The 97,723-nt window shown below is 66.8% G+C and carries 102 protein-coding genes, 2 tRNA genes, 3 pseudogenes and 1 riboswitch (1 of these 108 running past the window's edge); of the genes and pseudogenes, 52 read left to right on the forward strand and 55 right to left on the reverse strand.

Annotated features, from left to right (window positions below; all coding sequences use genetic code 11):
- Nucleotides 1-1,473, forward strand: partial view of an ABC-F family ATP-binding cassette domain-containing protein gene (locus OC159_RS06140; RefSeq protein ID WP_265500277.1) — the 3' portion only. Its footprint begins 339 nt before the window's first position; the window shows 1,473 of its 1,812 coding nt (coding positions 340-1,812); the start codon falls outside the window, past its left edge; its stop codon occupies nt 1,471-1,473.
- Here OC159_RS06140 and OC159_RS06145 read toward each other — a convergent pair whose 3' ends face one another.
- Complete coding sequence (locus OC159_RS06145) at nt 1,474-2,436, reverse strand: zinc-binding metallopeptidase family protein (RefSeq protein ID WP_265500278.1); 963 nt, start codon at nt 2,434-2,436, stop codon at nt 1,474-1,476.
- 258 nt (nt 2,437-2,694) lie between these two features.
- Between OC159_RS06145 and rplU the strand changes: the two genes are divergently transcribed.
- The 4 genes from rplU to OC159_RS06165 all read left to right on the forward strand — a co-directional run bounded on the left by rplU (nt 2,695) and on the right by OC159_RS06165 (nt 5,131).
- Nucleotides 2,695-3,075 (forward strand): 50S ribosomal protein L21, encoded by a 381-nt coding sequence (gene rplU, locus OC159_RS06150; RefSeq protein ID WP_265500279.1) that lies wholly within the window; start codon nt 2,695-2,697, stop codon nt 3,073-3,075.
- A gap of 12 nt (nt 3,076-3,087) precedes the next feature.
- Nucleotides 3,088-3,360 carry a 50S ribosomal protein L27 gene (gene rpmA / locus OC159_RS06155; protein WP_265500280.1) on the forward strand — a complete coding sequence of 91 codons (273 nt, stop codon included), beginning with the start codon at nt 3,088-3,090 and terminating at the stop codon, nt 3,358-3,360.
- Between the two features lie 118 nt (nt 3,361-3,478).
- The gene (locus OC159_RS06160; protein WP_407674058.1) at nt 3,479-4,051 is read left to right on the forward strand and encodes a GNAT family N-acetyltransferase; all 573 of its coding nucleotides are present in this window, start codon (nt 3,479-3,481) and stop codon (nt 4,049-4,051) included.
- Between the two features lie 69 nt (nt 4,052-4,120).
- Complete coding sequence (locus OC159_RS06165) at nt 4,121-5,131, forward strand: LLM class flavin-dependent oxidoreductase (protein ID WP_265500282.1); 1,011 nt, start codon at nt 4,121-4,123, stop codon at nt 5,129-5,131.
- Here OC159_RS06165 and OC159_RS06170 read toward each other — a convergent pair whose 3' ends face one another.
- Nucleotides 5,132-6,553 (reverse strand): hypothetical protein, encoded by a 1,422-nt coding sequence (locus OC159_RS06170; protein WP_265500283.1) that lies wholly within the window; start codon nt 6,551-6,553, stop codon nt 5,132-5,134.
- Between the two features lie 140 nt (nt 6,554-6,693).
- Between OC159_RS06170 and OC159_RS06175 the strand changes: the two genes are divergently transcribed.
- Nucleotides 6,694-8,289 carry a peptide chain release factor 3 gene (locus OC159_RS06175; RefSeq protein WP_265500284.1) on the forward strand — a complete coding sequence of 532 codons (1,596 nt, stop codon included), beginning with the start codon at nt 6,694-6,696 and terminating at the stop codon, nt 8,287-8,289.
- Nucleotides 8,290-8,366: 77 nt separating this feature from the next.
- Here OC159_RS06175 and OC159_RS06180 read toward each other — a convergent pair whose 3' ends face one another.
- Both OC159_RS06180 and OC159_RS06185 read right to left on the reverse strand, forming a co-directional pair.
- Nucleotides 8,367-8,789: an OsmC family protein gene (locus tag OC159_RS06180; protein ID WP_265500285.1), complete on the reverse strand. Its 423-nt coding sequence runs from the start codon at nt 8,787-8,789 to the stop codon at nt 8,367-8,369.
- A gap of 56 nt (nt 8,790-8,845) precedes the next feature.
- A complete protein-coding gene (locus tag OC159_RS06185) occupies nt 8,846-10,003 on the reverse strand; it encodes a deoxyguanosinetriphosphate triphosphohydrolase (RefSeq protein ID WP_265500286.1) in 1,158 nt (385 codons plus the stop codon).
- Nucleotides 10,004-10,078: 75 nt separating this feature from the next.
- Between OC159_RS06185 and OC159_RS06190 the strand changes: the two genes are divergently transcribed.
- Nucleotides 10,079-10,402 carry a HesB/IscA family protein gene (locus OC159_RS06190; RefSeq protein ID WP_265500287.1) on the forward strand — a complete coding sequence of 108 codons (324 nt, stop codon included), beginning with the start codon at nt 10,079-10,081 and terminating at the stop codon, nt 10,400-10,402.
- Here OC159_RS06190 and OC159_RS06195 read toward each other — a convergent pair.
- Nucleotides 10,399-10,938: a hypothetical protein gene (locus tag OC159_RS06195; RefSeq protein WP_265500288.1), complete on the reverse strand. Its 540-nt coding sequence runs from the start codon at nt 10,936-10,938 to the stop codon at nt 10,399-10,401. The two genes, OC159_RS06190 and OC159_RS06195, sit on opposite strands and share 4 nt — an antisense overlap.
- A gap of 60 nt (nt 10,939-10,998) precedes the next feature.
- Here OC159_RS06195 and xth point away from each other — a divergent pair, with 60 nt between their 5' ends.
- Complete coding sequence (gene xth / locus OC159_RS06200; protein WP_265500289.1) at nt 10,999-11,784, forward strand: exodeoxyribonuclease III; 786 nt, start codon at nt 10,999-11,001, stop codon at nt 11,782-11,784.
- Here xth and OC159_RS06205 read toward each other — a convergent pair.
- The 3 genes from OC159_RS06205 to OC159_RS06215 all read right to left on the reverse strand — a co-directional run bounded on the left by OC159_RS06205 (nt 11,781) and on the right by OC159_RS06215 (nt 15,133).
- The gene (locus OC159_RS06205; RefSeq protein ID WP_265500290.1) at nt 11,781-12,668 is read right to left on the reverse strand and encodes a cation diffusion facilitator family transporter; all 888 of its coding nucleotides are present in this window, start codon (nt 12,666-12,668) and stop codon (nt 11,781-11,783) included. The genes xth and OC159_RS06205 overlap by 4 nt on opposite strands.
- A 184-nt stretch (nt 12,669-12,852) precedes the next feature.
- A complete protein-coding gene (locus OC159_RS06210) occupies nt 12,853-13,185 on the reverse strand; it encodes a hypothetical protein (protein ID WP_265500291.1) in 333 nt (110 codons plus the stop codon).
- 130 nt (nt 13,186-13,315) lie between these two features.
- A complete protein-coding gene (locus OC159_RS06215; protein WP_265500292.1) occupies nt 13,316-15,133 on the reverse strand; it encodes an extracellular solute-binding protein in 1,818 nt (605 codons plus the stop codon).
- Between the two features lie 306 nt (nt 15,134-15,439).
- Between OC159_RS06215 and OC159_RS06220 the strand changes: the two genes are divergently transcribed.
- A complete protein-coding gene (locus tag OC159_RS06220; protein ID WP_265500293.1) occupies nt 15,440-16,222 on the forward strand; it encodes a 3-hydroxybutyrate dehydrogenase in 783 nt (260 codons plus the stop codon).
- Between the two features lie 127 nt (nt 16,223-16,349).
- On the opposite strand, the gene OC159_RS06225 is transcribed toward OC159_RS06220, so the two are convergent.
- Together OC159_RS06225 and OC159_RS06230 are read right to left on the reverse strand one after the other, a co-directional pair.
- Nucleotides 16,350-16,736, reverse strand: a complete 387-nt coding sequence (locus OC159_RS06225) for a baeRF12 domain-containing protein (RefSeq protein WP_265500294.1) — start codon at nt 16,734-16,736, stop codon at nt 16,350-16,352.
- A 50-nt stretch (nt 16,737-16,786) separates the two neighbouring features.
- Nucleotides 16,787-17,989 carry a pyridoxal phosphate-dependent aminotransferase gene (locus OC159_RS06230; RefSeq protein ID WP_265500295.1) on the reverse strand — a complete coding sequence of 401 codons (1,203 nt, stop codon included), beginning with the start codon at nt 17,987-17,989 and terminating at the stop codon, nt 16,787-16,789.
- A gap of 76 nt (nt 17,990-18,065) precedes the next feature.
- Here OC159_RS06230 and OC159_RS06235 point away from each other — a divergent pair, with 76 nt between their 5' ends.
- The 3 genes from OC159_RS06235 (at nt 18,066) to OC159_RS06245 (ending at nt 19,343) form a co-directional block, all read left to right on the forward strand.
- Nucleotides 18,066-18,410 carry a helix-turn-helix domain-containing protein gene (locus OC159_RS06235; RefSeq protein ID WP_265500296.1) on the forward strand — a complete coding sequence of 115 codons (345 nt, stop codon included), beginning with the start codon at nt 18,066-18,068 and terminating at the stop codon, nt 18,408-18,410.
- Nucleotides 18,403-18,711 (forward strand): FAD assembly factor SdhE, encoded by a 309-nt coding sequence (locus OC159_RS06240; protein ID WP_265500297.1) that lies wholly within the window; start codon nt 18,403-18,405, stop codon nt 18,709-18,711. Before OC159_RS06235 ends, OC159_RS06240 begins: the two co-directional genes overlap by 8 nt.
- 137 nt (nt 18,712-18,848) lie before the next feature.
- Nucleotides 18,849-19,343 carry a MarR family winged helix-turn-helix transcriptional regulator gene (locus OC159_RS06245; protein WP_265500298.1) on the forward strand — a complete coding sequence of 165 codons (495 nt, stop codon included), beginning with the start codon at nt 18,849-18,851 and terminating at the stop codon, nt 19,341-19,343.
- Nucleotides 19,344-19,379: 36 nt separating this feature from the next.
- Here OC159_RS06245 and OC159_RS06250 read toward each other — a convergent pair whose 3' ends face one another.
- Nucleotides 19,380-19,808, reverse strand: a complete 429-nt coding sequence (locus OC159_RS06250; RefSeq protein WP_265500299.1) for a VOC family protein — start codon at nt 19,806-19,808, stop codon at nt 19,380-19,382.
- Nucleotides 19,809-20,017: 209 nt separating this feature from the next.
- Between OC159_RS06250 and OC159_RS06255 the strand changes: the two genes are divergently transcribed.
- The 6 genes from OC159_RS06255 (at nt 20,018) to phoB (ending at nt 25,939) form a co-directional block, all read left to right on the forward strand.
- Nucleotides 20,018-21,046, forward strand: coding sequence for a substrate-binding domain-containing protein (locus OC159_RS06255; protein ID WP_265500300.1), 1,029 nt, complete (start codon nt 20,018-20,020; stop codon nt 21,044-21,046).
- A 78-nt stretch (nt 21,047-21,124) separates the two neighbouring features.
- Entirely contained in the window at nt 21,125-22,330 is a 1,206-nt protein-coding gene (gene pstC / locus OC159_RS06260) for a phosphate ABC transporter permease subunit PstC (RefSeq protein WP_265500301.1), read from the forward strand.
- Nucleotides 22,327-23,685 carry a phosphate ABC transporter permease PstA gene (pstA, locus tag OC159_RS06265; protein WP_265500302.1) on the forward strand — a complete coding sequence of 453 codons (1,359 nt, stop codon included), beginning with the start codon at nt 22,327-22,329 and terminating at the stop codon, nt 23,683-23,685. Before pstC ends, pstA begins: the two co-directional genes overlap by 4 nt.
- A 24-nt stretch (nt 23,686-23,709) precedes the next feature.
- Nucleotides 23,710-24,507, forward strand: coding sequence for a phosphate ABC transporter ATP-binding protein PstB (pstB, locus tag OC159_RS06270; RefSeq protein ID WP_265500303.1), 798 nt, complete (start codon nt 23,710-23,712; stop codon nt 24,505-24,507).
- 19 nt (nt 24,508-24,526) lie between these two features.
- Nucleotides 24,527-25,246 (forward strand): phosphate signaling complex protein PhoU, encoded by a 720-nt coding sequence (phoU, locus tag OC159_RS06275; protein ID WP_265500304.1) that lies wholly within the window; start codon nt 24,527-24,529, stop codon nt 25,244-25,246.
- 3 nt (nt 25,247-25,249) lie between these two features.
- Nucleotides 25,250-25,939: a phosphate regulon transcriptional regulator PhoB gene (phoB, locus tag OC159_RS06280; protein ID WP_265500305.1), complete on the forward strand. Its 690-nt coding sequence runs from the start codon at nt 25,250-25,252 to the stop codon at nt 25,937-25,939.
- Between the two features lie 30 nt (nt 25,940-25,969).
- Here the strand turns inward: phoB and OC159_RS06285 are convergent, their stop codons facing one another.
- The 6 genes from OC159_RS06285 to OC159_RS06310 all read right to left on the reverse strand — a co-directional run bounded on the left by OC159_RS06285 (nt 25,970) and on the right by OC159_RS06310 (nt 31,778).
- Complete coding sequence (locus OC159_RS06285; protein WP_265500306.1) at nt 25,970-26,662, reverse strand: fumarylacetoacetate hydrolase family protein; 693 nt, start codon at nt 26,660-26,662, stop codon at nt 25,970-25,972.
- Nucleotides 26,659-27,072: a VOC family protein gene (locus OC159_RS06290; protein WP_265500307.1), complete on the reverse strand. Its 414-nt coding sequence runs from the start codon at nt 27,070-27,072 to the stop codon at nt 26,659-26,661. The genes OC159_RS06285 and OC159_RS06290 overlap by 4 nt, the downstream gene beginning before the upstream one ends.
- Before the next feature lie 389 nt (nt 27,073-27,461).
- The gene (locus OC159_RS06295) at nt 27,462-28,511 is read right to left on the reverse strand and encodes a glycosyltransferase family 4 protein (protein WP_322626713.1); all 1,050 of its coding nucleotides are present in this window, start codon (nt 28,509-28,511) and stop codon (nt 27,462-27,464) included.
- Entirely contained in the window at nt 28,508-29,449 is a 942-nt protein-coding gene (locus tag OC159_RS06300; RefSeq protein ID WP_265500308.1) for a lysylphosphatidylglycerol synthase transmembrane domain-containing protein, read from the reverse strand. The genes OC159_RS06295 and OC159_RS06300 overlap by 4 nt, the downstream gene beginning before the upstream one ends.
- The gene (locus OC159_RS06305) at nt 29,446-31,038 is read right to left on the reverse strand and encodes a sulfatase-like hydrolase/transferase (RefSeq protein ID WP_265500309.1); all 1,593 of its coding nucleotides are present in this window, start codon (nt 31,036-31,038) and stop codon (nt 29,446-29,448) included. The genes OC159_RS06300 and OC159_RS06305 overlap by 4 nt, the downstream gene beginning before the upstream one ends.
- On the reverse strand, nt 31,035-31,778 hold the full coding sequence (locus OC159_RS06310; RefSeq protein WP_265500310.1) for a CDP-alcohol phosphatidyltransferase family protein: 744 nt from the start codon (nt 31,776-31,778) through the stop codon (nt 31,035-31,037). The genes OC159_RS06305 and OC159_RS06310 overlap by 4 nt, the downstream gene beginning before the upstream one ends.
- A gap of 103 nt (nt 31,779-31,881) precedes the next feature.
- On the opposite strand from OC159_RS06310, the gene OC159_RS06315 reads away from it, so the two are divergent.
- The 7 genes from OC159_RS06315 (at nt 31,882) to OC159_RS06345 (ending at nt 41,079) form a co-directional block, all read left to right on the forward strand.
- Nucleotides 31,882-32,439, forward strand: coding sequence for a cytochrome b (locus OC159_RS06315; protein ID WP_265500311.1), 558 nt, complete (start codon nt 31,882-31,884; stop codon nt 32,437-32,439).
- Nucleotides 32,440-32,611: 172 nt separating this feature from the next.
- The gene (locus OC159_RS06320; protein ID WP_265500312.1) at nt 32,612-35,686 is read left to right on the forward strand and encodes a response regulator; all 3,075 of its coding nucleotides are present in this window, start codon (nt 32,612-32,614) and stop codon (nt 35,684-35,686) included.
- The gene (locus OC159_RS06325; protein ID WP_265500313.1) at nt 35,683-36,546 is read left to right on the forward strand and encodes a CheR family methyltransferase; all 864 of its coding nucleotides are present in this window, start codon (nt 35,683-35,685) and stop codon (nt 36,544-36,546) included. The genes OC159_RS06320 and OC159_RS06325 overlap by 4 nt, the downstream gene beginning before the upstream one ends.
- On the forward strand, nt 36,536-38,365 hold the full coding sequence (locus OC159_RS06330; RefSeq protein WP_265500314.1) for a response regulator: 1,830 nt from the start codon (nt 36,536-36,538) through the stop codon (nt 38,363-38,365). The genes OC159_RS06325 and OC159_RS06330 overlap by 11 nt, the downstream gene beginning before the upstream one ends.
- 190 nt (nt 38,366-38,555) lie before the next feature.
- The gene (locus OC159_RS06335; protein WP_265500315.1) at nt 38,556-39,614 is read left to right on the forward strand and encodes a methionine ABC transporter ATP-binding protein; all 1,059 of its coding nucleotides are present in this window, start codon (nt 38,556-38,558) and stop codon (nt 39,612-39,614) included.
- The gene (locus OC159_RS06340) at nt 39,604-40,278 is read left to right on the forward strand and encodes a methionine ABC transporter permease (RefSeq protein ID WP_265500316.1); all 675 of its coding nucleotides are present in this window, start codon (nt 39,604-39,606) and stop codon (nt 40,276-40,278) included. The genes OC159_RS06335 and OC159_RS06340 overlap by 11 nt, the downstream gene beginning before the upstream one ends.
- Nucleotides 40,279-40,305: 27 nt before the next feature.
- Nucleotides 40,306-41,079 (forward strand): MetQ/NlpA family ABC transporter substrate-binding protein, encoded by a 774-nt coding sequence (locus tag OC159_RS06345; protein WP_265500317.1) that lies wholly within the window; start codon nt 40,306-40,308, stop codon nt 41,077-41,079.
- Between the two features lie 15 nt (nt 41,080-41,094).
- Here the strand turns inward: OC159_RS06345 and OC159_RS06350 are convergent, their stop codons facing one another.
- The 11 genes from OC159_RS06350 to chrA form a co-directional block, all read right to left on the reverse strand.
- Nucleotides 41,095-41,829: an ABC transporter permease gene (locus OC159_RS06350; RefSeq protein ID WP_265500318.1), complete on the reverse strand. Its 735-nt coding sequence runs from the start codon at nt 41,827-41,829 to the stop codon at nt 41,095-41,097.
- Nucleotides 41,830-42,103: 274 nt separating this feature from the next.
- Nucleotides 42,104-42,799 (reverse strand): ABC transporter ATP-binding protein, encoded by a 696-nt coding sequence (locus OC159_RS06355; RefSeq protein WP_265500319.1) that lies wholly within the window; start codon nt 42,797-42,799, stop codon nt 42,104-42,106.
- A gap of 17 nt (nt 42,800-42,816) precedes the next feature.
- Nucleotides 42,817-43,491 carry a TenA family protein gene (locus OC159_RS06360; RefSeq protein ID WP_265500320.1) on the reverse strand — a complete coding sequence of 225 codons (675 nt, stop codon included), beginning with the start codon at nt 43,489-43,491 and terminating at the stop codon, nt 42,817-42,819.
- The gene (locus tag OC159_RS06365) at nt 43,488-44,429 is read right to left on the reverse strand and encodes an ABC transporter substrate-binding protein (RefSeq protein ID WP_265500321.1); all 942 of its coding nucleotides are present in this window, start codon (nt 44,427-44,429) and stop codon (nt 43,488-43,490) included. Before OC159_RS06365 ends, OC159_RS06360 begins: the two co-directional genes overlap by 4 nt.
- On the reverse strand, nt 44,426-45,400 hold the full coding sequence (locus tag OC159_RS06370) for a HesA/MoeB/ThiF family protein (RefSeq protein WP_265500322.1): 975 nt from the start codon (nt 45,398-45,400) through the stop codon (nt 44,426-44,428). Before OC159_RS06370 ends, OC159_RS06365 begins: the two co-directional genes overlap by 4 nt.
- Entirely contained in the window at nt 45,397-45,993 is a 597-nt protein-coding gene (locus OC159_RS06375; protein ID WP_265500323.1) for a thiamine phosphate synthase, read from the reverse strand. Before OC159_RS06375 ends, OC159_RS06370 begins: the two co-directional genes overlap by 4 nt.
- Entirely contained in the window at nt 45,990-46,751 is a 762-nt protein-coding gene (locus OC159_RS06380) for a thiazole synthase (RefSeq protein ID WP_265500324.1), read from the reverse strand. Before OC159_RS06380 ends, OC159_RS06375 begins: the two co-directional genes overlap by 4 nt.
- A 3-nt stretch (nt 46,752-46,754) precedes the next feature.
- Nucleotides 46,755-46,952 carry a sulfur carrier protein ThiS gene (gene thiS, locus OC159_RS06385; protein WP_265500325.1) on the reverse strand — a complete coding sequence of 66 codons (198 nt, stop codon included), beginning with the start codon at nt 46,950-46,952 and terminating at the stop codon, nt 46,755-46,757.
- The gene (locus OC159_RS06390) at nt 46,942-47,901 is read right to left on the reverse strand and encodes an FAD-dependent oxidoreductase (protein ID WP_265500326.1); all 960 of its coding nucleotides are present in this window, start codon (nt 47,899-47,901) and stop codon (nt 46,942-46,944) included. The genes thiS and OC159_RS06390 overlap by 11 nt, the downstream gene beginning before the upstream one ends.
- Entirely contained in the window at nt 47,894-48,700 is an 807-nt protein-coding gene (thiD, locus tag OC159_RS06395) for a bifunctional hydroxymethylpyrimidine kinase/phosphomethylpyrimidine kinase (protein ID WP_265500327.1), read from the reverse strand. Before thiD ends, OC159_RS06390 begins: the two co-directional genes overlap by 8 nt.
- Nucleotides 48,701-48,766: 66 nt before the next feature.
- Nucleotides 48,767-48,868: riboswitch (TPP riboswitch) on the reverse strand.
- A gap of 44 nt (nt 48,869-48,912) precedes the next feature.
- Nucleotides 48,913-50,205: a chromate efflux transporter gene (gene chrA, locus OC159_RS06400; protein ID WP_265500329.1), complete on the reverse strand. Its 1,293-nt coding sequence runs from the start codon at nt 50,203-50,205 to the stop codon at nt 48,913-48,915.
- Nucleotides 50,206-50,449: 244 nt separating this feature from the next.
- Between chrA and OC159_RS06405 the strand changes: the two genes are divergently transcribed.
- The 7 genes from OC159_RS06405 (at nt 50,450) to OC159_RS06435 (ending at nt 58,845) form a co-directional block, all read left to right on the forward strand.
- Entirely contained in the window at nt 50,450-52,348 is a 1,899-nt protein-coding gene (locus tag OC159_RS06405) for a DEAD/DEAH box helicase (protein ID WP_265500330.1), read from the forward strand.
- A gap of 221 nt (nt 52,349-52,569) precedes the next feature.
- The gene (locus tag OC159_RS06410; RefSeq protein ID WP_265500331.1) at nt 52,570-53,673 is read left to right on the forward strand and encodes an ABC transporter ATP-binding protein; all 1,104 of its coding nucleotides are present in this window, start codon (nt 52,570-52,572) and stop codon (nt 53,671-53,673) included.
- Between the two features lie 79 nt (nt 53,674-53,752).
- On the forward strand, nt 53,753-54,823 hold the full coding sequence (locus tag OC159_RS06415; protein ID WP_265500332.1) for an ABC transporter substrate-binding protein: 1,071 nt from the start codon (nt 53,753-53,755) through the stop codon (nt 54,821-54,823).
- 77 nt (nt 54,824-54,900) lie between these two features.
- The gene (locus OC159_RS06420) at nt 54,901-55,977 is read left to right on the forward strand and encodes an ABC transporter substrate-binding protein (protein ID WP_265500333.1); all 1,077 of its coding nucleotides are present in this window, start codon (nt 54,901-54,903) and stop codon (nt 55,975-55,977) included.
- Between the two features lie 55 nt (nt 55,978-56,032).
- Nucleotides 56,033-57,334, forward strand: a complete 1,302-nt coding sequence (locus tag OC159_RS06425) for an ABC transporter permease (protein ID WP_265500334.1) — start codon at nt 56,033-56,035, stop codon at nt 57,332-57,334.
- 3 nt (nt 57,335-57,337) lie between these two features.
- Nucleotides 57,338-58,288 carry an ABC transporter permease gene (locus OC159_RS06430; RefSeq protein WP_265500335.1) on the forward strand — a complete coding sequence of 317 codons (951 nt, stop codon included), beginning with the start codon at nt 57,338-57,340 and terminating at the stop codon, nt 58,286-58,288.
- The gene (locus OC159_RS06435; protein ID WP_265500336.1) at nt 58,285-58,845 is read left to right on the forward strand and encodes a hemerythrin domain-containing protein; all 561 of its coding nucleotides are present in this window, start codon (nt 58,285-58,287) and stop codon (nt 58,843-58,845) included. Before OC159_RS06430 ends, OC159_RS06435 begins: the two co-directional genes overlap by 4 nt.
- Before the next feature lie 4 nt (nt 58,846-58,849).
- Here the strand turns inward: OC159_RS06435 and OC159_RS06440 are convergent, their stop codons facing one another.
- The 10 genes from OC159_RS06440 to OC159_RS06485 form a co-directional block, all read right to left on the reverse strand.
- Nucleotides 58,850-59,794, reverse strand: coding sequence for an AEC family transporter (locus OC159_RS06440; RefSeq protein ID WP_265500337.1), 945 nt, complete (start codon nt 59,792-59,794; stop codon nt 58,850-58,852).
- Complete coding sequence (locus OC159_RS06445; RefSeq protein ID WP_265500338.1) at nt 59,791-60,609, reverse strand: MBL fold metallo-hydrolase; 819 nt, start codon at nt 60,607-60,609, stop codon at nt 59,791-59,793. Before OC159_RS06445 ends, OC159_RS06440 begins: the two co-directional genes overlap by 4 nt.
- Nucleotides 60,606-61,403 carry a TatD family hydrolase gene (locus OC159_RS06450; RefSeq protein WP_265500339.1) on the reverse strand — a complete coding sequence of 266 codons (798 nt, stop codon included), beginning with the start codon at nt 61,401-61,403 and terminating at the stop codon, nt 60,606-60,608. The genes OC159_RS06445 and OC159_RS06450 overlap by 4 nt, the downstream gene beginning before the upstream one ends.
- Nucleotides 61,404-61,406: 3 nt before the next feature.
- The gene (locus tag OC159_RS06455; RefSeq protein WP_265500340.1) at nt 61,407-62,519 is read right to left on the reverse strand and encodes a DNA polymerase III subunit delta'; all 1,113 of its coding nucleotides are present in this window, start codon (nt 62,517-62,519) and stop codon (nt 61,407-61,409) included.
- A complete protein-coding gene (gene tmk / locus OC159_RS06460) occupies nt 62,516-63,112 on the reverse strand; it encodes a dTMP kinase (protein ID WP_265500341.1) in 597 nt (198 codons plus the stop codon). Before tmk ends, OC159_RS06455 begins: the two co-directional genes overlap by 4 nt.
- A complete protein-coding gene (locus tag OC159_RS06465) occupies nt 63,112-64,266 on the reverse strand; it encodes a D-alanyl-D-alanine carboxypeptidase family protein (RefSeq protein ID WP_265500342.1) in 1,155 nt (384 codons plus the stop codon). The genes tmk and OC159_RS06465 overlap by 1 nt, the downstream gene beginning before the upstream one ends.
- An 87-nt stretch (nt 64,267-64,353) precedes the next feature.
- A complete protein-coding gene (locus tag OC159_RS06470; protein WP_265500343.1) occupies nt 64,354-64,926 on the reverse strand; it encodes a thymidine kinase in 573 nt (190 codons plus the stop codon).
- A 95-nt stretch (nt 64,927-65,021) separates the two neighbouring features.
- Nucleotides 65,022-66,398: a DEAD/DEAH box helicase gene (locus OC159_RS06475; protein WP_407674060.1), complete on the reverse strand. Its 1,377-nt coding sequence runs from the start codon at nt 66,396-66,398 to the stop codon at nt 65,022-65,024.
- A gap of 222 nt (nt 66,399-66,620) precedes the next feature.
- Nucleotides 66,621-67,070 (reverse strand): D-aminoacyl-tRNA deacylase, encoded by a 450-nt coding sequence (gene dtd / locus OC159_RS06480; protein WP_265500344.1) that lies wholly within the window; start codon nt 67,068-67,070, stop codon nt 66,621-66,623.
- Nucleotides 67,067-67,294, reverse strand: a complete 228-nt coding sequence (locus tag OC159_RS06485; RefSeq protein ID WP_265500345.1) for a hypothetical protein — start codon at nt 67,292-67,294, stop codon at nt 67,067-67,069. The genes dtd and OC159_RS06485 overlap by 4 nt, the downstream gene beginning before the upstream one ends.
- Before the next feature lie 105 nt (nt 67,295-67,399).
- Between OC159_RS06485 and OC159_RS06490 the strand changes: the two genes are divergently transcribed.
- Nucleotides 67,400-67,651 (forward strand): DUF2312 domain-containing protein, encoded by a 252-nt coding sequence (locus OC159_RS06490; RefSeq protein ID WP_265500346.1) that lies wholly within the window; start codon nt 67,400-67,402, stop codon nt 67,649-67,651.
- A gap of 4 nt (nt 67,652-67,655) precedes the next feature.
- Here the strand turns inward: OC159_RS06490 and OC159_RS06495 are convergent, their stop codons facing one another.
- Nucleotides 67,656-68,531 carry a hypothetical protein gene (locus OC159_RS06495; RefSeq protein ID WP_265500347.1) on the reverse strand — a complete coding sequence of 292 codons (876 nt, stop codon included), beginning with the start codon at nt 68,529-68,531 and terminating at the stop codon, nt 67,656-67,658.
- Between the two features lie 90 nt (nt 68,532-68,621).
- Here OC159_RS06495 and OC159_RS06500 point away from each other — a divergent pair, with 90 nt between their 5' ends.
- From OC159_RS06500 to OC159_RS06525, 6 genes are all read left to right on the forward strand, one after another.
- On the forward strand, nt 68,622-70,346 hold the full coding sequence (locus OC159_RS06500; RefSeq protein ID WP_265500348.1) for an ABC transporter permease: 1,725 nt from the start codon (nt 68,622-68,624) through the stop codon (nt 70,344-70,346).
- Nucleotides 70,337-70,411: transfer RNA gene (locus OC159_RS06505), tRNA-Thr, on the forward strand. Before OC159_RS06500 ends, OC159_RS06505 begins: the two co-directional genes overlap by 10 nt.
- Before the next feature lie 155 nt (nt 70,412-70,566).
- Nucleotides 70,567-70,773: a cold-shock protein gene (locus OC159_RS06510; protein ID WP_119887522.1), complete on the forward strand. Its 207-nt coding sequence runs from the start codon at nt 70,567-70,569 to the stop codon at nt 70,771-70,773.
- A gap of 98 nt (nt 70,774-70,871) precedes the next feature.
- A complete protein-coding gene (locus tag OC159_RS06515) occupies nt 70,872-71,687 on the forward strand; it encodes a TIGR00282 family metallophosphoesterase (RefSeq protein WP_265500349.1) in 816 nt (271 codons plus the stop codon).
- Nucleotides 71,688-71,782: 95 nt separating this feature from the next.
- Nucleotides 71,783-73,567: an SLC13 family permease gene (locus tag OC159_RS06520; protein ID WP_265500350.1), complete on the forward strand. Its 1,785-nt coding sequence runs from the start codon at nt 71,783-71,785 to the stop codon at nt 73,565-73,567.
- 120 nt (nt 73,568-73,687) lie between these two features.
- On the forward strand, nt 73,688-73,915 hold the full coding sequence (locus OC159_RS06525) for a hypothetical protein (protein WP_265500351.1): 228 nt from the start codon (nt 73,688-73,690) through the stop codon (nt 73,913-73,915).
- A gap of 61 nt (nt 73,916-73,976) precedes the next feature.
- Here OC159_RS06525 and OC159_RS06530 read toward each other — a convergent pair whose 3' ends face one another.
- A complete protein-coding gene (locus OC159_RS06530) occupies nt 73,977-75,758 on the reverse strand; it encodes an SLC13 family permease (protein ID WP_265500374.1) in 1,782 nt (593 codons plus the stop codon).
- A 137-nt stretch (nt 75,759-75,895) separates the two neighbouring features.
- Between OC159_RS06530 and OC159_RS06535 the strand changes: the two genes are divergently transcribed.
- Complete coding sequence (locus OC159_RS06535; protein WP_265500352.1) at nt 75,896-76,639, forward strand: YebC/PmpR family DNA-binding transcriptional regulator; 744 nt, start codon at nt 75,896-75,898, stop codon at nt 76,637-76,639.
- Nucleotides 76,640-76,789: 150 nt separating this feature from the next.
- On the forward strand, nt 76,790-77,698 hold the full coding sequence (locus OC159_RS06540; protein ID WP_265500353.1) for a DMT family transporter: 909 nt from the start codon (nt 76,790-76,792) through the stop codon (nt 77,696-77,698).
- 4 nt (nt 77,699-77,702) lie between these two features.
- On the opposite strand, the gene OC159_RS06545 is transcribed toward OC159_RS06540, so the two are convergent.
- From OC159_RS06545 to puuE, 3 genes are read right to left on the reverse strand one after another with little or no spacing between them, the layout of a single operon-like run.
- Complete coding sequence (locus tag OC159_RS06545; protein WP_265500354.1) at nt 77,703-78,203, reverse strand: hypothetical protein; 501 nt, start codon at nt 78,201-78,203, stop codon at nt 77,703-77,705.
- A 60-nt stretch (nt 78,204-78,263) separates the two neighbouring features.
- On the reverse strand, nt 78,264-79,094 hold the full coding sequence (locus OC159_RS06550; RefSeq protein ID WP_265500375.1) for a bifunctional allantoicase/(S)-ureidoglycine aminohydrolase: 831 nt from the start codon (nt 79,092-79,094) through the stop codon (nt 78,264-78,266).
- Nucleotides 79,095-79,150: 56 nt separating this feature from the next.
- Nucleotides 79,151-80,557: an allantoinase PuuE gene (gene puuE / locus OC159_RS06555; protein ID WP_265500355.1), complete on the reverse strand. Its 1,407-nt coding sequence runs from the start codon at nt 80,555-80,557 to the stop codon at nt 79,151-79,153.
- Between the two features lie 213 nt (nt 80,558-80,770).
- On the opposite strand from puuE, the gene OC159_RS06560 reads away from it, so the two are divergent.
- On the forward strand, nt 80,771-82,072 hold the full coding sequence (locus OC159_RS06560; protein WP_265500356.1) for an NCS2 family permease: 1,302 nt from the start codon (nt 80,771-80,773) through the stop codon (nt 82,070-82,072).
- Here OC159_RS06560 and OC159_RS06565 read toward each other — a convergent pair.
- Together OC159_RS06565 and bhcR are read right to left on the reverse strand one after the other, a co-directional pair.
- Nucleotides 82,066-82,287: a DUF2798 domain-containing protein gene (locus OC159_RS06565; RefSeq protein ID WP_265500357.1), complete on the reverse strand. Its 222-nt coding sequence runs from the start codon at nt 82,285-82,287 to the stop codon at nt 82,066-82,068. The two genes, OC159_RS06560 and OC159_RS06565, sit on opposite strands and share 7 nt — an antisense overlap.
- A 184-nt stretch (nt 82,288-82,471) precedes the next feature.
- Entirely contained in the window at nt 82,472-83,284 is an 813-nt protein-coding gene (gene bhcR / locus OC159_RS06570) for an HTH-type transcriptional regulator BhcR (protein ID WP_265500358.1), read from the reverse strand.
- A 223-nt stretch (nt 83,285-83,507) separates the two neighbouring features.
- On the opposite strand from bhcR, the gene uraH reads away from it, so the two are divergent.
- Both uraH and OC159_RS06580 read left to right on the forward strand, forming a co-directional pair.
- Entirely contained in the window at nt 83,508-83,861 is a 354-nt protein-coding gene (gene uraH, locus OC159_RS06575; protein WP_265500359.1) for a hydroxyisourate hydrolase, read from the forward strand.
- A 1-nt stretch (nt 83,862) separates the two neighbouring features.
- Nucleotides 83,863-85,116, forward strand: coding sequence for a urate hydroxylase PuuD (locus OC159_RS06580; RefSeq protein WP_407674061.1), 1,254 nt, complete (start codon nt 83,863-83,865; stop codon nt 85,114-85,116).
- A gap of 6 nt (nt 85,117-85,122) precedes the next feature.
- On the opposite strand, the gene OC159_RS06585 is transcribed toward OC159_RS06580, so the two are convergent.
- A complete protein-coding gene (locus OC159_RS06585) occupies nt 85,123-86,016 on the reverse strand; it encodes a LysR family transcriptional regulator (RefSeq protein WP_265500360.1) in 894 nt (297 codons plus the stop codon).
- Nucleotides 86,017-86,121: 105 nt separating this feature from the next.
- Here OC159_RS06585 and xdhA point away from each other — a divergent pair, with 105 nt between their 5' ends.
- The 4 genes from xdhA to guaD are packed head-to-tail and all read left to right on the forward strand — an operon-like array spanning nt 86,122 to nt 91,885.
- Complete coding sequence (xdhA, locus tag OC159_RS06590) at nt 86,122-87,570, forward strand: xanthine dehydrogenase small subunit (protein ID WP_265500361.1); 1,449 nt, start codon at nt 86,122-86,124, stop codon at nt 87,568-87,570.
- 3 nt (nt 87,571-87,573) lie between these two features.
- The gene (gene xdhB, locus OC159_RS06595) at nt 87,574-89,895 is read left to right on the forward strand and encodes a xanthine dehydrogenase molybdopterin binding subunit (protein ID WP_265500362.1); all 2,322 of its coding nucleotides are present in this window, start codon (nt 87,574-87,576) and stop codon (nt 89,893-89,895) included.
- Entirely contained in the window at nt 89,892-90,623 is a 732-nt protein-coding gene (xdhC, locus tag OC159_RS06600; protein WP_265500363.1) for a xanthine dehydrogenase accessory protein XdhC, read from the forward strand. Before xdhB ends, xdhC begins: the two co-directional genes overlap by 4 nt.
- Nucleotides 90,611-91,885 carry a guanine deaminase gene (gene guaD / locus OC159_RS06605; protein ID WP_265500364.1) on the forward strand — a complete coding sequence of 425 codons (1,275 nt, stop codon included), beginning with the start codon at nt 90,611-90,613 and terminating at the stop codon, nt 91,883-91,885. The genes xdhC and guaD overlap by 13 nt, the downstream gene beginning before the upstream one ends.
- Before the next feature lie 68 nt (nt 91,886-91,953).
- On the opposite strand, the gene OC159_RS06610 is transcribed toward guaD, so the two are convergent.
- From OC159_RS06610 to OC159_RS20095, 3 genes and pseudogenes are all read right to left on the reverse strand, one after another.
- A complete protein-coding gene (locus tag OC159_RS06610; protein WP_265500365.1) occupies nt 91,954-92,376 on the reverse strand; it encodes a hypothetical protein in 423 nt (140 codons plus the stop codon).
- Complete coding sequence (locus OC159_RS06615; RefSeq protein ID WP_265500366.1) at nt 92,349-93,005, reverse strand: hypothetical protein; 657 nt, start codon at nt 93,003-93,005, stop codon at nt 92,349-92,351. The genes OC159_RS06610 and OC159_RS06615 overlap by 28 nt, the downstream gene beginning before the upstream one ends.
- A gap of 53 nt (nt 93,006-93,058) precedes the next feature.
- Nucleotides 93,059-93,298: pseudogene (locus OC159_RS20095) on the reverse strand (TniQ family protein); the annotation flags it as partial.
- 494 nt (nt 93,299-93,792) lie between these two features.
- On the opposite strand from OC159_RS20095, the gene OC159_RS20100 reads away from it, so the two are divergent.
- Nucleotides 93,793-94,251, forward strand: coding sequence for a transposase (locus OC159_RS20100; RefSeq protein WP_407674062.1), 459 nt, complete (start codon nt 93,793-93,795; stop codon nt 94,249-94,251).
- Nucleotides 94,248-94,535, forward strand: coding sequence for a hypothetical protein (locus tag OC159_RS20105; RefSeq protein WP_407674063.1), 288 nt, complete (start codon nt 94,248-94,250; stop codon nt 94,533-94,535). The genes OC159_RS20100 and OC159_RS20105 overlap by 4 nt, the downstream gene beginning before the upstream one ends.
- Before the next feature lie 187 nt (nt 94,536-94,722).
- Here OC159_RS20105 and OC159_RS19990 read toward each other — a convergent pair.
- From OC159_RS19990 to OC159_RS06645, 5 genes and pseudogenes are all read right to left on the reverse strand, one after another.
- A pseudogene (locus OC159_RS19990) lies at nt 94,723-94,839 on the reverse strand (UvrD-helicase domain-containing protein); the annotation flags it as partial.
- A complete protein-coding gene (locus tag OC159_RS06630; protein ID WP_265500367.1) occupies nt 94,803-94,958 on the reverse strand; it encodes a hypothetical protein in 156 nt (51 codons plus the stop codon). The pseudogene OC159_RS19990 and the gene OC159_RS06630, both read right to left, overlap by 37 nt.
- Before the next feature lie 314 nt (nt 94,959-95,272).
- Nucleotides 95,273-95,680 (reverse strand): hypothetical protein, encoded by a 408-nt coding sequence (locus tag OC159_RS06635; RefSeq protein WP_265500368.1) that lies wholly within the window; start codon nt 95,678-95,680, stop codon nt 95,273-95,275.
- A 75-nt stretch (nt 95,681-95,755) separates the two neighbouring features.
- Nucleotides 95,756-95,840 (reverse strand) — tRNA-Leu (locus tag OC159_RS06640).
- A gap of 504 nt (nt 95,841-96,344) precedes the next feature.
- On the reverse strand, nt 96,345-96,635 hold the full coding sequence (locus OC159_RS06645) for a hypothetical protein (RefSeq protein WP_265500369.1): 291 nt from the start codon (nt 96,633-96,635) through the stop codon (nt 96,345-96,347).
- A 600-nt stretch (nt 96,636-97,235) separates the two neighbouring features.
- Between OC159_RS06645 and OC159_RS06650 the strand changes: the two genes are divergently transcribed.
- Both OC159_RS06650 and OC159_RS06655 read left to right on the forward strand, forming a co-directional pair.
- On the forward strand, nt 97,236-97,376 hold the full coding sequence (locus OC159_RS06650) for a hypothetical protein (protein ID WP_265500370.1): 141 nt from the start codon (nt 97,236-97,238) through the stop codon (nt 97,374-97,376).
- Nucleotides 97,377-97,415: 39 nt separating this feature from the next.
- Nucleotides 97,416-97,601 (forward strand): annotated as a pseudogene (locus OC159_RS06655) (hypothetical protein); the annotation flags it as partial.
- Between the two features lie 29 nt (nt 97,602-97,630).
- On the opposite strand, the gene OC159_RS20110 reads toward OC159_RS06655, so the two are convergent.
- The coding region (locus OC159_RS20110; protein WP_407674065.1) for a transposase domain-containing protein at nt 97,631-97,723 on the reverse strand (93 nt) is incomplete at its 5' end.

The following is a 97,723-nucleotide window of genomic DNA, read 5'->3' on the forward strand; positions in this document are numbered from 1 at the left end:
AACCGTCCTGTCGCCACGGCGTCGGGCGGTGAAAGGCGGCGCGCGGCGCTGGCGCGGCTTCTGGCGCAGGCGCCGGAACTGATGCTGCTGGACGAGCCGACGAACCACCTGGACATCCAGGCCATCGGCTGGCTGGAGGAGCACCTGTCGCAGACCCGTGCGGCCTTCGTTCTGATCAGCCATGACCGCGCCTTCCTGCGCCGCCTGACCCGCGCCACGCTGTGGATCGACCGTGGAGAGGTCCGTCGGCAGGAGCGCGGCTTCGAGGGGTTCGAGGATTGGCGCGAGGCAAGCTGGGCTGCCGAAGACGACGCCCGCCACAAGCTGGACCGCAAGATCAAGGCGGAGGCCCGGTGGGCCGTCGAAGGCATCAGCGCACGCAGGAAGCGCAACCAGGGACGCGTTCGGGCGCTGGCGGCGCTGCGGGCGGAACGCGGTTCGCAGATCCGCCGGCAGGGCACCGCGGCGATGGCGCTGGATTCCGGTCCGCAGTCCGGCAAGAAAGTGATCGAGGCGCAGGGCATCGCCAAGACTTTCGGCGACCGGACAATCCTGCAGCCCTTCGACCTGCGCATCCAGCGCGGCGACCGGATCGCCTTCGTGGGCCCGAACGGTGCCGGCAAGACGACGCTGATCAAGATGCTGACCGGCGAGATCGCGCCCGACGAGGGACGCGTGATCCTGGGCACCAACCTCGAGGTGGCGGTCTTCGACCAGGCGCGGGCGGCGCTGAACCCGGACCAGACGCTGTGGGAATCGCTGACCGGCGACCCCGAGATGCGCGTGTCGGGCCGGGCCGACCAAGTGATGGTGCGCGGCACGCCCAAGCACGTCGTGGCCTATTTGAAGGACTTCCTCTTCGACGACGCGCAGGCCCGGGCACCCGTGCGCAGCCTGTCCGGCGGAGAGAAGGCGCGGCTGCTGCTGGCGCGGCTGATGGCCAAGCCGTCGAACCTGCTGGTCATGGACGAACCGACCAACGACCTGGATGTCGAGACGCTGGACCTGCTGCAGGACCTGCTGGGCGACTATGACGGCACGGTGCTGCTGGTCAGTCACGACCGCGATTTCATCGACCGGGTCGCGGACACCACGGTTGCCATGGAAGGCGATGGCCGGGCGGTGGTCTATGCCGGCGGCTGGACGGACTATCAGGCGCAGCGCGGCCAGGACGATGCCCCCGCGGTTGCCGCTGCCCCCAGTCCACGCCCTGCGGCCGCGCCGTCCGAAAAGCCGAAGGCGGCCGCGCAGGGGCTGAGCTTCACCGAAAAGCATCGCCTCGACTCTCTGCCCGGCGTCATCGAGCGGCTGGAGGCCGAAATTGCCAAGCTGACCGAGTTCCTGTCCGACCCCAACCTCTTTGCCACGGCACCGGCGAAGTTCCAGAAGGCCAGCACCGCCCTGAGCGAACGGCAGGCGGCCCTGGCGGATGCCGAGGAAGAGTGGATGACGCTGGAGGAGAAGGCCGGCTGATCAATGCCGCGGCGCCCGCAACCAGCGGTGCGCGAAGGCCAGCTTGTCCCTGATCGGCGCTGTCAGCACGAAGGGATAGAGGTCGCTGTTGTCCAGCGCCCGATTGATATCGTTGATCGCGATAGCGACCTCGGCGGCGATGGGCAGAAGGCGGAGGGTGTCCGCCTCTTCATAGGGCCGGAAGTCCGACGGGATGCCAGGCATCGACAGCCCCGCGCTGACGAAGCTGTCGGTAAAGTCCACCAGGTGCAGCAGGTGGGCCGCAGTTTCGGCCCAATCCTCGTGCGGATGGGCGGTGGCGTAGGCGGTGATGAAGTGCTCGCCGGGGTTGCGCGGCTCCGCATAGTGGCGCCGCAGGGCAGCGGCATAGTCCGCGCGTTCATCGCCGAAAATCTTGCGGAGGGCGGGGCGGAAGCGGTCATCCTCCGACAGGCGGTCGAACAGGAAATGCGACAGCTCGTGCCGGAAGTGGCCAACCATCGAGCGGTACTGCTCGCCCAGGTCGCGCTGGCGCTTCAGGCGGATCAGCTCGTCGGCTTCGGTCACGTTGATCGTGATGTCGCCCGCGGCATGCCCCATGGTGATCTGCTGGCTGCGGCCCCCGGCCTCCTCGGACAGCATCAGGAAGCGCGGGCGGCGGCCCGGATCGTCATCCGTGAACCAGCCCCACCGCGCCAGGTTCGCCAGGACCCAGCGCTTGGCACGCTCGGCCCGGGCCAGCAGCTGCAGGTTGTCACCGACATGCAGGACGGGCACGACCTGCGACATGGCGCAGGACGGGCAGAGCGTGCCATCCAGCGGCGCGGTCCAGTTGCAGCCGATGCCGGGGCGGTTGGCGCAGGCGGGGGCATCGGTCGCCATCCGGCTGGTTTGCGGATCGTAATAAAGCTGCGACCCGCAGGCGCAGGTGAGGTTGTGGAAATAGGCGCGCGTCCCGCAGAGGGGGCAATTGAAGCGTTGCATCGGGCGCGGGTCCTGTCTTGCGCGGGTCTGGGGCCGCGGTCTGACACAAGCGCGCGACAGGCGCCGGGGTTCCGCAATCGCTTGACTTGCCGCGGACAATGCGCCATATGCCCCGGACCGGCCGGGCCATCGCCCGTGGCCGGCATTTGTATTGAATGACATCCCGAACAAGGGGTGCGCAGTCCGAAGGCGGGGCAACCCGGCAACATCTGCCGAAGGGCAGGGGCCGCAGGACGCGGTTGATGAAGGAAAGAAGCGATGTTCGCGGTTCTGAAAACTGGCGGCAAGCAGTACAAGGTGCAGGCGGGCGACGTCCTCCGCGTCGAGAAGCTGCAAGCCGCAGCTGGTGAAAAAGTCCAGTTCAACGACATTCTGATGGTCGGTTCGACCCTTGGTGCGCCGCTCGTCTCGGGCGCCTGCGTCCAGGCCGAGGTGATCGACCAGATCAAGGCCGACAAGGTGATCACCTATGTCAAGCGCCGCCGCAAGCACAGCTCGCAGCGGACCCGTGGCCACCGCCAGCAGCTGACCCTGCTGCGCGTGACCGACGTGCTGGACAACGGTGCCGACAAGACCGGCGTGAAGGCCGCTGTCGGTGCACGTGCAAAGCAGCCGGCCGACAACGCCGCTGAAGCGTAAGGAGAACGACCCATGGCACACAAGAAAGCAGGCGGTTCCTCCCGCAACGGTCGCGATTCCGCCGGCCGCCGCCTTGGCGTGAAGCTGTTTGGCGGCCAGGCTGCCATCGCGGGCAACATCATCGCTCGTCAGCGCGGCACCACCTGGTGGCCGGGCACGAATGTCGGCATGGGCAAGGATCACACCCTGTTCGCGCTGACCGATGGTCATGTCACCTTCAAGAAGGGCCTCAAGGGGCGCACCTTCATTTCGGTGATTCCCGCCGGCCTCGAAGCCGCCGAGTAACCCAAGCGTAACATCTCGATGTTAGACGGGGGATCGGCGAAGGCCGGTCCCCCGTGCCGTTTATATCGCAGCACTTCGAACCAGTTTCCGGGGAGGGAACATGGTGATGTCCGCACCTATGAGGGAGGGAAGCCGCTTGGACGACCTCAAACCCGTTGTAGAAGGGGTGGTGACGCAGCCCGTCATCCAGACCGAACGCTTCATCCTGCGCCCTCTGCGCCCGTCCGATGCGGGCATGATCGCCCATTACACCGCCGACCGGCGCGTGGCCGAAGGCACCCGAGCCATTCCTCACCCGCTGCCGCGCGGCGCGTCGGAAAGCTTCGTGGCGCGCGCGCTTGCGGCCGACCGGACCGAGGATGTCTGGGCCATCGACGGGTCGAACAACAAGCTGGCCGAACTGCTGGGCGTCGTGTCGCTGACCCGGATGGAGGGCGACCAGTCCGAACTTGGCTTCTGGATCGGCGCGGGCTTCTGGAACACGGGCTTTGCGACCGAGGCCGTCGAGGCCCTGGCTGCCGCAAACCCGCATGGCGCACGGACCCTGTTCGCCGAGGCGTTCCAGGACAATCCCGGCTCAGCGCGTGTTCTGACGAATTGCGGCTTCGTCTATCTCGGCGATGCGGAAAGCTGGTCGGTGGCGCGTGGTGCGCGGGTTCCGACGTGGACTTATCTGCGCCGGATGGGTTGAAGCCTCGCTCCTGCACGAACTGCAAGGGGGGCGGCTTGCAAAGCGCTGCGGCCGCCCTATTTGCAGATCATGACACAGACACTCCCGTTCTCGATCCTCGACCTGTCGCCCGTCCCCGAAGGGCAGACTGCGCAGGATGCGATCCGCAACACCATCGACCTGGCCCAGCATGCCGAGCGATGGGGCTATAATCGCTTCTGGCTGGCCGAACATCACAACATGCCCGGCATCGCCAGCGCCGCCACCGCGGTGTTGATCGGTCTTGTGGCGCAGGCGACCAGCACGATCCGAGTCGGCGCGGGCGGCATCATGCTGCCGAACCACGCGCCGCTGACCGTGGCCGAGGCATTTGGAACGCTGGCGACGGCCTTCCCTGGACGGATCGACTTGGGGCTGGGCCGGGCTCCGGGGGGCGACGGCGCCGTTATCCGTGCCCTGCGCCGCGACCCGATGGCGGACAGCTTTCCGCAGGACGTCGTCGAACTTCTGGACTATCTGGGGCCCGAACGCCCCGGCGCCGCCGTCAGGGCCTTGCCGGGCGAGGGCACCAATGTGCCCGTCTGGATCCTGGGCAGCAGCCTTTTCGGCGCGCAGCTGGCGGCGCATCTGGGGCTGCCCTATGCCTTTGCCAGCCACTTCGCGCCCGACGATCTGGAGCAGGCGCTGCAGATCTATCGCGACCGGTTCAGGCCGTCCCCGTGGAACGACAAGCCGTACGTGATCGTGGCCGCGAACGTCTTCGCCGCCGACGATGCGGACGAGGCCGCATATCTGCGGACGACGATGCAGCTTGCCTTCGCGCGGCTGCGCACCGGGATGCCCGGAAAGTTGCCGCGCCCGATCCGCGACATCGATGCCGAGATCGGCGCGCCGATGCGGCAGGCCGTCGACCGCGCGCTGAGGGTCAGCGCCGTCGGTAACGAGGCTCAGGTCCGCGAGCAGCTTGCCAGCATCGTCGACACCTACCGCCCGGACGAGCTGATCCTGACCGGCCAGATCCACGATCACCAGGCGCGACTGCGCAGCTTCGAGCTTGCGTCCAAGGCCGCAAGCACGCTGCGACTGCGTCACGCGGCCTGATCAGGCGGCCGCGGCTGCTTGCTCGCTCTGGGGCGACAGCCGCGCAAGCATCAGAAGACGCTCCAAATGCGAGAGCGCCTCTGAAAGGCTGTCAGCGTGGCAGCCCAGCAGCGATTCCGCTGCGAGGCGCCGTGTCATGGCCATGATCGGCCGTGTCGGCGTGATGTGGTGAAGATAGCTGGCTTGGCGGGCCAGGTTCAGGAAGCTTGTGTCGTCGCCCGCCAGCGCCGCACGGTTCCACAGCGTCAGCAGGGCCTCGGGGGCGGGCATCAGGATTACGGACCGGCCGCACAGCCAACGGTCATCCAGTTGGGCCGTTGTCGTCGCACGGGGCAAGCTGCTTTGGGGAAGGGCTAGCCACTGCCGCAGGTGCCGTGCCGCGATCGCGTCACCGAAACAAAGCTGCGCGAGGCGGGGCAAATCGACCGACAGGGGGCGGGGCGGGGCCAGGCGCCGCAGCCAGTTTTCGCCCGTGGCGCAGGTCAGAAGCACCGCAGCCTCGGCCGACACTGCGCCGGTGGCGACCCGCGACACCGCCTCGGCCCCTTCGCGAAGCGCCAGCCGCATTGGCCGCGGCGACAGCCATACCGGACGTGCCCCGCGCCAGCGGCGATAGACCGCGATATGCAGCGCCGAAATCGCCGTCAACGTGGGCAGCGCAGCCTTGGCGAACGGTTGATCCGCCGTCGAAAAGCCGAACCCCTGCGGAAAGGAACCGTCCGGCCGCTGTACCTGGATCATGTCGGACAGCATGTCCGACACGTCGTGGCCGGGATCCAGAAGGCGCAGGCACAGCGCCAGCCGGGCCTGCGACTGGACGCAGTTTCCTTTTCGCGACCGCTCGGCCAAGGCAGACAGATGGTCGAAGATCGCTGAAAAGGCGCGCGCGCCAGAAAGCGGCGGCCGCCGTGCCCCGTGGTGATAAAGCTGCATCACCAGGTCCGTGACGGCAATGACATGCGCGCTGTCGCAGTTTCGCGGCGTCGGCGGGGCGGTCAGCAGCGCCTCGGCCTGATGCAGCAGATCAGGCGCGTCCGACAGGGCCAGTCGGCAGGCCAGAGGCAGGTCCTCGTCCTCGGCAAGCTCTTCGCAAGCCAGTTGCCACATCGGGTCGATCTGCGCCACCAGCGAGCCCGCCAGCACGAGGTCGACCATCGCCTCGCTGCGGTCGCCGGCCACCACCCGTGCCGCACCCGCGCGGACGAGCTGTGGTGACAGGCGCCGCTGGACGATCACCTCCAGCGGAGAGATGCGGCCGCGCAGGCCCGTCAGCACCGGCGCCGTACGCCCCGCCTTGGCCAGAAGGCCGACGTCAGGATGGTCGACCAGACACACCGTTGGCAATTCCATGATCCTTTGCCGCAGCCATTCGGTGCCGCGGTTCGCAAGCAGGCGCATCAACTGGTTCAGCGTTCCATCCATTCGCCACTCCGTCAGATCATCTGGCCGATGCAAACCGGCACCGCACGCGTCGATCAAGGAAAGCTTCCCGACAATTCGATGCGATCACCGGGCCAACGCGGCAATTGCGCCGACGCCGCAGGCACGGTAAAGCCCGGCGCATGAGCAACCGCCCCGACCTTCCGCCCGAAATCGCCCGCCGCCGGACCTTCGCGATCATCTCGCATCCGGACGCCGGCAAGACCACGCTGACCGAGAAATTCCTGCTCTATGGCGGCGCCATCCAGATGGCCGGCCAGGTGCGGGCAAAGGGAGAGGCGCGGCGCACGCGGTCGGACTTCATGAAGATGGAGCAGGACCGCGGCATTTCGGTCTCGGCATCCGCAATGTCGTTCGACTTTGATGGATTTCGCTTCAACCTGGTGGACACGCCGGGTCACAGCGACTTTTCGGAAGACACCTATCGGACCCTGACGGCGGTGGACGCCGCGATCATGGTGATCGACGGCGCAAAGGGCGTCGAATCGCAGACCCGCAAGCTGTTCGAGGTCTGCCGGTTGCGCGACCTGCCGATCCTGACCTTCTGCAACAAGATGGACCGCGAGTCCCGCGACACGTTCGAGATCATCGACGAGATCCAGGAGAACCTGGCCATCGACGTGGCCCCGGCTTCCTGGCCCATCGGAGTGGGGCGCGAGTTCATCGGCTGCTACGACATGCTGGGCGACCGGCTGGAGCTGATGGATCGGGCCGACCGCAACAAGGTCGCGCAGTCGATCTCGATGAAGGGGCTGGATGACCCGCGGCTGGCGGAACACGTGCCGGCCGACCTGCTGGCCAAGCTGCGCGAAGAGGTCGAGATGGCCCGCGAACTGCTGCCCACGTTCGATCAGCGGTCGTTCCTGGAAGGGCACATGACGCCCATCTGGTTCGGCAGCGCGATCAACAGCTTCGGCGTGCAGGAACTGATGCAGGGCATCAGCACCTATGGCCCGCCGCCGCAGCCCCAGAACAGCGCCGAACGCGAGATCGCGCCGGACGAAAACACCGTGACCGGCTTCGTCTTCAAGGTGCAGGCGAACATGGACCCCAAGCACCGCGACCGCGTGGCCTTTGTTCGGCTGGCATCGGGCCATTTCGAGCGCGGCATGAAGATGGTCCATGTCCGGTCGAAGAAGCCGATGGCTGTGTCGAACCCGGTCCTGTTCCTGGCCGCCGACCGCGAACTGGCCGAGGAGGCCTGGGCCGGCGACATCATCGGCATCCCGAACCACGGCCAATTGCGCATCGGCGATGCGCTGACCGAAGGCGAGGCGCTGCGGTTCACGGGCATCCCCAGCTTCGCACCGGAACTGCTGCAATCGGTGCGCGCGACGGACCCGATGAAGGCCAAGCACCTGGAAAAGGCGCTGATGCAGTTTGCCGAGGAAGGCGCGGCCAAGGTCTTCAAGCCGGTGATCGGCTCGGGCTTCATTGTCGGCGTCGTCGGCGCCTTGCAGTTCGAGGTCCTGGCCAGCCGGATCGAGCTGGAATACGGCATCCCGGTCCGCTTCGAAAATAGCCAGTTCACCAGCGCCCGCTGGGTTTCGGGGCCGAAGGACAAGGTGTCGGCCTTTGCCGAGGCGAACAAGGGCCACCTGGCCCATGACCATGACGGCGACCTGGTCTATCTGACCCGCCTACAATGGGACATCGACCGGATCGGCCGCGATCACCCGGACCTCAAGCTGACGGCCACCAAGGAGATGATGGTCTAGGCGTCCGCCGGCGACGGAAATGAGAGAGGGCGGCCGTGACGGCCGCCCTTGTCGTTCGCGCCGGGGATGACGGGCGGTCAGGCGACCTGGGCATCCATCGTGATCTCGGCGTTCAGCAGCTTGCTGATGGGACAGCCGGCCTTGGCCTTCTCGGCGACTTCCTTAACCTTGGCCTCGTCGGCATCGGCGGTGATCTTCGTGATAAGGTGCGCCTTCTTGACGGCAAAGCCTTCGCCCTCCTTGTCCAACGAGATCTCGGAGGTCGTCTCGATCGAGACGCCCGAGATGCCCTCCTGCTCCAGCATCATGGCCAGCGCCATCGAGAAGCACGAGGCGTGGGCGGCGCCGACAAGCTCTTCCGGGTTGGTGCCGGGCTGATCCTCGAACCGGGTCTGGAAGCCATAGGGCAGGGCGTCGAGCGCGCCCGACTTGGTTGAAACCTGGCCCTTGCCCTGCTTGAGGCCGCCGTCCCACTTCGCCGATCCACTGCGGGTGATCATGGTGCAGTCCTTTCCTGATTGCGTCGCCGCCACAACGCGAACCAAGCCCGCAGGTTTCAGACGGTCCCGATCAATCGCTGATGTTCCGCAATCGCATAACGATCCGTCATGCCGGCGACGTAATCCAGCACCAGCCGCGCCCGGCCGATTTCGTCGGGCAGCGTCATGGCCTGGTCGCGCCAGTGCGGCGGCAGGCGGGTCGGATCGTTGAGGAACAGCGGGAACAGGTCGTTCAACATCTGCGTGACCCGCGTCCGTTCCACAACGACGGATGGGGCGCGGTACATGCGCTGGAACAGGAAGGACTTGATCGCCTTGATGTTCTGGTAGAGCGGCTTGGAAAATCGGATGATCGGCCCGTCCATCATCCGGATGTCGTCGGCAGACTGCGGTTGCAGGCCGGCAAGGCGGTTCTGCGCGACAGCGATCACATCCTCGACCATGACGCCGAAGACGCGGCGCAGCGCCTCGTAGCGGCGGCGGGTGGGGTCGAGGCCGGGATAGAGGCGATCCACCTCGGCAAAGGCGGGGCCGATGACGGGCAGCTCGGACAGCTCTGCCTCGGTGAACAGTTCGGCCCGCAGTCCGTCATGCAGGTCGTGGTGGTTATAGGCGACGTCGTCGGCCACCGCCGCCACCTGCGCCTCGGCGCTGGCATTGGTGTGCAGTTCCAGGTCCCATGCGGCGTTCACCTCGGCCAGCGCATAGGGCAGGTCGCCAGAGATGGGACCGTTATGCTTGGCGATGCCTTCGAGGCTTTCCCAAGTCAGGTTCAACCCGTCGAAATCAGCATAGTGACGCTCCAGCCGGGTCACGATGCGCAGGGCCTGCGCGTTGTGGTCGAACCCGCCATAGGGGGCCATCAGCACGGCCAAGGCATCCTCGCCGGTATGGCCGAAGGGCGGGTGCCCGAGGTCATGTGCCAGGGCGACCGTCTCGGCCAGGTCGGTGTTCAGGCCAAGCGTGCCGGCGATGGTGCGGGCAACCTGCGCCACCTCGATCGTGTGGGTCAGGCGCGTGCGGAAATAGTCGCCGCGATAGGCGTCGCCGTCATGTTCGACGAAGACCTGCGTCTTGTGCTTCAGCCGCCGGAAGGCGCTGGAATGGATGATCCGGTCGCGGTCCCGCTGCCAGGGCGATCGAAAGGTCGACAGGCTTTCGTCATGAAGGCGCCCACGGCTGTCTTGGGGCTGGCAGGCATAGATGGCGGTCACGTGGCTGGGCCTTCCTTGCGGGACGTCGGCACCGAGCCTATATTTGAAGCCTACGGACGAAAACGGGAACGCCCCATGAACCTGCCGCCGAAAGTCACCGAACGCGCGTTTCAGCGCTTGGCCCAGATCAACGAAGGCAAGGACCCCGTGCCCTTGCGTGTGGCCGTGGCGGGCGGCGGCTGTTCGGGGTTCCAGTACGACATCCGCCTCGACACGCCCGAAGGCGACGATCTGGTGATCGAGGGCGAAGGGCAGGCGGTGGTCGTCGATCCAGTCTCGCTGCCCTATCTGGCCGGGGCGGTGATCGACTTCACCAACGAGCTGATCGGCGCCCGCTTCGTGATCGAGAACCCGAACGCGACCAGCAGCTGCGGCTGCGGGACGTCCTTCTCGATCTAATCGCAGGGCCTGCTGCGGGTGTCCAGCTGCGGGTCCAGCCAGCGCAGCGGCGTTCCGCCGGGGGCGATCTCGGTCCGGCGCTCCACGCTCCAGTCGGCGATCTGGCAGATCGTGCGACTCTCGCGGTCCGTGATCCGCAGGCCGCCATTGCGTTCGGTCAGCACGATGGATTCACCGATGCGCCGGTTGCCGTCGATTCGGAAAAACAGCGGCAGGTCCAGCGTTTGCGTGCCGTCGCCGAACAGCCGGTCCGGGCCCTGCCAGTCGTCGGATCGCCCCGAAGCGATCAGAAGACGATGCCGCCCCGGCGGGACCAGCAGCCGCAGAACCTCTCCGCCACGCAGATAGCCGCTGATCACCGGCGCGCCATCGCTGTCCCGCAGGATCACGGCATGATCGCGGTCGCCGGGCGCGCGGACCTGCAGCGGGATCGTCGCGGGCAGGGTGCTGCCCTTTTCCAGCAGGCCGGTCACGGGGCGGGGTGCGGCCAAGGCCAGCGTCGGCAGCAGCAGGGCAAGGATCAGCGCGCGCAGCATGGTCGGCCTTTCGAACGGTTGCGGTTGCCAAACGCCCGACCTCGGCTAAAGATGCGCCGCATGAAAATCGCAAGCTTCAACATCAACGGCGTCAAGGCGCGGATCCAGGCGCTGACCGACTGGCTGTCGGCGACGGATGCGGACGTGGTCGTCCTTCAGGAAATCAAGTCGGTGGACGAGGGGTTCCCCCGCGAGCACTTCCAGGACCTGGGCTGGTCGGTCGAGACGCATGGTCAGAAGGGCTTCAACGGCGTTGCCATCCTGTCGAAGCTGCCGCTCGAGGATGTGACCCGCGGCCTGCCCGGCGACGACAGCGACGAACAGGCCCGCTATATCGAGGCGACCGTGGTCGGCACGCAGGCCGTACGCATCGCGGGGCTGTACCTGCCCAACGGCAATCCGGCACCGGGGCCGAAATACGACTACAAGCTGGCCTGGATGGAGCGTCTGCGCCAGCGCGGCGCCCAGCTGCTGGAGTCAGAGATGCCGGTCGTCATGCTGGGCGACTTCAACATCATCCCCGAACCGCGCGACGCCGCCCGGCCCGAGGCATGGGTGGACGATGCGCTGTTCCTGCTACAAAGCCGCGGGGCGTACCGCGCCATCGTGAACCAGGGCTGGACCGACGCGATCCGCATCCGCGACCCGTGGGCCACGCGCGGGCCGTTCACATTCTGGGATTATCAGGCCAACTCGTGGCAGCGCGACAACGGCATCCGGATCGACCACCTGCTGGTGTCCCCGCAGGCGGCGGACCTGATGGTCGAGGCCGGCATCGACCGCGACGCCCGCGCGGGCGAGAAACCCAGCGACCACGTTCCGGTCTGGGTGCGCTTGGCGGACTAGATTACCAGCACGCCGGCGTGCTTGGCCTTGTGCTCGGGTTCGACGTGGATGGTGATCTGGGCGTCGGGCAGGCGGGCCTTCAGGCTGCTCTCGACCCGGTCGCAGATGTCGTGGGCGTCGGCGACGGTGGTCTGGCCGTCCACCACCAGGTGGAAGTCGATGAAGGTCACGGCGCCCGCGTGGCGGGTGCGCAGGTCATGCGCCTCCAGTGCGCCGCTGGCCTTGTCCGAGATGATGTCGCGGATGACGGCAAGCGTGGTGTCTGGGACCGCCTCGTCCATCAGCCCCGACAGCGATGTGGTCATGACCTTCCAGCCGGACCACAGGATGTTGACCCCGACCAGCATGGCCAGCAGCGGATCGAGAATCGCCCATCCCGTCGAGGTGGCCAGACCGAGGCCCAAGAGGACGCCGCCCGACGACACCACGTCCGACAGCAGGTGCCGACCGTCGGCCAGCAGCGCGGGCGACCGCAATCGCTGCCCCTGCCGCAGCAGCACCCAGCACCAGCCGGCATTCAGGATGCCGGCACCGATGTTGATCGCCATGCCCAGGCCGACATCCGCGATGACCCGGGGCGACTGGAACGCGAACCAGGCTTCCCTCAGGATCAGCAGCGCGGCCGAGATGATCAGGACGCCTTCCAGCACGGCGCTGAAGAACTCGGCCTTGTGGTGACCATAGGGGTGGCCGGGATCGGCGGGCCGTTGCGCAACACGGATCGCGGCAAGGGCCGCAATGGCGGTTGCGACGTTCACGATGCTTTCCAGCGCGTCCGACATCAGCGCAACCGATCCAGTGACCCGCCACGCCAGCGTCTTCAGCGCCAGAACGACAAGACCGACGAGGATGCTGCCAATGGCGATCTTCGATGTGCTGGACATCCCGGTCCGCCCTTTCGATCCGTTGCACCGAGGCCTGGGGCGGTCATGTCGCAGATGCGGGACTTGATCTCAACCGTGAAATGAAGGACTCGGACCGGGCTGTGCGAGGTGCGCCCGCATCAAGGTTCGCGTCAAGGTCGTGCGGACGAATGCCGGGGGCACGGGCACCCGTCCAGCGGCCGGATCATTCGCCGGGTTCTTCCCGGTCGTCGCCGAAGCTGGCGTCATCGCTGTATTCGTCCTCGCCCTCGTTGACGTACTTGCCGCTCAGACGCAGCGAGTGGTCGTCATGCGTCGGGTCCATGACGATGTCCGACGGGATCTCTCCGGTCAGCCAATCGCGCAGCTCCTCGCGGATCTCCTCGGGTTCCTGTCCGGTCACCTCGGCCAGGTAGGTCACGAAGGCGCGTTGGTCGCCGTCGATCTCGTCCAGATCCCCTTCGTCAGCTTCGGGCCACTTGTCGGTGATCGCCTCGTAGAAGGCGGACCAGTTTTCCTGAACGTGGTGCCACTTCATCAATAACCTCCTGTGGGAAGCGCGCCCTGAAACCAACGCGCCGTCCCCGTAATGTCCTCGCCGACGCCGGCGACGGTGTTGCATCCGGCCAGTATGCCACAAGCCAGGAATGTAACCCAAAAGATCCGCATCAGTTCGCCTCCTGCCACCAGACTTCGGGAAGAAAACCCGGCCAGTCTCCGTAGATTGGTAATTCGTCAGGGTATTTCAGATCCGAGGCATGGGCCAGCCGCGATATGGGCGAGAAGCTGACCGGGATGACGTGCCGCCCGGCGGTCAGGACGCGGTCCAGCGCCTTGACGGCGGTGGTGAACTTTTCGGGCGTCGTTGCATCGACCATGGCGTCGATCATCGCCTCGGCTGCGGGGCTGTCCATGCCCATCCAGTTGCGGCTGCCTGGCGTGGTCACGCCGTCCGAGCCCCAATACAGCCGCTGCTCGGTCCCAGGCGACAGCGACAACCCCCGTTCGTACCAGGTCATGTCGAACTGATAGTTGTTGGTCCGCTGGACGTATTGCGCGCTATCCAGCGTCGTGACGCGCGGGGTGATGCCCAAGGGGCGCAGCGCCTCGACGTAGATGTTGACGATCTGCTGGACCTCGGACCCGCTGCGCATGGCGCTGCCGTTCTGGTTCAGCAGGATCTCGAACTGGAAGGGCTGGCCTTGGGCGTTCTTCAGGCGGCCGTCCTGGATCGTCCAGCCGGCCTCTTCCATCAGCGCAAGGGCACGGCGGATGGCGGCACGATCCATGGCGCGGTCGCTGCCGTCGGGCAGGGAATAGCCGTCAATCGTGCCGGGCGGCAGGTCGTCCGCGAAGGGCGCCAGCAGTTCGGCGACCCGGCCAGTGGCGGGGCCGTGATCCATGCCCAGGACCGAGTTCGAGAAATAGGACGTGATCCGCGGATCGGCCCCGCCGTTCAAGGTCTGGTTGATGAAGCGGAAGTTGAACATCTCGATCAGCGCCTGCCGCACGCGCCAATCGTCGAAGATCGGGTTTCGGCTGTTCATCACCAGGCCAACAATCCCCGACGGGCGTTCGTTCGGGATCTCGGCCTTGACGACGTCGCCGCGCGCGGCCAGCGGAAAGCCGTATTCCGTGGCCCACCGCTGCGCCGACAGCTCGCGCCAGACATTGACCTCTCCGGCCTTGAACGCTTCGAACATGGCGTTGGCGTCGCCGAAATAGTCATAGCGGATCGTGTCGAAGTTGTTCACCCCCGCCATCAGTGGCAGGTCCTTCCCCCAATAGCCCGGATTGCGCCGAAAGCTGATCGAGCGGCCGGGGTCCACCTCGTCGATCACATAGGCGCCGCTGCCGATGGGCGCTTCCAGGCTCGACTCGGAAAAATCCTTCCCCTTCCACTGCGCCTTCTTCAGGATCGGGCGCAGGCCCATCAGCAGCGGCAGTTCGCGATCGGATTCGGTAAAGGTGAAGCGGACGCTGCGGGGGCCGGTCTGTTCCATCGACGCGATCTTCGACCAGGCAGAGAGATAGCGCGGATGACCCTGCGTGCCGAGCGTCTCATAGGACCACATCACGTCTTCGACAGTGACGGGGCTTCCGTCCGAAAAGGCGGCTTGGGGGCGCAAGGTGAACTCGACCCAAGTGCGGTCGGGTGCGGTCTCGACCGACTCGGCCAGAAGGCCATAGAGCGTGAACGGCTCGTCGATGGACCGCATCATAAGGGACTCGGCCACGTGGACGCCGACGCCCCATGCAGCATTTCCCTTCAGCACCCACGGCTTGAGCGAGTCGAATCCTCCCGGTTCCGCCAGCCGAATCGTCCCGCCTTTCGGGGCATCGGGATTGGCATAGGGGAGGTGATCGAAACCCTGTGGCAGCGCAGGTTCTCCATAGATTGCAATGCCATGTGCGGGCTCTGCATGGGTTGCCAGAGGCATTGCTGCAACACCACCGCCAAGCGCCACCACCCCGGCGACCAGCATCGCTGTTGACGATTTGTTAAGGTTTTCGAAGATTCGCATCGCCCGCCGCCTGATCGTTTCTTGTTTGGCCGAGATATCAACAGGCTCGGCAAGGCTGCGTCAACCAAGCCCGGAAGATGGGTGTTGGACTCGGGCGGTTAGTCGCGTATAAATAACGCACTGCTCGATAGGTTTCTTGCCTGTATGAAACCTGCCTCATAACTTGCGCCCGCCTTGTGCGGGCGTTTTTTTTTGCCCATGCTGCGCCTGCACAATCGTCCCCCGCGCGATACGCGCCCGGGCCGCCGGCAACCGTAGGAGCAGCCGATGTTCGAGAAATTCCTGAAGGGCAAGACCGCGATCGTGACGGGGTCCAACTCCGGCATCGGTCTTGGCGTGGCCGAGCGTCTGGCCCGCGCAGGCGCCGACGTGGTGCTGAACAGCTTCACCGACCGCGACGAGGATCACGCCCTGGCCGAGAAGCTGGCGGCCGAGCACGGTGTCGCCGTCCGCTATATCAAGGCGGACATGTCCAAGGGCGCCGAATGCCGGGCGCTGGTGGAACAGGCCGGTACCTGCGACATCCTGGTCAACAACGCGGGAATCCAGCACGTCGCCGCCATCCCGGATTTCCCGACCGACAAGTGGGACGCGATCATCGCGATCAACCTGTCCTCGGCGTTCCACACCACGGCTGCCGCGCTGCCAATGATGCGGAATGCGGGCTGGGGCCGGGTCATCAACATAGCCTCGGCGCACGGGCTGACTGCCAGCCCCTACAAGTCGGCCTATGTCGCCGCAAAACACGGCATCGTCGGGCTGACGAAGGTGACGGGCCTGGAAACGGCGCGGGACCCGATCACCTGCAACGCCATCTGCCCCGGCTACGTGCTGACCCCGCTGGTCGAGGCGCAGATCCCCGACACGATGGCAAAATACGGCATGGGTCGCGATGAGGTGATCGAGAAGGTCCTGTTGGAGCGTCAGCCGTCCAAGGCGTTCGCGACGACAGATCAGTTGGGCGACACGTCGGTTTTCTTCTGCAGCGACGCCGCCGCGCAGATCACCGGCACGACGATCAGCGTCGACGGCGGCTGGACGGCGCTTTGATCCTGGCAAGGGGCAGGGGATGAAGGGTATCCTGCTGTGGTTCCTGGGCGTGCCCGCCGCTGTGGTGGCGGTGCTCTTCATCTTCAGCCTGGTCTGAGGCGCGGGCGCCGGCCGGCGCCCGCCCGGGTCACGCCAGGGCTTCCTGGATGGCCGGAATGTCGGAATTGGTCATCGACTTGGCCAGTTCCTTGCGCAGACGCAGCTGCAACTCCTTGTGGTAGTGCTTGCGCATGACACCCAGGGTCGAGGGATCGGCGATGATGACGACGTCCTCCATCTTGTGCTTGAGCACCATGGCGTTCAGGTGGCGCGTCAGGCGGACGGCGAAACCCGCCTCCTCCTCGTCGCGCGTGGGCGAGACCTCGTCCAGCTGCGGGATGGTCGCCGGGTCAGACAGGCTTTCCGGCGTCACGGTCTCGCTGGCAGCAAGGTCGATCCCGTGCCTGGCCCGATTGCGGAAGATGGTGGCGGCGTGGCCGTCCGCGACGACCACCACGGTGTTCTGTGGCAGCATGGGGATATCCTTTTTTTCTGCTCGTGTCCCCCAACGCTGCCCGGTGGGCGTCAGTTGCACCCCTCGCAGAAGCGGCGGATGCGCGCCATCGCGTCCGCGAGGATCTTGTCGCTGGTGGCGTAGGAGATCCTGAAATGCGGGCTGAGACCGAAGGCGGCGCCGAAAACCACTGCCACGCCTTCTTCGTCCAGAAGCGCGTTAGCGAAGGCCTCATCGCTGTCGATCAGGGTGCCGGCGCGGCTGCTCTTTCCGATCAGCCCAGCCATCGACGGATAGACGTAGAACGCGCCCTGCGGCACAGGGCAGTCGAGGCCGGGGCAGGCAGTCAGGCCCGCCACCACCAGGTCGCGGCGGCGCTGGAAGACGGCGCGGCTGTCGCGGATGTAATCCTGCGGTCCGGTCAGCGCAGCCTCGGCCGCGTACTGGCTGACCGAACAAGGGTTCGAGGTCGACTGAGACTGCAGCTTGGCCATCGCCTTGATCAGCGCCTCGGGTGCGGCCCCATAGCCGATGCGCCAGCCGGTCATGGCATAGGACTTGCTGACGCCGTTCATGGTCAGGACGCGGTCCTTCAGCCGCGGCTCGACTTCGGCGGGGGTGCAGAATTCAAAGCCGTCGAAGACGAGATGCTCATAGATGTCGTCGGCCAGGACCCAGACCTGCGGGTGGCGCAGCAGCACATCGCAGAGCGCCTGCATCTGCGCCCGGTCGTAGCCCGCGCCCGACGGGTTGGACGGCGAGTTCATGATCAGCCACTTGGTGCGCGGCGTGATTGCAGCCTCCAGCGCGTCGGGCGTCAGGCGGAAGCCCTGCTCCTGCGGGCATTCCGCGATCACGGGCGTGCCGCCGGCCAGCAGCACCATGTCGGGATAGCTGACCCAGTAGGGCGCGGGCACGATCACCTCGTCGCCCGCGTCCAGCGTCGCCATCAGGGCGTTGAACAGGATCTGCTTGCCGCCCGTCCCGACGGTGATCTGCGACGGCGCGTAGTCAAGCCGGTTCTCGCGCGCGAACTTGTCGGCGATGGCGCGCTTCAGCGACGGCGTTCCGTCAACGGCCGTATAGCGCGTGTGACCCGCGTCGATCGCCGCCTTGGCCGCGTCGCGAACATGTGCGGGCGTGTCGAAGTCGGGTTCACCCGCCGACAAGCCGATGATGTCTCGCCCCTGGGCCCTCAGCTCGGCCGCCCGCGTGGTCATCGCGATGGTCGGGGAGGGCTTGATGCGGCTGAGCCGGTCGGACAGGAATGCCATCGGAACCTCGTCGATTTGATCTGGACGCGCGCTTGGCTTACGCTGCGCCGCATCATGCCACAAGCAGAGGATTGACATGGACAGTTACGCCGAGCCGGTGGCAACCCTGGGTGATCGGCTGACGGCCGCCCGCGAGGGGGCCGGACTAGAGGTCGCCGCCCTGGCCGAGGAACTTGGCCTCCGCCCCGAAACGCTGGAGGGTTGGGAGGTCGACCAGGCCGAGCCGACTGCGACGCTTCTGGGGCGGATCGCCGCGATCACGGGCGTGTCGCTCGTTTGGCTGTTGACGGGCGAGGGCGCCGGACCGCAAGACACGGCGGCAGGCGCGGCCCTGCGGGCGGAACTGCGCGACCTGCGCCGGCTGCTGGCCGAGGCCGTCGCCCGCGTGGACCGGCTGGAAGAGACCCTTGGACATGGCTGAAACGATGGAAACGCCCGAGAACCGCCTGAAGCGGCTGCACATGCGAAGCTGGCGGCGCGGGATGAAGGAAATGGACCTGATCCTGGGAAGGTTCGCCGACGACTGCCTGAGCGAGCTGGGCGACGCCGAACTGGATCTCTACGAGCGGATGCTGGGTGAAAATGACCAGGACCTCTACCTGTGGGTGACCGCGCGAATCGGCACGGACCAACCGGCCGACCGCGGCGCGCCCACGCTGCTCGTGCCGATCCTAGAGCGTGTCGCCAGGCATGCCGAAAGCGGTCCGTCGACCGATCGCTAAAGTTTTCGGCAAAGCCGGGGCAAATCGTGGTGGCGATTAACTGAAGATTGTCTTTTGTCAGCCATGTTCGCGTCATGACGAACAGGACAGGACATCACGAAGCCATGTTTGCCCCTGCACCGCGCGAAACGCGTCCGATGATGGAACCGCAGCCCACGGACCTGGCCGTTGCGGACATGACCGAGGCCTATCTGGAATCCCTGCAACTGCTGGAGCGGATGCACCGGCTGATGCTGGACCTGGTCAAGGACGAGTTCGAGCGTCTGAACCGGGCCGAGCTGACGCCCGTCCAGGCCATGATCCTTTATAACCTGGGCGAGGCCGAGGTGTCCGCCGGAGAGTTGCGGTCCCGTGGCATGTACCAAGGGTCGAATGTCAGCTATAACCTGAAGAAGCTCGTTTCGATGGGCTATGTCCATCACGAGCGGTGCGACATGGACCGGCGGTCCGTGCGCGTGCGGCTGACGCCCGAAGGGCAGACGGTCCGAGAGATGGTGCGGCGGCTGTTCATGCGCCACGCCGAGGGCTTGGCCATGTCCGGCGTGCTGGAAGACCCGCCCCTGGACCAGGTGAACCTGCAGAGCCGGCGGATCGAGCGGTTCTGGAGCGAGCAGATCCGGTACATATACTGACAAAAGGCGCGGGCGACGGGGCCCGCGCCTTTTCCTTCACCAGTGGCCGGTGTTGTCCATGCTGGCCCAAGGCTCTTGCGGGGGCAGGGCTTTCCCCTCCTGCAGCAGCTCGATCGAGATATTGTCGGGGCTGCGGACGAATGCCATGTGGCCGTCGCGCGGCGGCCGGTTGATGGTCACGCCGGCGTCCTGAAGCTGCTGGCACATCTCGTAGATGTTGCCGACGCGATAGGCCAGGTGTCCGAAATGGCGGCTGTCCGACGGCAGCCCGTCATCGCCGTCCCAGTTCCAGGTCAACTCGACCGGGCATTCCGGCTGGCCGGGGGGCGCCATGAAGACCAGGCTGAAGCGGCCCTTGTCGTTGTCGATCCGGCGCGTCTCCTCAAGGCCCAGAAGGCGGAAGAACGCCATCGTCTTGTCCAGATCCTTTACGCGGACCATCGTGTGCAGATAGCGGATGTTCATTGTCATCTCCGTTTCGTGTCGGACGGAAACCTGTCATGCACCTGCCAGCCACGCAAGTGCGCTGCGCCCGGCCGCCCGCGCACGTTTCCCGCGCCGGTGCGACCGCGTCATCCGCCGTCACGGAAGCGTCATATAAATCATACATAGCCGTCACACGTCGCCGTTAGGGGTGCGGTCACGCAATCCGTTAATCCTTCCGGAGAAGACACATGAAGACCATCGGCCTTACCGCCACGGCGCTGTCCGTCATCGCCCTTTCGGCCAGCGCGGCTGCTGCCCGCGAGCAGGTCCAGATCGCCGGTTCCTCGACCGTTCTGCCCTATTCGACGATCGTCGCCGAAGCCTTCGGCGAGAACATGGACTTCCCGACCCCGGTGGTCGAATCGGGCGGTTCCTCGTCGGGTCTGCAGCGATTCTGTGAAGGCGTGGGTGAAAACACCATCGACATCGCCAATGCCAGCCGCAAGATCCGCGACAGCGAGATCGAGGCCTGCGCCGCCAATGGCGTGACGGACATCATGGAAGTCCAGTTCGGCTATGACGGCATCGTCTTCGCCAACGCCGCCTCGGGCCCCGACTTCGCCTACACCCCCGCCGACTGGTTCAACGCGTTGGCCGCGCAGGTCGTCGTCGACGGTGAAGTCGTCGCGAACCCGAACAAGAACTGGAACGAAGTGAACGCCGAGCTGCCCGAGCAGGAGATCCTGGCCTTCATCCCCGGCACCAAGCACGGCACTCGTGAAGTCTTCGAAGAGAAGGTCCTGCTGGCTGGCTGCGAGGAATCGGGCGCCATGGAAGCCTTCGTCGCTTCGGGCATGTCGGAAGACGACGCCGAAGCCGCCTGCATGGCGGTCCGCACCGACGGCGTGTCGGTCGACATCGACGGCGACTATACCGAGACGCTGGCCCGCATCGAAAGCTCGCCCAACGGAATCGGCGTGTTCGGCCTGTCCTTCTATGAAAACAACCAGGACAAGCTGAAGGTCGGCACCATGTCGGGCGTCACCCCCTCGACCGAGACAATTGCGTCGGGCGAATACCCCGTGTCGCGTCCGCTGCAGTTCTACGTCAAGAAGGCGCATATCGGCGTCATCCCCGGCCTGCAGGAATTCGTGACCTTCTTCGTGTCCGACCAGATCGCCGGCCCGAACGGCCCGCTGTCCGAATATGGCCTTGTTGCCGACCCGGAACTGGCCGCGACGCAGGAAGCCGTCGCCAGCGGCACCACGATGCAGTGATGCTGGCGGCCGGGGACGCCTTCGTGCGTCCCCGGCCACGCCTTTCACCTTTGCCTTCACGCAGGAAGGAACTCCCCCATGTCGTTGTCCTGGGCATTGCTTGTCAGCCTTGGGCTGGCCTGCGCCGGATACCTGATTGGCCGCCGCCGCGCCTTCGCGGTCGCAGGTCCGGATGTCCGCCGCCTTCACAGCCGTCCGACATATCACGGCTTCAGCGTCGCACTGACGTCATTCATCGCGGGCCTTGCCGTCATGTTCATCGCGACAATACTGCGCATGACAGGCACCCTGGATGTTTATGCCGGGCCGATCTGGGGCTGGATCGTCCTTGCAGCAGCCATCCTCGGACTCGTCTGGGGCGCGACCCGCATCGATTCAGGGTACAAGGCCAGGAACGCGGTGGAGCGCATGGTCATGGGCGTCCTGATGCTCTGCTCGATGATCGCCATCCTGACGACCGCGGCCATCGTGCTGTCGCTGATCTTCGAGACGGGGCACTTCTTCCAGCTTTATGATTGGAAGGACTTCTTCTTCGGGACGGAATGGACACCGCGCTTCCAGGGTGAATCGGAACTGGGGATCCTGCCGCTGCTGTGGGGCACGCTCTACATCTCGTTCATCGCGCTTCTGGTGTCGGTCCCGATCGGGCTGTTCGCTGCGATCTACATGTCCGAATATGCAAGCCCCAAGGTGCGCAGCTTCGCCAAGCCGTTGATCGAGCTTCTCGCCGGCATCCCGACCATCGTCTATGGCCTTTTCGCGCTGATGACGGTCGGGCCGCTGCTGCGGGATTACTTCGCGCAACCGATGGGGCTTGGGAATTCGGGCTCGTCCGTGCTGACCGCTGGCCTGGTGATGGGCATCATGTTGATCCCCTTCGTCAGCTCCCTGTCGGACGACATCATCAACGCCGTGCCACAAAGCCTTCGTGACGGCGCCCTGGGCCTTGGCTCGACTCCGTCGGAAACGGTTCGCCAGGTCGTTCTGCCCGCAGCCCTTCCGGGCGTCGTCGGCGCCGTCCTTCTGGCCGCCAGCCGCGCAATCGGCGAGACGATGATCGTCGTCCTCGGCGCCGGTGCCGCCGCCCAGATGAGCGTCAACCCTTTCGAGGCGATGACGACGATCACCGTCAAGATCGTCAGCCAGCTGACGGGCGACAGCGACTTCAACTCCCCCGAGGCGCTGGTCGCCTTTGCCCTTGGACTGACCCTGTTCGTGATCACGCTGGCCCTGAACATCGTCGCCCTCTACATCGTGCGCAAATACCGGGAGCAGTACGAATGACCGACCTTCCGCTCTCGCAGCCGGGCGCGGCGCGCACCGACAAAGCGGGTTCCCTTCTCGCACAGGATGCGCGCATCAAAAGCCGAAATGCTGCCGAGAAACGCTTCCGCACGTATGGTGCGACCGCCATCGGCATCGCGGTCCTTGCGCTGGTGGTCCTCTTGGTGACGATCATCGGCAACGGGGCCGGCGCCTTCCGCCAAAGCTATCTGACCCTCCCGGTCACCCTGGACGCCGAACTGATCGACCCCGAAGGCAACCGTGATCCGACAGAGATGTCGCAGATCCTTACCCTGAGCTATGGCCGCGTGCTGGACCAGGCGGTGCAGGACGCGATTTCCGCGCAGAACATCCAGATCGAAGGCCTGGTCGAGGACGACATCCGCGGACTGATCTCTCGGGAAGCCTCCTCCCAAGTCCGCAACCGCGTCTTGGAGGATCCAGAGCTTGTCGGCCAGACGGTCGAATTCAACGTGCTGGCCGGCGGTCGCATCGACGGCTATTTCAAGAACCGCGTCACGATGGAAAGTGCCGAACGCGACGGCAACACCTCGCCCGCGCAGCTGATGCTGGCGGACGCGCTGAAAGAGCGTGGGATGCTGGTGACGCGCTTCAACTGGAACTTCCTGACGAACCCCGATGCCTCGGACCAGCGGCCCGAAGCTGCCGGCGTCGGCGTCGCGATCCTCGGCTCGCTCTACATGATGCTGGTGGTGCTGGTCCTTGCGGTGCCGATCGGCGTGGCCGCGTCGATCTATCTCGAGGAATTCGCTCCGAAGAACCGCCTGACGGACATTATCGAGGTGAACATCTCGAACCTTGCCGCTGTCCCGTCGATCGTCTTCGGTATTCTGGGCCTCGCAGCCTTCATCAACTTTGCCGGCCTGCCCCAATCCGCACCCATCGTCGGCGGCCTGGTGCTGACGCTGATGACGCTGCCCACGATCATCATCTCGACCCGCGCCGCGCTGAAGGCCGTGCCGCCCTCGATCCGCGACGCAGCGCTTGGCGTGGGCGCATCAAAGATGCAGTCGGTGTTCCACCACGTGCTGCCCCTGGCGATGCCCGGCATCCTGACCGGCACGATCATCGGCCTGGCGCAGGCGCTTGGCGAAACTGCGCCGCTGCTGCTGATCGGCATGGTCGCCTTCGTGACCGAGTATCCGGACCCGCTGCCGCAGGGCCTGTTCGACCCCGCATCCGCCCTTCCTGTGCAGGTCTACAACTGGACCCAGCGGTCCGACCCCGCCTTCTTCGAGCGCGCCTCGGGCGCCATCATCATCCTGCTGATCTTCCTGCTGTGCATGAACCTGCTGGCCATATACCTGCGCCGCAAGTTCGAGCGCCGTTGGTAAGTCCCAGAACAAGGTCTTATAACAATGTATGACACGACCCGACCGGAGACAGCCGTGAGTCAGCAGGACACCAAGATCTCGGCCCGCAACGTGCAGGTCTACTACGGCGAAAAGCAGGCCATCAAGGACGTGAACGTCGAGATCCTCGACAAGACCGTCACGGCCTTCATCGGTCCGTCGGGCTGCGGGAAATCGACCTTCCTGCGCTGCATCAACCGAATGAACGACACCATCGACATCGCCCGGATCGAAGGCGAGATCCGCCTGGACGGTGAGGATGTCTACGACCGCCGCGTCGACCCGGTACAGCTGCGCGCCAAGGTGGGGATGGTGTTCCAGAAGCCGAACCCGTTCCCCAAGTCGATCTATGACAACGTGGCCTACGGCCCCCGCATTCACGGCCTGTCGCGCAACAAGGCCGATCTCGACGGGATCGTCGAAAAGGCGCTGCGCGGGGCTGCGCTGTGGAACGAGGTCAAGGACCGCCTGCACGAACCCGGCACGGGCCTCTCCGGCGGCCAGCAGCAACGGCTATGCATCGCCCGCGCCGTCGCCACCGCCCCCGAGGTGCTGCTGATGGATGAACCCTGTAGCGCGCTCGACCCGATCGCGACCAGCCAGGTCGAGGAACTGATCGACCAGCTGCGCGAACAATTCTCGGTCGTGATCGTGACGCACTCGATGCAGCAGGCCGCACGTGTCAGCCAGAAGACCGCCTTCTTCCACCTGGGCAACCTGGTAGAATACGGCGATACCGACGACATCTTCACCAAACCACAGGACAGCCGGACCGAGGCCTATATCTCGGGCCGTATCGGTTGACGCATCGGAAGGACAGGACATGAACCGCGACAAGCACATCTCTTCGGCCTTCGACCGCGATCTGGAAACCATCCAGGCGATGGTGGTCAAGATGGGCGGCATGGTCGAAGCCGCCATCACCGACGCCTCGGCCGCGCTGGAAACCCGGGACGAGGATCTGGCCGACGAGGTCCGCCGTCGCGACGCCGCCATCGACGCGCTGGAGGCCCAGATCAACGAGGACGCGGCCCGACTGATCGCCTTGCGCGCGCCCACGGCGACCGACCTGCGCATGGTGTTGGCGGTCATCAAGATCTCGGCCTCGCTGGAGCGTGTGGGCGACTATGCCAAGAACATGGCCAAGCGCACCGAGGTCCTGTCGCAGATGCCGCTGGTCGAGGGCGCCGGCATGGCGCTGCGCCGAATGAGCCTCGCGGTCAACAAGATGCTGCAGGATTCGCTGGACAGCTATATCCGCCGCGACGCCGAGCTGGCGCAGGACGTGCGCCAGCGCGACTTGGAAGTCGACCAGATGTACAACGCGCTGTTCCGCGAGTTCCTGACCCACATGATGGAAGACCCGCGCAACATCACGCCCTGCATGCACCTGCACTTCATCGCCAAGAACGTCGAGCGGATGGGCGACCACGCCACGTCGATCGCCGAGCAGGTCGTCTACCTGGTCACCGGAGTGCTTCCCGACGAGGCGCGCCCGAAAAGCAGCAGCGTGCCGATGATCCCGTCGGTTGGTGAGGTCTGATCGATGGCGCGACAATCCCCCTGTGTCCTGGTCGTCGAGGATGAGGGCGCACAGCGCGAGGTCCTGAACTACAACCTCGAGGCCGAGGGTTTCGACGTCGTCGTTGCCGACAATGGCGAGGATGCTCTTCTGCTGGTGCAGGAAGAGCAGCCCGACCTGATCGTGCTTGACTGGATGCTGCCCAAGGTCTCGGGGATCGAGGTCTGCCGCCAGGTGAAGGCCGATCCCGCGACCCGCAACATCCCGATCATCATGCTGTCAGCCCGCAGCGAAGAGGTCGACCGCGTCCGTGGCCTGGAAACCGGTGCGGACGACTATGTCGTCAAGCCGTACTCGGTGGTCGAACTGATGGCGCGCCTGCGCACGCAGCTGCGCCGTACGCGCCCCGCCACCATGGGCGAACGGCTGAGCTTTGCTGACATCATTCTGGACGCCGGCGAGCACCGCGTGTTCCGCGCTGGGCTGGCCCTGCACTTGGGACCGACGGAGTTTCGGCTGCTGTCCACGCTGATGGAGAAGCCGGGGCGCGTCTGGACGCGCGAACAGCTGCTGGACCGAGTCTGGGGCCGCGACATCTATGTCGACACCCGCACCATCGACGTTCATGTCGGCCGTCTGCGCAAGGCGCTGATGCAGAACGGGGGCGACAACCCGGTCCGCACGGTCCGCGGCACGGGCTATGCCCTCGGCTGAAGCTTTTGCGCCCCCCGTGGGGGGGGGGCGTCAGCCCGATGTCGGCAGGATGGTCGTGGTGACGGGCGTCAGCCCATCGATCCGCACGGTCACCTCGTCCCCCGGGAGCAGCGCCCCGACACCGGCGGGTGTGCCTGTATAAACCAGGTCGCCCGGCGCCAGCCGCACCAGGCGGGACAGGTGCGAAAGGATGTCGGCCACCGGCCAGATCATCTGCGACAGGCAGGCCTGCTGCCGCACCTCGCCGTTCACTGCAGCCTCGATCCGGCCGTGCGTCATCGGCCCCGCAGCGCGGTGCAGCGGGCCGCAGACGGCAGAGCCGTCGAAGCCTTTCGCCATGTCCCACGGACGCCCCATCCGCTTGGCCTCGCCCTGCAGGTCGCGGCGGGTCAGGTCGTTTCCGGCCGCAAATCCCCAGATCGTCGCGACAGCATCATTGGGCGACAGGGTGGTTCCCCCTGCGCCCAGGGCGACGATCAGTTCACCCTCGAAATGCAGGTCGTTCGTGGCGAGGGGCCATGACAGGCGCGCGCCGTCGGTCAGCAGGGCATCTGCGGGCTTGGTGAAGAAGAACGGCGGCTCCCGGTCAGGGTCGTGACCCATCTCTCGGGCGTGGTCGGCATAGTTTCGGCCCACGCAAAAGATGCGACGAACCGCAAACCGGTCACTGCTGCCGTGGACGGGGACCGACGGCTGCTTCGGAATTGGTAACACCCAGCTCATGCAGCAAAGAGCCCGTCGAAATCGGCAAAGCCCTTGACCTCGATCGGGTTGCCCGAGGGGTCGAAGAAGAACATCGTGCGCTGTTCGCCCGGCTGCCCTTCGAAGCGCACCACGGGCGGGATGTCGAAGGCGACCCCGCTGGCGGCAAGGCGGTCGGCCAGCGCCATCCAGTCATCCAGCCGCAGCACGACGCCCATATGCGGCATCATCACCATGTGATCCCCGACCCGCCCGGTGCGGGTTGTTTCGAAAGGCGCGCCCAGGTGCAGCGACAACTGATGCCCGAAGAAGTCGAAGTCGACCCAGCTGTCGGTCGAGCGTCCCTCGGCGCAGCCCAGGATATCTCCATAGAAGCGGCGCGCTTCGTCCAGGTCGGTGACGTGGATGGCGAGGTGGAAGAGCGACTTCATTAGCATCTCCGAGAGGTGGACCTGTGACCAGTGATGCACGTCGTGCAGAGCCTGCGCAAGCCGCGACCGAAGCCTCCGAAAGACGATCACCGCCGATCCTGGACGACCAGCTCTGCCAGCCCGGTGACTGTCCGTTCGGCGTTACAGCCTGTCCGGATTGAGTGCGTCCGGTGTTTTGTCGCGGAGGATCGCATAGATCCTCATCGGCCACACTGAACGCTGCAAGACCGAGGCTCGCGCGGGTCTCCGCGTCGCCCGCCTCTACTATGGTCAGCGCCTGCAATCCGTGCCGATGGGGGCGGACGCCGTTCGACGTTCTCAAGGAATGGCAGAAGAATATTTCCAGAACCATTCAGGAGGAGCTGCGACAACCATGCGCAATGCGGTAACTAGGCAGCGGACAATGCCTCCAATACCGCCGAAGCCGCGCGTGCGCTGTCGGTCCAATCGGGCAGCAGGGCACCGGCACGGGCCGCAGCGGCGGCGCGGGCCGCACGCTCTGCCGGATGGGTCAGCAGGCGGCGGATGGCCGCTGCAAGGGTGCTGGGGTCGTCAACCGGAACCAGCAGCCCCACATCGGCGGGAACCGTGTCGACGACCGCGCCCGTTCGCGTGCTGACGATGGGCAGGCCGTGGGACAGGGCCTCGTCGAAGACGATGCCATACCCCTCGTAGCGGGTTGCAAGTGCGAAGATCGATGCCCGCCGATAAAGCTGCGACAGCCGTTCCGCCTCAACCCGGCCAGCCAGCTCAAGTCGCGACGGAAGGCCGCTCTGCGCCAACTGGGCCTGCAGGGCCGCGACATGTTCCCGGTCCCAAGGGTTGCCAGCGATCACCGCCTGCCAGTCCAGGTCCGCCAGTTGCGCAAGCGCCGCGATCAAGACGTCGTGCCCCTTGCGCGGATGCAGGATGCCGACCGACAGGATCAGCGGCGGGCTCGCCGGTTCGGGCTGCCCCGTTGGGCGATCGGCGCCGGGCCGCACGACCGTGATATCCTGCGGTGGGACGTCATAACGTTCAATCAGCATCGCGCGCGTGTGGGGACTTGGCACCACGACGTGACGGGCGAGGGCGAGGTTCGCGCGCTCGGTCCGCCACAGGTGGTCGGCCAGCGCGGGGGGAAGCGCGCTTTCCTGCGCAAGCGGATGGTGGATCATCGCGACGATCGGGGCGGTGACGCGGCGCAAACCGGCCGGGTTCAGGGCACCGAAGGCGAGGCCGTCGATGATGACGGGAATGTCGGCCGGCAGCGCGGCAAGGCGATCCAGCGCATCCTGCATGTCGGCATCGGTGGGCGTGGGAAAGCTGTCGGGCAGAGAGATGACCTCGACTCCATGGCCCAGGATGCGCAGACCCTGAACCAGGCGGCGGTCATAGATATAGCCGCCGGTCAGCGTGGTGATGTCGCCGGGAAGGGCGAAGGCTGCGGGCCTCATCATCCGTCGGCACCAGCACGGCGCGCGCCCGTGCCTGGCCGCTGCCGCGCCAGTAGCATCAGTAGGCCTGGGGAGGTGCTGGCCAGGAAGACCAGCCCGAAGGCAAGGCTGGCCGCCAGCCCCGCCGACGCGCTGGCGCCGATGATCGGAAACAGCGCCGCCGCTGCGCCCTCTCTCAGCCCCCAGCCGCTGATGGTCAGGGGCAGGATCATCGTCAGAAGGATCAGGGGGACGAGGACTGCAACTTCGACCACCTCCATCCGCGTTCCCGTTGCGCGGGCGCAGGCGGCGAAGGCCAGCAGGTTGGCCGTCGTGATGGCAAGGTTCAGGACGGCCTGCCGGGGAAGCGCCCGCCGCGACAGCAGCGTCCGCGACAGCGCGTCACGCAGGTGCTGGGCACGCCGCCCCGCGCGACCCGAAAGGCCGGCGGACCAGCGGATCGCAAGCGCCACCGCCAAGGCGCCCGCGACGATCGCGACCAGAAGGACCAGAAGCGGCGTCGGGATGCTCAACCCGCCGGGTGCCATGGTCACCGCGACAACGCCACCGGACAGGACCAGCAGCAGCGACAGCTGCCCAGCCATCCGCTCGATCGCGACGGCGGCGCCAGCGCGCCGAAGACCCGCCGCGTGCCGCGCGCGCACGGCCCGACCGGCATCGCCCAGCACGCCCCCCGGAAGCGATTGGTTCACGACCTGCGCAAGGTAGTATTCGGCCACCGCCGTTCGCAGCGGGATCTGCTGGCCCAGCTGTCCGGCTGTCAGCTGCCAGCGCAGGGCCGACAGGACCGTCTGGAGGGTCAGCGCGGCCAGCGCCGCCAGAAGCCATTCCGGTTGCGCCTGCGACAGCAGCCGTGCGGCCGTCGCCCCGTCAAGCCCCGCCCAGAGCATCGCCAGTACTGCCACTGCGGCAAGAACTTGCAGGCTGCGCGCGACCGTCATGCCGGGGGAATCCCTTCGATGCCCGAAAAGCTGCGCAGGATGCGGTCGCGCAGGCTCTCCATCGGCAGGGGATCGCTGTCGGGTGGGGGGATCAGCCCGGATACAAGACTCCAGCCGGCTGTTGCGTCGACCAGTTCCGGCGGCCCGATCACGTGCAGGGGGACTTCTCGTCGGTCGTCCAAGCCGATGGAGCTTGCCGCCTGGTGATCGCCCAGCAGCAGGATCAGCGGCGGATCATCGGCATGGCGTGCGACGTATTCCGTGACCGTCTTCAGCACGTACGAGATCGTGTCACGATAATGCTCTCGGACGCGGTCGCGGTCCTGCCAGACGACGTTGGGCGGGTCGCCGGCCTGGGCCATGACATTGAATTCGGTGCCGTCGCGGACGGCGGCCCAGTCAAGAAGCCAGGGAACCGGCGTCCAGGGCGCGTGAGAGGAAATCAGCGCCACCTGCGCGAAGAGCGGCCGCGGGTCGCCACCGTCCCGCAGGTTGCGATCCAGCGCCGTCAGCGTGAACTGGTCCGGCATCGTGACCCAATTGAAGGGCAGGCCGGCATAGCCCAGATCGCTTGCCGTCAGCATGTGGTCGAAGCCCATTGTCTCAGCCTCGGGCCAGGGCCGCACGATGGCCGGCATGACGGCTGCGGTCCGGAAACCGGCGGCACTGGCATAATGGAACAGCGTACGCCGGCCGCTGGCGACCGATGCTTGGTGGCGCGTCTGGTCGTTGATCAAGAGGCCGTTGGCGAAGGTGGCGTGCGCCAGCCAGCTCTGCCCGCCATGCGTCGGAGAGGTGAGAAAGCCCGACCGCATCGAAAGGCCCAGCTCCTCCAGCCGGACCTGCGCGTCGGCCAGGATCGGCAGGTGATCGGTGGCAAAGAACGGCGTGTCGAAGCTGGTGCGGCCATAGCTTTCCAGAAAGATCACCAGGACGTCGCGGTCGATCCTGGCCAGCGGGTCGCGCAGATCGGCCATCGGATCCATCCGGGCGTCGGCGCGGAACTGGGCCAACTCTTCGAGCGTGCGGGCGGCAAGATCCACACGCGCCGCACCGTATCGCGTGGTCTGCGGCACCAGCGCCGCAACGCCCGCAGGCTGCACAAGAACAAGCGCCGCGGTCAGGGCGACGGCCAGCACGGCGCCCCCCCTGCGCAACCGCCTGCGGTGATGGACCAGGCGCATCCAGACCCCGGTCGACCACCAGAGGCCCGCGACGATCGCCAGAAGCAGGACCGCCGCGCCCGCGACCGCCGCAGATGCGGCCGGGACGCCGATGCTGCCTGCGATCAGCCGCACCGAGGCGTCGATCAGCGGCAGGTCGGCAACCGGGTTGAACCGGCGGCCAAGCGTCTCCAGCATCGACATGTCGGCCAGCCGCAGCACGCTCACCAGCGCCAGCGCCACTACGGCCAGCAGCCGCAGCGCCCGGCCGGCAAGCGACGTGCCAAGCGACATCAGCGCGATCAGCAGGATCGCGAGTTCCGGCGCGGGCCGCAGCCAGGCGGTCCAGTCCAGGTCGACGGGCGCTGACGGCAGGGCCGTCAGCAGGTGCAGGATGACCAGTGCCGCCAGCGCGCGCAGGATCACCGTCGTCTCCAGAGCCAGACGACGTCGCTGGCAAAGGACCAGGCGAGCGCCGCCGACGCGGCGCGTGCCAGCCAGATCGCCAGGTCCGCCGGCATCTGCGGAACCTGCAGAGCGATCAGCGCCGCCAGCTGGATGACGCAGACGGTCTTGCGTCGCATGCTGACCGGCAACGGCCGACGCAACCAGCGCATCATCGCCGCCCCCGTGACGAAGACATAGCGCATGACGCCGAGGATCAGCACCTCGAGCCCGACTGCCGTGCCCGTCAGCACGTGCAACGCCAGGATCAGGGCAAGCGCGGCGTCGACCTCCATGTCGAAGCGCGCACCGAAGGCGGAAACCAGCCCGCTGCGCCGCGCCAGGAACCCGTCCAACCCGTCCATCGCCAGCGCCAGCGTCGCGACTGCGGCAATCGTCCAACCAGCGGCAGTGCCGCCGACCAGCGGTGCCAGCAGAGCGGCGGTCAGCGCGGTGCGCATCAGCGTGACGGTGTTGCAAGTCCCGATGCGCGCGTGCGGATAGTGCCGCCGCATGCCGATCAGGACGATCATTGCGGCCGCCCCGTAAGCCGTGGCGGCTACAAGTGCGCCCGTGCCCTGTCCGGTGACCAGCACTCCGACGCCCAGGTTCAGCGCCAGCCCCGCCGGGACCGCCAGCAACAGGCCGTCCGGCAGGCGACCCGGGACATGACCCGCGACCCTGGCATCGGCAACGATCTTGTCAGAGCCCGCGACCTGCATCTGACGACAATATGACAGACGCATGTCGCGTCAAGCAGGCTCGCACGGGCCTTGCCTGATCGTCACGGACGGCTATCCTGTCGCAAACGGGAAGGGTGCTGACATGGAACGCTTGCCCCAAGGCCACGGCACCACCACGCGCGTCCTGCACTGGCTTGTCGCGGTGCTGATCCTTCTGATGATTCCCGCCGGCCTGATCATGGTCCGCGAAGGGCTGCCGCGGAACCTTCAGGACACGCTCTTCGTGTTTCACAAGAACGTGGGCAGCCTGCTGATCGTCATCGTGGCGCTGCGCCTGGCCTGGCGGATGACGCACCGGCCCCCGGGTCTTCCGGCGACGATGCCGGCGTGGCAGCGCCGGGCGGCTGCGGCGTCGCACGTGGCGCTCTACGTGCTGATGGTGGCGATGCCGCTCAGCGGCTATGTCAGGGTCCGCGCTGGCGGATTTCCGATCGAGGCGCTGGACGCGATCGGCTTTCCCGCGCTGATACCGGAATCGAAGGCTCTGGCCGAGGCCGCCAGCAGCTTCCATGCCATCGCAGCGTTCATCCTGATCGGCATCATCGCCATTCATGTCGCGGCGGCGTTGCAACACGCCCTGATCCGACGCGACGGAGTCTTTCAGCGGATGTGGCCGCCGGTTGCGCGCGAGCGGCCCTGACGTCACGTCGGGGCGCACTCGACAGCCCGGTCGGGGGCGGCTAGAAAGCGTGACGAGCATGCGCATCCGCAGATCCCGCTGAATGCCGCCACATTATTTCACATCGCGTCGAACCAACCTGCTTTTTGCGCGTTCGACGCGTAGCGTCGAAAATGGCGCGACAGGAGCACCCGTGACCAGAAACTTCGACCCGCCGATCCTTGGCATCATCGTGGCCGCGTTCGGCGGTATCTTCGCCCTCGACATGATCTTTCCGTTGGGGGCCGCGGTCTGGCTGCTGTATCTGCTGCCGCTGGCCCTGGCCTCGGCGACGCGGCTGCCGACGACGCCCATCGTCGTCGCCGTGCTGGCCTGCGTCGCGATGCTGGCCGGGTTCCTGCTGGACAATTCGGGCATCAGTCCGCAGGTCGCCGCCTTCAACCGCAGCATGGCGGGGCTGGTCTATCTGGCGCTGGGGATCACGGGCCGAAGCCTGATCCTGAACCGCATGCGGCTGATCCGCAGCCAATGGGTGAACCAGGCGCAGGTCGACGTTTCTCGCGGAATGCAGGGCGACCTGACGCCGGAACGGCTTGCAAAGCAGGTGCTGGCGATCCTTGCAGAAAGGATCGGAGCGCGGGCGGCCATCGTCTATGCGCGCAATGGCCACGGGCACAGGCGGCTGTCCAGCTGGGGCGTCGACGACAGTGCCGTTCCCGAGCGCGTGCCCGAGGGGCAGGGCCACCTGGGCCGCTGCATTGCGGAGGGGCGGCCCGTCCAGCTGACGCTGGCGCCGGAAGAGGCGCTCGGCTGGACTTCGGGACTCTCGCGCGGACGTTCCGCACATTCGGTGATCATACCGCTGAAAGACGGGCAGCTGGTGAACGGCGCGCTGGAACTGGGGCTGGACGGCCCGGCGCCCGGCCGCGTGATGGAGCTTCTGGAAAACGTCGGCGACCGGATGGGCGTCGCGCTGCGGTCGGCCCAATACCGCGAACAGCTGCACGAGCTGCTGGAGGAGACCCGCCGTCAGGCCGAGGAACTGCGCAGCCACGGAGAGGAGCTTGCCGCCTCGAACGAGGAGCTGGAAGAGCAGACCCGCCAGCTGCAGGACAGCCAGCGCCGGCTTGAGGCCCAGCAGGCGGAACTGGAGACCCAGAACTCTCAGCTGGAAAGCCAGACGCAGGAGATGGAGGAGCAGCGCGACGCCTTGGCCCGGTCCCGCCGCATGCTGGAGGATCAGGCCCAGGAACTGGCCCGCGAAAGCCGCTACAAATCCGAATTCGTCGCCAACATGAGCCACGAGCTGCGCACCCCCCTGAACGCGCTGCTGATCATGGCGCGACTTCTGTCCGAGAACCGTGGCCGCAACCTCTCGGAAGAGCAGGTGCGATGGGCCGAGACGATTGAAAGTTCCGGGCAGGACCTGCTGGCACTGATCAACGACATCCTGGACCTGTCCAAGATCGAATCCGGCAAACTGGAGGTGTCGAACGACCTGATCGAGCCGCAGGCGGTCGCCGAAAAGCTGGTCCGCGCGTTCGAGGCGCAGGCCCGCAGCAAGGGGCTGCAGCTGGTGGCCGATGTCGCGCCCGGCATCCAGGCCTTCGAGTCCGACACCCAGCGGCTGGAACAGGTGCTGCGGAACTTCATCTCGAACGCGCTGAAGTTCACCGAACGCGGCCGGGTAACGCTGCGCATCGCCCCGGCGCCACGGGGCGTCGCCTTCTCGGTCGACGATACGGGGATCGGCATCGGCCCCGACCAGCAGGAAAACGTCTTCGAGGCATTCCGGCAGGCGGACGGCACGATCTCTCGGCGCTTCGGCGGGACCGGGCTAGGGCTCTCGATCTCCCGCGAGTTGGCGGACCTTCTGGGCGGCCGCATCACGCTGAAAAGCGAAAGGGATCGTGGCAGCACCTTCACCTTGACGCTGCCCGCAAGGCCCGCGCGACTGCAGCCGGTGGCGGCACAGCGTCACCCGGCGCCCACACCATTGCCTGCCGCCGACGACACGGACCTGATGGTGCTGGATGCGCTGCCGGGCCTGGACGATGACCGCGGCAGCATCTCGTCCGGCGACCGGGTGATGCTGGTGGTGGAGGACGACGTGGCCTTTGCCCAGCTTCTTTATGAGCTGGCGCACGAGCTGGGCTTCCGCTGCGTCTGCGTCGGCCGTGCCGACGATGCCGTACGCGCGGCGCGGCATTTCCTGCCGCAAGCGATCGTCCTGGACATGGGCCTGCCCGACCATTCCGGCCTTTCGGCGCTGGACCGCCTGAAGCGCGACACCAGTACGCGTCACATTCCCGTCCATGTCGTGTCGGCGCAGGACTATACCAAGGAGGCGCTGGCCCAGGGCGCGATCAGCTATATGCTGAAGCCCGTGCAGCGAGAGCATCTGGCGACCGCCATCCGCAAGCTGGAGACGCGGCTGGAACACCGCCTGCGCCGGGTGCTGATCGTCGAGGACGACCCCGCGCAGATGGAGGGCCTGAAGGCCCTTCTGGCCAGCGACGAGGTGGAAACGGTCGGCGCCGGCACCGCCGCCCGCGCGCTGGAGATCTGCCGGACCGAGACGGTGGACTGCATCGTTCTGGACATGACGTTGCCCGACGCCTCCGGCTTCGAGCTGCTGGAGCAGCTGAGCGGCGACAGGACCGCGTCCTTCCCGCCGGTCATCGTCTATACCGCCCGCGCCCTGTCCGAGGCCGAGGAGCAGCGCCTGCGCCGCCATTCCAAATCGATCATCATCAAGGGTGCCAAGTCGCCCGAGCGTCTGATCAACGAGGTCACGCTGTTCCTGCACCAGGTCGTCAGCGACCTGCCCGAAAAGCAGCGGGAGATGCTGGCCGCGTCGCTGAACCGCGACGCCCAGCTGGAGGGCCGCCGCATCCTGGTGGTCGAGGACGACATCCGCAACGTCTATGCCCTGACCGGCGTTTTCGAGCCTCATGGCGCCACGGTGCAGATCGCCCGCAACGGACGCGAGGCGCTGGAGGCTTTGGGACGCATCAACGACGGTGCGGCGCCGAAGATCGACCTGGTCCTGATGGACGTGATGATGCCCGAGATGGACGGCTTGACCGCCACGCGGGAGATCCGCAAGCTGGACCGCTGGAAGACCTTGCCGATCATCATGCTGACCGCCAAGGCCATGGCCGAGGACCAGAACCAGTGCCTGGCCGCGGGGGCGAACGACTATCTGCCCAAGCCGCTGGACGTGGACAAGCTGTTGTCACTGACCCGCGTGTGGATGCCGCGATGAGCGTCGATCCCGTTCCCGCGCGACCCGGCGACGCGATCGAGCTGGACCTGTTCCTCGACGCGCTGAACAGGCGCTATCACTATGACTTCAGGTCTTATTCCCGCGCGTCGCTGATCCGGCGGGCGGACCTGGCGCGCGAGCGCCTTGGGTGCGCGAACCTTTCCGAAGTGCAGGGGCGGCTGCTGCACGACCCTTCGGTCCTGCCCGACATCATCGACGCAATGACCGTCCAGGTCAGCGAGATGTTCCGCGATCCCACCTACTACCTCGCTCTTCGGCGCGACGTGCTGCCGCATCTGCGGACGTTCCCGTCACTGAAGGTATGGGTGGCGGGCTGCGCCGACGGAGAGGAACTGTATTCGCTGGCGATCCTGTTCCAGGAGGAGGGGCTGTTTGACCGGACGATGTTCTACGCCACCGAGATCAACCGCCGGGCGCTGCTGAAGGCCGAAAGCGGTGTCTATGACATCGACCGGCTGCCGGTCTTTTCGCAGAACTACCAGCGGGCAGGGGGCCTCGGGTCGCTGTCGGATCACTATACCGCGGCCTATGGGCGGGCCGCCTTCGACCGCGCCCTGCGCGCCCGAACCGTCTTTACCGAACACAACCTGGCAACCGACCAGGTTTTTTCGGAAGTCCATCTGATTTCCTGCCGCAACGTGTTGATCTACTTCGACAACACGCTACAAGATCGCACCTTGGGCCTCTTTGCCGAGGCCCTGGCACGTGGCGGCTTCCTGGCCCTCGGCTCGCACGAGACGCTGCGGTTCTCTGCCCACGCCAAGGCCTTTCAAGCCTTCGACGAACCCGACCGGATCTGGCGCCGTACCGCCTGCCAGGAGATTGCCAATGCCCGATAGACCCATCAGGTTCCTGATCGTAGACGACATCGTCGAGAACATCGTCGCGCTCGAGGCGCTCTTGCGCCGCGACGGGCTGGTCGTCGACTATGCGCGGTCCGCCAGCGAGGCGTTGGAACTGATGCTGCTGCACGACTATGCGCTGGCCTTCCTGGACGTGCAGATGCCGGGCACGGACGGGTACGAGCTGGCGGAACTGATGCGGTCGACCGAACGGACCCGCGGCGTCCCGATCATCTTCGTGACCGCCGCCGAGATGGACGAGGCTCGCCGCTTCCGCGGCTACGAGGCCGGGGCGGTCGACTATATCTTCAAGCCCATCGACCCTGTCATCCTGAAATCCAAGGCCGAGGTGTTCTTCCGCATCGGCCGCCAGGCGCGCGAACTGGAACGCCAGCGCGACGAGATGCAGGATATCGCCCGCCATCGCGACCAGGTGATGGCGCAGCTTCGGGCGCATACCGACAACTCTCCGCTGGCCTTCGTCACGCTGGATCGCGACCTTGGCGTGCGCAGCTGGTCCAAAGGGGCCGAGCGCATGTTCGGCCGCACCGCAGGAGATCTTCTGAGCGCTTCGGCAGTGGGGTCCGGCTGGGTGGACCCGGACGGTGCTGCGGTGCTCGAGGGGTGGCTGGCCGCGTCCAAGGACCAGGCTCCGCGCTTTTCGGCCGAGATGGTGCTGGACCACGCCGGCGTCGGCCCGATCAGCTGCGAGGTCTATGGCTCGGTGCTGACGGACGAGCCAGGACAGCAGACGCTGTCGCTGCAGATCCTGGACATCACCGACCGCAAGCAGGCCGAGGAGGTGCGGTCGCTGCTGATCGGCGAACTAAATCATCGCATCAAGAACACGCTGGCCAACGTGCAGGCGATCGCGCGGCAGAGCCTGCGCCAGTCCCAGGGCCTGAAGGACTTCGAGGCCAGCTTCGGCGGTCGGCTGCAGGCGCTGGCGCGGGCGCATTCGATCTTGTCGGACGCCACCTGGGCCAGCGCGCCCCTGGACCAGCTGATCGACGACCAGATCAGGTCCGGCACGCTGGACGGCGACCGGCTTCGCCGTGACGGTCCCCCGGTCGAGCTGTCGCCGGACACGATGCTGCGGCTGGCGCTGACCCTGCACGAGCTGGGCACGAACGCGGCCAAGTACGGCGCGCTGTCCGTGCCCCAGGGCGTCGTGGAACTGCAGTGGCAGCTGGCCGATCACCAGTTGACGCTGATCTGGCGCGAGGTCGGCGGACCGCCGGTCACGCCGCCGCAGGCGGGCGGCTTCGGCACCACGCTGATCGGTGCAGCGGGCGGCGGCGATGCGGGTGCGGTCACGGCTGACTGGCGGCCGGAGGGTGTTGTCTGGACGATCAGGCTGACCGAGGGCGCGACGCCCCTGCGCGGAACCAGGGCCGCCGCCGAACCCGCCGCGACCGCGCCCTATCGTCGCCCGGCGACGCTGGACGGTTGCCGCGTCCTTCTGGTCGAGGACGAACCGCTGGTGGCGCTGGATCTGCGCCACGAGCTGGAGGAGGCGGGCGCCACCGTCACCGATGTCGTCCGCAGTGTCGAGGATGCGCTGGACGCCGCGCGCGGCGGCGGCATCGACCTGGCGCTGCTGGACGGCAACCTGAAGGGAGAGCCGGTGGACGATGTCGCCGCACTGTTCGATCAGCTGTCGGTGCCGTTCTGCTTCGTCTCGGGCTATGGGCGCGAACATCTGCCACAGGGCTTCGACCACGCGCCGCTGATCGAAAAGCCGTTCCGGCCGGACACGCTGCGCATGACGCTTACCGCGCTTCTGTCGCGCGACCTGGCGCAGGCGGCGCAATAGGAAGCGGGTTCGGGTCACGCCGCGTCACGAAGGGACGGCGTCGCGGCGGGACATGCGCAGTGGCCTCGATGTTCCCGGCCGGGCGCAGCGGCCGACGCTGCCGTTCCTGCCGGGGTGCTGACGCGACCTTGCGCTTGGCATCCATTTGAGGCATGCCCGCGCCCTCACTTCTGGAAGCAGGCGGATACGCATGACCGGCACGGAACAGGGCGCGGCGATCACCTTCGAAAGCGTCGGAAAGTCGTTCACGAAAGCGGGCGGCGACCCGGTGATGGCACTGGCCGATATCGACCTGACGGTGCCGCAGGGCAGCATCACGGGCATCATCGGGCGGTCCGGCGCCGGCAAGTCCACGCTGCTGCGCATGGTGAACGGGCTGGAACGCCCGACCGAGGGCCGCGTCCTTGTGGCCGGGCACGACGTCGGCCGCGCGCGGGGCCCCCAGCTTCGTGCGATCCGGCGCGAGGTCGGGATGATCTTCCAACACTTCAACCTGCTCTCCTCTCGCACGGTGCGGGGCAACATCGCCCTGCCGCTGGAGATCGCGGGCACCCCCGCCGCGCAGATCCGGCCGCGCGTCGATGACCTGATCGAGCAGGTGGGCCTGTCGGCGCTGCGCGACCGCTATCCGGCGGAACTTTCGGGCGGGCAGAAGCAGCGCGTCGGCATCGCCCGCGCTCTGGCCACGAACCCAAAGGTGCTGCTGTCTGACGAGGCGACCAGCGCGCTCGATCCCGAAACCACCCAGACGGTGCTGGAGCTGCTTGGGCAGATCAACCGCGACCTGGGCCTGACCGTCCTGCTGATCACGCACGAGATGGCGGTCCTGCGCGACGTCGCCAGCCACATGGCCGTGATCGAGGGCGGCCGCATCGTCGAGGCCGGGCCGACCTATGACGTTTTCCGCAAGCCCGCTCATCCCACGACCCGCAGCTTCCTGTCGGGCGTGACCGGCGCGACGCTGCCCGGCTTCATCGCGGGCCGGTTGCTGCCTGAACGCCCCGACGGCCCCAGCCAGGAGGTCATCCGCGTGACCTTCGCGGGACAGCACGCCACCGACCCGATGCTGGCGCGGCTGGCGACAGACCTGGGCATCGCCGCCAACATCCTGTCCGGAAACATCGAGGAGGTCGGCCCGCACCCGTTCGGCAACCTGCTTCTGTCACTGGACGCCGACCGCGGAGCGGAGGCGAGAGCCTATCTGGAACGCCACGGGCTGACGACGGAGGTGCTTGGCCATGTCCGCTAACCTGATCCAGTTGCTCTGGGACGCGACGCTGCAGACGCTCTATATGGTGGCGGTGTCGGCGATCCTCGGCACGCTCGGGGGGCTGCCGCTCGGCGTGTTCCTGGCGACATCGCAACGGGGCGAACTGCTGAGCGCGCCCGTCGTCAACAAGGTGCTGGGCCTCGTGGTGAACGCCACGCGCTCGGTCCCGTTCATTATCCTGGTCGTGGCGATCATCCCCTTCACGCGCGCGCTGGTCGGCACCTCGATCGGAACGAATGCCGCCATCGTGCCGCTGACGCTGGCGGCGATCCCCTTCATCGCCCGCCTGGTGGAAAACGCCATCCGAGAGGTCGACGGTGGGTTGATCGAGGCCGCCCGCGCCATGGGTGCCACGCCCCTGCAGATCATCCGCAAGGTGCTGATCCCCGAAGCCATGCCCGCCATTGCGCTTGGCCTGACGCTGGCCGTGGTCAGCCTTATCGGGTATTCTGCCATGGTCGGCGCCGTTGGCGGCGAAGGCCTGGGCGACCTGGGCATCCGCTATGGCTATCAGCGCTTCATGCCGGAAGTGATGCTGGCCGTCGTCGTCATCCTGATCGTGCTGGTGCAGGTGGTGCAATCGCTTGGCGAATGGATCGCCGCCCGCGTCGACCGCCGCGCCCCCCGCAACCGCGGCCACTGAATTTCCCGCAGAAGAAAGGAGCTTTCCATGCTGCGACTGACCACGTTCGTTTCCGCCCTGGCCCTAGGCACCGCCGCCATGGCCGAGGACATCACCGTCGGCGTTTCGCCCGGTGAGCATGGCGAAATCATGGAAGAGGTGGCCAAGGTCGCCGAACCCATGGGTCTCAACATAGAGATCGTCGAGTTCTCCGACTATGTCGTGCCTAACCAGGCGCTGGCTGACGGTGACCTGGACGCCAACAGCTTCCAGCACCGGCCTTACCTGGAGAACCAGATGAAGGATCGCGGCTTCGACCTGGTCGAGGTCGGCACCACCATCACCACGCCAATGGGGATCTATTCCGACAAAATCGAGGACATGGCCAACCTGCCCGAGGGCGCCCAGGTCGCGATCCCGAACGACCCCACGAATGGTGGCCGCGCCCTCCTGCTGCTGCAGGACCTGGGTCTGATCACCCTGGCCGAGGGCACCGGCCTGGTTCCCAGCCCGCTTGACGTGTCCGAGAACCCCAAGAACCTGAACTTCACCGAGCTTGACGCCGCTCAGCTGCCGCGTGCGCTGGCCGATGCCGACATCGCGATCATCAACACGAACTATGCGCTGGCCTCGGGCCTGTCGCCCAAGGCCGATGCCATCGCCATGGAAAAGGCCGACAGCCCCTATGTTAACATCATCGTGGTGCAGCAGGGCCGCCAGGAAGAACCTTGGGTCAAGACCCTGGTCGAGGCCTATCAAAGCCCCGAGGTGAAGGCCTTCATCGACCGGAAATACGACGGCGCCGTCCTGACGTCGTGGTAAACAGCGTGGCCGCCCTCAGGGGCGGCCCCTTTCCGTCCACCGCTGCAGCAGGTCCACCAGCGCGAACAGCGCCGCCCCCATCAGGGCCAGCACGACCAGCGCGGCGAACATCAGGTCCGTCTGCCCGCGACCGTTCGCCATCAGCATCAGGTGCCCCAGTCCCCGGCTGGAGCCGACCCATTCCCCCACGATCACCGCGAAGGGCGCATGGACCGCCGCCAGCCGCAGGCCCGACCCCAGCGCCGGCAGCGCGTGCGGCAGGCGCACCAGCAGCAGCGCCCGCATCGGGCGGGCGCGCAGGCTGTGCAACAGATCCTCCAGCGGCTGCGGCAGGCGCATCAGCGCGTCAAACAGGACCGATGCGACCGGGAAGTGCACGACCAGCATGACCATCACGATCTTCGACGCCGCGCCATAGCCCAGCCACAGCGTAACGATCGGCGCCAGAGCAAAGACCGGCACGGCCTGCGCCGCGACCAGCATCGGCCGCATCAGCCCCCGCGCCACGGGCGAGGCCGCGAGGTTCAGCGCCGTCAGCAAGCCAAGCGCAACTCCGGCTGTCAGGCCCACCAGAAGGTTGGCCGCGGTGAAGCGCGCGTTCTCTAGAAGCATAGGGGCGTAAGTGGCCAGCGCGCCGGCCACTCGGAGCGGGCCGGGCAGGATGAACGGCGGCAGGCCGGTCCCCCAGACCAGCGCCTGCCACAGAAGAAGCGCGACGCTTGCGGTTACGAAAGCCCGGACGATCGTCATGCTGCAGGCTCCAGTGGCACTGAGCCGTGCGGTTCCGCGAAGTCGTATTTCAACGGCCGGTGCGGCGGGGTTGCGCACGACGGCGCTTCAGCGACCCATGCTCCGGGATGGCCGGGATGGCCGGGATGGCCGGGATGGCCGGGATGGCCGGACGCGGATTTGACGCTGCGCGGGGTCTGGCAGCCCTTCGGAAGGTCGTGCGTAAGGATCGGCGCAGCGTCGATCCTGAACCAAGGGAGCGAGACTGAAGCGGATGGCATCATCTGACGAGGGGTCATGCGGCAGAGGAACACGACATGGCCTCAAAGATCGCCGCTTGCGCCACCAGCACGGCGGGATCGCGAACGTGCCGAGGTGGGGACATGTCGGGCAGGTGCAGCGGGCGGCTGCCATCCGCCGTCAGAAGCCAGGCCGAATGGGCCAGGCGCGTGGCCTCCAGAGGGTCATGTGTGATCAAGAGGACCGTCCGCCCGGACAGCATCTGCGCCGCAAGGTCCTGCATCGCCGCCCGCGTGCCGGCGTCGAGCGCCGAAAACGGCTCGTCCAGCACGACCACCGGGCGATCCTCGATCAGCGTGCGGGCCAGCGCCACGCGCTGCCTCTGGCCGCCGGACAGGGCTGCGGGGCGGCGGTCGTGCAGGCCCGCAAGGCCGACCTGGTCCAGCACGTCTCGCGCCCGCGCAACATCGGGTGCCGCCCCCCGAAGGCGCGCGCCCAAGGTCACGTTCTGCAGGGCGCTGGCCCAAGGCAGCAACTGATCTTGCTGGGCCATCACCGCGACCTGGCCGCGCAGCGAGGCGAAGTCCGCCCTTCCCAGCCTTGCCGACCCCGGCAGGCCGGCCACCAGCCGGCCCAGTGTCGACTTACCGACGCCGGACGGGCCCAGCAGGCAGGTCCAGCGGCCAGCCGCCGCGCGCAGGTCAAGCCCCCGCGCCAGGCAGTCGCGCCCGATCCACAGGTCGCCACGCAAGTTCAACTCCGGTGGCGTCATGTCCGGTCGAGACCCATCTGCCAGAACCCGACCTCCAGCAGCGTGGCCTGCGCGAAGTGATGCGCCAGCGACCCGGCACGGGGCAGGGAGGGCCAGTCGGCCCCCAGCCGCGCCTCGACCGCCGCATCGATGAGCTGCCCGACCTCGCGGCACAGGCGCTGATAGTCGCCGCCGCCATAGGTCGCGGTCCATTCGGCATAGGGGCCACCGCTTTCCGAGTGGCGCAGACCGATCTCTCCATAGCCCAGCACGCAGGGGGCCAGCGCGGCCAACAGGTCGAGGACATCGCCAGAATACCCGGTCGCAAGGACATAGCGGGTATAGGCCATGTTCGCAGGCGACTCAGGCGTCTGCTGCAGCATCTTCTCGGGAATGCCCTCGCGCGCGCAGATGCCGACATGCAGCGGCATCTCCTCGTGCAGCAGCGCATCGGCGATGCCCGATGCTGCGCGCATCTCGGCAAGGCGGTCGGACTTGGCGAAGACCAGCGCCCAGGCACGGGCGAAATGCAGCAGGAAGACGTAGTCCTGCCGCAGATAGTGCAGGAAGCTCTCGCGCGGCAGGGTGCCCGCAGCCAGCTGCCGGACGAAGCCGTGCCCGACATAGCGGTCCCAGTCGGCCCCTGCCGCCTCGCGCCACAGCGCGAAGGCGCGGCCATAGTCTGCGGTCACGGCGCCACCGGCGCGTTGACATCTACCGCGAGGTCAGGCAGCGGCAGGCCGCCGGGCGTCGCGCCGTGCTCGGCCAGAAACGTCTCGAACCGCAGGTAGCGGCCGGCATCCAGCGCCGCGGGGCGGTCGGCGAAGCGCGGCCATGTGTCGGACCAGGCAGCCTCGTTCAGGGGTGTCCGAAGCTCTGACGCGGTGGCCGAGAACAGGCGCCACGCCTCCTCGGGGTCGTTCTTGATGAACGCGGTCGCGCGCTCGGTCGCGCCCAGAAAGGCCGAGACGGCCGCGCGATTCATGCGCTCGGGATCGGCCAGGTAGATCAGTTCGTCATAGGCGGGAATGCCGTGCGCCTCGGGATAGAGGCAGCGGCCCTCGAAGCCCTCGATCCGCAGCTGGTTCAGCTCGAAGTTGCGGAAGGCGCCGATGACGCCGTCGACCTGTCCCGACATCAGCGCGGGTGCGATCGACCAGCCGATGTTGATCTGCTGGACGTCATCGGGCGCAAGGCCGCCATCGGCCAGCATCGCGTCCAGCATGACCTCTTGCACGCCGGCGACGGCGAAGCCGACCTTGCGGCCCTTCAGATCAGCCGGCGCATCGATGCCGCTGTCGGCCAGAACCACAAGGCAGGTGAGCGGCGTCTCGACCAGCGTCCCGACGCGGGTCACCGGCAGGCCCTGGTGGCGCGACAGGTGCAATTGCGGCTGATAGCTGACGGCAAGATCGGCGCGACCGGCGGCCACCATACGAGGGGGGTCATTGGGATCGGCGGGCGACACCAGTTCGACCTCCAGTCCGGCATCGGCGAAATATCCAAGCTCATCTGCCAGGACGATGGGGGCGTGGTCGGGGTTCACGAACCAGTCCAGCATGACCGTCAGGCCGGTGTCGGCATGGGCGGGCAGGGCCAGCGTGGCCAAGGCAAGCGTCAGGGTCTTCACGGCGTTCCTTTCACGTCAAGGTCGGTCAGGGCCAGCAGCGCAATGCGCCCCGGCCAGCGGCGTTGCAGGACCTGGCCCGCATTATGGGCCCGCAGCCCGGTGCGGCAGGCCAACACGACGCGCGGCGCGTCGCCGGGGTCCAGCCGGCCGATGCGTTCGGGGGGCAGGTGGCGCGCGCCGGGGATGGGCGCAGCCTCGGTCCGCAGGTCGATCAGCAGGTCGTCAGGCGCGACTTGGCTGGCGGCAATGAAGGGCAACGGCGTGTCGGGTTCCGGCGCTGCATCGAAGCGGAAGCCGCCGGTGCGCCAGGTGGCGGCATCCATGCTGATCAACCGCCCAAGGGGCGAGGGGTCCAGCCCCAGCACCTCCGCCAGCGCCATCTGCGCCTGCAGCGCACCGATCATGCCGACGACCGGCCCCAGCACGCCCGCCGTCGCGCAAGAGGCACCCTGCGCCGGCAGATCGGGGAACACCGCCCGCAGGCTGGGCGCGGAGGACCCGCAGCAACCAAGCGCATAGCCCGACATCGCCAGCGCCGAGCCCGAGATCAGCGGCCGTGCCGCCGCCATGCAGGCGTCCGACAGCGTCAGGCTGACGGCAAAGCTGTCGGCGCAATCCAGCACCACGTCAGCGCCCGCGACCAGGGCAGGGGCGTTGGCCGGGGTCAGCCACTCGGCCCGGGGCGCGACCTGAACCTTTGGATCCAGCGCGGCCATGGCAAGCGCGGCGGCATCGGCCTTCGGGTGGCCAAGCTGGTCCATGCGAAAGATCGGCTGGCGGTGGAGGTTGGTCTCCTCGACCCGGTCCGGATCGACCAGCGTGATGCGGCCGACGCCCGCACCGGTCAGGTATTGCAAGGCCGGACAACCCAGACCGCCGGCACCGATGATCAGCGCATGCGCCTCCGACAGCCGCTGCTGTCCGTGCGCGCCGACCTGCGGCAGGATGATCTGGCGGGCGTGGCGGCTCATCCGGTCACCCGCAGCCAGTCCCGCAGGCGGGCGTCGGGGTCGCGGTTCAGCGTGATGTCGGTGACGGCCGAGACGACGTCGGCCCCCGCATCGAACGCTCCGCCCGCGCGTTCGACCGTCATGCCGCCGATGGCGACCAGGGGCGTGTCGCCGACCAGTCGCTTCCATTCGGTCACCCGATCCAGCCCCTGCTGGTGCCAGCGCATCTTCTTGAGGATGGTCGGGTAAACCGGCCCCAGCGCCACGTAGTCGGGCGCCAGCGTCAGCGCGCGGTCCAGTTCTGCGTGATCGTGGGTGGACACCCCCAGCCGCAATCCCGCGCGCCTGATGGCCGGCAGGTCGGCCTCGTCCAGATCCTCTTGTCCCAGGTGCAGCCAGTCGGCGCCTTCGTCGATGGCAATCTGCCAGTGATCGTTCACGACCAGTGCGGCGCCATGCAGGCGGGCCAGCGCAAGCCCGCGCCTGATCCGGTCGCGCAGCACGTCCGGCGGCAGGTTCTTCAGGCGCAGCTGCACCAGCCGAACCCCAAGGGGCAGGGCGCGCTCCAGCCACGTCACGTCGTCGAAGATGGGATAGAACCGCGGAAGCGTCATAGCCAGGCCCTCCCCAGAAGCGGCGTCGAGGGCACCCCCATGTCGCGCACCCCCATCGGATCGGCCCCATGCGCCAGACCACCCGCCTGCACGGCCAGCGCAAAGCCGCGGGCCATGGCGGCAGGATCGCCCGCCTGCGCGACGGCGCTGTTCAGCAGGACTGCGTCGAAGCCCATCTCCATCGCCTCGGCGGCATGGCTGGGCAGGCCCAGGCCCGCGTCGATGACCATTGCGATGTCGGGAAGGGCTGCGCGCAGCATCCGCAGGCCGTGACGGTTGTTCAGCCCCATCCCCGATCCGATCGGCGCGCCCCAAGGCATCAACACGTGGCAGCCGGCATCGACCAGCCGCTGCGCCAGAACCTGGTCCTCGGTCGTGTAGGGGAAGACGTCAAAGCCGTCGGCGGCCAGCGTTTCGGCGGCGTCCAGCAGGCCGAACGGGTCGGGCTGCAGCGTGTCGGCATGGCCGATCACCTCCAGCTTGATCCAGCTCGTCTCGAACAGGTCGCGCGCCATGCGGGCGGTGGTCACGGCCTCTTTTGCGCTGTGGCACCCGGCGGTGTTGGGCAGGATGCGCACGCCAAGGGACTGGATGATCTTCCAGAATCCCTGGCCCTCGCCCGCCTCTCTCCGCAGGGACACGGTCGCCACCGATGCGCCGCTTTCGCGGAATGCGGCCTCCATCACCGCAGGCGAGGGGTATTGCGCCGTGCCCAGCATCAGCGCGTTCGGCAGGGTGACGCCATAGAAGTCACGCATCGCTCAGCCCCCCTGCATCGGGGCCAGAACCTCCAGCCGGTCGCCGTCCCGCAGCGCCTGCGCGGCGCGGGCCGACGACGGCAGGAAGTCGCCGTTCAGGGCGGTGGCGACGCGGGCGTCGTTCCAGCCCAGTTCCTCCAGCACCCCTGCCACGGTCGTCGCAGTCACGTCGCGGGCGATCCCGTTGACCTCAATCCTCATGGAGAAGCTCTCCTCTGGTTCCGGTAAGAAGATAGTCGGCTGCCTGCCGCGCCAGCACCGGCGCCATCAGGTAGCCGTGGCGAAAGAGGCCGTTCAGGTGCAGCACCCGGCCTCGGACCGTGATCCGTGGCACGTTGTCGGCAAAGGCCGGGCGCAGGTCGGCACCCAGTTCGACCACGCTGGCCTCGGCAAAGCGCGGGTCGAGCGCATAGGCCGCCGACAGCAGCTCCAGCACCGACCGCGCACTGACGGGTGCCCGAGAGGCGCTTTCCAGCTGGGTGGCGCCCAGCATGAAGAGGCCGCCCTCGCGCGGGACCAGATAGATTGGGTAGCGGGGGTGCAGCAGGCGGACCGGGCGCGACAGGCGGATATCCGGGGCGTGCAGGACGACCATTTCCCCGCGGACGCCGCGCAGGCCGGGCTGGGCGGCAGACAGGCCGCGGGCGTCGACGACCGTGCCGGACAGGTCCTCGGGCGTGGCCTCGGCCTGTTCGATGGTGATGCCCTCCGCCGCAAGGGCCGCCTGAAGGTCGGCCAGCGCACGGCGCGGGTCCAGGTGCGCTTCGTCAGGGAAGATCAGGCCCTGCCGGCGGGGCAGGTCGGGTTCGACATCGCGCGTGTCGCACGACTGGTGGCCAGTGGCGCGGCGGGCAAAGCGCGCCAGCTCTGCCCGGTCGCGGTCCAGCGCGACGACCAGCGTGCCGTTGCGGGTCACCGGCGTGACGCGGGCCCAGGCCGCTGCGGCCTCGGCCCCCAAGCGGGTGACGACGGGTTCCGCCGTCACGCCTTCGCACCAGGGCGCGAGCATCCCGCCTGCCCACCACGAGCATGCATGCGGCCCCGGCGGCCCGTTCCGATCGAGGATGCGCGGCCGCAGACCCCGTCGCACCAGTTCGTGCGCAGCGCAGAGGCCGGCGACGCCGGCGCCGATGATCGTGACGTCAGACATGCGGCCAGACCGCGTGGAAATGGTGGACCGGCCCGTGCCCGCTTCCGACCCGCAGGTTGTCGGCGGCGTTGATGGCCCCTTGCAGATAGGCGTGCGCGCGGGTGACCGCCTGCTGAAGCGCCAGTCCCTGCGCCAGTCCCGCAGCGACCGCGGCCGAAAGCGTGCAGCCCGTGCCGTGGGTGTTTCGCGTCGGATGCCGGGGGGCAGAGAGGCGCATCACACCGGCGGGCGCGACCAGCAGGTCGGTGCAGATCGGCCCTTGTGCATGGCCGCCCTTCATCAGGACGGCCCCCGCGCCAAGACCAAGCAGGGCCGCCGCCTGGAAGGTCATCTCCTCCTCGGTCGTGGCGACGGTCGTGTCCAGCAACCGTGCCGCCTCTGGCAGGTTCGGCGTCAGCAGCGTCGCCAGCGGCAGCATCAGCTGGCGCAGGGTCGCAACGGCATCGGCGGGCAGAAGCGCGTCGCCCGACTTGGCGACCATCACCGGGTCCAGCACCACGGGCACGCCCCGGCCCTGCAACCCGTCGGCGACGGTGGCGATCGCCCTTGGTCCGCCCAGCATTCCCAGCTTGACCGCGCGAACGTCGAGGTCGCCAAAGACCGCGTCGATCTGGGCCGCGATCATTGCCGGGGTGACGGGTTCAACCATGGTCACGGCGCGCGTGTTCTGGGCTGTCAGGGCGGTGACGGCGCTGGCGCCATAGCAGCCAAGCGCCGAGAAGGTCTTCAGATCGGCCTGGATCCCCGCGCCGCCGCCGGAATCCGACCCGGCTATGGTCAGGGCAATGGATGTGGTCACGTCGTCCCCCTCAGGCGTCTGTTGGACATGACCGGGCAAGGGGGGGACAAAAGGCGACCCGGGGCCGCAATCATCTGCACCGTTCCCTCCGCCGGTATGACCCGGATCAGGTTCGATGGGTTGGCTCGCGCCTCTCAGCCCCTGTGCGGGACACCCCAACGGTTTGCGACGGAAAGCTAGCGGGCCGCGCGGGCACTTGCAAGGGGGCTTCTTCAGGTCGCACCGAGCAGGTGCAGCGCCATGCCAGCCAGCCCCGATCCGGCCAGCAGCAGGCCCATTCCGATGCGCAGGCGCAGTGCCGCCACCAGTGCAAGTGCCGACAGCATGGCCGCGGCGGGGTCGATGGACAGTGGCACCGGCAGTTCGACCTGCAGCGCGCCAGCCTTCACCTGCACGGTCTGCGTCCAGACAAGATGGACCGCGAACCACAGCGCCAGGTTCAGGATCACGCCGACCACGGCGGCGGTCACGGCCCGCAGCGCGGCGGCCAGGCGGCGGTTCCGGCGCAGACCTTCCATGAAGGGCGCACCAAGGAAGATCCAGGCAAAGCAGGGCGCGAACGTCACCCAGGTCGCCAGCAGCCCGCCCGCTGTCGCGGCCAGCAGGGGCTGCGCCCAGCCCGCCTCGCGCAGGGCCGCCATGAAGCCCACGAACTGCAGCACCATGATCAGCGGGCCGGGTGTCGTCTCGGCCATGCCGAGGCCGTCCAGCATCTCTCCGGGCTGCAGCCAGCCGAGGGGGCCTGCGGCCTCTTGAGCGACCCAGGCCAGCGCGGCGTAGGCGCCGCCGAAGGTCAGGACCGCAAGCTTGGAAAAGAAGACCGCGATATCGGCGAAGACGCTGCCGCGGGCGGCTGCCAACAGCGCACCCACTGGAAGAAGCCACAGCGCCAGCGCCCAGAGGGCGGCCCGTCGGGCAGCGCCGGCATCCGGCGCCGTCAGTGCGGGTCCGACGGGCGGCGGAGGCGCGTGAATGGCCACGGCGCCGATCGCGGCGGCTGCGGCGATCACAAGCGGGAACGGAGCGTCGAAGGCGAAGAGCGCCAGAAAGGCCAAGAAGGCCAGCAGCCGAAGCGGCGTCGAGGGCAGTGCCTTGCCCGCCAGCCTCACCACCGCCTGAACCACGATCGCCAGGACGGCGGCCTTCAGTCCAAGGAACAGCCCCTCGATCACCGCCACGTCGCCCAGAAGGACATAGATCCAGCTGAGCGCCATGATCGCCGCGACGCCCGGCAGGATGAACAGCACCCCGGCAATCAGCGCGCCGCGCACGCCGCCTGTCAGCCAGCCGATATAGGTCGCCAGCTGCTGGGCCTCGGGTCCGGGAAGCAGCATGCAGAAGTTCAGCGCGTGCAGGAAGCGGGCCTCGTCGATCCAGCGGCGTTCCTCGACCAGGATGCGGTGCATCACGGCGATCTGCCCCGCAGGCCCCCCGAAGCTGAGCGCGGCGACGCGCGCCCAGACGGCGAACATCGTGCCAAGGCCGGGCGGGACGTTGGGATGCATGGCTCCTCCGTTTTCGGCGTGGTGCCCCCGCGGACAGGGGCCGTCAAGCACCCTGTGGGCGGTTGTCATGTTGACGTAACATGTCGTCCGAAAGGCCGTGGACTTTCGGGTGCACGTCGCGTATGGAGCCGCCTCTGGCCCTGCAGTCTCGGGGCGGCGGGTGCAGGGTGGGCCGGTCGCAGCGACAATGGGTGCCGCTCACCGGATGCCGCGCGAATGGCATCCCCGCATTTTGGCGAACCGAATGACCGAACTGAATTTTCCCGCACCGCTTCAGGCGGCGCTGGCCTCCAAGGGCTATGACAGCCTGACAAGCGTGCAGACCGCCGTTCTGGCGCCCGAGGCGCAGGGCCGCGACGTCCTTGTTTCCGCGCAGACCGGATCCGGCAAGACCGTGGCCTTTGGCCTTGCGATGGGCGCCGACCTGCTGGAAGGCGACCGCCTGCCAGAGGGAGAGCTGCCGCTGGCGCTGGCCATTGCACCGACGCGCGAGCTTGCGCTGCAGGTCGCCCGAGAGCTGGAATGGCTTTACGCCGGGACCGGGGCGCAGATCGCGACCTGCGTCGGCGGCATGGACTATCGCAACGAACGCCGGGCGCTGCAGCGCGGGGCGCAGATCGTGGTCGGCACGCCGGGCCGCCTGCGCGACCACATCGACCGGGGCAGCCTGGACCTGTCGGCCCTGCGCGCGGCCGTCCTGGACGAGGCCGACGAGATGCTGGACCTGGGCTTCCGCGAGGACCTGGAATACATCCTTGGCGCCGCGCCCACCGAACGACGCACGCTGATGTTCTCGGCCACGGTGCCGTCGGCCATCGAGAAGCTGGCCCGCGACTTTCAACAGGACGCGCTGCGGATCAGCGCCCAGGGCGAGGCGCGCCAGCACGGCGACATCGCCTATCGCGCCTACTCGGTGACGGCCCGCGACCGCGAGCCCGCGATCTTCAACCTGCTGCGCACCCACGAGGCGCAGACCGCCATCGTCTTCTGCAAGACGAGGGCCAACGTGAACCACCTGCTGGCGCGCATGTCGAACCGCGGCTTCAAGGTCGTGGCGCTGTCGGGCGAGCTGTCGCAGCAGGAACGGACCCATGCGCTGCAGGCGCTGCGCGACGGTCGGGCGCGGGTTTGCATCGCGACCGACGTGGCCGCGCGGGGCATCGACCTGCCGGGGCTGGAGCTGGTGATCCACGCCGACCTGCCCACCAACCCCGAAACCCTGCTGCATCGGTCCGGCCGGACCGGCCGCGCGGGGTCCAAGGGCGTGTCGGCGCTGATCGTGCCGTCCTCGGACTACAAGCGGGCGCAGCGGCTGTTGCAGAACGCCAAGGTGGTGGCGGAATGGGTCAAGGCACCGTCGGCCGATGACGTGCGCGCGCGCGACGACGAACGGATGATGGACCATCCCGGCCTGACCGAGGAAGTGGGCGACGACGCCCCGCTGGCAGCACAGCTTCTCGAGAAGTTCGGGGCCGAGCAGGTCGCAGCGGCGTTCCTGAAGCTGTGGCGCGAAGGTCGTCCCGCCGCCGAGGAGCTGATGGAGACGCAGGCCCCGCCCGCCCCCATGGCGCCCCGAGAGCCGCGCGAGTTCGGGCCTTCGGTCTGGTTCACGCTGTCGGTCGGCCATTCCGGCCGCGCCGAAGCGCGCTGGCTGTTGCCCAAGATCTGCGATGCGGGCGGGATCACCCGTGACGGCATCGGCGCGATCCGCGTGAAGCAGGACCTGTCCTACGTCCAGATCGCGGCGTCCCAGGCCGACCGCTTCGGCGACTTCATCGAGATCACTCCCGAGGTGACGATGCGCCGGATGCAGGGCGAGCCGGATCTGGACGCCCAGGCCCCCCGGCCGCGTTTCGACCGCGACGACCGTCCCGCGCGCAAGCCGGCCCCGCGCAAGAACGCGCCGGACAGCGAAGGTCACAAGGCGCGTGTCAAGTCGGCGCGCGGCGGGTGGCTGCCCGATGACGCGCCCCTCGCCGATCCGCGTACCGAGGGCCCGCGCCCGCCCCTGAAGGCCTGGAAGAAGAAATCTTCGGCCGGCGAGGGTGCCGGCAAGCCCGCATGGGCCGCCAAGGGCAAGCCGCGCGCGGACCGTCCCGGCACCGCCAAGCCGCATCGCAAGGGACCGAAGCGGCCCGGCTGACCTGATCCTGCCCAGTCGGTTCGCAGCCTGCCCAATGGGCGGGCAGGCGTTCATCGGGCAGGGCGCAATGTCTGAAGGCGCCGGACAGGGCTCTGTCCGGCGCTTTTCGTTGCGGCGGGAACAGCGCATGAAATGTCGCAAATTGTCTTGCCAGTCTACCGACAGCCCGCATAACCTGCGGCTTGCGCTGAACAACAAAACGACAACAGGGAGAGCGCCCTTTGCTGGACAACCGCCGCGGCGACACGTTCGTCGCCTTCGAGCATGTGCAAAAAAGCTATGACGGACAGACGCTTGTCGTCAAAGACTTGAACCTCTCGATTGCCAAGGGAGAGTTCGTGACGATGCTGGGGCCGTCAGGCTCGGGCAAGACCACCTGCCTGATGATGCTGGCGGGTTTCGAAACCGCCACCCACGGAGAAATCCGCCTGGACGGGCGCCCGATCAACCAGGTGCCGCCCCACAAGCGCGGCATCGGCATGGTGTTCCAGAACTACGCACTCTTTCCGCACATGACGGTCGGTGAGAACCTGTCCTTCCCGCTGGAAGTCCGCGGCATGGGCAAGTCCGAGCGCGAGAGCCGTGTCAAGCGCGCGCTGGACATGGTCCAGATGGGCAGCTTCATCAACCGCCGTCCCGCGCAGTTGTCCGGCGGCCAACAGCAGCGGATCGCGCTCGCCCGCGCGCTGGTCTTCGACCCCGAACTGGTGCTGATGGATGAACCCCTGGGCGCGCTGGACAAGCAGCTGCGCGAGCATATGCAGTTCGAAATCAAGCACCTGCACGAGGAACTTGGAATTACCGTCGTCTACGTCACGCATGACCAGGGCGAGGCGCTGACCATGTCCGACCGGATCGCGGTCTTCAACGACGGCCGCATCCAGCAGCTTGCCCCGCCGGCGGCGCTCTACGAGGCGCCCGAAAACAGCTTCGTGGCGAACTTCATCGGCGAAAACAATGCGCTTCCGGGCATGATCGAACAGCTCCAGGGCGACAAGGCGCTGGTGCGGCTGGACGGGGGCGGCGTCATCGACGCGACCGCCGTCAATATCCGCGAAGTAGGCCAGCGCACCACCGTCTCGATCCGCCCCGAGCGGGTGGAGTTCAAGCCCGAGATGATGCCGCAGGGCGCCCACACGATCGAGGCGAAGGTCGTCGAGGTGATCTATATGGGCGACATCCTGCGCGCCCGCCTGTCGGTGGCCGGCAGCGACAACTTTGTCATGAAGATGCGCAACACGATCGGTCAGACCCGGCTGGCACCGGGGCAGCAGATCCGCATCGGCTGGCACCCGCAGGACGCACGTGCCCTGGACCCCGTCTGAGCGGGTCCCGCGCCATTGCCGCATCTTGCGGCCAAGAACGACGGCCGAAGCGCCGCGCCTTTTCCAACTGGAGATCCTGATGAAACGAGTTCTTTTTCTTGGCACCGCGATCGGCCTGATCGGCGGCCCCGCACTGGCCGACGTCAACCTGCTGTCCTGGGGTGGCGCCTATGGCAACAGCCACCTTGAAGCCTATGCCAAGCCCTTCACCGATGAAACGGGCACCGCGGTGAATATGTCGGATGCCGACAATCCTGCCACGCCGATCAAGGCGCAGGTCGAGGCGGGCAACGTCTCGATCGACGTGGCCTCGGTCGAATATGCCGACGCGGTGCGCCTGTGCGACGAGGGCGCGCTGGAAACCATCGACACCTCGATCCTGGTTGCGGCCGAGGACGGCACCGCCGCCGAGGAAGACTTCATCGACGGCGCGATCACCGAATGCTTCGTCGGCACCGACGTCTATTCGATGGTGCTGGCCTTCAACGCCGACAAGTATGCCGATGCCAAGCCTGCCAGCCCGGCGGACTTCTTCGACACCGAGAGTTTCCCCGGCAAGCGCACCATGCGCAAGGGCGCCAAGTTCAACCTGGAACTGGCGCTGATGGCCGATGGCGTGCCCGCGGCCGAGGTCTATGACGTCCTGGCGACGCCAGAGGGCGTGGACCGCGCATTCGCCAAGCTGGACACGATCAAGGACGACGTGATCTGGTGGGAAGCGGGCGCGCAGCCCCCGCAGTTGCTGGCCGATGGAGAGGTCAACATGGCCTATGCCTTCAACGGCCGGATCTTCAACGCCGCGCAGGCGGATGGCCAGCCGTTCGAGATCATCTGGGACGGCCAGATCTATGAGATGGAGGGCTGGGTCGTGCCGAAGGGCGCCCCGAACCTGGAAGAGGCGATGGAATTCGTGGCCTGGACCACGGCGCCCGCGCCCCAGGCTCGCGCCGCCGAATTCATCAGCTATGGCCCGCCGCGCCGTTCGGCCGCGTCTATGGTCGGCAATATCGAGGGCGGCGACCAGCCGATGGGCCCGCACCTGCCGACCTCCGAGGCGAACATGACGAATGCCCTCGGCTCGGACCTGGATTTCTGGGTCGATCACGACGCGGAACTGAACGAGCGCTTCAACAGCTGGCTGGCCAGCTGAGCCGAAGGCCGGGCCGGATCACGGCCCGGCCCACCACCATAACGGGCCGCAAAGGTCCATCCACGGGGAGAAGAGACATGAAAACCACCTTGATCCTGAGCACCGCGCTGACGGGGCTGGCCTTCACGGCCACCGCCCAGGAAGTCAACGTCGTGTCCTGGGGCGGCGCCTATGAGCGCAGCCAGGTCGAAGCCTATAACAAGCCCTTCACCGAAGAGACCGGCATCAAGGTCAACATGATCGCCGCCGACGATCCCGCCACGCCGCTGAACGCGCAGGTCGAGGCCGGCAACGTCACCGGCGACGTCTTCGACATCGAGGTCTCAAGCGCGATCCGCCTGTGCGACGAGGGCGCGCTGGTCGAGATCGACCACGATTCGCTGCCCGCCGCGCCCGACGGAACCCCCGCGACCGAGGATTTCATCGACGGCGCGCTGCAGGATTGCGCGGTCGCCAACATTTTCTGGGGCACGGTCATCGCCTATAACACCGAAAAATTTGAAAGCGAGGCGCCGACGACCGCTGCCGATTTCTTCGACACCGAGACCTATCCCGGCAAGCGCGGCCTGCCCAAGAACCCCAAGCGGACGCTCTATCTGGCGCTGATCGCGGATGGTGTGGCCGCGGACGAGATCTATGACGTGTTGTCCACCGACGAGGGCGTGGACCGGGCCTTTGCGAAACTGGACACGATCAAGAACGACGTCGTCTGGTGGGAGGCCGGCGCCCAGCCCGTCCAGCTGCTGGCCGATGGAGAGGTCAGCATGACCACCGTCTATAACGGCCGGGTCTTCGACGCGATGGTGGCCGAGAACCAGCCCTTCGAGGTGATCTGGGACGGGCAGTACATGGACATGGACATGTTCGTGATCCCCAAGGACGCCCCGAACCCCGAAGCCGCGATGGAATACCTGAAATTCGCCACCGGCACGCAGCCGCTGGCCGATCAGGCGAAATACATCGCCTATGGTCCGTCGCGCAAATCCTCGGCCGATCTGGTCGGGATGTACGAGGATGGCACGACCGAGATGGCGCCGCACATGCCCACCTCGCCCGAGCATCTGGAGAACGCGGTCATGGACGACCCCGAATTCTGGGCCGACCACGATGCCGAGCTGACCGAGCGCTTCAACAGCTGGCTGGCCTCTTCCTGATCCGAACGCCGCCGCGCCCCGCCGGGGTGCGGCGGCCCTGACTGCCGGGGACGACATGGCGAACGCCGCACTTGATCCACATGCCGCCATCGCGACGACCGCTTCGGGCGTCGAGACGGGCCGGCTGACCACCGCCGACGGCAAACCGCTGGCCCGCGCCCTGGCGCGCAGCCAGCGACGCGCGCGCCGCCGCGCCTTTCTGCTGGTGCTGCCGCTGCTGGCCTTCATCCTGATCACCTTCGTGGTGCCGATCGGCCAGATGCTGCAGCGGTCCTTCTACAACGACGGCTTCTCGGCCAACATGCCAGAGGTGTCGGCCTGGTTCGCCCGGACCGAGCGTGGCACGCCCCCCGACGAGGAGGCCTGGACGGCGCTGGCCGCCGACCTGACCGCAAGCGCCGAGGCGCGCACGATCGGCGTGGTCGGCACCCGCATCAACTATGACCTGTCGGGGTCGCGGTCGCTCTTTACCTCGACCGGGCGCCAGGTCCGCAGGGGGATCGAGCCGCCCTATGACCGCGCCCTGCAGGAGATCGACGAGAAGTGGGCCGACCCGCAGCTGTGGTCCACCATGCGAGAGGCCTCGATACCGGTCACGGCGAACTTTTACCTGGCAGCGGTCGACCGCCAACGCGACGCCGAAGGCAACATCCGACAGGTCGAGGAACGCCAGCAGGTCTACGTGATGCTGTTCGGCCGCACCTTCTGGCTGTCGGCGGTCATCACGGCGCTGACCTTCGTGCTTGGCTTCCCGATCGCGCACCTGCTGGCGACGCTGCCGATGCGCAGATCGAACCTGCTGATGATCCTGGTGCTGCTGCCCTTCTGGACCTCGCTTCTGGTGCGGACGACCAGCTGGATGGTGCTGCTGCAGCAGCAGGGGGTCGTGAACGACATCCTGGTCTGGCTGGGGATCATCGGCGGCGGGCAGCGGCTGCAGATGATCTATAACCAGACCGGCACGATCATCGCCATGACGCATATCCTGCTGCCGTTCATGATCCTGCCGCTGTATTCGGTGATGCGGACGATCAACCCGTCCTATGTCCGGGCCGCCCGCAGCCTGGGCGCGACCAGCTGGACGGCCTTCCGCCGCATCTATTTCCCGCAGACGCTGCCGGGGCTGGGGGCGGGGGCGATGCTGGTCTTCATCCTGGCCGTCGGCTACTACATCACGCCCGCGCTGGTCGGGGGGGCGTCGGGGCAACTGATTTCCAATATGATCGCGATGCACATGACCGACACGCTGAACTGGTCGATGGCCGCGGCGTTGGCGGCGATCCTGCTGGCGGCGGTTCTGGTGCTTTACTGGCTCTATGACCGGCTGGTCGGCGTCGACAACCTGAAACTGGGGTAATCCATGGCCGTTCCGACCTATGCAAGCCCGCTGGAGCGTGCCTGGCACTATGCCTACCTGGCGATCTGCGCGGCGATCTTCTTCTTCCTGATCGCGCCGATCATCGTGATCATCCCGCTGTCCTTCAACGTCGAGCCCTACTTCACCTTCACCGACAAGATGCTGTCGCTGGACGCCGACGGCTACAGCCTGCGCTGGTACCGCAGCCTGCTGACATTCGGGATGCAGAACCCGGATGCGACGGGAGCGGCCTTCTGGTCGGATGCCTGGGCCAATGCGAAATGGGTGAATGCGGCCAAGAACTCGATCATCATCGGGGTGTTCTCGACCATCGTCGCGACGGGGCTGGGCACGCTGGCAGCCCTTGGCCTGTCGCGCCCCGAGATGCCGTTCCGCCGCGCGATCATGGCGATCCTGATCTCTCCGATGATCGTGCCGCTGATCATCACGGCGACGGGGATGTTCTTCTTCTATTCGAACCCGTGCGAATTGCTGACCATGTTCGGGCTGTCGCCGGAATGCGGACGGCTGGCGGGCACCTATCTGGGCGTGATCCTGGCCCATGCCACGCTTGGCATCCCTTTCGTCATCATCACGGTGACGGCGACGCTGGTCGGGTTCGATCAGTCGCTGAACCGCGCGGCGGCCAGCCTTGGGGCGAACCCCCGCACGACCTTCTTCCGGGTGACGATGCCGCTGATCCTGCCCGGCGTGATCTCGGGTGCGCTCTTTGCCTTTGTCACCTCGTTCGACGAGGTGGTGGCGGTGCTGTTCATCGCCGGTCCCGACCAGCAGACGATCCCGCGGCAGATGTGGAACGGCATCCGCGAACAGATCAGCCCCGCGATCCTGGCGGTGGCGACGCTGCTGGTGGTGTTCTCGATCCTGCTGCTGACCACGGTCGAGCTGCTGCGCCGCCGGTCCGAGCGTATCCGCGGCGTCACCCCCCGATGACCCCCGAGGAGCTTGAGGACGCGGCCGCTCGGCCCCGTCCCGGACCCTGGCCAGGTGCCGGCCGGGCCGAGCGCGCCCATGGCCGGCGGCTGGCCGCGATCCACGACATGTACCGCGCCGAACTGGCGGCCGTGGCCGGACTCATGCAGTCCATCGAACAGGGCGACGCTGCGCCCCAGACGCTGGCACCGGCGGTGGCAGGGACGGATCTGGCGCGGAACGTCCGCCAGTTCGGGACAGCCTGCGGGCGCGACTGCGCCTTGCTGATGAACCACCACGACATCGAGGAGACGTGGATGTTCCCGCCGCTGGAAGAGCGGGGCGGGGACCTGCTCGCCCCGGTCATGGCGCGGCTGCGGGCCGAGCATCGGGTGATCCACGACCTGATCGAGGAGCTGCATGCGGCTGCGGAGAACTTGGTGTCCCAACCGCGCCAGAAGGCGTTCGCAGATTGCGCCGCCCGTTTCGCCGCGCTGGACCGTGCGGTCAGGTCGCATTTCGGCTATGAGGAAACGGTTCTGGAAGAACCCCTTGGCGCGCTGCGCGTGCCAATCTGAGCCCTCAGGGCAGCAGCGACAGCCACATCCAGGTCGTCAGCGTCGACAGTCCCGTCGCAACCAGAACGCTGGAGGCCGCAACGCGCCGCGCCGCGCCATAGATGTTGGCGAAGAGGTACGCATTCACGCCGGGCGCCATTGCCGCCGTGACAACGGCAGAGCGTGTGCCGGCAACGTCGAGATCCAGCACGGCGGCCGTGCCGAAGGTGATTGCCGGATGCAGGATCAGGCTGGCCGCGCAGCACATGGCGATGGTCGCCATGTCGCCTTCCGGTCGGTAACGGTGCAGGATGCCGCCCAGTCCGAACAGCGCGGCGGGCAGGGCGGCGCGGGCGATCATGTCGACCGCGTCCCAGAACCCCTGCGGCATGACCAGCCCGGCCTGCATCAGCAGGTTCATGGCCAGCCCGGCCATGATGCCGATCACCAGTGACGTGCGCAACACGCCGCTGAGCGCGCGCAGCGCGACGCGTCCTGCAGACAGGCCAGAACCCCGGGCTCGCGTGAACTCCATAACCGTAATCCCGAAGGTATAAAGCATGGGCGAATGCATCGCGAGGATCGCCCAGTTGCCGCCCAGAGCGTCGGGGCCGTAAGCCCTTTCGGTGATGGGGATGCCCAGCAGCAGGCTGTTCGAGAACAGGCAGACGAAGCCGATGGCGACACTGTCAACGCCCGACCGCCGGAACAGGAGCAATGCGCCTGCCGATCCGGCTGCGAAGCTGGCGAAGGCGCCGGCATAGAAGGGGATCAGCAGCTGGGGGCGGAACTCGGACCCCAGGTCCAGCCGTGCCATCGATGCAAAGAGCAGCGTCGGGACCGCGAAGTTCTGGGCGAAGCTCATCAGGCCGTCCACGGCACCGGTCGTGAACCAGCCGCGCCAAGTGACGAGATAGCCGAAGCCGACCACCAGAAAGACCGGCAGGATGATCGTGAAGAGCGCGCTCATATGGCGGCAGGCAGGTCGGGCGTGTCAGCCTCGATCTCGATCTGCAACCCGTCGAAGGCGGGAATCACGTGTTCGGGGGTCTGTGCGGCGACGGTTGCATAGTCCATGTCGATATGCATATTGGTCAGCACGGCGCGGGGGCTGCGGGCGCGGGCGATCCAGTCCAGCGCCAGCGCCAGGTGCGCGTGGCTGGGATGCGGCTGGGGGCGTAGCGCATCGCAGATAAAGACCGGCGCGCCGTCGATCAGCGGCCAGGCGCCATCCGGGATGGCCGATACGTCGGGCAGGTAGACCAGCCCGCCGATGCGAAAGCCCAGTGCGGTAATCTCTCCGTGCTGGACGCGAAATGGTATCAGCGAAATGCGCCCGCCGGGCCCGTCGATATCGATGCGGCCCATGATCGGGTTCATTGCGCAGATCGGCTCGTAGAAGCTGCCCTCGGGCGTCTGGAAGACATAGCCGAAGCGCGTCGTTAGCGCCTCGGCCGTGGGCGCGTCGGCCCAAAGCGGCAGGATGCGGCGAGAGTTGAAGACCACCTGGCGCAGATCGTCGATGCCATGAACATGGTCGGCGTGGGGATGCGTATAGACAACGGCGTCCAGCGTTGCGACGCCGGCATCCAGCAACTGCGGGACGAGGTCCGGGCCGGTGTCGATCAAGACCTGCGTGCGGCCCTCGGGACCGGTGCGTTCGAGCAGCAGAGAGCAGCGGCGGCGCCGGTTCTTCGGCTCGGCCGGATCGCAGGCGCCCCACCGGTCGCCAACGCGCGGCACCCCGCCCGACGATCCGCACCCCAGGATCGTCGCGCGGATCATGCCTTGGCCTTCCAGAACAGGCGGTCGAAGTTTTCGGTCGTTCGCGCCGCGAATTCCGGCAGCGAAAGCCCGAATACCTCGGCGCCCTTGGCGGCCGTGTGGGCGACATAGGCCGGCTCGTTCCTGCGGCCGCGATGCGGCGGCGGCGCAAGGTAGGGGCTGTCGGTTTCCACCAGGATCCGGTCAAGGGGCGCGGCCGCGAAGATGTCGCGCAACTCGGCCGAGCGCGGGAAGGCGGCGATCCCCGACATCGACAGGTAAAAGCCCAGGTCCAGCGCCGCCCGGCCCAGAGCGGCGCCGGAGCTGAAGCAGTGCATCACGCAGTCATAGGCACCGACGCGGTGTTCTTCGGCCAGGATGCGGGCCATATCGTCGTCCGCGTCGCGCGCGTGGATGATCAGCGGCAGGCGGGTGCGGCGGGCGGCCTCGATGTGGATGCGCAGGCTTTCCTGCTGCGCGGCGGCGCTTTCGGCGGTGTAGTGGTAATCGAGGCCAGTCTCGCCGATGCCGACGAACTTCGGATGATCGGCCAGCGCCACCAGCTGATCGACGGTGGCCATGGGTTCGTCCGCGACGCTCATCGGATGGGTGCCGGCGGCAAAGAAGACGCCTTCATGCGCCTCGGCCAATGCGCGGACGGCGGGTTCCTGCCGCAGACGGGTGCAGATCGTGACCATGCGGGTAACGCCTGCGGCGCGGGCACGGGCGATCAGCGCATCGTGTTCACCGTCGAAATCGGGGAAATCGAGATGGCAATGGCTGTCAACCAGCGACAAAGGGGTCGCGTCCTGCATCGTTCAACCTCGGCTTGGTGGGGCAGACGCGGCGGGCGGCAGCTGCGCCAGTTCCAGCACCATATCCATCACCAAGGCCGCAGGGTCAAGGTTGACCGCCCGGCCGGCCCGGGCCCGTGCCGAAAGCCGCGCCTGCGCCTCGGCCCAGGTGCGGGCGGCGTGGTCGTCGGGCGACAGTCGCGCCATCAGCGCGCCTTCGCCCCTGGCGGCCTGTGGCAGGGGCGCGCCCATCAGGCCGGCGCGGGCCATGCGGGTCAGGAAACGGTCGAGGATCGTGATCGTCAGGTCGAAAGGATCGCCGTCCGCGCCCGCGCGGCCCGAAGCGCCTTCGGCAAACTTGGCGACCGCAAGCCGGTCCATCCGGGGCAGCCCGGCGAACAGGTCGACCAGATCCTGATAACGGTCGAGCCCGCCCTGACCGGCCAGCCGCAGCGCCTCGCCGACCGAGCCGTCGGAAAGCGCCGCCAGCGCCTCGGCATCTTCGTCGATGCCCATGCCGGACAGGATGCCGGCCATCTGGCGCGGCTTCAGGGGCGACAGCCGCAAGGTCCGGCACCGGGACCGGATCGTCGGCAGCAGGCGGGCGGGCTGGTGCGCGATCATCAGGATCAGGGCATCCGCCGGCGGTTCCTCCAGCACCTTCAGCAGGGCATTGGCGGCGGCCACGTTCATCTCGTCCGCCGCGTCGATGATGGCGACGCGCCGCCCACCCTCGGCCGAGGAAAGGTGAAAGAAGGACAAAAGCCGCCGTATTTCGTCCACGGTGATCTCGGCGCGCAGGCGGCCGCTCTTGTCGTCCCAGGGGCGGCGGATCAGCTGCAGTCGCGGTTCAGACATGGCGGTGACGCGCCGGGCCTGGGGCGCGTCGGGATTGACTGACAGATTGGCGCTGTCGCTGCCCGCCAGCAACCAGCGCGCGATGGACCACGCCAGAGTCGCCTTGCCGACGCCACGCGGGCCGGTCAGCAGCCACGCATGGTGCAGCCGTCCGCCTTTCGCGGCGTGGGTGAAGGTCGCGATGGCCGCATCCTGCCCAATGACGCGCGGCGTGTGGCGCGGATGCGGTGCGCCCGGAACGCGATCGGGTTCGGGGATATCCTCGACCGCCGTCTTCACAACGCGGCCCTGACGCGGGCGGCGACCTGGTCGGGCGAGCCGCTGCCGTCGATCAGGATGACGCGGTCGGGGTATTCCGCGGCAAGCGCGCGGAAGCCTTCGGCCAGCCGTTCCTGGAACTGCAGGCCCAGGCTTTCGAAGCGGTCCTCGGTCCCGCCGCGGGCGGCACCCCGCGCAAGCCCGGTGGCCGGTTCGACGTCGATGACGAAGGTCCGGTCGGGCTCGACTCCGATCATCAGCGTGTGCAGCCGATCAACCATGGGGCGCAGGTCTCCGCGCGCGGCGCCCTGGTAGACGCGCGTGCTGTCTGCGAAACGGTCGGTGATGACGACGCGGCCCTCGGCGAGGGCGGGGCGGATGCTGCGTTCCAAGTGGTCGCGGCGCGCGGCGGTGAAGAGCAGGCATTCCGTTTCGGGCGACCAGCGTTCGCCCGCGCCCTCGACCAGCAGGCGGCGGATTTCTTCGGCGCCGGGGCTACCGCCGGGCTCTCGGGTCAGCAGGACGTCGCGACCTTCGGCCCTCAGCGCCTCGGCCAGGTACCGGGCTTGTGTCGTCTTGCCGCTGCCGTCGATCCCCTCGAAGCTGATCAGCATCAGCTGCCGGCGGCGCTGATTGCGCGCTGGCCCAGCTGCATCACGGCGCCCTTCATCCGGCCGAGGAACCCCGCTTCGGGGATGTCGACCGTGGCGACCAGCGGTGTCACCGTGTCCGGGGTGCCCGGAATGGCCACGACCAGCTGCCCCAGCCGCTCACCCTGGCGGATCGGCGCGGGGATGGGCGATTCATAGACGACCTCGACCCGGACCTGATCCTTGGCGCCAGCGGGCACCAGCACGTTGACGCCGCTTTCGGTGGTCAGGCCGACGCGACCGGCCGTTCCCAGCCAGACCGGAGCCTCGACCACGTTCTCGCCCGCAGGGACCAGCGTGTTCATGGTGAATTCGCGAAACGCCCAGTTCACCAGCCGCTCGGACTCCTCGGCGCGCGCCCGATCCGACGGCAGGCCCGAAATCACGAAGATCACCCGACGACCGTCCTGCACGGCTGATCCGACCAGACCATAGCCGGCTTCCTCGGTATGGCCCGTTTTCAGTCCGTCCGCCGTCCATTCACCGTTCCCCAGTCGCAGCAGCGGGTTGCGGTTGTTCGCGTTCGACGGAACGCGCCCCTTGTAGGTGAATTCGGTCAGAGCGAAGTTCTTGTAGAGTTCCGGAAATTCACGGATGATGTGCGAGGCCAGAACGCCCAGATCGTGGGTCGACATGCGGTGATCGGGATGCGGCCAACCAGAGGAGTTGGCCAGATGCGTCTGGGTCAACCCGATCTCGGCGGCGCGCTCGTTCATCCGGCGGGCAAAGGCTTCCTCGGTCCCCGCCAGACCCTCGGCCACGACCACGCAGGCGTCGTTGCCCGAGTTGATGATGATGCCCTTGATCAGTTGCTCGACCGTGGGGCGGTCGGCAGGTTCGACGAACATCTTCGACCCGCCCATCTTCCAGGCCTTGGTCGAGACCGGGAACTCGGTCCTCATCGTGACGCGGCCTTCGTGCAGCGCCTCGAACAGCATGTAGAGCGTCATGAGCTTTGACATGGAGGCCGGCGGAATCGGCGTGTCCGAGTTCTTCTCCATCAGCACGGTCCCGGACTGGACGTCGTAAACCCAGGCCGCCGTCGCGTTTGTGTCGAAGGCCCGCGCGGGTGCCGCGATGGCCAGCACGGCCGCAATCCAGATCAGGAAGACGCGCATTTCAAGTCCCTTTGCCCGTTTGCGCAGATGGTTACATCAACGCTGGATGCCCCGCAACGCGCCACGGCCGGTACGCGCAAAAGTTGATCAATAGTCAACCGCCTCGCGCCAGTGCCGCCGGCAAAGCGACACGTATGTCTCGTTCCCGCCGACCTGCACCTGGGCACCCTCGGTAATGGCGCGGCCGGCGCCGTTGCGGCGGATGACCATGGTGGCCTTGCGTCCGCAATGGCAGATGGTGCGCACCTCTCGCAGATCGTCGGCCAGTGCCAGCAAAGCGGCCGACCCCGGAAACAGCTCTCCGCGAAAATCGACGCGCAGGCCATAGCACATCACCGGGATGCGCAGGTCGTCGGCCACCCGCGCCAACTGCCAGACCTGATCCGTCGTCAGGAACTGCGCCTCGTCAACAAAGACACAGGCCGGACGCGGATCGGCTGCGGCGATCGTCCCACGCAGGTCCGTGCGGGTGTCGAAGGTCTGCGCCGCATCGGCGATGCCGATGCGGCTGGCGATCCGGCCAGTGCCCGCGCGGCTGTCAATCGCCGCCGTCAGCAGCAGCGTGTCCATGCCGCGTTCGCGATAGTTGTAGGACGCCTGCAGCAGCAAGGTGCTCTTGCCGGCGTTCATCGTCGAGTAGTTGAAATAAAGCTTGGCCATGACGTCGCCCGATAAATCGGAAGCCACGGTGCGGCAAGCGAAAGCCGCGAAGGGTCTTCCCTCCGCGGCGTCTTCTTCTCCGAGGGTGATCGGACTCAGGCCTGGCGGCTCTTGGGCTGACGCGAGGGCCGGCGCGCCGGCCGCTTGTTCCCGCCGTCCATCGGCTTGCCACGCCCGCGCTGCAGTCCGCCTGCAGGTCCGGCGGCTGCGGCGGCCGCGGCCGAAGGCACGGTGCCGCCGATCACCGGGATCGGCGCCTTCATGGCCTTCTCGATCGCGCGCAGCTCTCCCAGTTCGGCGGGGGCGCAGAAGGCGACGGCACGTCCGTCGCGGCCGGCGCGCGCGGTGCGGCCGATGCGGTGGACATAGTTTTCGGGGACGTTCGGCAGGTCATAGTTGTAGACATGCGCGACCTCGGGGATGTCCAGACCGCGCGCCGCCACGTCGGTGGCGACGAGGACCTTCGTCTCGCCCTTACGGAATGCCTCCAGCGCACGCTCGCGCTGGCCTTGGCTCTTGTTGCCGTGGATTGCGGCGACGGCGAAGCCCCACTTCTCCAGCAGCTTGGCAAGCTTCTCGCAGCCATGCTTGGTGCGGCCAAAGACCATTGCCAGCTCGTTCGTGTGCTTGGACATGTATTCGGCCAGCAGCGCGGCCTTGTCGCCCTGCGTGGTAAAGTGCACGCCCTGCTCGATCTTCTTGGCGGCCTGACCCGGAGGGTTCACGGCGACCTTGACCGGATCGGTCAGGTAGGTGTCCGACAGCTCCTGCATCAGCTTCGGCATCGTGGCCGAGAACATCAGCGTCTGGCGCTCCCTTGGCAGCATCCGCGCGATCTTGCGCAGCGTATGGATGAAGCCGATGTCCAGCATCTGGTCGGCCTCGTCCAGCACCAGATAGGTGGTGGCTTCCAGACTGATGGCGCGACGCTCGATCAGGTCCATCAGGCGGCCCGGGGTGGCGATCAGGACGTCGACGCCGCGCGAAAGGCGCTCGGTCTGGACGTTGATCGAGGCGCCACCGACGACGCGGAAGCTGCGGATGGGCGTGCCTTCGGCATAGGCGTCGATGTTGGCGGCGATCTGCGTGGCCAGTTCGCGCGTCGGCGCCAGGATCAGCGCACGGCAGGTGCGCGGGTCGGGCTTCTTGCCATAGTTGATCAGGCGGGTCAGCATCGGCAGGCCGAAGGCGGCCGTCTTGCCGGTCCCGGTCTGCGCCAGGCCCAGCACGTCGCGGCCATTGACGACGGCGGGGATCCCCTGTTCCTGGATCGGCGTCGGGGTCGTCAGGCCCATGGCGGTGATGTTGGCGTTGATGCGGTGGTCGATGCCCATGTCCGCAAAGGGACCGGTCGGCAGCGGGTCACGCGCCGGCGCGCGGCGGCCGTCATTGGCGGCAAGCGCCTGGGGCGCGGTGCGCGGTGCGGATTTACCGCCACGATTCGGGCGGCGGCGGGTGTTGTTCTGTTCCATGACGTCTTTCGGCCCGGCATCCCCCGTATCGGACGCAAGGGCAGGGGCCGCGCGATGGCGTGGCCAATTGCAGGGGTGCAGGCGTGATACGAGGATGCCTGCTGCCTCCCCGCGTGAATGGGAAACCGGATTGGGTATCGGCGTCGGACGGGCATGGCCCTGTTGCTGCTCACGCGGCAGCGGACGGCGATGGAGTGCAGATGGGCCAACAAGGCCCGAAAGTCAAGCGCGGTCCGCGCTGTCCAGCCAGATCGTCACCGGTCCGTCGTTGACCAGCGCGACCTTCATGTCGGCGCCGAAGCTGCCCGTTTCCACCCGGGTTCCAAGGTCGCGCAGCGCCTGCGCGAAGCGTTCATAGAGGCGGCGGCCATCCTCGGGTGCGGCGGCCGAAGAAAATCCGGGGCGGTTGCCGGTCCGCGTGTCGGCGGCAAGGGTGAACTGGCTGACGACCAGCGCGCTGCCGCCGGTATCCAGCAGCGACCGGTTCATGCGGCCTTCGTCGTCGCGGAAGATCCGCAGCTTGGCCACGCGCGCCGCAAGCCTGTCGGCGGCGGCGTCCTGGTCGCCCTGCATGGCGCAGACCAGGATCAGAAGGCCGGGACCGGTGCGCCCGATGACGTCGCCGTCGACGGTCACCGACGCCTCGCTCACGCGTTGGACCAGCGCCCTCATGGCGCCAGGATGATGCCGGTGACGACCATCATCAGCCCGATGGCCGAACAACCCAGTGCCGCCAGGTTGACGGCCAGGACGCCGCGCATGCGTTCGCGCAGGGCGGCGTCGTCCAGCCCGCGGGCACGTGCCCGGCTGACGGTCCAGATGCACCAGACCAGCGCGGCAAGGCCGATCAGCGTCAGGACGGCGCCCGTCCAGATGATCCAGTCGTAAAGGGTCATCCCCTGCACCTTTCGAAACGGGTCCGGGGGCGTCCTAGCGGTGATTGCGCCTTGCGGCAAGACCGCCTAACACGGCCGCAAAACGCCCAAGGAAGGACGAATCCGATGCCCGACAATCAAGCCTACGGGGTCGCAGCCGATGAGCTGCGCCAGTTCATCGAACAGTTCGAGCAGCTGGAGGCCGAGAAGAAGGACGTCGCCGAGCGCCAGAAGGAGATCATGTCCGAGGCCAAGGCCCGCGGATACGACACCAAGGTGATGAAGAAGATCATCGCCCTGCGCAAGCGCGACCGCGACGACATCGCCGAGGAAGAGGCGATCCTCGACATGTACAAGGCCGCCCTGGGGATGGACTGAGCCGCTAGGGCAGGATGAACTCGACGCCCGGAAGGACCGCGATTTCGGCCACGTCGGCGCGATAGGTCGCGGTCACCTGGTCGACCAGCTCCTGGTCCCAGCCGGGCAGGTCGACCACCTGGTCCAGCGTGCCGGCCAAGGCGTGCGTGGCCAGCACCTTTCCGTAGACTTCTCGGCGTTGTGAGACGGACATCTGGTCGCGGCCCTCGGTCGCATCGCGCAGCCGCGCGATCCCCGGTTCGCCCAGGATGTCGTTCAGATAGACCAGGCTGCCCGTCAGCGGAACATCGGCCGGAAGTGCGCCGACCAAGCGGACCACCTCGGGCCAGATCAGCGCCACGTCCTCGTGGCACCACAGCACGATCCTCCGCCCCTGCGCGGCCCGCACCAGGTTCTGGATCGTCGTTCTCCAGCGCAGCTGCAGCGGATGGCAACCCTGCATCAGGTCATCGTAGCCGCCGCCGCTGAACTGGGGAAGCACCTCGGCCAGAAGCGTCGCGGGGTTGCGCAGCGCCACGAAGAACTCGGTCCTCGCCGAAGGGAGCAGTCGCGACAGGGCCGCCGCGCGCATCCCCATCTGCGGATAGAGGCCCTCGCGGCCCACCGTGCGTCCGGGCGCGCCCATGAAGGTCGGCGTGGACATGACCACGCGCTTGGGATCATCCGAATCCAGGATCGCGTCCAGGATGATCTGCTCCATCTCGGGGGTGGCGGTGCCGCCGTTCAGCGACTTCAGCGCTTCCTCGAACAGGCCGCGATGACGGTTCGGCGTGATCACCTCGGTTCCCGACCGTCGCAGTGTGTTGCGATTCTTCAGCAGCGTCTTCAGCAAACGGTCGCCGTCGGTGCCATGCACCCCCATGTGGAAAACCACCTGCATCTTGTCGTCCCGTCGTCCTGGTCGCTGTCGTGCGGCGCAATCTAGCTGTCTGGCGTGGACAGTCAAATCGCTTTGCCCTAACGCGGTTTCATGACCCGAACGACCGCCAGACGTCGCCACGACCTTGCCCTGCGCCAGAGAGGCGGTCGCGGTTGGTCGGTCGCCGCGATGGCGGTGGCGGCGTTGGTGCTGATGCCGGTCCTGGCGGTCGCCTGGATCGCGCTGAGCCCCACCGACAACATCTGGCCGCACCTGCTGTCGACTGTCATGCCGCGCTATTTCGGCAACACGGTGCTGCTGGCGGCAGGCACCGGCTTGCTTGCGGCGGCGATGGGAGCGGGGTCCGCCTGGCTGGTCAGCATGTACGATTTTCCCGGCCGCGTCCCGCTGCAATGGCTGCTGCTTCTGCCGCTGGCGGTTCCGGCCTATATCGGCGCCTACGCGCTGGCGGATTTCCTGGACTATTCGGGACCGGTGCAGATCGCACTGCGGGGCTGGTTCGGCTGGGAAAGCGCCCGCGACTATTGGTTCCCCCGTATCCGGTCGATCGAGGCGGCCATCGTCGTGCTGGCCTCGGCGCTCTATCCCTATGTCTACCTGCTGACCCGCGCCGCCCTGAACGAACAGTCGGGCAGCGCCTACGAGGTTGCGCGCGCCCTTGGCACCGGGCCATGGGCGCTGTTCCGCCGCGTCGGCCTGCCGCTGGCGCGTCCCGCCATTGTGGCAGGGTCCGCTATCGCCATGATGGAGGCCGTGGCCGATTACGGCGTGGTCAGCTATTTCGGCGTCCAGACGCTGAACACCGGCATCTTCACCACTTGGCTTGAACGTCGCAATGCCGGGGGCGCGGCGCAGATCGCCTGCGTGATCCTGCTGATCGTCGTGCTCCTTGCCCTTTGGGAACGCTTCGGCCGCCGCAATGCCCGCTATCACCAAAGCGCGCGCCAGCCGCGCCCGATCCAGCGCCAGCGCCTGCGCCCGCTTGCAGGGGCGCTGGCGACGCTGGCCTGCGTGCTGCCCTTCGCGCTCGGCTTCCTGCTGCCCGTGGGGGTGATCCTGCGCTATGCGCTGGCCTACCCCGAGGGCTGGTTCACGCCCGGTCTTCTGCAGGCCGCTTGGCATACCGTGACCCTGGGCGGCATGGCGGCGCTGCTGACGGTCGCAATGGCGCTTGTCATGGTCTATGGCACCCGGCTGTCCCGGCGCGCGCTGCCGCGGCTTCTGCTGCCGGTGACTACGGTGGGCTATGCCGCGCCGGGGGCGGTCCTGGCAGTCGGTATCCTGATCCCGCTGGCGGCGCTGGACCACCGGGTGGCCGATGTCTGGCTGGCCCTGACCGGAAACGACCCGGGCCTGATCCTGACCGGCAGCGGGGCGGCCATCGTCCTTGCCTATGTGGTGCGCTTCTTTGCCATCGGGCAGGGTGCCATCGACGGCGCGTTCACCCGCGTCCCGCCGTCACTGCCGATGGCGGCGCGGTCGCTTGGCCGCGACGATGCGGGCGTGCTGCGCGACGTCTTCCTGCCGCTGATGCGCGGCTCGGTGGGCGCGGCGCTGCTGCTGGTCTTCGTGGACTGCGTAAAGGAACTGCCTGCGACCTTGCTGCTGCGCCCCTTCAACTACGAGACGCTGGCCACGCGCACCCACGAACGCGCCAGCATCGAGGATCTGGGCAACGCCGCGCCGGCCGCCTTGCTGGTGATGTCGGTGGGGCTGCTGGCGGTCGCCTTTCTGGCGCGCACCAACCTCGGCGGCGCCACGCGCGACTTGCAGAACGGTGCGGCGCGCGGTAACGGAGCAGGCAGGCCGGCTTAGCTCAGTGGTAGAGCGTCTGATTTGTAATCAGGGGGTCGGGGGTTCAAATCCCTCAGCCGGCACCATCGGGCCTTGCAATACGGCGATCCGCGTCCTAGGTTGGGTTGGCTACGTTATATTCTCTGCATCCTGTCTGCGTCTCGCTTCAGTCTGCTTTGTTAATCTGACTGGGCCAAGCCACTGCATTCCGCGGGTGGTATACAAGACAGGAGATCTCACGATGGCCAACGGCACCGTGAAATGGTTCAACAGCACCAAGGGCTTCGGCTTCATTCAACCGGAAGGCGGCCGTCAGGACGTGTTCCTGCACATCTCGGCTCTCGAGCGCGCTGGCCTGTCGGCTCCGGCTGACGGCCAGAAGGTGACCTACGAGCTGGAGCGCGGCCGCGACGGTCGTGAGTCGGCAACGAACGTCCAGTTCGTCTGATTCGACGCCTTGTGCGACGGTTTGAAAGGGCTGCCTTCGGGCGGCCCTTTTTCATGTCCGCGCTTGAGCATGAACCGGCTTTGGCGTAGCAGGGTGGGATGAAGATCCTGTTTCTTGGCGATGTGATGGGTCGTGCCGGACGGCGCGCGATCACCGAACGACTTGCTGGCCTGAGGGCGCGGCTGAAGGCCGATCTGGTCATCGTGAATGCGGAAAACGCCAGCGGCGGGCGCGGTGCGACGGCGGGGCATGCGCAACTGCTTCTGGAATGCGGGGCGGATGCGCTGACGCTTGGCGACCATGCCTTCGATCAGAAGGACATGATGGCCTTCATCGACCGCGAGCCGCGCATCATCCGTCCGCTGAACTTCGCGAAAGAGGCTCCGGGTCGCGGGGCCACGATTGTCAGCGACGCCCGCGGGCGCAAGGCGCTGATCACGCAGGCGCTTGGACAGGTGTTCATGTCGCGGCCCTATGACGATCCGTTTTCGGCGCTGGACGCGGTGCTGCGCGCGCACCCGCCGGGCGGCATGGTGCAGGCCGTCCTGGTCGACATCCACGCCGAGGCCACCAGCGAGAAGATGGCGATCGGCCATTTCTGCGACGGGCGGGCCAGCCTTGTGGTCGGTACCCACACCCACGTCCCGACCGGCGATGCGCAGGTTCTTCCGCGCGGCACGGCTTACCTTTCGGATGCCGGGATGTGCGGCGACTATGACAGCGTGATCGGCATGGACAAGGCCGAGCCGATGCGCCGCTTCATCACCGGGATGTCGCGCGACCGTTTCACCCCGGCCGAGGGCGAGGCGACGATCTGCGGCGTGCTGGTGCAGACCGACGACCGCACCGGCATGGCCACGGCGGTCGAACCCGTCCGCGATGGCGGCCGCCTGGCGCAGACCCATCCCGCCTGAGGCGGGGCGGCGGCGAAGACTGCTTGCGGCAGATTGCCGTTCCGGCGCAGTATGCGCGCCAAGGGGGTCTTCCCCCGACCAAGATCGAGTGCTGAATGTTCGGATTTGAGTTGACCGGCATGACCGGTGCGGTGATGACCATCTTCATCATCATCGCGATGCTGACGCTTTTCATCCGCGAGACCTACCCACCCGAAGTGACCGCAATCATCGGTGCCGTGACGCTTCTGTCACTGGGGATCCTGGACGTGGACGCGATCGGGGGGGTGCTGTCGAACTCGGCGCCGTGGACCATCGCCTTCATGTTCATCATCGTGGGCGGGCTTGTCCGAACCGGGGCGCTGGATTGGGTCGGCCAGCGCGCGGCCCGGCATGCGGGCGCCCATCCGGCGCTGACGCTGGCATCGGTTTCGATCCTCGTCTGCTGCCTTTCGGCCTTCGTGAACAACACGCCGCTGGTTGTCGTGATGATGCCGATCTTCATGCAGCTGTCGAAGGAGATGGGGAAATCCCCCTCCAAGCTGCTGATCCCGCTGTCCTACCTGTCGATTCTGGGCGGCACGATGACGCTGATCGGAACCTCGACCAACCTCTTGGTCGACGGTGTCGCCCGCGCCTCGGGGATGGAGCATTTCACCATCTTCGAGATCACCTGGATCGGCCTGCCGATGGCCGTCGTGGGCGTCGTCTACCTGCTGCTCTTCGCGCCCCGGCTGCTGCCCGACCGCGATTCGATGTCGCAGCTGCTGTCCGGCCGCAGCAAGATGAAGTTCTTCACCGAGGTCGCGATTCCAGAAGACTCGGCCCTGATCGGCAAGGGCCTGGACGAGGTCGACATTTTCGCCCGCGACAGCGCCCGCGTGATCGACGTCCTGCGCGGCGACGCGTCGCTGCGCCGCGACCTTGCCTCCGTCCGGCTGGAGGAGGGCGACCGTGTGGTCCTGCGGACCCCCATGTCCGAGGTCTTGGGCCTTCAGTCCCACAAGGAACTGCGGATGGTCGACAAGCTGAGTTCCGTCCAGACCTCGACCGTCGAGGTGCTGATCACGCCGGGCTGTCACATGGTCGGGCGGTCGCTCGGCTCGATGCGCCTGCGCCGGCGCTATGGCGTCTATGTCCTGGCCGCGCATCGCAAGAACCAGAACATCGGCCGCCAGCTGGACGATCTTGTCGTGCGGGTCGGCGACACGCTGCTGCTGGAAGGCGCGTCCGCCGACATCCAGCGACTGGCCCGCGACATGGACATGGTCGAGGTGAACGCACCGTCCGACCGTGCCTATCGCCGCAAGCATGCACCCATCGTCGTGGTGACCCTGCTGGGGGTTATCGTCCTGTCGGCCTTCGAGGTCGCGCCGATCCTGCTTTTGTCCTTCATCGGCGTGGCCGTCGTGCTGGGTACCCGCTGCATCGACGCCGACGAGGCATTGTCCTTCGTCGACGGCCGCCTGATGGCGCTGATCTTCGCCATGCTGGCCGTGGGCGCGGGACTGGACAACAGCGGCGCCGTGCAGCTGGTCGTCGACCAGATCTCGCCGTGGATGATGTCGCTGCCGCCCTGGGCGCTGGTGATGGCGGTCTATCTGCTGGCGACCGCGCTGACCGAGACGGTGACGAACAATGCCGTGGCCGTGATCGTGACGCCGGTGGCGATCAGCCTTGGCAACTCGCTTGGTGTCGATCCTCGGCCACTGGTGGTCGCCGTGATGATGGGCGCCTCGGCAAGTTTCGCCACGCCCATCGGGTATCAGACCAACACGCTGGTCTATGGCCCCGGCGGGTATCGCTTCAGCGACTTCATCAAGGTGGGCCTGCCGCTGAACCTGCTGATGGCCGTGGTCGCGTCGTTCCTGATCCCGTTCATCTGGCCGCTTAACGGTTGATTCAGGTTCTTGCCGCAGCTGCAATGCTGCCATGCAGCTTCGGCGGTTGCGATCCGGCTCCGGAACGACGATCTAGTGCGCAGGGGAGGAAACGACTTAGGACGACCAAGGAGTTTCCAAATGGCGACCATCGCAACCATTGACCACAAATCCGCCGGCTTTTCGGCAGCCGCGCTGCTCGCTCCGTTTCGCGCCGTCGGCCGCTTCATGGTGGCGCTTGCCGAAGCCAGCCCGCAGATGCGCGCCCTGAACCGCCTGAGCGCGCTGTCGGATGCCGACCTGGCGGCCCACGGCCTGACCCGCGAAGGCGAGGTCCGCCGCATCCTGGGTGCATCGGCCGCGATCTGATCTGCTTTGCACTGCCTGTGACTGTCGCGGCCCCTGCCAGGGCCGCGTTTTCTTTTTCCGTCTACAGCGGCCAGACGATCAGCAGAATCGGGACCGAAACGGCCATGACGATGAACTCCAGTGGCAGTCCCATCCGCCAGTAGTCGCCGAAGCGATAGTTTCCGGGCCCCAGGATCAGCGTGTTGTTCTGGTGCCCGATGGGGGTCAGGAAGGCGCATGACGCCGCCACCGCCACGCCCATCAGAAAGGCATCTGGCTGGACCTGCAGCGCCTCGGCCAGGCGGATACTGACCGGGGCCGCGATGATCGTGGTGGCGTTGTTGTTCAGCACGTCCGACAGCATCATCGTGGCGGCCATCAGCACCACAAGCGCGGCCCAGGCAGGATAGCCCTGCGTCAACTGCGCCAGGCCCTGCGCGATCAGGGCCGAGCCGCCGGTCTGGTCCAGCGCCAGGCCAAGCGGGATCATCGATCCCAGAAGCACGATGACCGGCCAGTCGACATGCTTGTAGACGTCGTGGACCGAAAGAACGCCGACCAGCGTATAGGCGATGATGACGCAGCCAAGCGCGATCGGCATCGTCGTCACCTCGAACGCCGTCGCAAGCACGGCCAGCACGAAAAGGCCGACGGCCGATTTCATGTGCCGCTCTCGCTGGACAGGCAGGCTGCCGCCGTCCAGACGCAGAAGCCCGGTTGCCTGCATCGTTTCCTCGGTCCGGCTTTCCGGCAGCAGCATCAGCAGCATGTCCCCCGGCTCCAGCACCTGCCGCGGCAGGTTTTGGCGCAAGGCCACGCCCCGCCGGCGCAGCCCCATCAGGACGCCGTCGTGTCGGTTCATGATCCCGAAGGACTGAACAGATCGGCCCGCAAGGTCCGACGCAGCGGGCACCAGGCATTCGATCAGGTGCTGTCCTTCGCTGTCCTTGCGGGCACGGGGTTCACTGCGGCCATCCGGAAACGCGAGATCGCTGGTCGACCGGAACTCGTCCAGGGCGGCGGGGTCGGCGCGCAGGATCAGCACGTCGCCGTCCTCGAGCACCTGTTCGTCCAGCTTGCCCGCAAGCTCTTGCCCGCGGCGGCTGACGCCGACGATGCGGACCGAGGCGCGGGCCGCTTCCTCGCGCGCGTCGGCGATCCGGCGGACGTTCTTCAGGCTGGCCTCGGTCACGACCAGCAGGGCGAAATAGCGCCTCTGGGGCCCGCCGGCATCTGCGCCGCCCTCGGTGCCGTCGCGTTGCGGTATCATCCGCCAGCCGATCAGTGCGATGAACGCAATGCCGGCGACCGCCACGGCACCGCCGACGGGCAGGAAGTCGAACATCCGGTAGGGCTGGCCAAGGACTTCTGCCCGAAAACCCGACACGATCAGGTTGGGCGGCGTTCCGATCAGCGTCAGCATCCCGCCAAGGATGGTGGCGAAGGCCAGCGGCATCAGCGTCAGCCCTGGCGCGCGCCCCGTCTTGCGCGCGGTCTGGATGTCCACCGGCATCAGCATTGCCAGGGCCGCGATATTGTTCATGAAGCCCGACAGCAAACCACCCACCGCGCCGAACAGGCCGATATGGGTGCTCGTCCCGCGCGACTTGGTCGCGATGCCCCGTGTCAGGCGCGACACGGCGCCGGACCGCGACAGTCCCGCCGTCGCGATCAGCACCAGCGCGACGATCACGGTCGTTGGGTTGCCGAAGCCGTAGAACGCCTGCTCCTTCGGAACAATGCCCATCAGCACCGCCGCCATCAGGCCCGCGAAGGCCACAAGGTCATATCGCCACCGGCCCCAGAGCATCAGAACGATCATCGTGCCCAGAAGGCCGAACAGCAGCATTTGCGGTGTTGTCATCATGTCCCTGTTCGCGGCACCTTGCCGCGTCTTTTCCAGAACGCAGCACGTCCGCTCAGGGTTCGTCTTGCGATGGGGGCGGTTGGTGGACTAAAAGCGCGCGATACCTTTACCGGAACTGCGAAGGACGACCGGACATGGCAGGTCATTCCAAATGGGCCAACATCCAGCATCGCAAGGGCAGGCAGGACGCCGCCCGGTCGAAGCTGTTTTCCAAGCTTGCGAAAGAGATCACCGTCGCGGCCAAGATGGGCGACCCCGATCCCGAAAAGAACCCGCGCCTGCGACTGGCTGTCAAGGAGGCCAAGGCCAAGTCGGTTCCGAAGGACGTGATCGACCGCGCCATCAAGAAGTCGCTCGGCGGCGATGCGGAAACTTACGAGGAAATCCGCTACGAAGGCTACGGCCCGAACGGGATCGCCCTTGTGGTCGAGGCGATGACTGACAACCGCAACCGCACTGCGTCGAACGTGCGCAGCTGTTTTACCAAGTCGGGCGGCGACATGGGCCAAACGGGGTCGGTCAGCTTCATGTTCGACCGCGTCGGTGAAATCATGTACGCGCTGTCGGCGGGCGACGCCGACACGGTCATGCTGGCCGCCATCGAAGCCGGCGCCAACGACGTCGAGACGGATGACGAGGGTCACTGGATCTATTGCGCGGACACGGACCTGAACGAGGTCTCGACCGCACTGGAGGCGACCTTGGGCGAATCCGAGACGGCGAAGCTGATCTGGAAGCCGCAGGCGCCGACCGAGATCACCGACCTGGAAACGGCACAGAAGCTGATGAAGCTGATCGACACGCTCGAGGACGACGACGATGTCCAGAACGTGACCGGCAACTTCGACCTGACCGAGGAAGTCGCCACAAGCCTCTGATCCCTTTCGGGATCATGGTTTCAGCGGGGTCCGTGCCCTTTAGGATGAACTGCGACAGGGCTGCAACATCCTGCAGCCCTTTTGCTGTCTGACAGCTGTCACGTGACGCGACGACTTGCCCTGTCGCCGGAAACACGTCACTTGCAGATCATGCAGTTCGAGTCACAGACACGGCGGGATCTGGTCGGCATCGGGTGGATGTTGGCCACGGGCTTCTGCTTCGTGGCCGTCAACACCGTCGTGCGGGCTTTGGATGGCGCCGTCCCGGCGGGCCAGGCGGCTTTCATCCGGTTCCTGTTCGGGCTTGCCTTCCTGCTTCCGATCACTTGGCCCGCGCTGCGGCATGGGTTCCCCCTACCGGTCTGGAGGCTGTTCGCGCTGCGCGGTGCCCTTCACGTCGTGGCCGTGGTTGCCTGGTTCTATGCCATGTCGCGCATCACCATTGCCGAGGTGACGGCCATAGGCTTCCTCAACCCGATCATCGTCACCATCGGGGCAGCGCTCTTCATGGGAGAGCGGCTGGCGGCGCGACGGATCGCGGCTGTCTGCGTCGCGCTGGTCGGCGCGTTCATCGTCCTGCGGCCGGGTTTGCGGCCTCTGGACCCGGGCCACCTGTCGCAGGTTCTGGCGGCGGTGGCTTTTGGGGCGTCCTACCTGGTCGCCAAGCGGCTGTCGGGACAGGCGCCCGCGACGGTCGTCGTTGCGATGATGTCGCTGATGGTCTCGGTCGGCCTTGCGCCGCTGGCGTGGGCGCAATGGGTGACGCCGACGACCGGGCAGGTGGCTGCTCTGGCGCTGGTCGCGGTGTTTGCAACCGCCGGCCACTACACGATGACGCGCGCCTTCGCGGCCGCACCCCTGACGGTCACGCAGCCGGTTACCTTCCTGCAGCTGGTCTGGGCCAGCCTCGTCGGCGTCCTGGTGTTCCACGAGCCGCTGGACGGCTGGGTCATGACCGGCGGTGCGCTGATGATCGGGGCGATCAGCTATATCACCTGGCGCGAGGCTCGCCTGCGGGCACGGACGCAGACACCGCCGGTCAACGCGGCCAAGCTCTGAAGCGTTATCCGACGCAGGACCCCATGGCATCCGCGAAGGTGCTGTCGGTCTCCTCGAGCGCCCCTTCGGTGATCTGGATCGGACGGAAGGGCGGCAGTTCCTGCGCAGCCGGCTGGACCTGGCTCAGGCGATAGCAGCCGACATAGACGGTGATGCCGGCGGTCGTCGTGGCCTCTATCGCGACCGGAACGGCTGAATGGATCGTTCCTGCCGCCCCCTCCGACGCAACTTCTCCGGTCTTCAGGCGCACGCTTTCCGTGGTGGCATAGCCGTCGCGGAACGTCTCGAACTCCGGCGCTGACTGCCCGGCGAAATAGCTGTGGGCCCTCAGGTATTCCTTGCGGTCGATGGCGCTGTAGAGCGACGAGACAACCCGTTCCGGCGTGGAACGGTCGTCCAGGTAGGGTGCCACCTCGGTCGCCTCGTCCGGCGGGGCCTGTTGCGCGCCGGCGATCGGGGGGATCAGGAACAGGGCGAGGGTGGCGATCAGCGTCTGGCGTGTCATGCGGCGGCTCCCTGGAAGGACGTCCGGATCAACCGCCCTCAAGCCGCCGCGGTTCCGAGTTCAGCGGTTCGGCCACAGCGGCGCGTGACGGTTGACGTCCTTGTAGAGGAGATAGCGGAACCGCCCCGGACCGCCCGCATAGCAGGCCTGCGGGCAGAAGGCGCGCAGCCACATGTAGTCGCCGGGCCCGACCTCGACCCAGTCGCGGTTCAGGCGATAGACGGCCTTGCCCTCCAGCACGAAAAGCCCGTGCTCCATCACGTGCGTTTCCGCGAAGGGGATCGAGCCGCCGGGCTGGAAGGTGACCACCGTAATGTGCATGTCGTGGCGCAGGTCTGCCGGGTCCATGAAGCGCGTCGTGCCCCAGGCCCCGTCGGTATCCGGCATCATCGACGGGGCGATGTCCTGTTCCTGCGCGACGATAGGGTCGGGCTTTCCAACGCCCGCTGCCGGCTGCCAGCGCTTGCGCCACCAGTGGAAGCCGGCCGACCCTCGGCCGTGGTTGCGGATCTTCCAGGGCGTTCCGGCGGGGACATAGGCGAAGCCGCCGGGCGTCAGGTGGTGCCGGTCGCTGCCGATCGTGATTTCAAGATCGCCGCCGGTGACGAAGATCGCATGCTGGATCTCCGGGTCGTCGTCAGGCGCGTCGCTGCCGCCGCCTTCTGCCAGGTCGACGATGTATTGGCTGAAGGTTTCGGCGAACCCGGTCAGCGGACGCGCCAGCATCCACATGCGCATGCCGGTCCAGCCGGGCAGATACGATGTCACGATGTCACGCATCACCGTCCGCGGGATCACGGCATAGGCATCGGTGAAGACGGCGGTGTCGGTCGTCATGCCGGTCTGCGGCGGCAGGCCCGCGACGGGGCCGGAATAGGGGCCGGTCCGGATGTCCGGAATCACGGGGGCGACGTCGCCGGTGGGTGCGTCGTGGGGCGGACGGTCGGTCACTTCAGGGCCTCCTGCAGGCGAAGCTGGGCAATGCGGATGACCTGGGCCTCGGCCGTGGCACGCTCGGTCGCGGTGTCGTTCTGCAGGCGCGTCTGCATGGCCGACATGATGCCCGCCTTGTCATGGTCGCGCACCGCGATGATGAAGGGGAAGCCGTGCTTGTCGACATAGGCTTCGTTCAGGCGCGTGAAGTCGGCCCGTTCGGCATCCGTCAGCGCGTCCAGACCGGCGCTGGCCTGTTCGGCCGTGCTGTCTGCCGTGAGGCGGCGGGCCTGCGCCAGCTTGCCTGCCAGGTCGGGATGGGCGCGAAGGACGTCCAGGCGTTCGTCATCGCTGGCGGAGCGGAAGACCTGCGCCATACGTGCCGCAAGGCCTGCCGCGCTGTCATGGACGGCCCCCATTTCCGCGTCCCACACCCGTTCCGCGATGAAGGGCGAATGTTCAAGGATGCCGCCGAAGCGGTTCAGGAATGCCGCCCGCTCCATCTGCGAGGAGCGTTGGCGGGGCTTGAACGGATGGGTCGCGGCCCAGTGTCGCGCAATGTCCAGGCGGCTGGCGAACCACACGCCCTCATGCGTGCGGGCGTGATCAAGGAAACGCTGGATTGCCATGGCGCGGCCGGGTCGTCCCGCCAGCCGGCAATGCAGGCCGATGGACATCATCTTGGGCGCACCGGCCGCGCCTTCGGCATAAAGGATGTCAAAGCTGTCACGGAGATAGTCGAAGAACTCGCCACCCGTGCCAAAGCCCTGGCCGCTGGAAAAGCGCATGTCGTTGGCGTCCATCGTATAGGGCACCATCAGCTGGGGACGGTCCTTGTGGACGTGCCAATAGGGCAGGTCGTCCGCGATGGTGTCGGCCAGGTATTCGAACCCGCCTTCCTCGCATCCCAGCTCGACCGTGTTCATAGAGGTGCGCCCCTGGTAGAAGCCGCGCGGCCGATCGCCCGTGACCTGCCGGTGGAGTTCAATGGCGCGGGTGATATGCTCGGCCTCGACCTCGCGCGGAACGTCGCGATAGTCGATCCACTTCAGCCCGTGGGTCGCGATTTCCCACCCGGCCTCCTGCATGGCGGCGACCTGCTCGGGGCTGCGCTCCAGCGCAGTGGCGACCCCATAGACGGTGACGGGAATGTCGCGCAGCATGCGGTAGAGCCGCCAGAAGCCCGACCGCGCGCCATAGTCATAGATCGATTCCATGTTCCAGTGGCGCTTGCCTGGCCAGGGCTGGGCGCCGATAATTTCGGACAGGAACGCTTCGGATGCGGCGTCGCCGTGTTCGATGCTGTTCTCGCCGCCTTCCTCGTAGTTCACGACGATCTGTACCGCGATCCGGGCGCCGCCCGGCCATTGCGGATCGGGTGTGGTTTCGCCATATCCTCGCAAGTCGCGGCTGTAGCGCATCGTGCCCTCCTGTGGTCGCGGTGCCACCAAAGCCTGCGGCGTGCGCGACAGCAAGCGGGCAGGGTCCGAATTCTGTATCAACGAATCGGAGAATATCGGATCTCCTTCAACATTGTGTTGAAAGACTTGTGGCCGGGGCGACGGTTGCGATGCGCCGCGGCCGGGGCCAACCTGCGCCGCAGGGCGGCCCGGGGGGCCGAGCGAGGGGAACTTATGAACGAATATTTCAAGCTGTCCGAAAAGGGCAGCAGCATCAGGACCGAAGTGATCGCGGGCCTGACCACCTTCCTGACCATGGCCTATATCATCTTCGTGAACCCGGACATCCTGTCGACCACGGGGATGGATCGGGACGCTGTCTTCGTGGCCACCTGCCTGGCCGCGGCGGCGGGGTCGCTGATCATGGGGCTGTGGGCCAACTGGCCCATCGGCATGGCACCGGGGATGGGGCTGAACGCCTTCTTCGCCTTCACCGTGGTCGGCGTCATGGGTTTCACCTGGCAGCAGGCACTGGGCGCCGTGCTGATCAGCGGCCTGATCTTCCTGTTCCTGTCGGTGACCGGCATCCGGCGCTGGCTGATCGCGGGCATCCCCGCATCCATGCGCAGCGCCATCGCGGCGGGCATTGGGCTGTTCCTGGCGATCATCGCGCTGCAGGGGTCCGGCATCGTCGTCGACAACCCGGCCACGCTGGTGGCGCTTGGCGACCTGACGCAGATCGGCACGCTGCTGACGATCGGCGGGTTCTTCCTTATTGTCGCCCTCGATGCGCTGCGGGTAACGGGGGCGATCCTGATCGGCATCCTGATCGTCACGGTCATCGCGATCCTGCTGGGTGTCAGCAGCTTCGGCGGGGTCGTCTCGATGCCGCCGTCGATCGCGCCGACCTTCCTGCAGCTTGACCTGGCGGGCGCGCTGACCTTCGGCATCTTCCAGGTGGTCCTGGTCATGGTCCTGGTCGAGGTCTTCGATGCCACCGGCACGCTGATCGGCGTGGCCAAGCGCGCCGGCTTGCTGACCGAGGGACCGACGCACCAGAACCCGAACCTGGGCCGCGCGCTGATGGCAGATTCCACGGCAATCACGGCAGGGGCATTATTGGGCACCTCATCGACCACGGCGTACGTCGAGAGCGCGTCGGGTGTGCAGGCGGGCGGGCGCACCGGCCTGACCGCCGTCGTGGTTGGCGTGCTGTTCCTGGCCGCAATGTTCTTTGCGCCGCTGGCAGGGTCGGTTCCGGTTTATGCGACCGCGCCGGCGCTGCTCTTTGTGGCGACGCTGATGGTGCGCGAACTGTCAGAAGTCACCTGGGACGACGTCACCGAGGCGGCGCCGTCGGTGTTGACGGCGATCGCCATGCCCCTGACCTATTCGATCGCGAACGGGTTGGCTTTCGGCTTCATCAGCTATGCCGTCATCAAGCTGCTGACCGGTCGCGCGTCCGAGGTTCATGCCGCGACCTGGCTGATCGCGGCGCTGTTCGTGGCGAAATACGCGCTCTACGGCGCTCACTGACGGCGGGTCAGCCTGCCTGCCGCGGCGAAGGCCAGCGGGCTGACCACCAGCGACAGGGCGAAGGCCACCGGCCACGCCGTCAGGAAGGCCATCAGCCAGCGCCCCACGAAGCCGGGACCGGCACCCATGTGGACCAGCGTCGCATAGCCGCTCATCAGGCAGGCCATCATCGTCGAGATCAGGAATTGTGCGGTCAGTATCGTCTTTCTGGGCATGCAGCCGTTCCTTTCGTCGGACGAGGGGCTGCACATGCACAGCATCCCCCGAATTTGGGTGGATGCCGCGGGTTCCGGGCGAACCCGGACTAGCTCTCGAAGGATGCGAGGGCCGGGATGACCAACCGGCCTGTCGTTTTTCGGCGCGCCTGACGTAACCCGTCCGCGAGCGACGCGCAAGCGGTCACGACGTGCGTCCGCCCATCGCCTCGGTCAGGCTGGCGGCGGCGGCGACGACGACCGCCCCCAGCGTCTTGACGTGTTCCGCCCCGATGCGATGCGACGGGCCGCTGACCGAGATCCCGGCCACGGCCTCCCCGGCGATGTCGAAGACGGGGGCGGCGATACAGCGCATGCCGCGGGTGCGTTCCTCGTCGTCAAAGGAAAAGCCGCGATGGCGGATGCGCGCAAGATCGGCCTGCAGCGCCTGAGGCTCGATCAGCGTCTTGTCCGTAAACCGCTCCAGCGTGTTGCGGTTCAGCAGGGCATCGACCGCGGATGTTCGCCCGAACGCCAGAAGCGCCTTGCCGATTCCCGAGGCGTGCAGGGGCGATCGCGTTCCCGGCGGAAAGAAGGCGCGGATCGTCTCCTGCGTCTCGACCTGGCTGACGAACAGCACCGCGTCGCCTTGCAGGATGCCCAGGTTGGCCGTTTCTCCGGTGTGCTCCATCAGCTGGCGCATGACGGGTCGGGCGCGCTCGATGATGCCCGACCGGCGCATGAATGCGGACCCCAGTCGGAAGGCGGTGGGGCCGATATTCCAGGCCTGCGTCGCCGCATCGCTTTCGACCATGCCGCGTGTGGCCAGCGTGTGCAGGACCCGGTGCACGGTCGAGGCGGGCTGGCCGGCACGCTCGGCCACCTCGGACAGGGTCAGGCCGGGATGGGCGGCCAGCAGGTCCAGCAGATCCAGCGCGCGGTCCAGCGCCTGCACGGTTCCGGGCGCGTCGGGCAGCGCCTTGCGCGGACGGCCGCGGCGGCGGGTCGGATCGGCCATACTTTTCCCTCCGTTCAAGATGGTTCGTGTCTGCCGCGAAAATCAGCGGGCACAAGGGAAAAATGCGCAAATGCGCCCCAAGCTGCAGGAAGATGACCCGGCGGCGGCTATGCAGAGCGCGGGGATTATGCAGGAATCCTAAAGACTGCCTTGCGCCCCTTTCGCCTCGCGCCCGCGCGCGGATCGGGTATCCATTGGGCGAACCGACACGAAGGGGGCGATGATGCCGGGCTTTCTGACGACCCATGTTCTGGACACTGCCCGGGGCCGTCCGGCCCAAGGGATGGAGATCGTCCTCTATCGCCTGCGCGACGGCGAGCGGCACGAACTGGCGCGGCTGGTCACGAATGCGGACGGACGCACCGACCGCCATATCCTGCCCGCCGAAGACTTCGCCATCGGCACCTATGAGCTGGAATTCCATGCCGGCACCTGGATGGACGCAAGCGGCGTCGCGGCGGAAAGCCTGCGCTTCCTGGACGTGATCCCCATCCGCTTCGGCATGTCGCAGGACGACCACTATCACGTGCCGCTGCTGGTCTCGCCCTTCGGGTATTCCACCTATCGGGGCAGCTGAGATGATCCCCGAAACCGTCATCCTGTGGGAGTGGCTGGCCTTCGCCATCCGCTGGACGCATGTCATCACCGCCATCGCCTGGATCGGGTCGTCCTTCTATTTCATCGCGCTCGACCTGGGCCTGCAGAAGGCCGCGCACCTGCCCAAGGGCGCGCATGGCGAGGAATGGCAGGTCCACGGCGGCGGCTTCTATCACATCCAGAAATACCTGGTGGCGCCAGAGCGGATGCCCGAGCACCTGACCTGGTTCAAATGGGAAAGCTATTCGACCTGGCTGTCGGGCGCGGCGCTGCTGATGGTGACGTACTGGGCCGGCGCGAACCTGTTTTTGATCGACCCTGCCAAGGCCGATCTTGCGGTCTGGCAGGCAATCTTGATCTCTGGCGGGTCGCTGGCGGTGGGCTGGCTGATCTATGACGGGCTCTGCAAGTCGCCCTTGGGCAACCGGCCGACGGTGCTGATGCTGCTGCTGTTCGTGGCGTTGGTGGTGATGGGCTGGGGCTATGACCAGGTGTTCACGGGCCGCGCCGCGCTGCTGCACCTGGGCGCGTTCACGGCGACGATCATGACCGCGAACGTGTTCCTGATCATCATGCCGAACCAGCGCATCGTCGTGGCCGACCTCAAGGCGGGCAGGGCGCCCGATCCGAAATACGGCAAGATCGCCAAGCTGCGATCGACGCACAACAACTACCTGACGCTGCCGGTCGTCTTCCTGATGCTGTCGAACCACTATCCGCTGGCCTTCGCCAGCGAATGGAACTGGCTGATCGCGGCGCTGATCTTCCTGATGGGCGTGACCATCCGGCACTTCTTCAACACCATGCATGCCCGCAAGGGGCAGCTGTGGTGGACATGGGCCGTCACCGCCATGCTGTTCATCGGCATCATGTGGCTGTCGGCGCTGGGGGTGAACCGGGACAGCTATGACGAGGCGATGGCCCGCCCGCTGACCCCCACTGAGGCGCGATTCGCCAAGGCTGAAGGCTTCGACGAGGTCGCAAGCACCGTGATCGGCCGATGCTCGATGTGCCATGCGCGAGAGCCGGTCTGGGACGGTATCCACCACGCGCCAAAGGGGGTGCTGCTGGAAACGCCCGCCGACATCGCCCGCGCCGCGCGAGAGATTTATGTCCAGGCGGGGCTGACGCACGCCATGCCCCCGGCGAACCTGACGGGGATGGAGGATGCCGAGCGCGACCTGATCCTGCGCTGGTTCCGCCAGGTCGGCGCCTTCGGTGTCGCGGGGCTGTAGCCGCAGTCAGAAACTGGGGCGCAATTCCCGCACGGCATAGTCAGAGAACATCTTGACCTTCGGGTCCTGCAACCGCCGATGCGGTGTCAGGCAGCCGAACTGCGCGGGCAGGGGCGGCACATCGGGCAGCACCCGTTCCAGGCGTCCTTCAGCCAAATCCTGCGCGACCTCGTAGAGCGGACGGTTGGCGATGCCGTGCCCCTCCAGCGCCCAACCGGTCAGCACGTCGCCGTCATCTGTGTCATAGCGCCCGGACACCGTCATCTTGCGCGGACCCTCCGTCGTGCGCAGCGTCCAATAATATTCGGGGCTGCGCGGATAGCGCAGCAACAGGCAGTTGTGGTCGGCCAAGTCGTCCGGCGTGCGGGGTGTCCCCGCCGCTTTCAGATAACCGGGCGACGCCACCAGGACGCGGGGGCAGTCGGCGATCTTGCGCCATTTCAGCGTCGAATCCGCAGGTTCGCCCAGGAAGAACGCCAGGTCGATGGCGTCCTCGACGATATTGACGCTGCGGTCCGACAGGCGCAGGCGGATCTCGACCCCCGGATTATCGGCGCAAAAGGCGGGGATCAGCGGCGCGATCAACCGTCGGCCCAGACCTAGCGGTGCCGTCAGCCGGATCACGCCCTGCGGCTTGCCGGAAAAGCTGCTGACCAGGGCCTCGGCCTCGTCCAGGGTCTCGATCACGCGGCGGGCATGGTCATAGAAGGCGCGGCCGATCTCGGTCGTGGTCAGCTTGCGCGTCGTGCGGTTCAGCAGCCGGACGCCGAAGCGATTTTCAAGATCCTTGATACGATTCGAGGCAACTGCCGGCGAAAGGCGCAGATCCCTGCCCCCCGCGGTGATCGAGCCAAGTTCGACCACGCGCACGAACACGCGCAGGCTTTCCAGATATGACATGTGATGATCGGCTTTCAACGAGACGTGTAAAGTCTTCTAGAACGCGGGCGATTTCGCAACCGCTATTTCGCGCCTAGCATCGCTGCCATGCCAGGAAGGACCACCATGACCCAGCTGCGATTTCTGCTGAACGACATCGAGGTTGCGCTGACCGACGTCGGGGCCTCGGACACGCTCCTGGACCACCTGAGGCTCGCGCGGCGGCTGACGGGCACGAAGGAAGGCTGCGCCGAGGGCGATTGCGGCGCCTGCACCGTGCTGGTGGGCCGCTTGACGGCCGCGGGTCTGGTCTATGAGCCGGTGAACGCCTGCATCAGGCTGCTGGCCTCCTGCCATGCAACTCATGTGGTCACGATCGAGCATCTTCACGGCCCCGATGGCGGGCTGCACCCGATCCAGGCGGCGATGGTCGAACACCACGGCAGCCAGTGCGGATTCTGCACGCCGGGGATCGTCATGGCGCTCTATGCGCTGTGGATGACGAACCCGGCGGCGGATGCCGAGGCCATCGAGATCGCGCTTCAAGGCAACATCTGCCGCTGCACGGGCTACGAGCCGATCGTGACGGCCGCACTGGCCGCCGGCTCCGCGGGGGGCCAGACGCAGGACGCGCTGGCGCGCGAGCGTCAGGCGGTGGCCGCGCGCCTGGCCGGAATGCGGGGCGGCCGAGTTGCCCTTGCGCGCGGCGCCGACCGCGCGCTGATCCCGGCTGATGCGGATGACCTGGCGCAGATCCTGCTGGAGGAATCGGGGGCGACATTGGTCGCGGGCGCGACCGACGTGGGCCTGTGGGTCACGAAGTTCATGCGCGACATCAGCCCGGCCGTCTTCATCGGACACCTGATGAAGGACGTCGCCGTCGACGGCGACACGATCCGGCTTGGGGCAGGCGTGACCTATTCCGAAGCCGCGCCGCTGATCGCCCGCCACATTCCCGCCGCGCACGACTATTGGCTGCGCATCGGCGGGTGGCAGGTCCGCAACATGGGCACCATCGGCGCGAACATCGCCAACGGCTCGCCCATCGGTGACACGCCGCCGCTGCTGATCGCGCTTGGTGCGCGGATCGTGCTGCGCCGGGGCGCCACGCGCCGGGAGATCGCGTTGGACGACTTCTTCATCGATTATGGCAAGCAGGACCGCCAACCCGCGGAGTTCGTGGAACAGGTCCTGATCCCGACCCGGCCCGAGGCACGAGTCGCGGCCTACAAGGTCAGCAAGCGGCGCGACAGCGACATCACCGCCGTCGCGGCAGGCTTCTGCGTGACCGTCGAGGGCGGCACGATCACCGAGGCGCGCGTGGCTTTCGGCGGCATGGCCGCCACGCCCCGCCGCGCCCGCGCCGCCGAGGCTGCGCTGCAAGGCCAGCCCTTTGCCAAGGCCGCGTTCGATGCCGCGGCCCGCGTCGTGGCGGACGACTTCCAGCCGCTGACCGACATGCGCGCCAGCGCCGAATACCGCGCGACCGTCGCACGCAACCTGTTCCGCCGCTTTTGGCTGGAGCAATCGGAAACCGGCCTGCCCGTGCAGCTGCGCCAGGCCGTGGGGGCGTAACCGATGAAGGACGACGGGAACACCATCCGGGGCCTGGCCCATCAGGACACCGCCCATGACAGCGCCGTCAAGCATGTCACCGGACGCGCCGACTATACCGACGATCTGGCCGCGCCCGCGAACCTGGTTCACGCCTATCTGGGCCTGTCTCAATGCGCACATGGCCGCATCATCGGCACGGACTTCGCGGAAACTCTGGCCAGCCCCGGCGTGCTGGGCGTGCTGACGGCCGGCGACATTCCAGGGGTCAACGACGTCTCTCCGAACGGCAAGAACGACGACCCGATCTTTGCCGACGGGCTGGTGCAGTTCTGGGGCCAGCCTGTCTTCGCCGTCATCGCCGAGACGCGCGACCAGGCGCGCCGGGCGGCCCACAAGGCACGCATCACCTATGACGAGCTGCCCCATGCGCTGGATCCGATCGCCGCGCGCGATGCAGGGATGGGCTATGTCACCGACCCGCTGACCCTGCGCCGGGGCGACGCGCCACGCGCCATGGCCGCAGCGCCCCGGCGGATCGAGGGGCGGTTCGCGATCGGCGGTCAGGACCACTTCTATCTGGAGGGCCAGATTGCCATGGCCCTGCCGGGCGAGGACGAGGACGTGGTCGTCAACGTCTCGACCCAGCACCCGTCTGAGGTGCAGCACATGGTCGCCCATGTCCTGAAGGTGCCCAGCCATTCGGTCGTCGTGAACGTGCGGCGCATGGGTGGCGGCTTTGGCGGCAAGGAAACGCAGATGAACCTGTTCGCCTGCGTGGCCGCGCTGGCGGCCAAGCGCTGGAACCGGGCGGTCAAGATCCGCCCGGACCGCGACGACGACATGATCGCCACCGGCAAGCGCCACGACTTCGTCGTCGACTATGCAGTGGGCTTCGACGATGAAGGCCGCATCCGGGCTGTCGAGGGCGACTGGTATGCCCGCTGCGGTTTTTCGGCAGACCTGTCGGGCCCCGTGACGGATCGGGCGCTGTTTCATGCCGACAATGCCTATTTCTATCCCGATGTGCGCGTCAGCAGCCACCCGATGAAGACGAACACGGTCAGCAACACCGCCTTCCGGGGCTTTGGCGGACCGCAGGGCGTCATCGTGGCCGAACGGATGATCGAGGAGATCGCCTATGCCCTCGGCCTCGATCCGCTGGAGGTGCGGCGCCGCAACCTTTACGAGAACGGCCAGCTGACCCCGTACCATCAGGAGGTCAACGACCAGATCCTGCCGCGCCTCCTGGACGAGCTGGAGGCTAGCAGTGATTACCAGGCCCGCCGGCAGGCCGTGCTGGACTGGAACGCGCGAATGGATGCGGAGGGCGGCGTCATCCGAAAGGGCATCGCGCTGACGCCGGTCAAGTTCGGGATCAGCTTCACCGCAACCTGGTTCAACCAGGCGGGCGCGCTGGTCCACATCTACTCCGACGGCTCGATCATGCTGAACCATGGCGGAACCGAGATGGGGCAGGGGCTGAACACCAAGGTTGCGCAGGTCGTGGCCGAGGCGTTTCAATGCGACATCAAGCGCATCAAGATCACCCGCACGACAACGGAAAAGGTGCCCAACACATCGGCCACGGCGGCATCGTCGGGAACCGACCTGAACGGCATGGCGGCGTTGGACGCGGCGGACCAGATCAAGGCCCGGCTGGTCGAATTCGTGGCCGAACGCTGGCAGGTGCCGCCGGACGCCGTGACCTTCGTGCCCGGCCACATCCGGGCGGGCGACCACGAGATCCCCTTCACCGAGGTCATCAAGGCGGCCTACATGGCGCGCATCCATCTGTCGGCGGCGGGTTTCTACAAGACGCCCAAGATCCACTGGGACCGCGCGACCGGCAAGGGGCGGCCGTTCTATTACTATGCCTATGGCGCCGCGGTATCCGAGGTGTCGGTGGATACGCTGACCGGCGAATACGTCATCGACCGCGCCGATGTCCTGCACGACGTGGGCCGCAGCCTGAACCCGGCCATCGACAAGGGCCAGGTCGAGGGCGCCTTTGTGCAGGGCGCGGGCTGGCTGACGACCGAGGAGCTGTGGTGGGATGCGCAGGGACGACTGCGAACCCATGCGCCCTCGACCTACAAGGTGCCGCTGGCCAGCGACCGGCCGCGTGTCTTCAACGTCAGGCTGACCGACTGGTCCGAGGCCGCAGAACGCACGATCAAGCGATCGAAGGCCGTCGGAGAGCCACCCTTCATGCTGGGCATCAGCGTGTTCGAGGCGATCAACATGGCGGTCGCTTCGGTCGCGGATTACCGCGAACCCGCGCGGCTGGACGCACCTGCGACGCCGGAACGTGTGCTGATGGCGGTGGAACGGCTGCGCGGATGATCCGTGTCAGGGTCATATCGGCGCGGGGCTCGACCCCGCGCGAGGCGGGGGCCGAGATGATCGTGACCCGCGACGGCACGCAGGGCACGATCGGCGGCGGACAGCTGGAATACATGGCCATCGACCGCGCCCGCCAGATGCTGGCGCGCGACGAGGCGGAGGCGCGGATGGACATCCCCCTCGGCCCCGAGATCGGCCAATGCTGCGGTGGCCGCGTGGTCCTGTCGCTGGACCGTCACGCGCCGACGCCCGATGTCCATCCCGACGTGATGATCTTCGGGGCGGGCCATGTGGGGCGGGCGCTGGCCCGGGCGCTGCAGCCGCTGCCGGTGAATGCGCTGCTGATCGACAGCCGGCCCGAGGAACTGGACCGCGCCACCGGTCCGACCCTGCTGACCCCCTTGCCCGAGGCGCAGATCCGCGCCGCCCGGCCCGGCAGCAGTGTGGTGATCCTGACGCACGACCACGCGCTGGACTTCCTGCTGGCAGCGGAGGCGCTGTCGCGGACCGACTTGTCCTATGTCGGCATGATCGGCAGCGCAACGAAGCGTGCGCAGTTCACCCACTTTGCCCGCGACCGCGGTATCGATCCGACCGGGCTGGTCTGTCCCATCGGCGCAGGCTTCAGCCGCGACAAGCGGCCCGAGATCATCGCCACCTTCACTGCCGCCGAACTGATGGCGCGACTCACCTCATCTTCGTTGAACATATACCCATGCAACAGCTGATCCGGGGCCGTGTCCTCGACTTCTTCGCCGATCCTGCAAAGACGCAGGACAATCACCGGTTCTGGGAGAACGGCGCCATCCTGGTCGAGAATGGCCGCATTTTGGCCGTGGGCGATCACGCCGACCTGTCACGCGACGGCCTTGAGGAAATCGACCATCGCCCGCACCTGATCCTGCCGGGCTTCATCGACCCCCATATCCATTTCCCGCAGCTGCAGGTCATCGCCAGCTGGGGCGCGCAGCTGCTGGACTGGCTGAACACCTATACCTTCCCGGCCGAGGCGCAGTTTTCCGATCCCGACCACGCCGCCCACATGGCGGGGCTGTTCCTGGACCAGCTGACGGCGCACGGCACGACGACCGCCGTCGCCTTCTGCTCCAGCCACAGGACCAGCGCCGAGGCGCTGTTCGCCGCTGCCCAAGCGCGAAACATGGCCATGATTGCCGGCAAGGTGATGATGGACCGGAACGCCATTCCCGCCGTTCACGACACGCCGCAGTCCTCGTATGACGACAGCAAGGCGCTGATCGACAGCTGGCACGGACAGGGTCGCCAGCGCTATGCGATCACCCCGCGCTTCGCGATCACCTCCTCGCCCGAGCAGCTCGAGATGGCGGGCACGCTGACCCGCGAAAACCCCGGTTGCCACGTCCAGACCCACCTGTCCGAGAACCGGGACGAGATCGACTTCACCCTGAGCCTCTATCCCCAGGCGCGGGATTACCTGGACATCTACGACCACTACGGCCTTCTGGGTCAGCGCACGCTGCTGGGGCACTCGATCCACCTCGAACCTCGTGAGATTGCCCGCATGGCCGAGACCGGCAGCCGCGCCGTCTTCTGTCCGACGTCGAACCTCTTCCTCGGCTCGGGTCTCTTTGATGCGGACGGGCTGAGGGCCGCCGGCATCACCAGTGGCATCGCCACGGATGTCGGCGGAGGCACCAGCTGGTCGATGCTGCAGACGCTGAACGAGGGTTACAAGATCCTGCAGTTGCGCGGCCAAAAGCTTCACCCCTTGGCGGCCTTCCACTGGGCCACGCGCGGAAACGCCATCGCCCTGGGCATGGAGGCCGAGATCGGCACCCTTGCCCCCGGCAGCGCCGCCGACCTTGTCGTGCTGGATGCCCGCGCCACATCCGCCATGGCTCTTCGCGCCGAACGCGCAGAGAGCCTTGCGGAAGAGCTGTTCGTCCTGCAGATCATGGGCGACGACCGGGCCGTTGCCCAAACGTATGTCGCCGGCAAACCGCAAAAGTAACGTCCTCGCCTGCTGCCAGAGTGCCAGAGTGCCAGAGTGCCAGAAAAGCGGAAGCGTGCGCAAGGGCGTCAAGCGAAATCTGCGCGGGTCGTGCAGTTAGAGGGGTAACTGACTGATCTCAGCGCGGGAGTAAATCCTCGCGCTGCCGCCCGCCGGCTGTGTCCCGCCTGTGTCAAGCCGCGCCTGAAGATCGCTCCATCCCAGATGAGCCGCGACAACCCGTCGATCAAATCCTGCGAGGTCCATGCGTTCCAAAGCTGGTCATTGGCGCCCTCCATCAGTCCCGCTTCTTGCGCCCGTGCAAATTGTTGTGACGTAGGCGACAGGGCCTTCAGGAACTCGGGCTCGGCCAAACCTTGAGAGAACACTGCCCGAGCTACCGGTGTGTCGATCAGCTTCCATGCCAGCGGACAGCGGCCGTCGTCCATGGCTGGGGCCAGAACATCGGCTTCTGGCATCTGCATCAGGCGCGCCACTGCCTGCCGCGACATGCAGCCCGCCGCAGCACCGGTTCGCCCAAGACCTCATCGCCCGGCGCCAGCGGCCAGGTTCCCAGAATGTGCCGCTGCAGGATGTCCCGGAACGGCAACAATTCCTTCGGGTATGGATCCATAATGAGCAAGTCATAAAGACTCCCGAATATCTTGCGCGGTCCCTCCTCGGGTTGGCCCATCATATGCTGCAATCCGGTCAATTCAGCACGAAGTGCCTGCTCGCCACCAGAGCACAGCCGGTATCCGACATCCGCTGGCCACCATTGCTGATCGTCTGGAAGCGAGCGCCATTTCAGCACCCCGGTCGCAATCGCCGCCCGACCCAGTTCGAAGCAGAATTGCGCCGAAGCATGAAGGTCGAACTGGTCGAACCAATGATCGGAGCCAGCGGTTTCGCCCAGTCTACCCAGAAACCACAAGTCGAACTGGAAAGGTTCGCGATGGACAGGACGTGCCTCGGCAGCCAGATCAAGGTCACACAGTCGTTCGGCAACGTCATAACGATCCAGCTTGTCCTGAGCCGTCCACAACGTAACCAGCGGTCGACTATGGTCGGGACAAATCGTGACGAAGGGCAAAGACCAGATGCCACGCAATCCTGGGCAAACTTGCAGGCAGTCGGGCACCCGCGGCCCCCCTTGCCTCCGGCGCTGGTGGCGGGAAAGCGAATGCCGGCGAACCTTACCCCGCCATCGCTGATCTTCGGTGTCCCCCTTCGCAATTCGGTTAACGCAACACCGGACAGGTCCGCCAGCCTTTCCATGGCGACGCCTTCTCCGGCCGTCAAATCATTTTGCCGTATGCCCATGTCACGCAGCAACTCGCGCAAGAAAGCACGGTTCATCTGCGCCAGACGTGAGGCCAAAGAGGTTGCGGTTTCGCCAGGGATGAGAGGAACGGAAAGAGGAAGCTTGGCCATCTCGTCCAAATAGCCATTCCTCCAGCCGCGCGGCACCTCTCGTGTGCTTTCCGGATGGTCGATATCCCATCCCGCCGATGACCGACATCTGGCGCCGCGGAAAGCCCAGCACGACCATTTTGCGGAACGAAGCCGACCTCGATACCGATTATCGTAAAGCTCCGCGCTTACACACTTAAGGCCTCCTGCATAAATGGTAGAGCGACCGCAGACTAGGGAATAGACCGGGTTCGCGATGGTCACCCCGTGAAGGCCAGACCTCCGTCAAGCCTGATTTCGCCTCGATATTGGTGATAAGGGCACCGAGCGCCGGGTTCCGTGCCCTGCGGGCGCGACGCACGGTGTAGACCACTTTCGGCGGGTCCGGCAGCAAGCCCTCAATGACCTGCATTCCGGTTCGGAGGTGGCGCGCATTCAACGACGAACTGGAAGTCCTACAATGAGGCCTTGAGGCGGCGCGGGTTGCTGCTGATCTGGCTCGACAAGGACTTGGTGTGGCTGGCCGCCAAGGTCGGGCGTCCAGGCCGCCCGCCGGTGTTCTCCGATGCGGCAACCCAGTTCTGCAGGTGCTCTTTGGCCTGCCGCTTCGGCAAAGCACAGGGATGGTGGCCAGCATTCTGGAGATGGCAGGGCTCGACTGGCCGGTGCCCGACTTCTCCACGCCTCAAGCCGCCGGCAAGGAACTTTGGTGGTCGACATACCACCGCCGCGTGCCGGGGCCGCTGAACTTGCTGGTGGACAGCACCGGGATCAGGTTTCTGGGTGACGGAGATTGGCTGGCCCGCAAGCATGGCACGCACCGCAGGCGGCAGTATCGCAAGATCCATTTGGCCATGGATACAGCCATCGGCGATGTCCGGGCGGTGGAGTTCACCTCAAGCCGCGAAGGCAACAGCCCTGTGCTGCCGGATCTGCTGGATCAGATCCGGCCGATGAACAGGTCGGCACCGTGATCGACGACGGCGCGTTCGACACCCGGCGATGCCACACCGCAATCGTGGATCTCGGCGGCACCGCCGTCATACACATCCGCAGGAACGGCCGCCTCTGGAAGGAAGGCTGCCCTGCCGCCCGCGCCCGCAACGAGATCCTCCGGGCGACCAGGCGCTTTGGTCGGGCCAACCGGAAGCAACTGGTCCGGCTATCACGCCCGAAGTCGGATCGAGGCAAAAATGCGCTGCCTCAAATCCTTCGGCGAGCGGATCGCCTCGCGAGACCCGGACAGACCGACCGCTGAAGTTCACATCCGCGTCGCACTCTTGAACCGCTTCAGCGCGGGCGGCACCGCCGAGATCGAACGCGTGGCCTGAGGTTGATGGGGAAAGGGGAAAGCACGCTTCGAGGCTGGGTTCTGCAACAATGCCGTCCCGCCGCGTCAGTTCCGACGCCGCTTGGCGCGAGAAGGTCATCAAGAGGATGCGCTGCGGATTGGCGCCGCCCTTCAGCAGATGCGCCACGCGGTGCGCCAGTGTGTTGGTCTTGCCCGATCCGGCGTCGCCGATGATCAGCAGGGGTCGTCGCCATGCTTCACCGCCTGCCAGACGTCCATCAGCTTATGGGTCAGGCGCTGCCGCTCCGCTTCGGGCAGGTGCGGGTTGGTGGCGCGCCGCAACCGGCCGCGCACAACGATGTAACGGCCGTCGGGCGTGCGAAGGGACATCGCTCAGCCGTGTGCCATCGGCCCTCAGTGTGTCCGCCAAGGCGGTGATCGACGCCGGTCTTAGAAGGTCCATGGACCGGACCTCGGCCACGTCACCCACAGCGGCGCCTGCCGCATGATCACGGTCAGGCACGACGGTTCCTAGAGGTCAGCGTCCGGACCATTCTGAGGCCGAGGCCGGATGCGCCGCCCGTGACGACGGCGGCTTTGCCGGTCGGGTCGGTATCCTAGACGATGCCGGCGGCGTGAATGGTTTTTAGGGGGTGTTGCTGTCTGCTTCCTGTTTTGATGTGATTTAGGGTTGTTCTTTGCCGTCAGCCCGCCTTCGCCTGTTGAAACGATCCGCTTCCGAACTGCGGGTCACCCAAGATCTCATCTCCCGGTCCAAACGGCCACGTCTCGCGGATGTGCTGATGCAGGATCGTGCGGAACGGCCGTGCTTCCTCGGGGCACGGCTCCACAGCAAGCATATCATAAAGGCCACCGAATTTCTTGCGCGGCCCGTCCTCGGGAGGCCCCATCATATTCTGCAATTCGGTCAGCGTAGGCCGCTCAACCTGTTCACCGATCAGACGTTGCAGGCATATGTCGTCCAGCCTGCCGGAGACTGCATTCTGCAACTCAGCTATGACCTGACCATCTAGATGGCCAGTTGGGGCATACCGCCAGTTGCGGCGCAAAAACCTAGATGGCAAGGCACTCAGGTTCTCATTAGTTTTCAACGGAATGTAGAAGGCATGGCGCAGATTGGTGGCGCCATGTCACAGCCTATGTCACTGGTGACTTGAGGAAGATATTGGTGCCCGTCGAGGGACTTGAACCCCCACGCCTTGCGGCGCTTGGACCTAAACCAAGTGCGTCTGCCAATTCCGCCAGACGGGCATCTTCAGGTGTTGCGATACATCCACGTCAACAGGCTTCCCGTCAAGGCCCCACCGCCGAGGTGGGGCAGAAGATGCAGCGATGCGGTGTCCGCGGCGGCGTAGCCGAGGGTCGCAACGCGGGCGCCGACAGCTGCACCGATGAGGGATGCGGGAATGTCTTTCTTCTTTATACACCTCATTGTTCGCGGCGCCGCACTGAGGTCAACTTCCTTAGCATGGCCGCCACCTCGTCCTCGCTCCCTTGCCAGGTGATCGACCCGAGACCGGCAGAGACGATATGCCGCCTCCCGATTCCCCACTTCACGGCCGGTAGGGCGGCGGCGTTCTGCATCTTCATGCGAACATCGATCTCACATAGCACCTTCAGCTGCGGCGAGTTCAATGGTCTACGTCCCCCGGTCCACCCGGTCGGTGCCCTGCACGAACACCGCGAGGGCAGCCAAAGCGCAGGCCCAGAGGAACAGCACAATCCAGACGTAAGGTTTCATCTTTCGGTTCTCCGTTAGATGATAGTTGTGCGAATGTTCCTATAGTGGAGGCGACTAGGCAGGGTCGTGCTGGTTGTGATCGAGGGCATCCTCACGGGACATCCCGACCCACCTCTCCCGTTCTCCTTGGCCACCGCGCCGGTCGGGCCGTTGCGGTTCTTCGCCATGTAGAGGTCGGGGTTCGCGCGGTCGCGCGGGTTGCGGATGAGGAGGATGGTGTGAACTAGGCGGAACTCCTCCTTCCCGATGCCGCTTATCAGGGTCTCGACGGTCGTGTGCGAGGAGGACATGTGGTGCGTGTTCATCTTGGGATTGTCCTTTTGTGGAGGCGCCCAGTCATGCTACGGCCGGAGGCGACCCTCGATGTCGGGCTGTGCAGCTAAGTCCATCCAGTCCTTGAGGGGTGCGATAGGCATCAATTGCTCTCCTCCTGCCGAGCTTCCGTCTCAGTCTCGATCTCACGGGCTTTGACCGCGATCGCTTCGATCACATCGAGAGGGAAGTAGAGCTTGCCGCCTTGGTTCGGTGTCCCACTCGGTCCACTTATCGGTGGCGTGGCGCTGGCAGCCGATTTGGAGGGTGTCAAAGGTGTAACCGATGGTCCAAGTGTCAAACTGCATGGTGCGGAGTTCGCGCATGTTTCCTGACGCGCGCAGGTCACCTGGCCGACGGTTCGGGAAGGGGCCATGACCTTGAGCCGAACGCAGTTCGAGGCGCTTTTTGCAGGCCTCGACTGGCGCCGGGTTCGGCCTCTGGAAATCCCGAAGCCGGCCGTTGCGGAATGACCTGAACGCAGGAAAAAGCGTTCAATTACAGTTGGATCAGGGTGTGATGACAGCACGTCCGCAGCCCCGTCCATCGACCTGTCCGTCATCCCCGAAAGCCAGCGCGCCGCCGTTCCAGCCGTGCTGCGCGAACGGGACGCGCTGCGGGAAACCAACCGGCGGCTGGAGCATCTGATCGCCGAGCTGAACCAGGTCGTGCATGGCAAACGCTCGGAAAAGCTGAACGACGACGAGCGTCGGCTGGCCTTCGAGGATATGTAAACGGCCGTGCCGAGGCGGAGACGCAACAGGACGAGGGGGCTTGGCATTGCCGCTTTCCACCTCGGCCCGGTGGTTGATCGGCTGACCGAACACCTGAAGACGTCGACCAAGCTGTTCATGAAGTTCGCAGGGGACCGTGACCCCAGTGGGGCCGCGTAAGCCCCGGAGAACACAACCGCACCCGTGCTGGACCCCGGCAGGGGGCGCACGAAGACGGGCTATCTCTGTAAGCGGCGGTTGCGCCCCACGCGCTTTCAGCTTGAAGGCTCGAAGTTCCAGGGTAGCAGGTCGTCGATCCTTGCTTGCGGGTGACCGGTGGCCACCGCTTCCAAAGTTGCCCTGAGGTA

Origin of the sequence: Paracoccus beibuensis (assembly GCF_026162625.1) — a bacterium.
GTDB classification, from domain to species: Bacteria; Pseudomonadota; Alphaproteobacteria; order Rhodobacterales; family Rhodobacteraceae; genus Paracoccus; species Paracoccus beibuensis.

Bases quoted from the DNA above. Each gene is read 5' to 3' on its own strand.
- OC159_RS06145 (WP_265500278.1), bottom strand. From the start codon at position 2,436: ATGCAACGCTTCAATTGCCCCCTCTGCGGGACGCGCGCCTATTTCCAC.
- rplU (WP_265500279.1), top strand. From the start codon at position 2,695: ATGTTCGCGGTTCTGAAAACTGGCGGCAAGCAGTACAAGGTGCAGGCG.
- rpmA (WP_265500280.1), top strand. From the start codon at position 3,088: ATGGCACACAAGAAAGCAGGCGGTTCCTCCCGCAACGGTCGCGATTCC.
- OC159_RS06160 (WP_407674058.1), top strand. From the start codon at position 3,479: ATGAGGGAGGGAAGCCGCTTGGACGACCTCAAACCCGTTGTAGAAGGG.
- OC159_RS06165 (WP_265500282.1), top strand. From the start codon at position 4,121: ATGACACAGACACTCCCGTTCTCGATCCTCGACCTGTCGCCCGTCCCC.
- OC159_RS06170 (WP_265500283.1), bottom strand. From the start codon at position 6,553: ATGGATGGAACGCTGAACCAGTTGATGCGCCTGCTTGCGAACCGCGGC.
- OC159_RS06175 (WP_265500284.1), top strand. From the start codon at position 6,694: ATGAGCAACCGCCCCGACCTTCCGCCCGAAATCGCCCGCCGCCGGACC.
- OC159_RS06180 (WP_265500285.1), bottom strand. From the start codon at position 8,789: ATGATCACCCGCAGTGGATCGGCGAAGTGGGACGGCGGCCTCAAGCAG.
- OC159_RS06190 (WP_265500287.1), top strand. From the start codon at position 10,079: ATGAACCTGCCGCCGAAAGTCACCGAACGCGCGTTTCAGCGCTTGGCC.
- OC159_RS06195 (WP_265500288.1), bottom strand. From the start codon at position 10,938: ATGCTGCGCGCGCTGATCCTTGCCCTGCTGCTGCCGACGCTGGCCTTG.
- xth (WP_265500289.1), top strand. From the start codon at position 10,999: ATGAAAATCGCAAGCTTCAACATCAACGGCGTCAAGGCGCGGATCCAG.
- OC159_RS06205 (WP_265500290.1), bottom strand. From the start codon at position 12,668: ATGTCCAGCACATCGAAGATCGCCATTGGCAGCATCCTCGTCGGTCTT.
- OC159_RS06210 (WP_265500291.1), bottom strand. From the start codon at position 13,185: ATGAAGTGGCACCACGTTCAGGAAAACTGGTCCGCCTTCTACGAGGCG.
- OC159_RS06215 (WP_265500292.1), bottom strand. From the start codon at position 15,133: ATGCTGGTCGCCGGGGTGGTGGCGCTTGGCGGTGGTGTTGCAGCAATG.
- OC159_RS06220 (WP_265500293.1), top strand. From the start codon at position 15,440: ATGTTCGAGAAATTCCTGAAGGGCAAGACCGCGATCGTGACGGGGTCC.
- OC159_RS06225 (WP_265500294.1), bottom strand. From the start codon at position 16,736: ATGCTGCCACAGAACACCGTGGTGGTCGTCGCGGACGGCCACGCCGCC.
- OC159_RS06230 (WP_265500295.1), bottom strand. From the start codon at position 17,989: ATGGCATTCCTGTCCGACCGGCTCAGCCGCATCAAGCCCTCCCCGACC.
- OC159_RS06235 (WP_265500296.1), top strand. From the start codon at position 18,066: ATGGACAGTTACGCCGAGCCGGTGGCAACCCTGGGTGATCGGCTGACG.
- OC159_RS06240 (WP_265500297.1), top strand. From the start codon at position 18,403: ATGGCTGAAACGATGGAAACGCCCGAGAACCGCCTGAAGCGGCTGCAC.
- OC159_RS06245 (WP_265500298.1), top strand. From the start codon at position 18,849: ATGATGGAACCGCAGCCCACGGACCTGGCCGTTGCGGACATGACCGAG.
- OC159_RS06250 (WP_265500299.1), bottom strand. From the start codon at position 19,808: ATGAACATCCGCTATCTGCACACGATGGTCCGCGTAAAGGATCTGGAC.
- OC159_RS06255 (WP_265500300.1), top strand. From the start codon at position 20,018: ATGAAGACCATCGGCCTTACCGCCACGGCGCTGTCCGTCATCGCCCTT.
- pstC (WP_265500301.1), top strand. From the start codon at position 21,125: ATGTCGTTGTCCTGGGCATTGCTTGTCAGCCTTGGGCTGGCCTGCGCC.
- pstA (WP_265500302.1), top strand. From the start codon at position 22,327: ATGACCGACCTTCCGCTCTCGCAGCCGGGCGCGGCGCGCACCGACAAA.
- pstB (WP_265500303.1), top strand. From the start codon at position 23,710: ATGTATGACACGACCCGACCGGAGACAGCCGTGAGTCAGCAGGACACC.
- phoU (WP_265500304.1), top strand. From the start codon at position 24,527: ATGAACCGCGACAAGCACATCTCTTCGGCCTTCGACCGCGATCTGGAA.
- phoB (WP_265500305.1), top strand. From the start codon at position 25,250: ATGGCGCGACAATCCCCCTGTGTCCTGGTCGTCGAGGATGAGGGCGCA.
- OC159_RS06285 (WP_265500306.1), bottom strand. From the start codon at position 26,662: ATGAGCTGGGTGTTACCAATTCCGAAGCAGCCGTCGGTCCCCGTCCAC.
- OC159_RS06290 (WP_265500307.1), bottom strand. From the start codon at position 27,072: ATGAAGTCGCTCTTCCACCTCGCCATCCACGTCACCGACCTGGACGAA.
- OC159_RS06295 (WP_322626713.1), bottom strand. From the start codon at position 28,511: ATGATGAGGCCCGCAGCCTTCGCCCTTCCCGGCGACATCACCACGCTG.
- OC159_RS06300 (WP_265500308.1), bottom strand. From the start codon at position 29,449: ATGACGGTCGCGCGCAGCCTGCAAGTTCTTGCCGCAGTGGCAGTACTG.
- OC159_RS06310 (WP_265500310.1), bottom strand. From the start codon at position 31,778: ATGCAGGTCGCGGGCTCTGACAAGATCGTTGCCGATGCCAGGGTCGCG.
- OC159_RS06315 (WP_265500311.1), top strand. From the start codon at position 31,882: ATGGAACGCTTGCCCCAAGGCCACGGCACCACCACGCGCGTCCTGCAC.
- OC159_RS06325 (WP_265500313.1), top strand. From the start codon at position 35,683: ATGAGCGTCGATCCCGTTCCCGCGCGACCCGGCGACGCGATCGAGCTG.
- OC159_RS06330 (WP_265500314.1), top strand. From the start codon at position 36,536: ATGCCCGATAGACCCATCAGGTTCCTGATCGTAGACGACATCGTCGAG.
- OC159_RS06335 (WP_265500315.1), top strand. From the start codon at position 38,556: ATGACCGGCACGGAACAGGGCGCGGCGATCACCTTCGAAAGCGTCGGA.
- OC159_RS06340 (WP_265500316.1), top strand. From the start codon at position 39,604: ATGTCCGCTAACCTGATCCAGTTGCTCTGGGACGCGACGCTGCAGACG.
- OC159_RS06345 (WP_265500317.1), top strand. From the start codon at position 40,306: ATGCTGCGACTGACCACGTTCGTTTCCGCCCTGGCCCTAGGCACCGCC.
- OC159_RS06350 (WP_265500318.1), bottom strand. From the start codon at position 41,829: ATGACGATCGTCCGGGCTTTCGTAACCGCAAGCGTCGCGCTTCTTCTG.
- OC159_RS06370 (WP_265500322.1), bottom strand. From the start codon at position 45,400: ATGAGCCGCCACGCCCGCCAGATCATCCTGCCGCAGGTCGGCGCGCAC.
- OC159_RS06375 (WP_265500323.1), bottom strand. From the start codon at position 45,993: ATGACGCTTCCGCGGTTCTATCCCATCTTCGACGACGTGACGTGGCTG.
- OC159_RS06380 (WP_265500324.1), bottom strand. From the start codon at position 46,751: ATGCGTGACTTCTATGGCGTCACCCTGCCGAACGCGCTGATGCTGGGC.
- thiS (WP_265500325.1), bottom strand. From the start codon at position 46,952: ATGAGGATTGAGGTCAACGGGATCGCCCGCGACGTGACTGCGACGACC.
- OC159_RS06390 (WP_265500326.1), bottom strand. From the start codon at position 47,901: ATGTCTGACGTCACGATCATCGGCGCCGGCGTCGCCGGCCTCTGCGCT.
- chrA (WP_265500329.1), bottom strand. From the start codon at position 50,205: ATGCATCCCAACGTCCCGCCCGGCCTTGGCACGATGTTCGCCGTCTGG.
- OC159_RS06405 (WP_265500330.1), top strand. From the start codon at position 50,450: ATGACCGAACTGAATTTTCCCGCACCGCTTCAGGCGGCGCTGGCCTCC.
- OC159_RS06415 (WP_265500332.1), top strand. From the start codon at position 53,753: ATGAAACGAGTTCTTTTTCTTGGCACCGCGATCGGCCTGATCGGCGGC.
- OC159_RS06420 (WP_265500333.1), top strand. From the start codon at position 54,901: ATGAAAACCACCTTGATCCTGAGCACCGCGCTGACGGGGCTGGCCTTC.
- OC159_RS06425 (WP_265500334.1), top strand. From the start codon at position 56,033: ATGGCGAACGCCGCACTTGATCCACATGCCGCCATCGCGACGACCGCT.
- OC159_RS06430 (WP_265500335.1), top strand. From the start codon at position 57,338: ATGGCCGTTCCGACCTATGCAAGCCCGCTGGAGCGTGCCTGGCACTAT.
- OC159_RS06435 (WP_265500336.1), top strand. From the start codon at position 58,285: ATGACCCCCGAGGAGCTTGAGGACGCGGCCGCTCGGCCCCGTCCCGGA.
- OC159_RS06440 (WP_265500337.1), bottom strand. From the start codon at position 59,794: ATGAGCGCGCTCTTCACGATCATCCTGCCGGTCTTTCTGGTGGTCGGC.
- OC159_RS06445 (WP_265500338.1), bottom strand. From the start codon at position 60,609: ATGATCCGCGCGACGATCCTGGGGTGCGGATCGTCGGGCGGGGTGCCG.
- OC159_RS06450 (WP_265500339.1), bottom strand. From the start codon at position 61,403: ATGCAGGACGCGACCCCTTTGTCGCTGGTTGACAGCCATTGCCATCTC.
- tmk (WP_265500341.1), bottom strand. From the start codon at position 63,112: ATGCTGATCAGCTTCGAGGGGATCGACGGCAGCGGCAAGACGACACAA.
- OC159_RS06465 (WP_265500342.1), bottom strand. From the start codon at position 64,266: ATGCGCGTCTTCCTGATCTGGATTGCGGCCGTGCTGGCCATCGCGGCA.
- OC159_RS06470 (WP_265500343.1), bottom strand. From the start codon at position 64,926: ATGGCCAAGCTTTATTTCAACTACTCGACGATGAACGCCGGCAAGAGC.
- OC159_RS06475 (WP_407674060.1), bottom strand. From the start codon at position 66,398: ATGGAACAGAACAACACCCGCCGCCGCCCGAATCGTGGCGGTAAATCC.
- dtd (WP_265500344.1), bottom strand. From the start codon at position 67,070: ATGAGGGCGCTGGTCCAACGCGTGAGCGAGGCGTCGGTGACCGTCGAC.
- OC159_RS06485 (WP_265500345.1), bottom strand. From the start codon at position 67,294: ATGACCCTTTACGACTGGATCATCTGGACGGGCGCCGTCCTGACGCTG.
- OC159_RS06490 (WP_265500346.1), top strand. From the start codon at position 67,400: ATGCCCGACAATCAAGCCTACGGGGTCGCAGCCGATGAGCTGCGCCAG.
- OC159_RS06495 (WP_265500347.1), bottom strand. From the start codon at position 68,531: ATGCAGGTGGTTTTCCACATGGGGGTGCATGGCACCGACGGCGACCGT.
- OC159_RS06500 (WP_265500348.1), top strand. From the start codon at position 68,622: ATGACCCGAACGACCGCCAGACGTCGCCACGACCTTGCCCTGCGCCAG.
- OC159_RS06510 (WP_119887522.1), top strand. From the start codon at position 70,567: ATGGCCAACGGCACCGTGAAATGGTTCAACAGCACCAAGGGCTTCGGC.
- OC159_RS06515 (WP_265500349.1), top strand. From the start codon at position 70,872: ATGAAGATCCTGTTTCTTGGCGATGTGATGGGTCGTGCCGGACGGCGC.
- OC159_RS06520 (WP_265500350.1), top strand. From the start codon at position 71,783: ATGTTCGGATTTGAGTTGACCGGCATGACCGGTGCGGTGATGACCATC.
- OC159_RS06525 (WP_265500351.1), top strand. From the start codon at position 73,688: ATGGCGACCATCGCAACCATTGACCACAAATCCGCCGGCTTTTCGGCA.
- OC159_RS06530 (WP_265500374.1), bottom strand. From the start codon at position 75,758: ATGACAACACCGCAAATGCTGCTGTTCGGCCTTCTGGGCACGATGATC.
- OC159_RS06535 (WP_265500352.1), top strand. From the start codon at position 75,896: ATGGCAGGTCATTCCAAATGGGCCAACATCCAGCATCGCAAGGGCAGG.
- OC159_RS06540 (WP_265500353.1), top strand. From the start codon at position 76,790: ATGCAGTTCGAGTCACAGACACGGCGGGATCTGGTCGGCATCGGGTGG.
- OC159_RS06545 (WP_265500354.1), bottom strand. From the start codon at position 78,203: ATGACACGCCAGACGCTGATCGCCACCCTCGCCCTGTTCCTGATCCCC.
- puuE (WP_265500355.1), bottom strand. From the start codon at position 80,557: ATGCGCTACAGCCGCGACTTGCGAGGATATGGCGAAACCACACCCGAT.
- OC159_RS06560 (WP_265500356.1), top strand. From the start codon at position 80,771: ATGAACGAATATTTCAAGCTGTCCGAAAAGGGCAGCAGCATCAGGACC.
- OC159_RS06565 (WP_265500357.1), bottom strand. From the start codon at position 82,287: ATGCCCAGAAAGACGATACTGACCGCACAATTCCTGATCTCGACGATG.
- bhcR (WP_265500358.1), bottom strand. From the start codon at position 83,284: ATGGCCGATCCGACCCGCCGCCGCGGCCGTCCGCGCAAGGCGCTGCCC.
- uraH (WP_265500359.1), top strand. From the start codon at position 83,508: ATGCCGGGCTTTCTGACGACCCATGTTCTGGACACTGCCCGGGGCCGT.
- OC159_RS06580 (WP_407674061.1), top strand. From the start codon at position 83,863: ATGATCCCCGAAACCGTCATCCTGTGGGAGTGGCTGGCCTTCGCCATC.
- OC159_RS06585 (WP_265500360.1), bottom strand. From the start codon at position 86,016: ATGTCATATCTGGAAAGCCTGCGCGTGTTCGTGCGCGTGGTCGAACTT.
- xdhA (WP_265500361.1), top strand. From the start codon at position 86,122: ATGACCCAGCTGCGATTTCTGCTGAACGACATCGAGGTTGCGCTGACC.
- xdhB (WP_265500362.1), top strand. From the start codon at position 87,574: ATGAAGGACGACGGGAACACCATCCGGGGCCTGGCCCATCAGGACACC.
- xdhC (WP_265500363.1), top strand. From the start codon at position 89,892: ATGATCCGTGTCAGGGTCATATCGGCGCGGGGCTCGACCCCGCGCGAG.
- guaD (WP_265500364.1), top strand. From the start codon at position 90,611: ATGCAACAGCTGATCCGGGGCCGTGTCCTCGACTTCTTCGCCGATCCT.
- OC159_RS06610 (WP_265500365.1), bottom strand. From the start codon at position 92,376: ATGTCGCGGCAGGCAGTGGCGCGCCTGATGCAGATGCCAGAAGCCGAT.
- OC159_RS06630 (WP_265500367.1), bottom strand. From the start codon at position 94,958: ATGTCCCTTCGCACGCCCGACGGCCGTTACATCGTTGTGCGCGGCCGG.
- OC159_RS06645 (WP_265500369.1), bottom strand. From the start codon at position 96,635: ATGAACACGCACCACATGTCCTCCTCGCACACGACCGTCGAGACCCTG.